This window comes from Actinomycetota bacterium (assembly GCA_035640355.1).
Classification (GTDB): Bacteria; Actinomycetota; UBA4738; order UBA4738; family HRBIN12; genus CALGFI01.
This window is the reverse complement of the sequence record DASQWI010000006.1, coordinates 1-115,343: the sequence shown is the minus strand read 5'-3', so window position 1 is coordinate 115,343 and position 115,343 is coordinate 1. Positions and strand designations below refer to the sequence as shown.

Here is a 115,343-nt window from a genome sequence, read left to right as displayed (position 1 = left end):
GTGTACAGCTGGATCCTCGGACGGCTCGGCACGGCCGGATGGGACGACGTTCGGATCGCGCTGCCCTCCGTGCTCCTGGCGGTCGCGACGCTGTGGACGGTGCGCCGGCTGCTCGATGTCATCGAGGTGGGCGACCTCGAGGCCGAGAGCCTCGGCTTGAACGTCGGCCGGCTCCGGACGATCGTCGTCGTCGCCGCGTCGCTGGCTACGGCCGCCGCGGTTTCCGTCGCCGGGCTGATCGGCTTCGTCGGCATCATCGTGCCGCACACGGTTCGGCTGCTCTCAGGGACCTCGTATCGCCATGTGTTGCCGCTCTCGGTCCTGTTCGGAGCATCGTTCGTGATCCTCGTCGACGTCCTTGCGCGGACCGTCGTGGCGCCGGCCGAGATACCGATCGGCGTGATCACGGCGTTCGTCGGGGCGCCGTTCTTCCTGTTCGCACTTCGACGGAACGCGGGGAGGCTGACGTGACGGCGGGCGTCGGGAGTGCCCTCCGTCTGCGCGAGCTCGCCGTCCGCCTCGGGGGCCGCGAGGTCCTTCGCGACGTCTCGCTCGACGTCCCCATGGGCTCGTGGACCTGCGTCGTCGGACCGAACGGCGCAGGAAAGACCACGCTCCTGCACGCGTGCGCCGGACTCGTCGACCGGGATGGCTCGGTCGAGCTGTTCGGACGGCGGATCGAGGAGCATCGGCGCCGTGAGCGGGCGCGTTCGGTGGCCCTCGTTCCACAGAACCCCGTTATCCCGGAGGCGATGACGGTCCGCCGGTACGTGCTGCTGGGGCGGACGCCTCACGTCGGTCCGCTCGGCGCCGAGGGCCGCGCCGACGTCGCGGCGACGGATTCGGCACTCGAGCGCCTCGATCTCGCGTGGGCGGCCGATCGCCGTCTGGACACGCTTTCGGGCGGCGAGCTACAACGCGCGGTCCTGGCGCGCGCCCTCGCGCAGGAAGCGCCGCTGTTGCTCCTCGACGAGCCCACCACCGGCCTCGACCTCGGGCACCAGGTACGCGTGCTGGAGCTCGTCGACGAGCTTCGACGACAGGAACGCCTCACCGTGGTGTCGGCGATGCACGACCTCACGCTCGCCGGGCGGTTCTCCGACCGGTTCGTCCTGTTGTCGGGGGGCCGCGTCGTCGCGACGGGTACGCGGAACGAGGTCCTGGACGCCGCCGTCATCTCGGAGCACTTCGGGGCGAGCGTTCAGGTCATCGATGAGGGCGACCTCGGGTGGGCAATCGTCCCGTCATCGCGCGGGAGCGACCACCGATGACCACGGCCTCCGAACCGCCGCGCCGAGGACCTCGACCCGGACGAACGCGCGTGGCCTCGCGCGTCCTCGTGCACACCGGCGACGGGAAGGGAAAGACGTCGGCGGCTATGGGGATCGCCATGCGCGCGGTGGCCCGGGGGTGGCGCGTGTGCGTCGTTCAGTTCGTGAAGGACGATCGGTGGCGAACCGGCGAAGAGGCCTCGGGACGGCGCCTCGGCTTCGACTGGTGGTCGATCGGCGACGGCTTCACGTGGGACTCGACCGACATGGAATGCACGGAAGCGATCGCGCGCGAGGCGTGGCGTTCGGGGAGCCGGATGATCCGCGGCGGCGAGCACGAGTTGGTCGTGCTCGACGAGGTGACGTACCCGATCAACTGGGGATGGATCGACGAGAGCGACGTCGTCGAGACGATCCGGAACCGCCCACAGCACGTCAACGTCGTGGCGACGGGACGCGACGCGCCCGACCGCCTTCGAGAGGTCGCCGACACCGTCACGGAGATGGTCAACGTGAAACACGCGTTCGACTCCGGAATCGGTGCGGTGCGAGGGATCGAGTTCTGATGGCACTCACGTTCGTGCTCGGTGGCGCTCGGAGCGGGAAGTCGGCCCTCGCGGTGCGGCTCGCGACGACGTTTGGATCCCCCATCGTCGTCGTCGTCGTCACCGCTGAGGCGCGTGACGATGAGATGACCGAGCGGATCAGGCGTCACCAGGAGGCGCGCCCATCTGAGTGGCAGACCGTCGAGGCGCCCGTGGAGCTCGCCGGCGCGATCGATTCGCTCGGGGACGACGTGGCGGTCGTGCTGGACTGTCTCACGCTCTGGGTGTCGAACGCTCTTGAAGCTCGGCTCGGCGACACTGCGATCGTCGCCGAGGCGGAGGACGTCGCCCGCACGCTCGCTACGAGATCCGAACACGCCGTCGTGGTGAGCAACGAGGTGGGCCTGGGGATCGTGCCGACGAACGCGCTGGCCCGTCGCTACCGCGACGTGCTCGGCGAGGTGAACGCGGTGTTCGCGCGCGTTGCCGATCGCTCGTACCTGATGGTTGCCGGGCGCGCAGTGGCGCTGGCACCGCCGGAGACGGCGTGAGGGAGAAGGTCGCGGACGACACCGCGCACGCTCGCACGACCATCAACGAGACCATCGCCCGGATTCGCCCTCCCAGCGATGACGTTCGGCGAACCGTCGAGGCGCTCCTCGACGAGAAGACCAAGCCGCGCGGGAGCCTCGGCCGACTCGAGGAGCTGGTGTCCCGGATCGCGGCGATCCGAGGCGCCGTGCCACCTCGTCACCCGCGTGCGGCCCTCGTCGTCGCCGCGGCGGATCACGGCGTCGCCGCCGAGGGCGTCAGCGCGTATCCGCAATCCGTGACCGCGGAGATGCTCGCGAACTTCGACGCGGGCGGGGCCGCGGCCTGCGTTCTCGCTCGAGACGTGGGCGCCCGCTTGGTCGTCGTCGACGTCGGCGTGATCGATCCTCCCGTGACGCATGACATCCGGTGTGACATCGTCGACGGCGTCCGCGGGTCGAGCGACATGACGATCCGTCCCGCGATGCATCCGTCGACGCTCGCCGGCCTCATGGCGCGCGGGATCGAGCTCGCGGACGAGCTCGCCGGCGACGGGATCGAGATCGTCGCCCTCGGCGACATGGGCATCGCCAACACCACGACGGCCGGTGTGATCTGTGCCGCGTTGCTGCCCGCCGACGCCGCCGCTGTATGCGGCCCGGGGACCGGCGTCGACGACGAAGGCGTTCGGCGGAAGGTCGACGTCGTCCGGCGGTCACTCACGGCGAACGGCCTGGACGACGACCGGTCGAAACGCGACCCGCTGGAGACCCTCGCCTCGGTCGGAGGACTCGAGATCGCCTACCTCGTCGGTGTGATCCTCGGTGCTGCAGCGTGCCGCGTGCCGGTGGTCCTCGACGGGTTCGTGACAGGAGCGGCGGCGCTCGGGGCTGCGCGGCTCGCGCCGCCCGTCGTCGACTCTATGATCGCAGCGACGCGGTCACCCGAGCCCGGGCACAACCTGGTGCTCGACGATCTCGGTCTCGATCCGCTTCTCGATCTGGGCCTTCGGCTCGGCGAAGGGTCGGGTGCCGCGCTTGCCCTGCACCTCGTGAACGCGTCGACCGCGCTGTTGAGCGACATGGCGACGTTCGATACGGCCGGAGTGAGCCGTGCGTAGCGGCGGCCGATCGGTCTTCGCGGCGGTGACGTTCCTGACGGCCATACCGATTGGGCGCGGGGCGGCGATCGCCCCGCGCCACCTCGTGAATGGAGCGCTGCTGTTCCCCCTCGTCGGGGCGGGGGTCGGGGCCCTCGTCGCGGGGGCAGCGTGGGGAGCGACACTCGCGTTCCCGCCGATGGTGGCCGGAGTCATCGGCGTAGCTAGTGGCGTTCTGGTGACCGGAGCGCTGCACCTGGACGGGCTCGCCGACGTGGCCGACGGGGTCGGCGCGGCGCTGTCCGGAGGCGACCCAGCGGAGGCGATGCGGGATCCGCGGCTGGGCGCTTTCGGCGGGACCGCGTTGGCCCTCGACCTGGTGCTCAAGATCTCGGTCGTTGCCGCGCTGGCGGAGGACGGAACGTTCCCGACCGAGGTCGTCGCGGCCGGCGCCGTGGCTCGCGTCGCGGCGATCGCGCTGGCAGCGGCGTTCCCCTACGTCGGACCTCGTCACACGTGGACGCGCGCCGTCGGGTGGCGCGCGTGTGCCGGAGCGTCCCTCGTGGCGGTGGCGATCGGCGTCCTCGCCGTGGGGACGGCCTTCCCGCCGATGGTCATCGTGGCGGCCGGGGGGACCGCGATCGTCGGCAGGTGGGCGGCGGTTCGCCTCGGCGGCACGACGGGTGACGTGTTCGGGGCCGCCGTCGAGCTCTCCGAGACACTGGCTCTGGCCACCGCGCTTGCCCTGGCCTGACCGGGCACTTTCCAGGGCGCTACGAGGCAGGCGAAACGCTGCGCTGCGCCGCGAGAGGGGACCGGTCGAGGCCCGAGTGGCGCGAGCCGGCGAGGCAGGTCTATGCTCGCCGGGAACGGCGGGGTGCGAAAACTCCTCATTCTCAGCGTGGTCTCGCTGGTCGCCGCGGGTTGCCGCGACGCGGCTATAACGGCATCCCATGACTCACCCCTCGCGGAGCTGTTGATCACGGAGTCACCCAGCCCCTACCGGCAGGTCACGGCGGGAGCGGTGACGGCCCGGCTCCCCGACGGCTGGCACCCGAGCACGGCGGGTTCCATCGACGACCCGACCCAGGGCCTCCTGGCCGCGCCGAGCCCCAACCCATGGCGCGGCGACCGGCCACCCCCCGAGGGGTTCGCGGCGGTGTGGATCGACGGAACGCGCGTGGGGGTCCCGTCGGACTACTACTACCTCGCCGCCACGGGTCCCGCGCTCGACATGATCACGGGCTCATCCGGATGCAGCTCGACCCGCGAGGTGATCGCGAACCATCGTCCGGAATTCGCGTCGGGAAGGCCCGGCTCGCCCGGCGACTACGTCGCTCGTGGGATCGGCACCTGCAGCATCCGTGACCGTCCTTCGCGGTGGGCGTACTTCGTTGCGGCTCCTGGGTACGGGCCGGTGCGCCAGGTCGGCATCCCGAGCTCGGGGCTGTACGTCGTCGTCGCGTTGATGCCCGACACTCCCAAGGCGCCACAGGTGCTCGGCCGCCTGCTGAAGGGAACGGAGTTCGGGGGCGCGTCGGTCGAGGACTTCATCGCGGCCGCCGCGGCGCCGCAACGCCTCACCGTCTAGCGCGGCGATCGTTCGACGAACGGCGTCGCGACCACACGCGCCGATGCCCGCCGTCCCCGGATGTCGATCTCCACCTCCGCGTCGGGCTCGAACGCATCGCCGGGAGACAGGTACGCGAGCGCGATCCCCACGCCGAGGAGCGGCGAGAAGGTTCCGCTCGTCACCTCGCCGATCTCATCATCAGCAGCGAACACTCGCTGGTGCGCACGGGGAATGCTCCGGCGGTCCCGTGTCACCAGACCTCGGAGCCGGCTGGGCAACGGCCCGCTGCGCTGTTCGATCAGCGCGTCACGACCGATGAACTGCCCCTTGTCGAACGACACCGCCCACCCGAAGCCCGCTTCCAGGGGTGTGCGATCGGGAACGAGGTCCTGCCCGTACAGCGGGTAGCCCATCTCCAGCCGAAGCACGTCTCGCGCCCCGAGCCCGCACGGTTCCATCTGCACACCGGCGCCCGCCATCGTGAGCGCATCCCACAGCTCGGCGACGACGGAGGCGGAGGCGAACAGCTCGTAGCCGCGCTCGCCGGTGTAGCCGGTTCGGGCGAGCACCACCTCTGCGTCACCGTGGTGGACGATCCGGCACCCCCGGAACGGAAGCTCGACGCCGTCCTGCCACAGCGCGGTGACGATCTCCTGTGAACGCGGGCCCTGCACGGCGAGGAACCCCCAGTCTTCGTGGTCGATGACCGCGGCTTCATCGGCGGCGGTACCGCGAAGCGCGTCGACGACCCCGTCCTTGTTCGCAGCATTGGGGACGACGAACCACCGCTCCTCGCCGAGGCGGTACACGAACAGGTCTTCCTCGACACCTCCGCGTTCGTTCAACATCTGGTGGTACTGAGACGCGCCAACGTCGACCCTGCGAACATCGTTCGTGAACAGCCGTTGGATCGTCGGGAGCGACGAGGGACCGACCACGTCCACCTTGCCCAGGTGACTCAGGTCGAACAGGCCGGCCCGCTCCCGAACGGCCCGGTGCTCCGAGAGCGTCCCCGCGTACTCGATCGGCATCAACCAGCCACCGAACGCGCCGAGCTTCGCGCCAAGTCGCCGGTGGACGTCCTCAAGCGGGCTGTGGCGAAGCTCGGCGCCGGTCATCCGCCGCATCGTACGGACGTCGCGACCCACGCGCGGCGGGTGGAAGCGACAAGGGCTGTAGCATGGTCTTCCGGGATGGCCGACGCCTACGACGTCGTGGTGATCGGGGCCGGGACGGGTGGATACTCCTGCGCCCTCCGATTGGCTTTGCTGGGCAAGCGTGTCGCGCTTGTCGAACGCGACCAACGCCTCGGCGGCACGTGTCTGCTACGCGGATGCATTCCCACCAAGGCGCTGCTGCAGTCTGCGTCCGTCATGGACACCGTCAACCGGTCGATCGAGTGGGGCATCAGCGCCAGTGGCCAACCCGACTGGTCGAAGATCCAGGCGTTCCAAGCGAAGATGGTGGACAAGCTCGTGTCGGGCCTCACCGGCCTGGTGAAAGCGAGGAAGATCGACGTCGTCAACGGGACCGCCTCGCTCAGATCCGGACCATCGGTCGAGGTCGATGGCCGGACGCTCCAAGCGACCGACGTGGTCCTCGCGACGGGCTCGACCCCGCGGCTCCTGCCGGGGCTGCAGCGCTCGGATCGGGTCATCACGTCCGATGAGGCGCTCACCTACGGCACCATCCCCGGCTCGGTGGTGATCATCGGGGCCGGCGCGATCGGTCTCGAGTTCGCGAGCTTCTACCGGTCGATGGGCGCCGAGGTCACGCTGGTCGAGGCATTGCCGCGGATCGCGCCGCTCGAGGACGAGGACGCCTCCAAGGAGATCGCCCGCGCGTTTCGCAAACGCGGGATCTCGACCTACGCCGGCGCATCCGTCGAGGACGTAACCGAACACGACGGCGGCGTCGACGTCACGTTCACGACAGGCGATAGCAAGAAGGAGACCACCAAGGCGGACGTGTGCCTCGTGGCGGTCGGACGCGGACCGATCACCGAAGGCCTCGGCCTGGAGGAAGCGGGCGTCGAGGTCGACCGGGGGTTCGTCAAGGTCGACGATCAGCTGCAGACGACCGCGAGCCGCGTGTGGGCGATCGGCGACGTCGCCGCGACGCCGCTGCAGCTCGCGCACGTGTCGTTCACCGAGGGGTACGCCGTGGCCGAGCGGATCGGCGGGGAGACGATTCCGGCGATCGAGTACACCGGCATCCCACGCGTCACGTACTGCTCCCCGGAGATCGCCTCCGTCGGGCTGACCGAGGCGCAGGCGGTCGAGCGAGGCCACGACGTGGAGGTCGAGAGGTTGAATCTCCAGGGCATCGGGAAGGCGAACATCGTCGGCGAGGGCGGAATGGTGAAGGTCGTCGCCGAGAAGGCCGGCGGTCCCGTGCTCGGCGTTCACATGGTGGGACCGCACGTCACGGACCTCATCTCCGAGGGCATGCTGATCGTGAACTGGGAAGCGGTTCCCGCCGAAGTGGCCGCGCTGATCCATCCGCATCCGACGCTGTCCGAGGGCGTCGGCGAGGCCTTCCTCGCGCTCGCCGGCAAGCCGCTGCACGGGACCTGAGATGGCGACCCGCGTCAAGGACAAGAAGGCCGCCGCGGAAAAGTGGCGCGTCGGTCTCTCCGACGACCAGCTGAAGGACATCCTGCACAAGCTCAAGCTGTGCAGGTACTTCGACGAGCGGATGGAGGCGCTGTACCGGCAGGGCCGGCTGCCCGGCGCCATCTACTCCGGCCGCGGTCAGGAGGGCACGCACGTCGGCGTGGTCTATCCGCTGCGCGACGATGACTCTCTGTTTCCAACGCATCGCGATCTGTCGGCGCAACTCACGAAGGGACTCGAGCTCCGCCGCGTCATGGCGCAGTTCTGGGGCCGGATCGACGGCTACACGCGCGGACGGGACGGGAACAGTCACATCGGCGATTGGCAGGGCAACCGAACGTGGACCGTGATGTCGCATCTGCCGATCGCATATCCAGTCGCATGCGGCGCCGCCCTCGCGTACAAGCGGCGCGGCGAGCCGCGCGTTGCGATGGCGATCTGCGGCGACGGGGCAACGTCGAACGGACGCTGGCACGAGGCGCTGAATGTGTCGGGGATCTACGAGCTCCCCGTCGTGTGGGTCGTGAACAACAACCTGTACGCGTACTCGGCGCCGAACCCGCTCGAGTTCCCGGTGCCGACGATCGCCGAGCGCGCCGGGGCGTACCGGATGCCGGGCGTTCGCGTTGACGGCGCGAACGTCCTGGACGTGTACCAGGCGGCAAGCGAGGCGGTCGATCGCGCCCGAGACGGTGGCGGCCCCACGCTGATCGAGAGCGTGTCGCTGCGCTGGCGCGGTCACGCCGGTCACGACCCGGCCAAGTACGTTCCCAAGGAACTCCTCGAGGACTACATGCAGAACAAGGACCCCGTGAAGCGGTTCGAGGAGTTGCTCCGCTCGAACGGCGTCGTCGACGACACGACCGTCAAGGAGCTCGACGAGCGTATCCAGCGGGAATTCGAAGACGGCTACGAGTTCGCCCAGAACTCGCCGTTACCGGAACCGGGCGACGTGACCAAGGGCCTGTGGGTCGAGGACGGCTACTGGACCTCCGAGCCCGGCCGCGGCGGAGGGACGCCGACCTGATGGCCTCGACGACCAGAACACTCGAGGCCGGTGCTGCCGGTCACGGCGCCGAACCACGCGGGAAGCGCGACGACGACGGCCAGGCCACCTACCTGGTTGCGGTCGCCGAGGGCCTGTGGGAAGAGATGGAACGCGACGAGCGCGTGTTCCTGCTCGGCGAGGACATCGGCGTCTACGGGGGCGCGTTCAAGGTGACCGAAGGCTTCATCGAGCGATTCGGACCAGAGCGCGTCATGGACACGCCGATCGTGGAGGAGACCATCGTGGCCATGGCGCTCGGGGCGGCGATGGAGGGGTTCCGCCCGGTTGCCGAGTTCCAGTACGCGGACTTCATGTCGAGCGGGTTCGACGAGATCACGACGGCGCTCGCCCGCTACCACTACCGAAGCGGGGTTCCGGCGCCGGTCGTGCTTCGCGCTCCGTCGGGCGGAGGCGTTCGCGCGTCCAGCTTCCACTCGTTCAACCCCGAGCCGTGGTTCGCCCACTCGCCCGGCCTGAAGGTGATGTGCCCGGCATTCCCCACCGACGCCAAGGGATTGATCAAATCAGCCATCCGCGACGACAACCCGTGCGTGTTCCTCGAACACAAGTGGATCTACCGCCGCGTCAAGGAGAAGGTGCCGGAGGACCCCGACTTCCTGATCCCGATCGGCAAGGCAGACGTGAAGCGTGAAGGTCGCGACGTCACGATCGTGTCGTACGGAATGATGGCCCATCACGCGCTCGACGCGGCCGAGACGCTCGCGCAGGAGGGAATCGACGTCGAGGTGATCGACCTCCGCTCGATCGTCCCGCTCGATACCGAGGCGATCCTGGCGTCTGTGGCGAAGACGAGCCGCGCAGTGGTGTTGTACGAGAGCCACCGGTTCCTCGGCGTCGGGGCGGAGGTCGCGAGCGTGATCGCCCAGGAGGCGTTCGAGTCGCTCGACGCGCCGGTCGTTCGCCTGGCGCCCCCGAACGTGCCGGTGCCGTTCTCCCCCGCGCTCGAAGACGCCTATCTCCCGCAGGTATCGGACATCGAGGACGCGGTCCGCAAGCTGTCGGCGTGGTAGCAGTGCACAGGGAGCGGTAGCCCAACAAGAGGGATCACGTGGCGAAGCGGTAGCCCGAACGAGGAGGGCTCATGCAGGTCAAGATGCCGCAGCTCGGCGAGACGGTCGTCGAGGGAACGATCCTCAAGTGGCTCAAACACGAGGGCGACCAAGTCGCACAGGACGAGGCGCTCTTCGAGATCTCCACGGACAAGGTCGACACCGAGGTTCCCTCGCCGGCGGCGGGAACGCTTACGCAGATCCTCGTCCCGGAGGGACAGACCGTCGCCGTCGGTACAGATCTGGCGACGATCGACTCGGGTGACGGCGCCGCGGCCGCGCAACCCGAAGCCGCGAAGGAGGAGCCGGCGCCGAGCGACGCGGACTCCGACACCGCCTCCGGACCGCCCGTTCAGGAGAGCGCCCCGGTCGAGACGCCGCAGGTCGAACCCGCCGCGGTCGTGGCCGCGGCGCAGGCTCCGAGTCAGCCGACGCCGTCGCCGAAGACGCCGTCCACCGAACCGGCTGCGGCACAGGCCGACCAGGGTCCGAGGTCCAAGATCCTCTCGCCACTCGTTCGGAGGCTGGCCGACGAGCACCAGGTGGACCTGGGACAGATCCAGGGAACCGGAACCGGCGGCCGGATCACCAAGAACGACATCCTCGCGTTCGTCGCGTCTCGAGGCGAGGCCGCACCTGCCGCGGCACCTGCCGCGACCGCAGCGCCGGCCATCGCGCCGGCCACCACACCGGCCCCCGCTCCGAGCGCCCCTGCACCCGCAGCCGCACCCGCCGCGCCGCTTCGCGCCCCCACCGCCGGTCAGGGCGAAGAGGTCGTCCCGGTCACGCACATCCGCAAGCGGATCGCCGAACACATGCTGGGGTCGACGCAGACGACCGCGCGGGCGTGGACGCTGGTCGAGGTGAACGTCGATCACCTGGTCAAGATCCGAGAGCGGGCGAAGGATGCCTTCCGCCAGAAGTACGGCGTGAACCTCACGTACCTACCGTTCGTCGTGCGGGCGACCGTCGACGCGCTGCTCGAGTACCCCTACGTCAACGCCAGGCTGGACGGCGAGAGCATCGTCCTCCATCGCTACGTCAACATGGGCATCGCGGTGTCGTACGACGCCGGTCTCATCGTGCCCGTCATCAAGGGCGCCGACGGAATGAACTCGGTCGGCATCGCGCGTGCGATCGCTGACCTCGCCGAACGGGCGCGCGCGCATCAACTGAAGCCCGACGAGGTGCAGGGGGCAACGTTCACGATCACCAACCCCGGCCCGTACGGGTCGGTCGCGTCCGTTCCGATCATCAGCACGCCGAACACGGGGATCCTGTCCTTCGACGCGATCACCAAACGACCGGTCGTGATCGACGACGCCATCGCCGTGCGCTCGATGGTGAACATCTCGATGTCGTGGGACCACCGCGTGATCGACGGCGAGGTGGCGACGCGGTTCCTGTCGCGCGTGAAGAACAACCTGGAATCGTGGGACTTCGCCGAGGACATCGGCGTTTAGACGAATGTCTCGTCCGGCTCGTCTGATCCGCCCCGACGGACCCGTCGACTACGACGAAGCGAACGCGGCGATGCACGAGCTCGCGGAGGCGCGTCTCGCAGGCACCGGCGCAGACACGTTGATCCTGCTCGAACACCCGCCGGTGTTCACGGCGGGACGGCGGTCGAAACCGGATCACGTGGTGTGGACCGAGGACGCCATCCGCGCCGCCGGAGCCGACCTCAGGTACATCGATCGGGGCGGCTCGTTCACGTTCCACGGGCCGGGTCAGCTCGTGGGCTATCCCGTGCTCGACTTGGGCTCGCGGCCCGATGCGCTGCGGTTCGTACGCGATCTCGAGGAGGTCGTGATCCGCGCCGCGGCTGACGTCGGCATGCCGCTCGAACGGAACGTTGTCCAGACCGGCGTGTGGTCCGGAAACCGGAAGGTATGCGCAATCGGCGTCCGCCTGATGCGGATGCGGGTATCACTCCACGGGTTCGCGCTCAACTGCTCGACGGACCTGTCGTGGTACGACGCGATCGTTCCCTGTGGGCTCTCAGACGAGGGAGTAACGTCACTCTCCGAGCTGGCGGGTAGAACCGTAACCGTCGACGAGATGGTGCCGCTGGTAGCCCGCCGGTTCGAAGACGTTTTCGGACGTCGACTCGTGACCGAGGAGACCGCGTGGCCGCCTCGACGGCTCTCGACCGCCGTCGCGTCTGCTATCTGACCGAGCGTGTGTGGACGTGACTCGCGAAGACCGGCGGGTCCACGACGCCGCCGCCCGGGGCTTCGAGGCGGCGGCCGAGCGATACGAGCGCGGACGGCCGACGTACCCGGAGGACGCCGTCGCGTTCCTCATCCGGAAGCTCGAGATCGGCGAACGAACTGACGTCGTGGAGCTTGGCGCCGGGACGGGGAAGTTCACCGAGCTGATCGTCCCGACCGGCTCGCGGATCGTTGCCGTCGAGCCGGTCTCGGCGATGCGTCAGGCGCTCGAACGCAACTGCCCGACGGTCACGGTGCTCGACGGCGTAGCCGAGGCGATCCCGCTCGCGGAGGCGAGCGCGGACGCCGTCGTCGCGGCGCAGGCGTTCCATTGGTTCGACGGCAACCGGGCTCTCGGCGAGATCCACCGGGTGCTCCGTCCGGATGGCGCGCTCGGTGTGATCTGGAACGTCAGAGACGAGGCGACCGACTGGTCCGAGCGCCTGACCGCCATCTTCGACCGGCTTTCAGGCAGTGGCCCGCGGTACCGCGACATGCGATGGCGCGGCGCGTTCACGCGGACCGAGCTCTTCGGACCCCTCCACCACCAGCTCGCGTACCACGTGCAGAAGTTGACGCGCGAGCAGTTCGTCGATCGCGTTCTCTCGGTGAGCTACGTGGCGAGCGCGCCGGACGACGAGCGCGATCGGGTGATCGCCGAGGTCGAGGAGATGCTCGACACGGATCCGGAGCTTCGCGGTCGCGATGAGATCGTGATGCCCTATCGGACCGAGGTCTTCTGGTGCGCCAAGCTATGACTCGGCGTCCGCAACGATGACATAGCACGGCCGCTCATCGAGCCAGCCGAACGGCCCCGGCTCGTGGAGCCGGGCGGCCCACTCGACGTCGCGAAGGCGCCTGATCCGAACGCCGTGCCATCCCGCTTGGTGGACCGCGTCGACGAGCGGAACGGGTGAAGCGTCCCGCTCAGAACAGGGCGTTCGCGAGCTTTCGCCTGTACTCGCCGACGATCGGTTCCTCGTCGCCGAGCGCAGCGAACATCGTGAGCATCGCCGCACGGGCTTCCGGGTCGTCGCCGAGAGCGCCGAGCATGCCGTCGAGGGCCTCGCGGTACCGCCCCTGTGCGGCCAGCCGCTTCGCGCTGGCGAGCGTTCCGGGCCCCTCCACGTTCGCCCAGGACCGGACGTCGATGCCGGCGATCACGCCATCCGCCTCGGGATCGGGAAGGATCGGCGCGAGCACCTGTCGTGCCTCGTCGTCGCGAGCCGTCTCGGCGAGGATGCGACCGAGACCGACCCGCGCGTCACGGTTCGAATCCTCGGCCTCGAGCGCCGCGCGGTACGTCGACTCCGCGTCGACGAGATCACCTTCCAGCTCGCTTTCGCGAGCCCGCGTCGCATCGAGATCCGCCTCGGTCGGCAGCAGGCGGTCGATGAACTCGTTCACCATGGGCTCGGGGACCGCGCCGATGAAACCATCTATCGGATTGCCGTCCTTGAACGCCACGACCGTCGGGATGCTCTGGACTCCGAACCGCCCCGCGGTGTACGGGTTGGAATCGACGTCGAGCTTTGCGAGCAGGAACTGCCCGCCTCGCGCCTGCGCGGCCTTCTCCAGGATGGGCCCGAGCACCCGGCACGGCCCGCACCACGCGGCCCACAGGTCGACGACCACCGGCCGTCGCTTCGACTCCTCGACCACCGCCTCGGTGAAGTTCGCGTCGGTCGCGTCGATGCCGGCTCGTGCTGCAGGATCTCCGCTTGTGCCACGTCATTCACCTTACCCGTCGATCGGATGGTTACCGCGCGCCGTGGGATACAACGCGTACGAACTGGGAACCCTTCCCGCATGCGGCGGAGCTTGATGAAGCAACCCCGGTGCTACCATTTCCGGCGAGGATGGTGACGTGGCGACCCGAGTGACCACGCCAGCATCGCACGAGGCTCTCGGCCTCGGAGAGGACGATCTCCTCTCGATTTACCGGACGATGCTGACGGCTCGCCTCGTCGACGAGGCCTCCTTCCGCCTCAACCGTCAGGGAAAGGCTCCGTTCGTCGTGCCCGTCTCGGGACACGAGGGCTGTCAGGTCGGCACGGCGTGGGCGCTCCGGCGGGGGCAGGACATCTGGGTCCCGTACTACCGCGATGTGGCGGTCGTCCTCGTCGCCGGGATGACCCCGGTCGAGATCTTTCTCGGATTGTTCGCGAAGGCAGACGACCCGTCCTCGGGAGGTCGCCAGATGCCGAGCCACTGGGGCTCACGGCGTCTCGGCATCATCAGCCACTCCTCTCCCATCGCCACGCAGGTTCCCCACGCCGCGGGGATCGCGTACGCCGCGAAGTACCGCAAGGAGGACGCCGTCGTCGGATGCTGGTTCGGCGAGGGCGCCACGTCCGAGGGCGCGTGGCACGAGGGGCTGAACTTCGCCGGGATCCACAAGCTCCCGATCGTGTTCATCTGCGAGAACAACCAGTACGCGATATCGGTCGCCCAGGACAAGCAAATGGCGGTCGAGAACGTGGCGGACCGCGGTCCGGCGTACGGCTTCCCCGGAGTCGTCGTCGACGGGAGCGACGTGATCGCGTGCTACGGCGCCATGCGCACAGCGGTCGATCGCGCTCGCGCCGGCGAAGGCCCGACCTTGATCGAGGCGAAGACGTATCGCTTCTTCCCGCACACATCCGACGACGACGACCGCTCGTACCGCACGCGCGAGGAGGTGGAGGCGGCGAAGCACCGCGACCCGCTGCATCTGTTCGAGCACTACCTTCGAAAGGTCGGTGTTCTCGAGAAGAGCGCAGTCGACGAGCTCGCGGTCGAGGTCAAGGCCGAGGTCGACAAGGCCGTCGATCAGGCGTGGAGCGCCCCCGACCCCGAACCCTCGAGCCTCACGCGCCACGTGTTCTCCGAAGGCGACGAGGCGTGACCGAGAAGAACGTCGTCACCGCCATCCACGACACCCTCCACGAGCGCATGGCCGCGGACGAACGTGTCGTCATGCTGGGAGAGGACATCGCGACGCGCGGCGGCGTCTTTCGAGTGACGCAGGGATTCCTCGACGAGTTCGGCGAGGAGCGCGTGATCGACACGCCGATCGCGGAAGGGATGATCGTCGGGATCGCCGTGGGGATGGCGCTCCACGGCCTGCTGCCCGTCGCCGAGATCGAGTTCGCCGACTTCATCCATCCGGCTTTCGACCAGATGGTGTCGGAGGTGGCGCGGATGCGGTATCGCACCAACGGTGACTTCGGACTACCGATGGTCGTTCGCGCCCCGTACGGCGGCGGCGTGCACGGCGCGCTCTATCACTCCCAGTCGATCGAGGCGTTCTACGGCCACATCCCCGGACTCAAGGTGGTCGTCCCGTCGACGCCGTACGACGTGACCGGGATGCTGCGGGCGGCGATCGACGATCCGGACCCGGTCCTGTTCCTGGAGCACAAGCGGACGTACCGGCTGATCAAGGGAGATGTGCCCGACGAGCCGTTCGTCGTTCCGATCGGCAAGGCGGACGTGAAGCGCGAGGGAGACGACCTCTCGGTCATCTCGTACGGGCTGATGCTGCACGTGTGTCTCGAGGCGGCGTCGCGATTGCAGGATCAGGAGGGTGTGAAGGCCGAGGTCGTCGACGTTCGGACGATCAATCCTCTCGACACCGAGACGATCCTGGCATCCGTTCGCAAGACTGGGAAGGCCATGGTGGTGTACGAGGACAACCGCACGTACGGCGCCGGCGCTGAGATCGCGGCGGCGATCGCCGAGGAGGCGATGTTCGACCTCGACGGCCCGATCGTTCGGATCGGGGGTCCCGATGTTCCGGCGATGGGTTTCGCGACGAACCTCGAGCACGCGTTCCTCCCCGACGCGGACCGGATCTACACGCACATGCTGGAGCTCGCCCGGTTCTGATGAACGCCGATCACAACCCCAACCACCGCCGGCTCCATCTGCCGATCGTGTCGACGAACGGGAAGCCGACCGCTCCCCCGGTCGACGACGAACGCAAGCCACCGTGGCTGAAGGTTCGACTCCAGACCGGACCGAACTACCAGGAGCTGAAAGGCATCATGCGCGGCCTCTCGCTGCACACGGTGTGCGAAGAGGCGATGTGCCCGAACATCCACGAGTGTTGGGAGGAGCGCGAGGCGACGTTCCTCATGCTCGGCGACAAGTGCACCCGTCGCTGTGGCTTCTGCGACGTCATGACGGCAAAGCCCGATCCGGTCGACGAGGACGAGCCCCGACGGATAGCCGAGGCCGTGAAGGAGATGGGTCTTCGGTTCGTCGTCCTCACGGGCGTCGCCCGCGACGATCTTCCGGACGGCGGCGCGCGAATATGGGCCAGCGCGATCAGAGCCGTTCGCCACGCGGTACCCGGTTGTGGCGTCGAGGTGCTGCCGACCGACTTCAAGGGCGGCGAGCGCGACATCGCGACGGTCATCCAGGCCGAGCCCGACGTCTTCGCGCACAACCTGGAGACCGTGCGCCGTCTTCACGGCCGGATTCGGCCGGCCTTCGGCTACGGTCGCTCGCTCGAGGTGCTCCGGATCGCCAAGCGTCTGCGCGAACGGCAGATCACCAAGTCGAATCTCATCCTCGGCATGGGCGAGACCCCGGACGAGATTCCGGAGGCCCTGAACGACCTGGCAAACGCCGGCGTGGACATCGTGACGATCGGGCAGTACCTGCAGCCGACCACCTATCACCTGCCCGTCGACCGGTGGGTACACCCGGACGAGTTCGCCCGGTGGGAGCGCTTCGGTGAGAGCGAGCTCGGCATCTCCCACGTCGAGGCCGGGCCACTCGTTCGTTCCAGCTACCACGCCGGCAAGCAGCTTCGGCGCGCGATCGGCGCGAACGCAGCGCTCGCGGGCTGACCGGCGGAACGCGGAGGAGCCGACCTGTAAGCCGGGTTCTGTGCGACGATCTGCGACCGTCGCGGCGACCATCTCTCTGGATCCCTCTCGGGATCCCGGGGCCGTCGCCCTCGTGCAGCCGACCCGGGAACTCGAGGCGGGCCACCCCTCCGGCCGGGAATTCCGCGGCCGAACGCTCCCTGCTTGGCCTTGCTCCGGGTGGGGCTTGCCGAGCCGGACCGGTCACCCGATCCGCTGGTGAGCTCTTACCTCACCGTTTCACCCTTACCGCAACGCGGCGGTCTGTTCTCTGTGGCGCTTTCCGCGGGTCGCCCCGCCTGGGTGTTACCCAGCACCCTTGCCCTTCGGAGCCCGGACTTTCCTCGAACGTCTCCGCCCGCGGTCGCCCGGTCGGCTCCTCCGCGGAACGAGTATACGGGCGCCGTATCATCGGCGGACGATGCGGCCCGCTTCGCTCCTGATCGCGACGGTGTTCGCGGTCGGCGGCTGCGCCCCGCAACCCAACGGTCCGGCTGCGCCGATCGCTGTCGAGCAGTTAGGAGGAGCCCCGGCCCTCGAAGCCTCGGCCGCCAGAGCAGCCGTCGTGGACTTCGTCTCCGCATATGCCGCCTCGCCGACGGAGGGGGTAGGCGCCCTCGCCCAATCGGTGGCCAGCCCCGAGCTCGACACGTGGGTGCGGTGGCTCGACGTTCAGCACCGAGAGTTCGAAGGCGCGATCGACGCGGTCGCCGACGTTCGCGACGTGGAGTTCGTCGGATCTCTCGAGGAGGACCGTGCTCGGATCGCGCAGGTCGCCCTGTCGGCGTCGGTCGTCTTCCACATCGATCCGGATGAGGATGACGCTTTCGAGTCGGTGCGGATCCTCGACGGCGCGGTCACGCTCATGCAGACCGACGATGCGGCGACGTACAAGGTGTTCGATCTTCAGCGCGACGGCGTGCGGATGTCCGAGGCGATCGAGGCCTTCCGAGACGAGGTGCGGACGGAGCAGCAGGTCGAGGTGCAGCTGGACTCGCTGTTCATGTTCCCGCCGAACTGGCAGTTCAACATGGTGATACGAAACGACGCATCGGAGCCCTTGTTCCTCGACGCGAACTCAACGGGCCTCTACGTGGAGGAAGGAGACGGGTTCGAACGAATACCAGCGGTGATCAGCGGATCGTTCGAGGTCGTGCCGCCGGCGTCGGAGGTCGAGGGGATCCTCGCGTTCCGTTTGCAACCGACCGCGTCGGGCCGCGTCCTGACGCTCGCCTACAAGCTCGGTCGTCGCGACCGGAACCAGGTCCTCTTCGAGTTCCCGCTCGAAGGGCTGGTTACGTCCGTTCCTCCTCCCCCTCCAGCAGACCAGGAGACCGCGGGGGACGTGACCACGTAGCGCCGGCTCCGGCGAGCCACGCATCCACGCCGTCGTTCGCCAGTCGATCGGCCTCTATGTTCTCCTCGCGTGGAACGTGCTCGTACCGAACGGCTCGGAATCCGGCGGCGAGCGACCGTACGCGAGCATGCAACCGCTGCAGCGTGGGGTTCTTCACTCGGTATCTGCCCGAGAGCTGCTCGACGAGCAGTCTGCTGTCAGAACGCAGCAACACATCGGTCGCGCCCAGCTCTGCAACGCGTTCCAGCCCGCGGATCGCAGCCGTGTACTCGGCGACGTTGTTCGTGGCCACGCCGATGCCTTCGGCGACCTCGGCAAGAACCGCTCCATTCGTGTCGGTGATCTGAACGCCGATGCCGGCGGGGCCCGGATTGCCCCGCGCGGCACCGTCACACGCGACGATCACGCGAAGACGACGATCCGCCGGCAGTACTCGCACCTTTTGATGCCGTCGTCGCGCTTCAGCCGGTCCAGCTCCATCGCGGAAAGCTTCTCGTGGCACGCCTGGCACACGCCGTCGACGATCGCCGCGGCGCCGATCCCCTTCTTCTGTCGACGGAGGTCGTCGTACAGCTCGAGCAGCTCCTCGTCGATCTGGTTGGTGAGCTCCGAGCGCGTCGCGCGAAGTTCGTCGAGGTTCCGGGCTATGTCGTCCAGCTCTCTCGCCGCGTCACCGCCGACCTCATCCACGCGCGCACGAGCGGCCGCGACCTCCTCCGTCGCCTTCGATGTGCGGGCGTCCATCTCCTCACGTCGAACCATAAGCTCGAGCACCTCATCTTCGGCGCGAGACCGTCGCTCCTTCAGGTTCGTGATCTCGTGCTGGAGCGCTTCGAGCTCCTTGGCGTTGGCGATACTCCCGTCGTACATGCGCTTTTGCTCGTCGTCGAGCTTTCGGCCAATCGATTCGATGTCGTGTTCGAATCGAGACGACTGCGAGGCGACCGAGTCGAGCGCGAGGCGAAGCTCGCCGAGTCGCGACTCGGCGTCCTCCATCTGCTTTCTGGCGATCGCCAGGTCTTCGCCCGCCTCGAGCTGCCCGCGGCGATGCTCGAGACGGTCGATCGAGGAATCGGTGGCTTGGAGATCGAGCAGTCGGTCCATCCCGCGCATCGACATGAGGGTAGCCGATGCGCATTGAACCACCGCTGGGCAGGGCGATGACACTCGCTCAAAGGAGCTCGAGCTGTTCGGCTTTCTCTCCACGAGGGCGTTCCGAGGTTCGCCACCGGCGGGGGCGCTCCGGCGCCGGCCGCGTGCCGCCGAGTTCGCGAATGAGATCGCCGACAGCATCGCCGAGCGCGTTCCGGTCGCCGGGCGGTCCGTACGGCGTTCGGTACATCTGCTCGTAACGGGGAACGAGGTCCGGGTAGGTCTCTGCGAGCCACGGCATGAACTCCTCGCGCACGCCAGGCCGCAGGTGCAACAGGATCGGCGAGACGTGCGTGGCGCCCGCATCGATCGCGGCGACAACCACCGCTCGGAGTTGGTCAGGACGATCGGAGATGCCCGGAAGGACCGGCGCCATCAGGATCCCGCACGGGATGCCCGCTTCGTTCAGGGCCGCGACGGCCTCCATGCGAGCCTTCGGGTGGGGCGTGCCGGGCTCGCTCGTGCGCCAAACGTCCTCGTCGAGCGTCCCGATCGAGAACGCCGTCGTGACCTCCGTGACGTTCGCCGCCTCGACGAGCCGGTCGAGGTCGCGCAGGATCAGCGTTCCCTTCGTGAGGATCGAGAACGGGTTCCGGTAATCACTGAGCGCCTCGATGATCCTGGGCATCAGCTTGTATCGGCCCTCGGCGCGCTGATACGGGTCGGTGTTCGTGCCCATCGCGATGCCCTCGCCCTTCCACTTCTTGGCGCCGAGCTGACGACGCAGAACATCGGGTGCGTTGACCTTGACGACGATCTTCGACTCGAAGTCCTTGCCCGCGTTCATGTCGAGGTACGTGTGCGTCGGTCGGGCAAAGCAGTTGTGGCTCACGACTCCATTCGCGATGAAGTCGCCGGTGCCGGTGGTGATGTCGTACATCGGTAGGTCGACACCCAGTGGTTCGACGGCTTCGACTCCCAACGGCGCATTGCTCTTGATAGCTTGGCCGTCGATCGAACGCTTCCTCGTGATAGCCGGATCTACGGTGTGAAAGAAGCGAAGATGCTCGCGTACACCACCCAGGACACAGACGTAGACGACAGGGTTCTTTCGTTTTTTTACCTCCAGCCTGAAGCGGAACCCAAACCGACGCAAGCAATGAACAAGCCGCTCGATCACAATCGCATTGGTGTTTGCGATACGCAGGATGCCGCAACTATAGCTGCCTTCAGCGTCGAAGATTCCGGCAAGGAATCCCTTGCGCCAGGAATCGGATGGGTTGGTCGGGATCGAACAAATATCCTCGATTGCGTAGACGCGGGTGCGGCCTGAGGCGCTAATCGCAGACAACGCCTTCCTTGCGCCGACCGCCTCTTGGAAGAGGAACTCTCGCGTAGCGATGTCGAATTCGGTCAGATACTCACGTGTTCGCCGGAGCGCCTCTAGATCGACGAGCGCGAGACGAAACTGATTGGCCACACGAGTAGATGAAAATGCCGCATCAGTCGATAGGTGGCCGTCTCCGCGAATCATTCCGCAGAGATAGCCGTATCGATAATGCGTGTCGTGGATCGGTTGGATCGCGAAGCGGCCGGTGCCCATCAGTTTGTTCCTCAGAGTGAGGTGCGGTCGCTGATCGGGCCCCTGCTCCGATCCGGTTACGTACTTCCAACCTCGGTTCGACAAATAGCGATGGTCACCACTGGCAACGAGCTCAGTTCCGTCTACCAATGTGATTCGGTACGCGGTCTTCACTGTCGACCAATGGGCGAGCACGCGCGTCTTGACGTAGTAGTGGTACTTGTCTCCAGCCACGGTCCCGTATACCTCGTCTCCCACCTCCACATCGGCGAGAGGCTTCGTTCGGCCGTCTCCCATCAAGATCGGAGTCTCACCGATCTGGCAGTACTCACAAGCATGCGAGCATCCCCGATACGGGTTGATCGTGTACTTGAACGGCAGGTAGTTGCCCGGGACCTGATTGATGATCGTCTTGCACTCCGCCTCGATGAACTCGATCCCGCGGAACTCCGGGGTGTCGAACGTCCGCCGGGCGATCTCGAAGAGCTGTTCGGGCATCGACCGAGGATAGAACACATGTTCGAGTCGCTGCAACTCCCGATCCGGGTGATCTAGGGTTCCGCGCATGTCGATCTGGCTCGTTCGACACGGCGAGACGGAATGGACACTGTCGGGTCAACACACGAGTCGAACCGACCTCCCGCTCACCGTCGAAGGAGAGCTCCAGGCCGTCGCGATGGGCAAGCTCCTCGCGGATCACCGCTTCGACGCGGTGCTGTCGAGCCCCATGCAACGCGCCGTCAACACGGCGAAGCTCGCGGGCTTCGGTGACCGCGTGCAGACGAACGATGCGCTGACGGAAGTCGACTACGGCGACTACGAAGGACTCACGACGAACGAGATCTGGGACAAGGCTCCCGGCTGGGAGCTCTTCCGAGAAGGCAGTCCAGGCGGCGAGACGCCACAGCAGATCGAGCACCGCATCAACGCGCTGCTTGGGGAGATTCAGACGCTCGGCCCGAGCGTGTTGCTGTTCGGCCACGGCCACTGCATGCGGGCGATCGGCGCTCGGTTCCTCGGGCTCCCGATAACGTTCGGGACTCATCTCCGGATCGACCCGTCGTCGGTATCCATCCTCTCGCACGAGCGCGACGGCCCAGCGATCGTCGTCTGGAACCGACGCGTCCCGACGCGCGCCGTCGTCGTTGCAGAGGCAGCCATGCGAGCGCGGAACTGATCGGATGGGCTGCCTCCTCGTCATCCTCGCCCTCATCACTCCCCGCGTCGTGATGTTCGTCATGTGGTTGTTCACCGATTACCTGAGCCGCGCGTTCTCGAGCGGATGGTGGGGCGTTCTCGGCTTCTTCTTCTTGCCGACGACATCGATCGGCTACGCGATCGCGAGGAATGAGTTCACTTCCCAGGGAGGCGGGATCGAGGCCGGCGGCATCATCGTCATCGTGATCGGCGTCGCAGCCGATCTCGGGCTCATCGGCGGCTCCGGACGAGGGCTCGGCAACCGCGACTGAGACCACCACCACCCACTCGACGTCTTCCCTAAAGCCGAGCCTGCATCGGCCGAAAGGACTAGTCCGGTTAGGTAGCTGTACACGTGGCCGTGATGGGCTATACAGGAACGAGGGCTATCACTGAAGAGATGGGCATGAGGCGAACAACCTCGCAGCCGCGCGCCGTCGTCGCAGACGGACGCCCGCTCGAACGCGGCCTCGTTCGTTTCCTTCTCGACGAGGCGGGTTACGTCGTCGTCGCCGAGGCGGGGGCTGCGCACGATACCGCGGAAGCCGTCCGCGAATACCAACCCGACGTGCTCGTCCTCAACGAGAACACCGCCGTCGACCACGGCGTTCCAGTCATTGCCGACCTCCGACGCGCGTCGCCGGCGACGAAGTTCATCCTCGTCACATCATCGGACACCACAGCGCCAGCCGAGCTGCTCGGCGAGGCCGATTCGGTCATCGAGGAAGGGGCCGGCATCAAGGAGCTGGGCTTCGCGCTCGAGAGCACGCGGCGAGGCGTACGGACCGAGACGGCCCGCGTCCAAGCCGCACTCGAACCTCTTTCGTTGAGCGAACCAGGGGTGCGCAACCATCTACGTTGGCTGGAACGAATGCAGGGCGCCGCCGCGGCGGCGATCCTGATCATCGCCATCGCCCTGTTCGTTGGTCCTTACGGCGGCGTGCCGTCGGGTCCTGACGGAAATCGCGAAGCGAACGTGCATATCTCCGCGGCGTTCCGGTCTCTGGACGAACTGGCCGAGCGTGTGTCGACCGCGGACCCCTCCGAGGTGGGATCACTCGCGGCGACGCTGTGGACGCAGCGAGCGCTGGCTTTGGCCTCGGGCGGAGATGTCACTGCCCTCGACGAGCAGATCGCCACAACGCTGCGACCACTGGTGCCGTCGATGTCGCCGGAGGCCGCTACGACATTGCTTGCCATCCTCAGAGACCTGGTGCCGGGAAGCGAAGCTCCCCCGCCTCCCGTCGATTCGACCATCACGCCGGAGCCATCGCCGCCGCCGGACGAGAGCGCAACGGTAAGCCCGTCGCCAGAATCGCCCGTCCCGAGCGAGACGCCCGCCCCCAGTCCCGAACCGGAGCCGAGTCACGGCCCACCGCCGAGACCAACGCCGAGTCCCGAACCGGAACCGACGAACACGCCGTCGCCGAGTCCCGAACCGGAACCGACGAACACGCCGTCGCCCAGTCCCGAACCGGAACCGACCGGGACGCCGTCGCCCAGTCCGGAACCCGAACCAACGGAGACGCCGACGCCGACTCCGTCCGACACTCCGTCGCCCACTCCGACTGACACTCCGTCGCCGACTCCGACCGAAACGCCGTCGACCAGTCCGACGGACACGCCGTCGCCGACTCCGAGCGAGACACCGTCGCCCACCCCGAGCGAGACACCGTCACCGACCGAGTCCCCCTCGCCCAGTTCGACCGAGACGCCGTCGCCAAGTCCCGAACCGGAGCCCACCGAGACGCCGTCGCCGACGACAGACGCGACGCCCATCAATCCCGGACTCATCGTTGTCCCACCGGCCCTCGGCGTGCTCGAGGCAGTGTCCCGTTCAACCCGCCGGCGCCGAAGCCAGCGAGGGCCGATCACCCACCTCCATTTGGGAATCTCAAGCTCCCAAACGGGCGAGACTGACGATCTCACAGCCGTGAACAGCCATTCCTTCGCATCGCAGCAAAACGTTGACGACGCCCAGGAATTGGTCCGTAGGTTGACAACTGTCCGAGCGGCGATCGAAGAGCAGAGCATTCGTGTCGCCGACTTGGAAGAACAATTCAAGAGCGAGCTACGACGCGTGCAGATGCTTCGGGCGCCGAGCGAAGACCCGTCGGACGCTGACTCCGTGACATTCCCCAGACCGCCTCAGGACCTGGCGTAGAGCGAGCTGCTGTTCCTTGATCTCCTGAGCGAGTTGGTTCGACCCGCCCTGAGTCGATAAGCGTGGCTAGGCTATGAGCCGGACCAAAGGAGGGGAACGATGCTTGCTGAGTTCAAGAAGTTCGTGATGCGCGGCAATCTCCTCGAGCTGGCCGTGGCCTTCATCCTGGGAGTCGCATTCGCGACCGTGGTGACCGCGTTCACCAACATCATTCTGAGTTTCATCGCTGCCATCTTCGGCGCCGAGGTGAGTTTCGATCACCTCACGTTCACCTTGAATGACACGCCGATCCCGTATGGAGCGTTCCTCACCGCCGTGGTGAGCTTCCTGATCATCGCGTGGGTTCTGTTCCTTTTGGTCCAGGCGTACAACCGGCTGAACGCACCGACTGAAGAGCCGAAGAACACCAAGCCTTGTGAGTACTGTCAGACGGAGATCCCCATCAATGCTGTGCGCTGTCCGAACTGTACGAGTCAGCTCGTGACGGCCGGCTCGTAGACAGCCGTGGGCGAATGGGGCTCAAGGGGCAGCCGAGCGAACCCGGCCCTTCTCTACGAGTAGCTCACCCGTATCGCCCGGACCTGACAGAACGCGTCGGCGTGAATGCTCACGGTTACTAGCACCTTGGATCGCTTCTTCTTCCACGACACGTTCCTGTTGTTCGTGCAGTCACCCGTGAGCTCAGCTCGAACCCCCGTCACCTTCCCACTGATACCCGGGACCCTGACCCGAACCCACGCTGTCCCGTACCCTTCGGCGCCGTCGCAGGAGAGGTCGACCCGAGGGTCGTTGCCCCAGTTATACGTTTGGACATCGCACTGGGCGTAGTGCTGGCCGTCCCAGACGAACTCTTCGTCCCAGGCGACTGCGTTCACACCGGCGTTCACTTCTTTGACGGCCGCCTCTGCGGGAGTGGCTGCGAGTGCGAGAAGGAGGGCTGCCGCGAGCCCTAGAATTGCGATGCGTCTCATCGGTCACCTCCATCCCGGTCGAACAGCGCCTGAAACTCCTGGTCTCGGGGTTATCGGCAGCGTGTCCGGAGGTCTGAAGGGCGGCGTTCGTTGTGGGCCTGGCGTGGGCGCTGAGGGACTCGAACCCCCGACCTCTTCCTTGTAAGGGAAGCGCTCTCCCGCTGAGCTAAGCGCCCGTCCACGCGTGCTCGACCGGCTCGCCGCGGACGTGGCCGCACGCGCGGCACACGACCTGTCCGAGCATGGCAGAAAGCCGCGTAGCGCCACAGGACTCGCATCGGTCGAGCTGCACGGCCCAGTCCGGCCGGTCCTCCTGGCACGTCGGGCATACGAGTACCTGCCGCCCGCCCGACGTCGCTCGGACCCATTGCCGTTCGCGCTTGTCCGGATCGTACGTCGGCCGGCCGCACAGGTAGCACGTCGGCCGGTGCTCCGGCGCGCCACCATTCTCCGTCAAGCCCACGACACCAGAGCATAGGCCAGCGATCACGCGCCGCCCGGGAGCCGCGGTTCGCTTGGCGCCGCCGTCGTACCTACGATGTCGCCAACGACTCGATCGGAGGCGAGAACGATGAGTGAACAAGGAAGCCGGGTTGTCGGATCGCTCGCCGCGGTAGGCGACCTGTCCGTCGAGCGCTCGCTCGTCGGCGCGTTGCGGGCGGAGAACGTTCGGTTCGAGCGATCGATCGCCGGACCGGTCATGGCGCGGGGCGACGTCTCGCTCGAGCAAGCGGGCTGCGGCCCGGTCCTATCGGGCGGGAACGTCTCGTTCCATCAAGCTGGCTGCGGGCCGGTGATGGCGCGTGGCGATGTGTCGTTCACGCAAGGCGGGACGCAGTCCGTCCTCGCCGGGTCGGCCTCGATCGGCAGAGGTGCGTTCGTCGGGGTAGTGATCTCGCCCAAGGTGACCGTCGCCGACGGCGCTCGTGTGCTCATGAACACGAAGCAGGCCGCGGCCCTCGGCGCGGCCGTCGGGGCGATCGTGGGTCTGTTCTTTCTCGGGCGCCGGCGCTAACTCGGCTCGATCAGGCATGCTCCGTCTCGCTCTCGACGAGACGGCGCGCGAGCTCGGGCAGCATCCCCACGGCCACGCGCGGTTCGGAATCGAGAAGCTCCCAGAACTCCGCGCGCGAGATGGCTACGCCGCGGACGGGCGTCAGTGCTCGCACCCGCGCGACGCGCGGCGTGTCGGTGAGGAGCGACAGCTCGCCGACGAACGAACCCGCACCACGCGTGAACGGTGCGTGGTTCGGCAAGTCGATCTCGATCGTCCCATCGATCACGACGAACATGCCCGACCCCGGCTGTCCGTGTTCGATCAGCACGAACCCGGACCCGACCTCGAACGATGTCGCCATGTCGGCGATGCGACGAAGGTGCTCGTCGTCGACCTCCGAGAACAACGGGATCTCGCGGAGGCGGCCGACGAGCTCGTCGCTCATATGCCGGTGCCTTCCTGCTCCATCGCTCGCTCCGTGATCATCGGCTGAGGCTCGCGCCGTTCGGGAACCTCGATGACGCGTTCCGCCGGGATCCTGCCACCCGGCCGGTGACGTCCACCGGTCCGGCGAGCGCGCCACACCGCCAACGTCATCGTGCCGAGGCCGAACACCGCGGCTGCGAACCACGCGATTCCGCCGACGATTGGGACTGCCAGCACCGCCGCTAGGATCGCCCATCCGATCAGCAACGCGAGCCATCCCGAGCGCGGAACGCCCCAGATCGCTCGTCCGATCACAAACGCGGTCCACGCGACGCCGATCGACCACAGGAACGCGAGCGCGAGGAGCAGTCCGAGGCCGAACGGCAGCGCGACGAGCGATACGAGTGCGAGCAGACCGACCGCCGGAATCAGGATGAACGCGGCTACGCCGATCCCGCCCGAGGCCCATGGCGACCCGCGCGCCACACGCGCGACCGTTTCCGCCCCTCCCGGCGCGACGAGCAACAACAGAGCGCCGAGAACGAGCGTCGAGAAGGCGACGGCGACCCACGTGCCGAGCGGGCCGAACAGCTCGATCGGCGTTCGGAACGTGAACGCGGCGCCCTCGCGTACGGTGCCGCCGACGCGTGACGCGGTATCCGCGCGAACGCGATCGCGCGCCATCACGTCGCCGAGGACCTGCGCGTCTGGTCCGAGCGTGACCGAGCCGTCAACGGCGACCACGCTGCCGCTCACCTGGCCGCCGACGTCGATCGATCCGTCCATCACGATGACGTCGCCTCGAACCACACCGGAGACGGTGACCGCGCCGCGCCCCACGATGACCTCCCCCACCTGGTCTCCCCGTCGGATCGTCACCTCGCCCGACAAAACGATGAGATCGCCGGAGTCGCGCCGCTCATCTGTCTCCTGTGCAATGGCTGCGGGAGCGAAGGTCACGAACGCCGTCACGGTGAACGCGAGCAGGTACGGGGCGCGCGGCACGGCGGCATCCTACCGGCGGGTTTCACCGATCCGGAGCAGCGGAGATGCGGACATATCGTGTCCGCTGTGCGCGGTACGGTGTCCGCGTGGCACTCGATCGGTTCTCCCCTCCCGTCGCGTCGTGGTTCTCCGCGACGTTCGCCGCACCGACGCCGGCGCAGGAGCTCGGCTGGCCGGCGATCTCGGAAGACGCGCACACGCTGATCCTGGCTCCCACGGGTTCGGGCAAGACCCTCGCTGCGTTCCTGTGGGCGCTCGACCGTCTGGCCACCGAGCCACCGCCGTCGCCCGCGGACCGCTGCCGCGTGCTCTACGTCTCGCCGCTCCGAGCCCTCGCGGTCGATGTCGAGAAGAACCTCCGGGCACCGCTCACCGGGATCGGTCTCGCTGCGGAACGGCTCGGCGTCCCGATCCACACGCCGCACGTGGCGATCCGCACGGGCGACACCCCGGCGAACGATCGCCGTCGCATCTCGACGAGGCCGCCGGACGTCCTCATCACTACGCCTGAGTCGCTGTACCTGATGCTTACATCTCGCGCTCGCGAGGTGCTGCGGAGCGTCCGATGGGTCATCGTCGACGAGATCCACTCGATCGCAGGGACAAAGCGTGGAGCGCACCTGGCGCTGTCGCTGGAGCGGCTCGAGGAGATCACACACGCGCCGCCACAACGCATCGGCCTTTCGGCGACGCAACGCCCGCTCGACGAGATCGCTCGATTCCTCGGCGGACAGGCGGAGAACGGACCGCGGCCGGTCACCGTCGTCGACGCCGGCCTCCGAAAGCCGATGGAGGTGGAGGTCGTGGTTCCGATCGATGACATGGCCTCCATCGGAACCCTCCCCGACGAGCCGGCCCAGGACCCGACCCAGCCGCCGGAGCGGATCAGCATCTGGCCGTCGATCCACCCTCGGCTTCTCGAGCTCGTGCAGAGCCATCGCTCGACCATCGTGTTCACGAACGCACGTCGCCTGGCCGAGCGGCTCGCGTCGCGGCTGAACGAGCTCGCCGGCGAGGACCTGGTCGCCGCCCATCACGGTTCGATCGCCCGAGAACAACGACTGGACATCGAGGACCGGCTGAAGCGCGGCGTGCTGAAGGGCATCGTCGCGACGAGCTCGCTCGAGCTCGGGATCGACATGGGGGCGGTCGACCTCGTCGTGCAGGTGGAGTCGCCCGGCTCGGTCGCACGCGGGGTGCAACGGATCGGGCGTGCGGGTCATCACGTCGGCGAGCCCTCGCGGGGGAAGGTGTTCCCGAAGTACCGCGGCGACCTCCTTGAGGCGACGGTCGTCGTTCGGCGGATGCTGAACGGCCAGATCGAGGAGACGCACTACCCCAGGAACCCGCTCGACGTCCTCGCACAGCAGATCGTCGCGATGTGCGCGGTTGACGAATGGACGGTCGACGATCTGGCCCGAGTGGTGCGGCGCGCCGCGAACTTCGCCGACCTCTCGGATGAGCTGCTCCGTAACGTGCTCGATCTGTTATCGGGGCGCTATCCCTCAGATGAGTTCGCCGAGCTCCGCCCCCGCATCGTGTGGGACCGGCGATCGGACGTGCTGCGCGCGAGAGAGGGCGCGGGACGGATCGCCATCGCCAGCGGTGGCACGATCCCCGATCGCGGACTGTTCGGCGTCTTCACCGTCGACGGGCGTCGCGTCGGCGAGCTCGACGAAGAGATGGTGTACGAAAGCCGCCGCGGCGAGGTGTTCCTGCTCGGCGCGACCGCGTGGCGGATCGAGGACATCACGTTCGAACGCGTCGTCGTCTCGCCCGCACCCGGAGAGCCGGGGAAGATGCCGTTCTGGAAGGGCGACAAGCCGGGGCGCCCTCTCGAGCTCGGTCGCGCGCTCGGCGCGACGACGCGGGAGCTCGCCGCTGCACCGCATGGACGGGCCGTCGAGCGGCTCCGGACCGAGTTCGCGCTCGACGAGCTCGCGGCCGAGAACCTGGTTGCGTACCTCGAGGATCAGCGCGAGGCGGCGGGCGCGATCCCCGACGACCGAACGATCGTCGTCGAGCGGTTCCGCGACGAGCTCGGCGACTACCGCGTGTGCCTGCTCTCGCCGTTCGGCGCGAAGGTGCACGCGCCGTGGGCCATGGCCATCGAGGCGCGCCTAGAGGAAGCGTACGGACTCGACGTGCAGGTGCTGTGGAGCGACGACGGCATCGTGATCCGACTCCCGGAGTCGGAGGAGCGCATCCCGGTCGAGGACCTCATCGTCGACCCGGAGGATGTGGAGGAGCTCGTGCTGCGGCGACTCCCCGCGACGGCGCTGTTCACGAGCGTGTTCCGCGAAGCCGCATCGCGCGCGCTCCTTCTCCCGCGTCGCCGGCCTGGTCAGCGGACACCGCTGTGGCAGCAGCGGCAGCGCGGGAAGGAGCTGCTCGAGGTCGCCTCGCGCTACCCGACCTTCCCCATCTTGCTCGAGGCGACCCGCGAGTGCCTCCGCGACGTGTTCGACCTGCCGGCGCTCAAAGAGGTGCTGGGCGACGTTCGCGCCCGAAGGGTCAGCGTGGTGCCCGTCGATCTCGAACGAGCGTCGCCGTTCGCGCAGTCGCTCGTGTTTGCATGGATCGCCGTCTACATGTACGAAGGTGACGCGCCGCTTGCCGAACGCAGGGCCGCCGCCCTCGCGCTCGACCGCGATCTGCTGCGCGAGTTGCTCGGAGCCGAGGATCTTCGCGAGCTGATCGACCCCGACGCGCTCGCCGACCTCGAGCTCGAGCTTCAGCACCTCGCGGAGGGACGTCGCGCGCGAAACGGCGACGACGTCCATGACCTGTTGCGGCGACTCGGTGACCTCTCGATCGACGAGATCTCGTTACGATCGAACGACAACCCCAGCGCGTGGATCGATGGGCTCGAACGCGAGGGTCGGGCCGTCCGACTCCACGTCGCGGGAGAGGAACGGTTCGTGGCGGTCGAGGACGCCGCGCGCTACCGGGACGCTCTGGGCGCCGCGCTCCCCGTCGGCGTTCCGGCGGTCTTCGCCGAACCCGTTGCAGCGCCGCTCGAGTCACTCGTCGCACGATACGCGCGCACGCACGGCCCGTTCCACGTGCGCGATGCGTCCGCGCGACTCGGTGCCACGGAAGAACGCGTTCGCCGAGCGCTCGGGCATCTCGAGTCGGAAGGCAGGGTGGCGTTCGGCGAGTTCCGCCCCGGCGGTTTGGAACGCGAGTGGGTGGACGTTGACGTGTTGCGTTCGCTGCGGCGCCGTTCCCTTGCCTCGCTCCGTCGCGAGGTCGAGCCCGTCGACGCCGCGACGCTGGCTCGGTTCCTCCCGCGGTGGCACTCGGTCGCGCGTCCGCGAACCGGACCGACCGCGCTCGTCGACACGATCGAGCAACTGCAAGGCGCGGCGATCCACGCCTCGATCCTGGAGACGGACGTGCTGCCGAGCCGCGCGCAGGGGTATCGATCGTCCGACCTCGACGCGTTGTGCGCGAGCGGTGAGCTGGTGTGGACGGGCGCCGGCGGCGTCGGCGCGGACGACGGCCGCGTGATGTTGGCGTTCCGCGACAGCCTTCGACTATTGGCTCCCCCACCGCCGGACGAACGCCCCTCCGGCGACATCCACGAGCGTCTCCGCGCCCACCTCGGAACGCACGGCGCGTCGTTCTGGCCGGAGCTCCTTCGGGCCAGCGAGGAGCCCGACGAGCGGGCGGTGCTCTCGGCGCTGTGGGACCTGGTGTGGGCGGGCGAGGTCACGAACGACACGCTCGCGCCGCTTCGTGCGTTCCTCGGCCGCGGATCGAAGCGGTCGAGGGGTTCGGGAAGGCCGCGGCCCGGAGCCCTCCGGCGCGCCGGGCCGCCGGCCGCCGCCGGCAGGTGGTCGCTCGTCGCGCCGCTCCTCGATCCCGCGCCGTCGCCGACCGAGACGGCGCATGCCCGCGCCATGCAACTGCTCGAGCGGCACGGCGTGCTGACGCGTGAGGCTGTTCTCGCCGAAGCCGCGCCGGGCGGATACGCCGGAGTGTACGGGGTGCTCCGGGCGCTCGAGGAGTCGGGCAAGGTCCGGCGCGGCTACTTCGTCGACGGCCTCGGCGCGGCGCAGTTCGCGGCGCCGGGCGCCGTGGAACGTCTGCGTGAGCTGAGGGAACCGGACCGAACGGAGTCGATCGTCCTGTCCCTTGCCGCGGCGGACCCGGCGCAGCCGTACGGGGCGGCGCTCGCGTGGCCCGAGAGCACCGGTCGACCCGCCCGGACCGCCGGCTCGTACGTCGTGCTGGCCGACGGCGCGCTTGCGGCCTATCTCGAGCGTGGTGGCCGAACGCTCGTCACGTTCGACGATGCGGCGAACTCCGACTGGCCCGATTCGCTCGCAGCGCTCGTGAAGGACGGACGGGTGCGGAAGATCGAGCTGTCGCGGATCGACGGGGAGCCGGCGACGAGCTCTCCGCACGCCGACCGGTTGCGCACGGCGGGCTTCGTCGACGGCTACCGCGGACTGTCGCTCCGCGCGTGACGCGAACTATCGTGCGTTGATGCACGCGAGCGACGGCGGTTCGATCGAGCGCGCGCTCTCAGGGACGGGGCGGCGCTTCGCCATCGCGACGCCGCACGTCGAGGCGACCGCGGCGGGGCTGGAGGCCTTCGACAGCGGCGGGAACGCCGTCGACGCGGCACTGGCCGCCGCGACGACCCTCGCCGTTGTGTACCCACACATGTGTGGCGTCGGCGGCGATCTGTTCGCGCTGATCCACGAGCCGGACGGTCGAACCGTGGTGCTGAACGCGAGCGGGGCAGCGGCCGCGGCCTCAGACATCGATTCGCTCGCACGCCAATTCGCGACGATGCCGGAGTCCGGTCCACACGCTGTGACGGTTCCCGGAGCCGTGTCCGGATGGTGGCAACTCGGGAAACACTGGTCGGATCTGGGGTTCTCGCGTGCGTTCACCCGAGCGATCTCGCTCGCGCGCGACGGGACTGCCGTCGCACGCTCGCTCGCCGAGAGCATCAGGTCACACAGAGAGCAGATCTTCGCCGACCCCGGCCTGCGTGACGTGTACGCACGAGACGCGACGATGCTCGGCGAAGCTTCCATCCTCGTCCAGACGGCCCTCGCGCGAACGCTCGAGACGCTCGTGGACGGAGGTCCCGAAGCGCTGTACGGCGGCGAGATCGGTGCGTCCATCGCCGACCATCTCGCGTCGCTCGGGGGAGCGATGACGATCGACGATCTCGCAGCGCACGAGGCCGAGCTCGACTCGCCGCTCAAGCTCCGCTATCGCGACCTCGACGTGAACGTCGCGCCGCCGAACTCGCAGGGGTTCGTTCTGCTGCAGATCCTCGCCGCAATCGAGCGACTGGAGATCGATCCGGATCCACTCGGTCCGGACGCCGGAACGATCGCGGAGGTGTTCCGCGTCACGGCGATCGACCGCGACCGACACAACGCCGATCCCCGCTTCGCCCGCGTCCCCGCCGGGACGCTCCTCGACGAAGGCCACCTCGCCGGCATCGTCGACCAGGTACGCGAGCCACAACTGAGCGAAGCCGCACGATCGTTCACGGACGACACCGTCGCGCTCGTCGCCGCGGACCATCGGGGCCTCGCGATCGCGTTGATCCAAAGTCTGTACTCCGGGTTCGGTTCAGGCATCCTGGACCCCGCTACCGGAGTCGTGCTTCACAACCGCGGCGCCGCGTTCGTCCTCGACCCCGACCATCCGAACGCACTCGCAGGGGGGAAACGCCCGGCGCATACGCTTCTCCCCGTAATCGTCGAGCGCGAAGGGCAGCTCGCAGCGGTGACGGGAACGATGGGCGGCGGAGGCCAGCCGCAGATCGACGCGATGTCGATCCTGCGTGCGTTCGACCTTGGGATGGACGCCGCGAGCGCCGTTCGGGCGCCGCGCTGGCTCGTCGGGGGCATGGAGCTCGGGTCCACCGAGCGCGCGCTCGTCGCCGAGGGCGCGGTTCCCCCGTCCACACGGGACGCGCTGACCACCAACGGTTACCGAGTCGATGTCCTCGAGGACGTGAGCGAAGATGTCGGACACGCCCATCTGATCAGGGTCATGGACGACGGGTCGTTCGACGCGGGCAGCGATCCACGCGCCGATGGCGGCGTTGCCGCTCGCTGAGCAGGCACGACGCAGATCGTTCAAGGAGAGGTCCTGGAAGGCGTCGATGTCGGCGCTAGCATGAACCGCGATGGCGCTCTCGAGCGCGGAGGTCCCGAAGGATCCGTTCGTCGCGGCGGTGGTTCACGACCTGCGGACTCCCCTGTCGGCCATCATCGGGCTCGCGGCGACGCTCGAAGATGGCTCGTTCGAGAGCAACGAGGTGAGGGACCTCGCCGCGCGCATCGGCACGAACGCTCGCAAGCTCGAACGCATGGTGAACGATCTCCTCGACCTCGACCGGCTGTCGCGGGGGATCGTGCGACCGAAGCTGTGGCCCACGGACGTTGGCTCGTTGGTCGAGCGCGTGGTGAACGAATCCGAGCTGCGTACGGAACGCGAGATCGTCGTGGATGCCGAGGATGTCGTCGCCGAGATCGACGAGTCGAAGGTCGAGCGGATCGTGGAGAACCTGCTGACGAACGCCGTTCGTCACACACCCGACGGTGCGAAGGTCTGGGTCTCGGCTTGCGCAGAAGGCGACGGCGTCGTGATCCTCGTCGACGACGAGGGACCGGGCGTTCCGGCCGAGCGGCGCGAGGCGATCTTCGATCCGTTCAACAAACGATCAGACGACGGTCCGGGTGTCGGCATCGGACTCTCGCTGGTGCGTCGTTTCGCCGAGCTCCACGGCGGCCGCGCGTGGGTCGAGTCGCGTGAGGCGGGTGGCGCGTCGTTCCGAGTGTGGATCCCCCGGCGCGGCCGGGCCACGACGTAGACCCGCTACACGGTTGCCAGCTCGTCCTGCGGCCGATCGCTCGCCAGCCACGAGTAGGCCTCTTCCTCCTGTGCGAAGTGCAGCCGAAGAACGGCGTGAAGCCCGTACAACACGCGGCGAAGGTCGACGAGGTCCTCGCGCGTCGGTCCGTCTTCAGGGGTGTCAGCGACGAGATGGCCGAACACGCGCGCCAGATGTTCGATCTCCATGTGCGCGCGTTCCATCGACCCCATCGGATCCTCGCCGCCCATGAGCCGGGCGACGACCGGATAGACCGCGGCTTCCTCTTCCTGCTCGTGTCGCGGCAAGCGCTCGAGCAGGAACCACCTGATCCGTTCCAGCTCCTCGCGCGCGTCCGCGGGCGCGAACGTGTCGAGACGGTCCGCGACCGAACGGATCCTCTGCAGCTCCGGGGCGAACTCTCGATGTTCAGCACGGAAGCGTTCGCCGACTTGCGAACCGGGGCCGGCGGCGGCCTGTGCACTCGCTCGGTCTCCACGCAGCGCGCGCAGGGCGTTCACGATCACGGCGACGTCGATCGCTTCCTGTACCAGCGCGCCGGCGACCGGCACGAGCAGTCCAGCGGCGCCGAGAAACATCGCCCCGAACGACAGTCCCATGCCGGCGAGCACGCTCTGCAAGGCGATCCCGCGAGACCGGCGCGCGATCCGGATCGCCTCTGCCACGCGGTCAAGACGATCCACCGCGAGCACGACGTCCGCCGCCTCCGACGACGCGGTCGAGCCGCGAGCGCCCATCGCCACGCCCACGTCGGCCGCGGCGAGCGCCGGCGCATCGTTGACGCCGTCGCCGACCATGATCGTCACCGCGCCCTCGCCCTCCGCGCGAACCGCGTCGACCTTGTCCGCCGGGTCGCGCTCCGAGAGGATCCGGTCGACGCCGATCGCGATGCCGACGGACTCCGCCACGTCCGCGTGATCGCCGGTGACCATCACGACGCGCTTCACGCCGGCGCGGCGCAGCGTTCGGATCACGCGCGGCGTGTCGGGACGGATCGGATCGTCCAGGATCAATGTGCCGACCACCGCACCATCGATCGAGACGAACACGCTGGAGGAACCCTCCATCGCCGTTCGCCGCCGAACCTCGCGAGCACGATCGGGAAGCGGACCGCCGTGCGCCACCCACGACGCCTTGCCGAGGGCGACTGTGCGGCCATCTACGATGCCGCGGATCCCCGAGCCGCCTTCTTCTCGAACCTCGATGGGGAACGTCAGGGGCAGGTCGCGCCGGCGCGCGGCGGTGACGATCGCGCCGGCGAGCACGTGCGGTGAGACCTGATCGAGCGACGCGGCAAGCCGAAGGACCTCGGCCGGATCGCCACCACCGAACAGCTCGACGTCGGTGAGCTCTGGCGCACCCGCGGTCAGCGTCCCCGTCTTGTCGAACAGGAGAACCGTTCCGCGCGCGAGGGCCTCGAGCGAACCGCCGCCCTTCACGATGATGCCGCGCTTGGCCGCGCGCGAGATGCCCGCGACGATAGCGATCGGTGCCGCGAGGATCAGCGGGCACGGCGTGGCGACCACGAGCACGGCGAGCGCCCGAACCGCGTCGCCGGTGATCGCCCAGGCGCCGCCCGCGATCGCCAGCGTGACAGGAACGAACACGAGCGCGTAGCGATCGGCCAGCCGGACGAACGGGGCCTTCTCCCTCTGAGCCTGTTCGACCAGACGGACGATGCCGGCGTACGTGCTTTCCCTCGCGGAGGCCACCGCGCGCAGGTCGAAGCTTTCGCCGGCGTTCACGGCGCCGCTCCGCAGCCGTTCGGCGCGAACGCACTCCACCGGACGGCTCTCGCCCGTGAGCGCGGATTCGTCGAGCACGGCGTTCTCCGATTCGAGGATCCCGTCGACGGGGACGACCTCGCCGCGTTTGACGAGCAGGCGATCGCCGGGTCCGACCTCTTCGATGGAGATCGATCGCAGTTCGGCGCCGGCATAACGGTGCGCGGTCCGAGGCGCACGTTCCAACAGCGCCGAGAGCTCCCGATGTGCCCGGGTGTCGGCGAACTCCTCGAGCGACCGGCCGGTCGCGAGCATCAACGCGATGACCGCGCCGGCGAGGTACTCGCCAAGCGCGAGCGCGCCGCCCATCGCCAGCACGGCGATGACATCGACCCCCGGCTGTCGACGGGCCACGCCGGCGACGACCTCCCACACGATGGGGACGAGACCGACAGCGGTCGTGATCGCCCATGCCAGGTCGGCCGCGTGGGCGCTCCCGGCGAGTCGGAATGCCCCGCCGGTGGCGATACCCACCACGGAAAGAGCGAGGAAGACCGTTGCGGAGGAGAACTTCACGCGTCGTGCCACGATCGGCCATCCTACGAGCGGGGGCGCTTCTGGAGACGCCACGCCCGTTGTGGACGCGCTATGCCGGCACGAGCTGCGCGACCGCTTGCTCCCGCGTGACCTCGATGCCATGGACCTCACGGCCATGCTTCTGGATCTGCGGAACGAGCTCGTCTTCCGTGCCCTTCGCCGTCCAACCGCACTCGCACGTCACCTGCTTGAGCATCGGCCTCACCTCCTCTGCTGCCGGATACTAGGGATCGACCGTTGGCGGTTCGTTGGAGCGCGGATGACGGGAACCCTTCGTGTCTACCTGGCGGGAATGGTGATGCTCGAGCGCGACGACGTCCTCGTCACCGAGGAGCGCCTTGCCGGCCCCCAAGGGCGAGTCGCGTTCGCCATGCTTGCCGCCGAGCGCGCGCCGGTCTCCAAGGACGCCATCGCCGACGAGCTGTGGTCGGGCGAGCCTCCGCCCGCGTGGGAGGTCGCGCTCCGCGCGCTGATCAGCAAGGTTCGGGCGGCGATCGCGCAGGTCGAGCTGGACGGCGAATCCCTGGCCCACGCGTTCGGCTGTTACCAGCTGAAGCTCCCGCCGGAGACGTGGGTTGACATCGAGGTGGCCGCGGACGCCGTTCACCGAGCGGAGACGGCGCTCGAAAAGGAAGATCTCGACGGCGCGATGGGCTGGTCGCTCGCCGCGAACGCCATCGCTCGCAGGGGATTCCTCCCGGGCGAAGACGGACGATGGGTCGCGCAGCGGCGAGCCGATCTGCACGACGTCCACGTGCGGGCGCTGGAATGCCGGACCCACGTGCAGCTCGTTCGCGAACAGTATGGGCCTGCCTCGCGCGACGCAGAACGGGTGATCGCCCTGGAGCCGTTCCGGGAGAGCGGATATCGCCTGTTGATGAGCGCGCACTCGGGAGCGGGCAATCGCGCTGAAGCGCTTCGCGCGTACGAGCGGTGCCGGATGACGCTCGCCGACGAGCTGGGGGCCGGTCCGTCCGTTGAGACAGAGTCCCTGTATCTCGAGATCTTACGTTCCGACTGACCCGCATCTTTCGCTGCTAGCGTTTGGCTGATGCCGACCGTCGCGCGGTTCAACGTCACGCCGGTGAAGTCGACGGCGCTCCACCACCCCGATCGGATCTACCTGCATCGGCGCGGCCCCGTCGGTGACCGGGCGTTCTTCTTCGTCGACGGCGACGGCAAGCGCTTTTCCGGCGCGACGAAATCGCCGATCCTGCCGATCCATGCGACGTACGACGCCGACCGCGAGTGGCTCGAGCTCCGTCTACCGAACGGCATCGTCTCATCGGGCAGCGCCGTCGCCGACGGCCGTGAATTGGTCGTCGACTTCTACGGCCGGTCCGTATTGGCGCACGAGGTCGATGGCGATTTCACCGAAGCGCTGTCCGACTACGCAGGCACCGAGGTCCGCCTCGTTCGTCCCGATCGCGCGAGCGATGCGCTCGACGTCCGGCCCGTCACATTGGTCTCGCTCGCGTCAGTGGCCGAGCTCGCCCGCCGAGGTGGGCGTGACAACGTCGATCCCGGACGGTTCCGCATGACGATCGAGGTGGAGGGCGTGTCGCGACCGCACGAGGAGGACGCCTGGCGTGGAAGGAGCGTGCGTGTCGGCGAGGCGCTGCTCGAGGTCGAGGACCCTGTCCCCCGATGCGTGGTCACCACGCTCGACCCGGCGACCGGCCTGCGGGATTTCCCGACGTTGAAGGTCATCAAGCAGTACCGTGGGGTCTCCGGAAAGGGGAACCTTCAGTTCGGCGTCTACGCGCGCGTTGTCGAGCCGGGCGATGTCAGCGTCGGGGACGAGCTCGTCCCCTCGTAGGACCGTTTCCCTGATCTGGTTACGCGCTCGGCGTAACCATCGCCCGCCCCCCGCGCGATCAGAACGGCGCCGGCGCACGCCGAGTCGATCGCGACCGTGCGACCAATCGCGGCGGCGAGACTCTGGAGTGATTGTCCGATTCAGCTGGCGCGGTTCGCCGCGGGGTGGGCGGCGTCGGATGTGATCGACTGACGCGGAGCTCGAACCACACCGCCGAGCCGCCGTCGGGCGCGTCTTCGACGCCCCACTGCGTGGCGAGGCGCTCGAGAAGATACAAACCCCACCCCGATGCGGCCAGGGGATCGGGGGCATGGATCGCCGGTCGTGGGAACTGTGGGCTCGGGTCGGTAACCGTCACCCGGACGATGGACTCGTCCGCTTCGACCGACACGTCAATGCGCGCGCCGGCACCCGCGGAGCCGTGGAGGATCGCGTTCGACAGCACTTCAGTGAGAAGGAGTTGCGCGTCGGCGAGAACGGATTCCGGGAACGACTCGAGAGCAGACTCGAGCAGGCGCCTGCCCTGTGCCGGCGTGCCGAGATCCCTCGGGAGCGCGAGAGTCGTGAAGGATTCCAGGGACATTCTCCAAGTGGATATACCCTCATCCTGCCCCGAATGAACGGCCATCCGCAACCATTCGAGTCCCCCCATCAGGCGCCACGTTGGTCCGGGCCGATCTCCGCCACCCATTCCTCCAGCCGCGGCAGGTGCTCGGCGTAGTGTTCCGGACCGGCCTTGCGAATCCACCAGTCCGCATCCTCGGAGGGGCCGTCCAGCGTGCCCCACGCCCGAAGCATCTGGTTGGGCGCGGCGCTTGCCTGGACACGTATGTCCGTAAAACGAACGTCATGCATCGCTTCGAAGAACTCCGCGTTCATGGCATCGATGTCGATCTCCTCGCGCCGGTAGGTGCCGAAGCGGATCCGCTCGAGAACCACGGCGGCCTCGGCGAGCCACGTGCCCACGTGCGCCACCAGGTCCTTCGCAGACCAGCCTTCTTGGAAGTAGCCGGGGCGATCGATCTTGTCCTCGGGAAGAGAGTCGACGAGCGCGTGAAGCTGCGCCCAGAACCGGACCTCCTCGGCGAGCAACGGCTCGTTGACCGCCCATCGGAGCACGCGCTCGTCCACGGCGCCGATCGTCGCACGCCGCGGTTTAGCGCGCTCTAGCATTCATCGCCGATGGCCCTCGCTCACGCCGTTGCCGACGATCTCGAACGGGATCTGCGCAAGCTCGGGACACGTAAGCGCGCCGAGGGCGAGAAGCGATACCTCAAAAGCGACCTCGACTTCCTCGGTGTTTCGGTGTGGGGGATCCGTACGGTCATGAAGAGCTTCGCCGAGCAGCATCGAGATCTCCCGCGTGAGGACGTGGTTGCGCTCATCGAGGCGCTGTGGGCCAAACCCGTCTTCGAGCGACGGATGATGGCCGCGATGCTGCTCGAGGAATATGTCGCCGTTCTCGAGCCCGGCGATCTCGAGCTCATCGAGCGGCTCATCCGCCAGTCGAAGACGTGGGCGCTCGTCGACGTGCTGAGCGGCGACGTGGTCGGCGAGATCATCCTGCGGAACCCGAAGGGCGCGGCGAGGCTCGACGCGTGGGCGACGGACGACGACTTCTGGCTCCGCCGGTCGGCCCTGTTGGCGCAGCTCCTACCACTCAAGCATGGAGCCGGCTTCCGGCGGTTCGCCTCATACGCGGATGCGATGCTCGACGAGAAGGAGTTCTTCATCCGCAAGGCGATCGGTTGGGTGCTTCGCGAGACCGCGAAACGCCGTCCCGACGAGGTCTACGAATGGTTGGCGCCGAGAGCGCACCGCGCCTCCGGTGTCACGATCCGCGAGGCGGTCAAGTACCTCGACGAAACCCGGAAGAACGCGCTGATGTCGGCGTACAACGAGCGCAAGGCGGCCTCGTAATGGTCGTCCGAGTCTGCTCGTTGAGCAGGTCTACGGCTTCGGCGGGAGCGACCGCGCGTACGTGGTGCCTATCCGGACCCATCTCTCGAGTTGTCGTTTCGTGCGCACATCGTCCGCACCGACCCGCAGCCAACCATCCATGGAGCGCCCACGCATCACCATTGGTCGAGCGGTCGTCTTGGCGACCAGCGAGTTGGATTCGTCTGGGTCGCAACGAACCAACACTCCACCCTGCCCGCTGGCGGCCACGGCCATGTTGCCGCGGAGCAGGAAGGCGAGCCCGCCGAACATCTTCTTCTCCGCTACGCCTCGCTCGCCGCTGAGCAGTTCCCGGATCCGATCGGCGAGCGCCTCGTCATACGCCATCGAGTCAAATCGTACGCCCGCGACATCGCTGAACGCCGCCGAAACGGAACGGGTACCGTGCCTATCGAACGTGCCGACGCCCGGTACCGCCAAGGGTCACCGGAATCTCACGACCTCGCAACTGACGAATGTGTCGTGTTTGTCGCCGGTGCAGATGTCGAACCCATGGCCGCCGTCCAGCACCTGGCCGGCCTGGCCGCTGTCGAAGTTGTTGAGCTTGTCGTCTCCAGGACCGCCGTACACCTGGTCCGGAACGCCGCCGAGCCCCGACCATAGGTTGTCGTCGCCCTTTCCGCCCCGGAGGACGTCCGGGCTCTTGCCGCCGATCAGGAAGTCGTCGCCTTGCTTGCCGCGGATCTCTTGCGGCCCAGGCCCACCCTCGATCCGATCGTCCGCTGCGCCGCCGTACACGATGGTGTAGTTCGTCGCGAGCGCCGGCCTGGGCACCATCGCGACGATCGCGCCGACGGTGACCAGCAACGCCAGCATCCTCTTCATCGGGCGCCTCCTTGCCGCGGCCTCGGCCTCAACAGCCGTCACTCCGGCCACAGCTCCTCTGTAGGGACATCGGTGGTCCCCTGCGCATCCGATGGTGCGGTCGTGGCATCCCTACGCCATCGGCCGAAGGTTGCGAGTTCCACCCCTTCCTTTGACGTAGACACCACCGTTGGTGGCGGTAGCCGCGCGGGGGCCCATGGACGCGGCGGCAGCCACGCGAGGCCATGGACGTTTGGATCTGGTGGAGTGACTTCCACCCGCGCCGCGATGTCAGGAGTGAGACGGAGGCTGGCCGCTCGAACTCCTACGCCAGGGCTATGCGACGAAAACGACGTCTCCCGAACGGGTCTCGTGCACGCCGGTGCGAGTGGTAACCGCTGCTGAGTACCTCGGGCGCCGGTTTGAGACCTGGGGTATCCGACCCACCATCACGGCTCCCCCGCCCGCCGCCGCATCCTGTACGCCCGCTGCTTGGTCACCACCCGCGCGTTGGTCGACTGGCGGATCGTCTCCGCCTCGAACTCGTCTCGAGCGGTGTACGGAACACCGGCCTCAAGCTTGATGTTGACCGGCTGACCCCACAGTGGCCGTGTGGTCCCGATCTCAATGTCCTCATCAACGAGGAAGATGGGGCCGGATCGCTTCCGGTCGTCGCGCTCGGTCCATGCTCGATGAAATGCCCGCGCCGCTTCAGCACCGCGTCGCCAGTACGCCGCCCATGGCCGCTCGAGGTTGCCCACGATGGCGTCGATCCCGCGCTGCGTGTCGGTATCGGCCCGGTCGTTCTGCGTGCGCCCTCGCTGCCACACGGCGTTGAGCCAGTCGCGAACGTCGATCAGGCGATCGCCGATGCGGACCGGTCGCCACTCCTCGAACACAGCTGAGGGGCCGAGAACCTCCGGCCGGGCGAGCACCGCCGGAACCGGCATCTCGAAATACGCGGCCAGGGCGACGAGCTCATCCACGTTCAGCGTTCGAACGCCCCGCTCGACCCTGGCGACGGTCTGTCGCTGCCAAGGAAATCCAATCTCTCGCATCGCCGACGCGAGCTCCGCCTGGGACAACCCCGCCGCCTGACGCAGAGCGCTGACCGTCTGGCCGACGATCTGGCTGACCGTCCGCTCCTGGATCATCGTCGGATGGTAAGGCGACCATAGGTGTCCGTCAATGTCCCTGGGTACACCGCGGCGCGTTACCGAGGGATAGATTCGTTCCCGAAGGTATCCGCGAACTCGAGGTGTTGCCGAGGGGCGAGGCCGGCATCCGCCGGCCGGCCCCGACGTCGTAGGTGGTCGCACGCCGGTCGCGACCAACGGCCTCCCCCGCTGGTCGACCGGAATGAGCCCGAAGGCCGATTCAGAGCGACCGCGCCCTAACCAGAATCGTGGACCGGAGTCGGTGGAGCGGAGAGGGAGCGAACGTGCTTGCCCACCTGAGGTCGTCGTACCAGCGGATCAGCGGCGCCGCCCGTGTCTGGTTTCTCACGGGCGCGCTTGCGGCCGCCTCCTCGGTTGTCCTGCTGACGGCCACGCGATCGGTGACTCCGCCGCTCGAGGGCGTCCAGGTGACCTGGTGGATGCTCGCACTCGGCTTCGCCGTCGCAGAAGTGTTCGTCCTGGACGTCAAGATCGGCCGAGACGCGCGCCCTCTCACCCTGTCCGAGGTGCCACTGGTCGTGGGCATCGTCTTCTCGCCGCCCGCGACGATCGTGCTTGCGCAGGCGATCGGCGTCGGCGCTGCGCTCGCCCTGTACCGGCGTCAGACGCCTCTCACCGCTGCCTTCAGCGTGGCTCAGCGAGCGGCGACAACGCTTATCGCGGTCTTCGTGTTCGTGCCGATCATCCACGGCGTGGGGTCCGCTTGGCCCGCCGTGTGGCTTGCCGTCGCCACCGCGACCACGGTGGCGAACGTCGCCGCCGGAATCCTGGCGAACGCGGCGACAGCCCTGTCCGAGGGCGGAAGGATGCGGTTCGAGCATGTTCTCGGCATCGGAACCGCGCTCACGTTCGCGAAGACGGGCCTGGGCCTGGTCGCAGCCATGGTGTTGCTCTATTACCCGCCCGGCCTCCTCGTGGTCGCGATACCGGCGGCGGCGGCGTTCCTCGCAGGTCGCGCATACCTCACGGCGCAACGGGAGCGAGACGATGTCCTTCTATTGCAGCGAGCTACTCAGATCGCGCAGGGATCGCTGCACCTCGACGAGATGCTGCCGATGCTGCTCCAGCACCTACGCGAGACGTTTCGGGCGAATTTCGCCGAGCTAGTCCTGCTGGACGACGCGGGGATGGATCAGGTTGCATCCCGCGTCGGGCCCGGCGAACAGGTCGCAATACTTACCCCCGTGGACCTCGATCCCAAGCAGGGAGTCTGGGCCCGCGTCGCCGCCGAGGACGAAGGCGTCCTGCTCGCTCGGCCAATCCGCAACGCTCAGCTGGCCGAGCACTTCAGTTCGCTCGGCATCGTTGACGCCATCGTTGTCCCCGTGAGAGGAGAAGACGGCCCCGTTGGCATCCTGACGGTCGCAAACCGCGGCAGTGATTTCTCCACCTTCGACAGCGAAGATCTCCAGCTACTCGAATCGCTCGCGAAGCACGTCGCCATCACGATTCGGAACGCGCGTCTCACGCAACAGCTGGAGGAGGCGCTCGCCCGTGAGACCGAGACGAACAAGCTCATGGACGACCTGTTGGCAACGATCTCGCATGAGCTTCGCAGCCCGCTGACGAGCATTCAGGGGTACGTCAAGACCATGCTCGGCGCCCGCGATGGAATGTCCGAGAACGAGCGTGTGGAATTCCTGTCTGCCGCGGATCGGGCCGGCGAGCGACTTCGCTCGCTCGTCGAGGATCTCCTGTTCACGTCTCGGGTCGAAACGCCGATACCTACCGACCGGTTGGCTCCCGTCGGGCTTGCCGGACTCGTTGGACGCATGGTCGCGGATCGAGTCGACGACCTTCCGTCCGGCCGGATCGTTCTGCAATTTCCCCCTTCCGTGCCGCCGGTATGGTCCAATGAGGAGGACGTGCGGCGCATCGTCTCGAACCTCCTCGACAACGCGCTCAGGTACTCGCCGGCAGATACGCCGGTCACCGTATCGGCGGAGACCGAGGGAGACGGTGTACGAGTGTCGTTCCGAGATCGCGGCGAGGGAATTCCCGTGTCCGAGCGCGAGCGCATCTTCGACCGCTTCTACCAAGTGGACCACGGGCTGACGCGATCCAACGGCGGGATGGGGCTCGGCCTGCACATCTCGCGGCGGACGGCGGAGTCCCTCGGCGGCCGCGTGTGGCTGGATCAATCAGACGACTCGGGTTCGGTCTTCTGTCTGTGGCTTCCAGCAAGAGACGTCGATGCGGCCGACGGCGCCAACGGACATCGAAGAGCTCCCCAGCACCGCTTGGCCCGTGCCGGGGTCAGCGAGTCGTAGTTCAAACCAGCAAGCGGCGACGCTGGCGCGAGCGATTCGTCGGCCGCTCCGGTTGCGAGAGCGGGGCGGGTTCAGGCAAGCGCAACGAGCTCGAGCAGGTCGTCGCTCCAGAAGGCGAGCTCGCCGTCGGGCATCATCAGCACCCGTTGCGGTTCCAAGGCACGGACAAAGCCCACGTCGTGGCTGACAAGCACCATCGAGCCCTGCCACGACGCCAGCGCCTCGGCGATTGCGGTCCGCGACGGCGGATCGAGGTTGTTCGTCGGCTCGTCAAGCAGGATCAGGTTGTGCCGGCCAGCCACCAGCTGCGCGAGCGCGAGCTTTGTCTTCTCTCCGCCCGACAAGGTGCCGGCGTCTTGGAACGCCACGTCGCCCGTGAGCCCGAACATCCCTAGCAGCTCGCGAAGCTGTAGGTCTCCAGCGAGCGACTCCTGCTTCACGTGCCATAGCACGTCGCGGCCGCCGACGATCCCTTCGTGCTCCTGCGCGTAGTAGCCGAGCGAGACGCCGACGCCTACGCGGAGCGAGCCGGTGTCGGCCTCTGACACGCTGGCGAGGATGCGCAGGAGTGAGGTCTTCCCCGCGCCGTTCAACCCCATCACGAGCATCCGTTCGCCCCGTTCGACGTCGAACGAGACGTCCTCGAACACCGGCGGCCCGCCGTAGCCCTTGGTCAGCCGGTCGGCCTCCATGACCATCCGGCCGCTGTGCGGCGGCTTTGGGAACCGGTAAGCGAACCGTCGTTCGCGCTTGGGGGGCTCAATGGCGTCCGATCGCAGCCGCGACACGCGGGTGTCGAGTGTCTTCGCCTTGCGCGCCCGCTTGGCGGTCTGTCCTCGCATCGAGTCCGCGAGGGTCTTCAGCCGGTGGATCTCGGCTCGCTGTCGTTCGGCGAGCGTCGCGAGCCTGATCTCGTCCTGGCGCCGCGCCTGCCGGTACTGCGAGTACGTCCCCCGGTAGGTGACGATCCCGTGGTCGTCCAGGTGCAGGATCCGCGAGATCGAGCGGTCGAGCAATCCGATGTCGTGGCTCACAACGACGAGCCCACCTCTGTAGGTGGCGAGGAACCGCATCAGCCAGTCCCGTGCGTCGACGTCCAGGTGGTTCGTGGGCTCGTCGAGGAGCAAGAGGTCCGATCCTCCGAAGAGGATCCTCGTGAGCTCGAGGCGGCGTCGTTCGCCGCCTGACAGCGCCGCTACTGGCAGGTCCAGGCGGTCATGTGCCAGCCCGAGCCCCGCCGAGATCCGGAGCGCCTCCGCCTCGCCCGAGTACCCACCGGCGGCCCGGTACCGTTCCTCGAGCCTGGTGAATCGCGAGACGTCGCGTTCCATGTGGCGCTCTTCGAGCGAGAGCCTGAGCCTCTCGAGCCGCTCCTCCATCTCCGCGAGGCCCCGCGCCTGGAGTATGTGCGCCAGCCCGGTGTGGTCGTCGGCCTCGCGGTGCTTGCGCGGGTCCTGACGCAGGTACCCGACGGCGCCGCGACGGAACACCGTCCCGGCAACGGGTGTCGATTCGCCCGCGACCACGCTCAACAAGCTCGTCTTGCCGGCCCCGTTCCGACCGACGACTCCGACCTTGTCGCCGACCCGGAGGGTAAGCGTCAGTCCCTCGACGATAGGCCGGCCGGCCACCTCGACGCCCAGCCCTCGGACCTGCAGGACGTTCACGGAGATCTCCGTCGGACATGGCGCAAAGAGATATCGCGGCGAGCGTGTTCGCGGTTTCGGGCGAGGCGGGGTTCGTGAGCCATTCGGTTGACCTCCCTGTGCGTGCTTCCACCGGCGCCGGGTGGCGCGGGGGTGGTGCCGAGGTCGGTCAACTAGCTCAGGGGTGCAGTGTAGCGCTCGGATGCGAGCGAGTGACGAGCTATCGGCGCGGAACGGCAACGCCTTTCTCTGTGGGGCGGGCAGGACTTGAACCTGCGACCGACGGATTATGAGTCCGCTGCTCTGACCAACTGAGCTACCGCCCCGTCAGGACAAAGTGTAGGGGACAGTCCTACTCTGGCTCGTTCGAACTGTTGACGTCGAAGCGACCGCCCGATAGAGGATCACGGGCTTCCCAACCCCTTGCAGCTCGGTAGGTCCGATTCGGACCCAGCCGACCTCGGCCCCCTTCGCCTGTTGCATCGTTTCCTCCGTCGTGAGCACGTCGCCCGCCTGAGCGAGGTCGGCGATGCGCGAGGCCACGTTCACGGTCCGACCGTAGACATCACCGTCCTGGAAGACCACCGGCCCCGAATGGATCCCGATATGTGTGGGCGGAAGTCCGGCCGCCGGAGCGCCTTCGGTCATCTCGAGCGCCGCCCGAACCGCAGCCGTTGCTTCGGGGAACAAGAACATGCCTCCGTCACCCAACCACCGCACCGGCCTCCCCCCGTGCCTGAGCGCGACCCCGTCGACGAGTGCGTTCAGCCGAGAGGCGAGCCGGGCCGCCGTCTCATCACCGTGCTCTTCGGTCAGGCGCGTGTAGCCCGTGAGATCGACGAAGCAGATCGTGGGTACCCGCTCTGCCCGATCAGTCAGGCCGGCGCGCTCGAGGACGCCCTCGGCCGTCTCGACCGAGTGTTGTGCCCAGATGTGCTGACGGTGCCGCTCGTAGATCGCTCCGATCGTGTCTTTGACCAACGCGGCGATGCGCTGGCCAACCTCGGCGCCGCCACGCATCAGCTCCGGCGAGGTTGCTCCTGCTCGCCGCCTCGGTTCCTCGATCTGCTCCACGTAGAGATCGGCCTCGGCGATGACAAGCCTGCGCAGGTTGTCTGCATAGACACGGAAGAGACGCCGGACCGAGTCCTCCGACCCGCCGATCTCGAGGGCGATCCGGGCGAGATCCGCCATCAAGGCGTCGTCGGGTCGAGCCCATTCATCCGGATCGGGAGGAGCGAACCCGATCGATCCATGAATCGCCAGTAGGAGATCGACCGGGACGCCTCGCTCCTGGGCGAGCTGCCGGTACGTGCGGTCCAGCGGCGCCGGCAGATCCCACCCTGGCGTCTCCAAGAAGTCGAGCGACAACTCCCCGGATTCGACCGCGGAGAGGATCGACTCCGCCGGGAGCCCGGCCCGCTCCCACACCTGGAGCAAGGCCACGACGTGCGCGTCGCGTTCGCTGAAGCCATCGCGTTCAGGCCCGATCGCGCCGAGGTCGATGAGCCTGCGGACGTACCGGACGTCCGCCCCCGCTCGCGCCGCGACGTCCTCGATCTTGAGCTCCACAGGCATCTCCATGTACGAGCATCATGGACGACTGACGCCGACGGGTTCAGGCGGTCGCGGTCAGGTGGGGCGATCGACCAAGCGGAAAGCGTTGCTGTTGCGGGCAGCTTGGATAGATTCCGCGCCGCCAGTCGCCAAAGCAACGTAGCGGCCGGCTCGGAGGGTTTTCGGCAAGCTGTACGACCACTCCAGGCTGCCCGCCGTCTTCTCCTGCCGGGACGGGCGGAACCAGTTCGGTTGCGAGCAATCTCCTTGCAGGAACCGACCTTCGTTGGGATGCCACCACCGGCACGCACCCGCGCGTCGCATGAGCGCGAGCCTCACTCGTTCAACCTCGCCGAACACCCCACTTGATCCACCTCGGATCCGGCGCAGCTCTTCCAGATCGATGCACCTGCTGTGACGCGGCCGCTCGATCGTTGTGATTGTGGAAGGGTCGCCGTGGATCAAAGGCTCCGAGGGTGGATCCGGAACCTCACCGATGGGCCCCCACGCAGTATGGGGCGCGCTGGAGAACGGTTCCCATTGAACCTCCTTCTCCACGGGCAGGGGGCAGCATTCGAAGTTCTTCTGGGTCCGTGCCCTGATGGACGCGTCGTCTGTGGTTCCCCACCAGTTATCCGTTGCCAACACCTTGTACTCGCTGACACCGCTGCCCGATGGCGTCTGGATGTCCTTGGAGAAGTACTCGGAGTTCACCGGCCCCCGGAGGATGTCGTTCCTGTGGATGTCCCACACGCCGTCATCTTGCCCGCAGTCGTATGGACTCTCCGGCCGCGGAAGCAGGTTGATCTCGTTGTTCCAGAAGTCACTTTCGTAGATCCCGACGAAGTTTCGCGTCTTACCAGTTACCGCTATGTGGTTGTTCGTAAAGACGCTCCGCTGAACCACCGTCCCGTCAATCGGGTTGTCGAAGACCAGTGCTACCTGATTGCCGTCGAGCTCGTTGTCCGCGAACTCCGTCCCCGAATGGGTCACGTCCCATTTGATCCCTCGCGTCGCCGTCTCGATCGTGACGAAGCGGAGCTCACTAGAGCCATGGCTCGACTTTGTCGAAGTCAAGTGGATTCCGTTCCAATCTTGCTGTCCAGAATCGCTGGTGAAGATGATTCGCTGCTCCTGTATGCCGACGGCTCGCAGTGCCCCGTTGACGAGAAGGGACGATCCCACAGTCCCACGGACCTGCACTCCGGGATCGATCGTGAGTGTGACATCGGCGGCAACTACGACCTGTCCAATGAGAACGAACGGAGAGCCGCCCACGGCCCAGGTCGTGTCCTGATCGATCCGTCCGGTCACAGCAGTTTGGGAGCGCGCCGCCGGGACAGCTAAGAGCTGAGAGGCCAACAGCCATACGACCAAGAACGGAAGAGCTCTCCTCACACTCAGTAGAACGCTGACCCGATTGGGAAGTTGCTAGAGCGGAGCACGCCCGGGGGCTTCTCTTTGCGCTGCAGGCGCGATTCAGAAGCAGCGCCCGTCGTAATGCCAGCTGGCCGTGCGCACGACCCTCCAACCGGAGAAGTCGTAGGCACCGACGTTGTGCTTATGGATGATCTGGAAGCGGGAGACGGCGTAGTAGCGGCCGATCGGAAGGTCCGGACCGCACCGCTGCCATCCACTGTTCACATACGTCCAGGTCTCGGTGACGAGCAGGTTCTTCTCGATGTTGTTCCCTCCAACCAGGAGGCCAGCCCGATGAGGCAGCGCCCGATACAGTCGGACATAGTCGATCTCAATGTCGAAGTCACCGGTGTTCGGCGAGCGCTGGCGGAACTTCAGGATTCCCTGTAGATCGCCGAACTGGTTGTGCTGGTTGATCGCAGTCGTGGTGTAGACCGTGGTCCCCTCGTGCGACCAGTTGGACGGCTTAGCCACGTGCTCGTCCGCGATGGCAGGCAGGGCGTTTGAGGCCAGCCACCCCAACGCGAGAGCGATGACGAGGAGGAATCTCTTCATGCCCCGTCTCCCTTTACAAACGGACGGTACCCCGGACCATACCGGAGTCGGAGCTCGGCCTGGAGACCTTGGACCGTCCGTGGCCTCTGCCTCGGGGGAGTTGTCAACCGCCATCCGAACAGCTTCTCTGCCTTGGCAACAGCATCTGCGGCGGCGTCCTAGTCGGGATACAGCATGGACTACTTCGACGTTTGTGAAGCTCCGGGGGTGGGACTTGAACCCACAACCTACGGATTAACAGTCCGCCGCTCTGCCAATTGAGCTACCCCGGAACGAATCGACAGAAGTCTACCAACCGGCCCCGGCGCGCCCGCCGATCGACTAGGCTCCGAATGTGCGATTCAAGGCCGGGATGGTCGTAGGCGGCGTGATCGGGTACCTGATCGGCCGCGAGATGACGAAGCGTGATGTGGAGGAACGCCCGTCGGGCGTTCGCGCGGCGATGTCGCGTCACCCGTCGGCGGTTCGTTTCGTCGACCTCGCCGAGCGCGCGAGCTGGAAAGGGGTCGAGGCGATCCAGCGCGCCCGCGCGACGATCCAGCGGCGACTCGTCGCGGACGTCGACGACCTGTCGATGAACTAGGAGCGCGTTCGGTAGCGCTTCCCTGATTCCGCTCGTTCTCGCGTGACTACTCGAGGTAATCGCGGAGCTTCTGCGAGCGGCTGGGGTGACGAAGCTTCGACAGCGTCTTCGACTCGATCTGCCGGATGCGCTCGCGCGTGACGCCGAACTCCCGTCCGACCTCCTCGAGCGTCCGAGGGTGTCCGTCGATGAGCCCGAACCGCAGCTGGATGACCTTCTTCTCCCGCTCGGAGAGCGTGTGCAACACGGCCTCGAGCTGCTCTTGCAGGAGGATGAAGCTCGCCGCATCGACGGGCACGACGGCATCCGAGTCCTCGATGAAGTCGCCGAGGTGTGAGTCCTCTTCCTCCCCGATCGGCGTCTCGAGTGACACAGGCTCCTGCGACACCTTGAGGATCTCCCGGACCTTCTCGGCGGCGATGCCCATCTGTCGACCGATCTCCTCGGGCGCAGGCTCACGGCCGAGGTCCTGAAGCAGCTGACGCTGGATGCGCACGAGCTTGTTGATCGTCTCGACCATGTGGACGGGAATGCGGATCGTGCGCGCCTGGTCGGCGATCGCCCGCGTGATGGCCTGACGGATCCACCACGTCGCGTACGTGGAGAACTTGAACCCCTTGGCGTAGTCGAACTTCTCGACGGCGCGAATCAGACCGAGGTTGCCCTCTTGGATCAGGTCGAGGAAGAGCATCCCTCGTCCGACGTATCGCTTGGCGATCGACACGACGAGCCGGAGGTTGGCCTCGATCAGCTTGCGCTTGGCGAGCTGACCGTCGCGCTCGACTCGGCGAAGGAAGTCGTTCAGCTCTTCGTGCGTCTTCGGCCGGTACGAACGGGAGACCTTGTCTCGGCCGATCCCCTCGACCTTGCCGAACTTGTCGATCTGGTGGTCGCGGATCGCCACGACGGACTCGGCGACGCGACGAAGGCGCTTCTGGTCGACGCGGCCGTCCTCGTCGACGAGCTGGCGGAGCTCGGTGGCGAACTCCCCCGTCTCGATCCGGCGCGCAAGGTCGATCTCCTGCGCCGCCGTCAGGAGCGGAACCTTCCCGATCTCCTTCAGGTACATCCGGACCGGATCGTTCGTCGGCGCCTTCAGCAGATCGACGTCGATCTGGCGCTGTGCGGACGCGTCGACGTCGTCGCCGGGGATCTCGATGACCTCGATGCCCTCGCCGCGGAGGTGTTCCTCGACCTGCGTCAGGAACTCCTCGACCTGTTCGGGGGTGAAGTCGTCGACCGGAACCGCTTCGAGGACGTCGTCAGATGTGACGAATCCGCGCTCTCGGCCTCGAGCGGCTATGGCTTCCTTTGCTTCTTCCAAGCCCAGATCGCGGGCCACTTCCGTCACGCGCTCAAGTCCTTACGGGGAGTGGAATGTCGAGAGTGTACGAGGCGATAACCCGCGTGCCCACGACCGTCAACCGATCGAATGGGCTCGGCCGCGGAGCCGGCGCAACTCGCCGTCGAGCGCGATCAGTTGCTGGAACAGCTCGTCGTATCGCGGATCGGACTGCGGATTGAGCTTCTGCAGCTGCGATCTGACCTCGGTGCTGCGTCGTTTGAGCGCGAATTCCTGCAGTCTCGCCCACACGTCTTCGGCGTAACCACGCGTCGGTTCGCTCTCGGTCGGCTCGACGGCGAGCGCGGAGAGCGCGGCCACGGCCTTGTCGTTGTCCGAACGCGCGGCGTAGCCACGAACGTCGCCGTCCGCCGCGTGCACCAACGCGAAGAGCTCGCGGTTGCGCGCCATCTGGAAATGAATCGGCTCCAATCTGTCCACGATGTCGGTGACGGGCTCGCCACCGCGTGCGAGCAGGCGGAGCATCTCTCGCTCGACGCGTTCCTGCGCGGATGAGCGCTTCACGGCCTGACGGACCTCGACGGGCCGCCCCCCGAGTCTTCGGTCGAGCGCGATCGAGACCGATGAATCGCTCACGCCGGCGAGCTCGGCGAGCAGGTGCCCGTACTCGCTCTGGCGGATCGGGTCGCGAAGGTGCTCGAGCATTGGGAGCGCGGCGGCGACGGCCGCGCTCTGCCCCTCGACAGTGGAGAGGTCATGCCGCGCGACGGTGCGCCGGAGCATGTACTCGACGAGCGGGACGGCCTCCTTGGTCATCGAAAGGAGCGCCTCAGCACCCTCGGTGCGAACGACGTCCGCCGGGTCCTTGCCCTCGGGCAGGATCAGCACGACGGCGCGGACTGGGTATGACTCGAGGAACTGGAACGCGCGCTCGGCGGCGCGCGCGCCGGCCTCGTCGGAGTCGAACGCCAGCACCATGCGTTCGGCGAACCGCGACGCGAGGCGGAAGTGCCCCTCACCGAGCGCCGTGCCACACGTCGCCACCGCGGTCTCGATCCCGGCCTGGGCCATGGCGATCACGTCGGTGTACCCCTCGACGACGTGGATGTCGCCGGTCCGCGCGATACCGCCCTTCGCTCGGTGCAGGTTGTACAGGACCTCGCCCTTCCGGTAGATCGGCGTCTCCGGAGAGTTCAGGTACTTCGGTCCGTCCTCGCGTCCGGGCATCGACCGCGCTCCGATCCCGACGGCTCGGCCGGACAGGTCGTGCACCGGGAACGTGATCCGGCCGCGGAACCGATCTCGAACGTCTCCCCCTTCGCCGAGCACGAGACCGGCCTCGACGAGGATCTCGGTCGAGAGCGTCTTCGCCAGCCTGCGGAGCAAGAAGTCGGAGTAGCCGGGCGCGTACCCGATCAAGAACGTCGCGGCCGTTTCCTGGTCGATCCTCCGTTCCGCCAAATATGTTCGAGCGTCCTCGCCTTCACGCCCGTCGACCAGCATGCGGTGGTAGAGCTCGGCCGCTTCCTGGTTCGCGCGGTGCAGCGCCTGCCGACGCGAGGCCGCACGGCGCTCGGCCAGCGAGTCGCCCTCGTACCGAAGCGTGACGCCGGCTTCTCTCGCCAGACGCTCGACGGCCTCGGCGAACTCGAGGTGCTCGACCTCGCGGAGGAACTTGATCCCGTCGCCACCCTGACCGCACCCGAAGCAGTAGAAGACGCCCTTCGCCGGTGAGACGGAGAACGACGGCGTCTTCTCCGTGTGGAACGGGCACAGTCCGCTGTACGAGTCGTGACCCGACTTCTTGAGCGTTAGATATCCCGAGACGAGCTTGACGATGTCGGTCCGCTCGCGAACTGCCTCGATGTCCTCGTGCCGGATCCTGCCCGCCACGCCTTCCTTTCCCTAGGGCTGCTTCACGGGAGCTCTGACTGGGGAAGGAATAGCTGCTCGTATGTCCTGAGGGCGTACCGATCGGTCATGCCGGCGATGTAGTCGGCCACGCGCGTCGGAAGGTCCCCCGGCGCGCGATGGTACTCCTCCGGAACCTCGTTCGGGTGGCCGACGTAGTGCTCGAACAGCGCGGTGACGATGCCGGCGGCCTTCTCCTGTTCCGCCCGCGCGTCGTCGCGGAGATAGACGCGTTCGAACATGAAGTCGCGCAGCGCATCGAGCGCGACGAACGCCTCGGTGCCCAGCCCGATCTCCGGGCGGTCGTCGCTGTTGTCGACGAGGTCCGTGACGAGCGCGTTGACCCGCTCGGCGTGGGAACGGCCGAGGACCTCCACCACTTCGGTCGGGAGGTCTTCCTCGGTGAGGACGCCGGCGCGGATCGCGTCGTCGACGTCGTGGTTGACGTAAGCGATGCGGTCGGCGAACCGAACGACCTGCGCCTCGAGCGTCGACGGCTCGGGCATCGACCATGTGTGGTTCACGATGCCGTCGCGAACCTCCCACGTGAGATTGAGACCCCGGCCTTCGTTCTCCAGATGGTCGACGATGCGAAGACTCTGTTCGTTGTGGCGGAAAGGACCACCGAGGAACGGCGTCAGCGCCTGTTCCCCGAGGTGGCCGAACGGGGTGTGCCCGAGGTCGTGGGCTAGCGCGATCGCCTCGGTGAGGTCCTCGTTCAGCCGTAGGGCGCGTGCGGCCGTTCGCGCGATCTGGCTGACCTCGAGCGTATGAGTGAGACGGACGCGGTAGTGATCGCCCTCGGGCGAGAGGAATACCTGCGTCTTGTGCTTCAGCCGGCGGAACGCCTTGGAGTGGACGATCCGGTCGCGGTCACGCTGGAAGCACGTCCGGAGCGCGTCTTGCGGCTCGGGCGTTTCGCGGCCCTTGCTTGTGGCAGCGAGGGTCGCGCGGGCCGACAGCGTGTCTCGCTCGATCTGCTCCGTTCGCTCGCGCGGGCTCGTCACAGGCCGAAATGGTAGCGCGCCCCAACGACGGTTCCTCGTTGCGCTCACGAACGAGTCATCGGCCGAACAAACGGTAGTACAGGTACGCGAACGTCTCGCGCGCGTAGCCGGCGAGTCGCGTCCATTCGGAACGTGCCGCGGATTGCCAGGTCGCCGACGCGTACGCGACGATCCCCAGGTCCGAGGCCATCCTCTCGATCCGCAGGTTGTGCCAGGGATCAGAGACGAGGAAAGCACTCTGGAGGCCGCGGTCCCGCATCCATTTCGCCGCGGCGCGAAGGCTCTCGAGCGTGGTCGCTCCAACGGGCGACGCGTCGACGGCCGCGGCCGACACACCCTCCGCCAAGAGCCAATCGCGTCCCGCCTCCGCCTCGGAGATCTCATCCCCAGGAGCCGTCCCACCGAGCACGAGGACGCGGTCCGAACGCTCTTCCCGATACAGCAGCGCGGCGTGGCGCAGTCGCCCCTCGAACACCGGCGAGGGATCACCGTTGTAGTGAGCCGCGCCGAGCACCAAGATCGCGTCCACTGTGTCGACCCGACTGGCATCGTCCGAGTGCGCGGCGCGCCACACCGCGAAGGCGGTCACGGCAAGGAGAACCGCCGCCGCGATCGCCACCACGGCGATCGTGAAGAACACCGGATGGCGGCGGACCGCGCTCACGCGCAGAGGATGCTAGCAACGCGCTGCGGTTCTTCAGCTCGGAGCCAGACCCATCTCTGCGAGGGCGGTGACGAACTCACGGCGCGACAGGCCATTCACGAGGACGGCGCGAGGATCGCAGATGTCGCCCTCATCCCACACCACGACCCAAACCTGATCGCGTCCCACCACCCGCTTCGGTCCACCCTCGTTGAGGGTGACCCAGCCCGCAGACGGAAGACCCTCGCCGATCTCACCCGGGATGCCGGCGAAGACATGGACCTCGCGACGGCGTTCGTCTCGGAAGTCGAGACGAACGCCGACGTGATCGTCGTATTCCACCTCGAGCGGCTCGAGCGAGCCGAACCCAGAGGGTGCGGCGAAGCGCACGTCGCATACCACTCGCGATGGCGTCGGTTCCTGCGTCCCACCGACCGTGCATGCCGTCGTTGCGAGAAGCAGGAGTACGAACGTGCGTCTCACGGAAGCGACTCGGGCACCGGGGCGAGGAGCGGGCCGGATCCGTCCGGGTTCTCCTCCTGCCCCAGTCCGACGTACACGCCACCGAGACTCCGAACGCGTTCGGGAAGGACGTATGCCGGGTTCCCTTGCATCTGCGCGAACTCCACGAACGCGTCGGCGCCCTCCTGCGTCCGGAACGCCGAGACGAGCGCGAAGTCACCCGGCTCCCCGACCCCTTCCTTGAACCCCTGGAACTGGGCGACCGGGGCGACGTAGTACCCCTGGACGTCGCCGAACTGCATCGATGCCGCTGCGGCGTCCGCCTCGGCGCGAGACGGATACACGCCGCCGACGACCACGAGCAACAGCTCGCCGGCGCCGGTGTCACGCGGGACGTCGGGCGGAACCGGTGGTGCGACCACCTGCGGGGCGGGCCTCGCGACCGCGACGACCGCGGCGAGCGAGGCGGGAACGACGATCACCGCGATCACTCCGACGGCAACCTTTCGCCTCGTCGTGAACCTCCTCGTTCTCTCCCCCACGGCTCAATATCCCGTGGCGTACTGGAAGTGCATGGGATCGCAGAACTGCAAACCCCAGGACCAGTTGTGGCTCCGCCAGATCGGCGCGTGGTACTTGTTCACCGTCGAGAAGCATTTGCCCTGGTACTCCTCGGCCGACGACACGTCGATCGCGATGCCCCACGCGTGGGTGCTCCACTTGGTCGAGTTCCGAATCGTGCGGCACAGGTAGCCATAGATCCCGTGCTTCACGTATGGACTGAGGTGATCGTTCCTGATGTGACCGTACACGTCGTTGTCCAGGTTGGTCGAGTTGCCGCCCTTGTTCGAGACCATCTCCGTCGGGTAACCGCCGAGCTTGCGGTGGAACCGGAACGTGTAGGTCTGTCCCGTGTCCGCCGCAACCCAGCTCATCGGGATTGCCGACGCGTTCGCGTTGCACGGTTGCCCGAAGCGGTTGACGATCTGCGTGTAGCCGTCCGGCCGCGCCGGATAGTTGTAGTGCTTGTCACGCCAGCCAACCCTGGACCAGTGCCACGCGACGAGCGGGAGCGCAAGCGCCGCGACCATCGTCACCACGACCACCGAATGCACGCGGCGTGAGCCGATGCCCACCGTGCCACCACCTCCTATCGGGGGAGATGTGGCGGGGGAAGGTGTGCGAGCCTAGGCGACCGCCCCGTCGGCGCGCATCACCAACTCGGGTGAAACTCGCTCCCGACCGGGCGATATCGCGGTTACTTCGAGGCCGACTCCGCGGAGCCGACGGCGGCCTGACCGGCGGCGAGGCGCGCCGTCTCCACCCGGAACGGTGAGCAGCTCACGTAATCGAGCCCGATCTCGTGGCAGAACACGACGCTCGCCGGATCGCCGCCATGCTCGCCGCAGATCCCGAGGTGGAGGTTCGGATTGGCGGCCTTCCCCTCGTCGACGGCGAGTTGCATGAGTCGACCGACGCCGTCCTGGTCGATCGTGACGAAGGGGTTCGCCGGCACGAGCTTGCGCTCCTCATACAGGCCGACGAACTTGCCGATGTCGTCGCGAGAGAATCCGAAGCCCATCTGCGTGAGGTCGTTCGTTCCGAACGAGAAGAAGTCGGCCACCTCGGCGATCTCGCCGGAAGTCACGGCGGCACGCGGGACCTCGATCATCGTCCCCCACTCGAAGTGCTCGATCGTCACGCCCGCGCCCTTCAGCACCTCGCGCGCGACCGGCTCAAGCTCGGCACGCATCTGCTCGAGCTCGGGTTTCGTCGCCACCAGCGGGATCATGATCTCGACCTTCGGATCGCCACCGTCCTTGCGGACCTGCGCCGTGGCCTCGCAGATCGCGCGAACCTGCATCGCGTACAGGCCCGGCTTCACGATGCCGAGACGGACGCCGCGCAGGCCGAGCATCGGGTTCGCCTCGTGCAGCTCGTTGACCTTGCGCAGCAGGTTCCTCGCCTGCTCGAGCGGGATCCTCTGATCGCGCAGAACGACGACGTCCTCGCCGCTGTCCTCGGCCCTGGTTACCGCGACCGCGAGATCCACCTGGTTGGGGAGGAACTCGTGCAGCGGCGGATCGAGAAGCCGAACCGTGACCGGCACGCCGTCCATCGCCCGGAAGATGCCGACGAAGTCCTCGCGCTGCAGCGGCAGCAGCTGGTCGTAGGCCGACTGTTCTTCCTCGGGCGTGTCGGCGAAGATCATCTGCTGAACCGCCGCCACGCGTTCCTGGCCGAGGAACATGTGCTCGGTCCGGCACAGGCCGATGCCCTCCGCTCCGCGTTCGCGGGCATTGGTCGACTGGTCAGGGGTGTCCGCGTTCGCGCGGACGCGCAGGCGCCTGCGCATGTCGGCGATCGACATGAGCCGATCGAACGCCTGCCAGATCCTCTCCTCCCGAGCGGCCGCGTCGCCCGAACGGGCCTTCTCGAGCACCGACTCCTCGAGCGGCAGCTCGCCGACATACACGTTCCCCGTGAAGCCGTCGATCGTGACGACATCGGTCTCCTTCACGGTCGTCCCGTTCGCCGTGAACGAACGCGTGCCGAAGTCGATCCTGATCCCGTCGGCGCCGCACACCGCTGGAATGCCCTCGCCCCTCGCGACGACCGCCGCGTGCGAGTTGGTTCCGCCGGCGCTGGTCAGGATCCCCTGCGACGCAATCATGCCGTGATAGTCGTCCGGGGTGGTCTCGCGCCGAACGAGCACGACCTTGTGGCCCTCTCTCGCGCGCGACTCGGCATCGTCCGCCGTGAACACGACCTCCCCGACTGCGGCACCGGGCGACGCGTTCAAGCCCTTCGCGATCGGCCGGGTCCCGTCGGCCTTCACGCGCCGCTTGAACAGCTCCTCCAAGCGGTTGGCGTCGACTCGCAGGAGCGCTGTGTCCTCGTCGATGAGGCCCTCGTTGAGCATGTCGAACGCCATGACCCACTCGGCGAGCGCGGTTCGCTTGCCGATGCGTGTCTGGAGGATCCAGAGCTTGCCCTTCTCGATCGTGAACTCGATGTCGCACATGTCGCGATAGTGCTTCTCGAGTGTGTCCATCACCCGGCGGAGCTCTCGATAGGACTTCGGGTCGAGGTTCTCGAGCTCGGCGAGCGGGAGCGTGTTGCGGATGCCGGCGACGACATCCTCCCCCTGCGCGTTCGCGAGGTAGTCGCCGTACGGAACCTTCTCCCCGGTCGACGGATCGCGCGTGAACGCGACACCCGTGCCGGAGTCCTCGCCGCGGTTGCCGAACACCATCGCCACGACGTTCACGGCCGTACCGAGGTCGTCGCTGATCTTGTTCTGCCGTCGGTAGTCACGCGCGCGCCTGCCGTTCCACGACTTGAACACGGCCTCGATGGCCAGGCGCAACTGATCGCGCGGGTCCTGCGGGAACTCGGATCCGGTGTGTTTGCGGTAGATGTCGAGGAATTCGGCGTGGAGCCTCTGCAGGTCATCGGCGTCGAGATCCGTGTCCTGCGCGTTCGTCCCCTTGGCCTGCTTCGCGCGTTCGAGCGCGTGCTCGAACTCTTCGCCCGGCACGTTCATCACGATCTTGCCGAACATCTGGACGAACCGGCGGTACGCGTCCCAGGCGAAGCGCCAGTCCCCCTCGGTCTGCTTGGCGAGTCCTTCGAGCGAGCGGTCGTCGAGACCGAGGTTCAAGACCGTGTCCATCATCCCGGGCATCGAGAACTTCGCTCCCGATCGAACGGACACGAGGAGCGGGTCCTCGGCATCGCCGAGCTTCTTCGTCATGGCGTGTTCGAGCCCCCGGAGGTGCTCTTCGTTTTCATCCATGAGTCCCGGCGGGAACTCGTCTTTGGCGAGGTAGGCGAGGCACGCCTCGGTCGTGATGGTGAACCCGGGGGGAACGGGTAGTCCCATGTTCGTCATCTCGGCGAGGTTCGCTCCCTTCCCGCCGAGGAGATCCTTCATGTCCTTGTTGCCCTCGGAGAAGTCGTAGACGTACTTGGTCACGGCAAGCCTCCGGTCGTGCGTGGTCGGGTCAGTTTACGGTGGGCCGGCGCCTAGGCCGCACCGATGAGGTTCCCGAGGATCTCGTCGCTCGTCGCGAAGGCCACGCGGACCGACGTTCCGTCGATGGGAAGCACCTCGGCAATCTGGTCGCCTTCGGCGATCCACCGCTCCATCGCCGTCGCGAACTCGTCCGCGTCTTCCGGTGTGTCCCATTCGGTGCTGAGGATGACCGCGACGTCTCGGCCATGGGACCACGCGCGGTAGATCCCTCCGTCCCAACCCGCGGCCGCGTCGGCCGCGTCGGCATCGTCGATACGCAGAGAGAGCGCGAGATCGAGCCACATCTCCCCCACGCTCTGCACGTCGAGGTCGTTCCAACCTCCCCCGATGGCGCCGAAGATGTCCGGCACGTCGACGGACGTCGGTACGTCGTCGGGATAACGCTCGGGATGGATGATCTGCTCGGTCGACACCGGCAGCTCGCGGAACACGCTGTCGACCGCGTCGAGTCCGCCGGCGGTCTCGACGTGCGTGATGAACCTGAGCCCATCGAGGTACGGCCACTGCTGGATCGCGTCGATGAACGGCGCAACGGTGCTCGGAGGGGGTTGCTGCGCCGCGGCTTCGGCGCTCAGCTCGAGCTGCTCCTCCACCGACAGGAAGCTCTGCCCCCATCGCAGCATGAAGAACGTCGCGTTGCCCTCGACGACCGCGAGCGCGGCCTGGAGCTCCTCGTCGCGGCACTCCGCGCCGAGCAGATCGACCTGCTCGAGGCCGAAGCGCTGATCGTCGATCGCGTGGGTGAGCTCGTGCGCGAGCGTGACGCGCTCGAGCGGTGACGGATCGCTCGTCCCGATGAACACGAGCTCGCCCGTGATCGTGTCGTAATACCCGATCACCTGCGTCGACACGTATTCGAGCAGGTCCTCCCGGATGCTCGTCCCCTCGGGGATCACGCCGATCGTCTGCCACGCGAGGCTCCGGCGGTCGTAGAACCGCCGAGGGAACGTGGTCTCGACGTAGTCACGGATGCCCTGGGCGACCTCGGCCGGCGGCTTCGGTTCGGCGACGACGCGCTCGCTGAACTCGAACCCACGGATCTGCTCGAGCTGACGCATCACGTCGGCGATCGCCGGCGGCGTCGGCCCCTCCGCAGGAGCGCCGTTGCCCTGGTTGAACTTCGGCTGCGGCAACGTGCACAGTCGCTCGAGCGCGGCGGGCGCCGAGTCACGGCCGCCGGAAGACGGAGGTACCTCCTGGGGTGAAGGCTCATCGATCGACGGTGAGACCGGTGACTCGCCGCCGGGTGCCGGCGGGTCATTCGAGGTGCATGCCGCAGCCAGCAGGAGCGCGACGACGAGTCCGCGAGTGAGCGTGTTCATCGGCGCCTCGGGACGAAGACACTCACGGCCGCAACAACGATCGCCGCGACGGAAACCCCTGCCGACGCCCACAGCAAGCGGATCGACTCCAGGCGCCCGAGGAACGAGGCCACGAACAGGCCGCCGGCAACTGCCATCAGCACGAAGGCAATCGCGTACACCCGTACCCATCCATGTTGATCGCCGGGGGTTCGCAGAACGTTCGCCTCGTTCACCGTCTTCTCCTCCGGCCCTCCCGGTCTGGTTTTCGGCTCGTCCACGAGGTTCCTACAGGCGTTCGGCGAGATGGGACACCAGGTTCGCGATCGGTAGTCGCTCCTGCCCCATCGAGTCGCGTTCGCGCACGGTGACGGCGCGATCCTCGAGCGTGTCGAAGTCGACCGTGACGCAGAAGGGCGTCCCCACCTCGTCCTGGCGTCGGTACCGACGCCCGATCGAACCGGCGTCGTCGTAGTCGCACATCCACTCCGGCTTGACCAGGTCGAACACCGCGCGGGCCTCCGGCATGAGCCGTTCGTTCCTCGACAGCGGGAGCACGGCGACCTTCACCGGCGCCAGCTCCTTACTGAGCGCCAGGTACGTCCGCTTCTCGGTCCCTCCCTTGGCGGTCGGCGCCTCCTCCTCGCGGTAGGCGTCGATCAGGAACGCGAGGAGCGCCCGGTCCACGCCCGCCGCCGGTTCGATCACATACGGGTGGTACCGCTCGTCGCGGTCCTGGTCGAAATAGGTCATGTCTTGGCCTGAGAACTTCTCGTGCTGTTTGAGGTCGAAGTCCGTTCGGTTGGCGATACCCTCGAGCTCGCCCCAGTCGGTGAACGGGAAGCGGTACTCGATGTCGACGGTGCGTTTGGAGTAGTGCGATAGCTCGTCCGCGTCGTGCTCGCGAAGCCGTAGGTTCTCCTCCCGCAGGCCAAGATCCAGATACCAGCGACGGCGCTGTTCGATCCAGTAGTCGTGCCACTGCTCGTCCGTCCCGGGCTCGACGAAGAACTCCATCTCCATCTGCTCGAACTCGCGCATGCGGAAGATGAAGTTCCCCGGCGTGATCTCGTTGCGAAACGACTTGCCGATCTGCGCGATCCCGAACGGCACCTTCTTCCGCGACACCGACTGGATCGTCACGAAGTCGACGAACATCCCCTGGGCGGTCTCGGGCCGCAGGTAGACGGCGTTTGCCTCATCGACGACCGGACCCATGTGCGTCTTGAACATCAGGTTGAAGTTCCTCGGGTCGGTGAAGTCGTGGTGCCCGCAGTTAGGGCATGTCGGCCGCTCGTGCATGTCGACGGTCGTCTCGTCCTCCTCGTGCCCGGACTGCGGCGCGTGGACGCCGGGCAGGTGATCGGCGCGGAAACGCTGATGGCAGTTCAGGCACTCGACGAGCGGATCGGTGAACACCTCGAGGTGACCGCTGGCCTCCCAGACCCGAGGGGACATGATGATCGCGGCGTCGAGCCCGACGACATCGTGTCGGAGCTGGACCATCGAACGCCACCAGGCGTCCTTGACGTTGCGTTTCAGTTCGACGCCGAGAGGGCCGTAGTCCCACGACGACCGCAGCCCGCCGTAGATCTCGCTCGACTGGAACGCGATCCCCCGTCGCTTGGCGAGGGAGGTGATGGCCTCCATCAGTCCGGCCATGTGCTTGTGCTCCTTCCCGGTCGCTGGCGGCGGCCGCTGGCGTGGACTTCAGTGTACGGGGCACGATGCCGGAGCCGAGGGATCCGCTCCGCGGCGTCGAGGAGTCAGTCGGAATCGTTCTCGGCGATCGCGCCGAAGCGGCGGGAACGCTTCTGATAGTCGCGGATCGCCTCGTACAGATGCTCGCGATCGAAGTCGGGCCAGTACACCGGCGTGAAGTACAGCTCGCTGTACGCCGCCTGCCACAGCAGGAAGTTGCTGATCCGCTCCTCGCCGCTCGTGCGGATGATGAGGTCTGGGTCGGGCATGTCGGGGTGGTACAGCCGCCGCGAGATCGACTCGGGCGTGATCTTCTCGCCTTTCAGCAGGCCGGCATCGTGATCGGCGATGAGCTGCTTCACGGCGTCGGCCACCTCGATCCGCCCGCCGTAGTTGAACGCGATCGTCAGCGTCATCCCGGTGTTGTCCTTGGTCAGCTCCTCGGAGATCTCCATCTCGCGGAGGACCAATCGGGGAACGCGCCAGTCGCGCCGGCCGAGCCAGCGGACCCGAACGTTCATCCGATGGAGCTCGTCGCGACGACGCCGGAGCAGCCCACGATTGAACCCCATCAGATAGCGAACCTCGGCCTTGGGACGGTTCCAGTTCTCGGTGGAGAACGCGAACATGGTGAGCCACTCGAGACCGAGCGCGTCCGCGCCGACGACCGTGTCCCACATCGCCGCCTCACCGGCGGCGTGACCCTCGGTCCGGGGAAGGCCGCGATGACGAGCCCACCTGCCGTTGCCGTCCATGACGATGCCCACGTGCCGAGGTAGTCCCTCGCGATCGAGATCGTGGAGGTAGGTGCTCATGGAACGAGGCTCCTGGCGAGCATGGGCAGGCTCTTCATCCGTCGTTCGAGGTGGTACTCGGCGAAACCGAACAGCAAGGCGCGCGACTCGCGCCTCACGGTGGTATCGGCCGTGATGTCGCCCGCCTCAAGCAGGCCGGCAGCGCCCAACGCCGCGAGGTGGTCGAGCGCGCGCCTCGAGGCGGGTCCTGCGTCGAACTCGGCATCCTCGCGGCAGACGGCGCCACCCTGACCGCTGGCGAACCGATCGGGCTCGGGGCGGCCGCAGACGGCGCAGGCGGTGAGGCTCGGATGGAACCCAGACAGCGACAGCAGCTTCAACAAGAAGGACTCGGCGACAGCGGACGGATCGGCTGGTTGCGTTTCGAGCGCGCGCATGCCCGTCAGCAGGAGCATGAACAGGCGCACGTTGCGCTCGTGCTCCTCGGCCACCTTGTCGACGGCCTCGAGCATGGTTTCACCAGCGGCGAACAGGTCGAGGTCGCCGCGGAGCGCCATGAATGGCGAGATGATCTCGGCTTGGCTCACGGTGTCGAGCGCACCTCTTCCCCGGTACACCATGAGCGACACATGCGTGAACGGCTCGAGTCGCGCGCCGAATCGTGAAGTTGTCTTCCGGATGCCTTTCGCGACGGCGCGAACCTTGCCCGAGCCCTGCGTCATGACCGTCACGATCTTGTCGGCCTCGCCGAGCTTGCTCGAGCGCAGCACGACGCCTTGTTCCTTGTACAGGGGCATCGACTGAATCGTAGCCTCGGCGCCGATGCCGCCAGGGAAACGAACGTTGTGAAGTCGTGACATCCGGGAGCGACCGGGCGAGATCGCCCGGTCGCCCCGACGTGTCAACGGGACGTCACGACCGTTAGGAGCCGCCCGCCTCCATGTTCTTCGTGACGACCTCCATCGTCTCGTTCAGGCGGTCGGTGGGACTGAACTCGACGAGCGAGGTGCCGGCGAAGATCGACGGCGTGTGTCCAGGTCCGACGAAGTAGGCGTCTCCGCCCACGAACTCCTCGTCCCCCTTGGCCGTGTGGTACACGACCTTGCCCTCGAACACGAATCCCCAGTGCTCGCATTGGCACTTGTCGTCGGGCAGACCGACGAACAGCGGGGTCATGTCGGCGTCTGCCGTGTAGCTCTCGAACCCGACGGTGTACCCACCGAGCTCGGCGTAATGGCCCTCGAACCCTTCCGCCTCGACGTGCTCGGAAGCGCTCGCCTTCGATGCCTTGGCCATCTCATCTCCTCCTTCCTGTTCGACGTATCCGTGGACCGATGCGATCGACTCCGACCCGCTGGTTCGTCACGCTGCCATCCGCTGCTCCGCGAGCCGCGCCAGGTTCCTCACCCCTCTGCGGACGTTCGATCGACCGAGCGTCAGCAAGAGTGAGCGGAGACCCGGCACGTTGAACATCCCGAGCGCCCCGGGGAGCTCGCTGATCCGGGTCGTCCGAATCGTGTAGGACACTACGCAACCGCGGTCGCCGGACTCGAGTTCGTAGCGGTGCACGGACGTCCACTCGACGAGGGCGCCCTTCTTGGTGGAGAGCCGCGCCTCGGTCACGAACTCGAACACCTCGGGCCGGCTCGCCTCGGTGACCACGGAGTCGTCATCGAAGGTTCCCATCGCGTCCGCGCCCGTGCTCCGAAACTCGGTCCCGACCGACGCCGGACCATCGGGCGCGTCGATCGTGAGCAGCCGGTAGGTCTTCTTGCGCTGCATCCGGCCGCCCCATTCGAGGTGGCTCCCGATGTCGGCCAGCAGGTCGTAAACCGCCGACGCCGATGCCTTGCTCGGCTCGGTCACCTTCACCACGAGCTCGGCCCGCAGGGCGTTCCTTCGTGCCCCCTTCTGCAGCGTCGCCATGACGCACCTCCCCGTATCCGTGGACGTGAGGAGGGTGCGCCGAAGCGGAGCGAAGAGGATGGGGAAGGTTCCCTATTCCTCGGACCGATTTCCGGGAATGTGCCGGATCGCGTAGGCCGCGGCCTCCGAACGACCACGTAGGTTCAGCTTGCCGAGGATGTTGCTCACGTGGTTGCCGGCCGTCTTCGTGCTGATGAACAGACGCGCGGCGATCTCGGCGTTCGTGAGGCCTTCGCCGAGGAGCGCCAGCACCTCTCGCTCGCGACGGCTGAGCAGACCGAGCTTCTTCGGGCCGGTTCGCCCGGCGACCCCATGGTCGCGCAGGAACGCGGCGGCGGCGTCGGCGTCCCGAGGAGCGCCGAGCCGCTCGAACTCGGCGAGCGCCACTCGGGCCTCGCCGACGGCGACCTCCGGATCGGTCCGGTCGAGCGTTCTGGCGAGCTCGAACCGCGACCTCGCCGCGTCGAGCGCCATCCCCTGCTCGCTGAAGGCATCGATCGCCGCGGCGAACTGCTTGATCGCGTCCTCAGTGGCTCCCGCGGCGTTCGCCACGCGGCCCACGGCATAGGAAGACATCGCGTCGAGCCGCGGCAGCGAGGACTGCCGAGCAACGGCCTCGAGGCGGCGAGCCGTCTCGCCCGCGCCGTCGATGTCGCCCTGCGCGAGCCGAACGTCGACGAGCAGCGCGAGGAACGGCGCTGCGAGGACGTTGTCGTCGCCGACCGCGTTCAGCCGACGGTGGAGCACGGCGGCGGCGATCGCCACGTCACCCTTCGCGAGATACAGCATCGCCAGCGCGTGCGTGGACTCCGGTAGTGACTCGAAGCCCGCGAGCAGCTGTTCCGCCTCTTCCAGCCGTCCCTGGAGGAGCCTGAGCTCGGCCAGCTTGGCCGCCGGATGCACGCACCTCGCCCGGAGCTTCGCCTCCTGCATCGCGCGGAGACCGTCGACGAGCAGCCCCTCGGCCATCTCCCATTGTCCGGAGGCGACGAACATCTCTGCACAGCAGGCGTAGCAGAAGCCGAGCACGGCGACGTGCTCGTGCTGCGAGAGCCATCGCTCGACCACCTGGCCCCACTGCTCGATTCGCTGCCAGTCGGCGGCGTGCTCGCAGGCCGATATCCCGACGCAGATGACGTCGCCGATCGTCTCCAGACCGCGGACGTCGCCGCCGGTCGCCGCGGCCATCGCCTCGTCGATCTTGGCCATCCCCGCCACGACGTCGCCGGAAGCCACGTCGGCGTATCCGAGTCTGACGAGCGCGGCGGCCTCGAGGTCGGAGTCGCGTTGGGATCGCGCACTGGCCAGCGCGTCGGCTGCGTTTCGCGCGATCTCGTCGGGACCGCTCGCCCGCTCCGCGCGCGCCAGCGCCAGCCAGCCGCGCTCCGGGTCGTCCGCGGCACCGATCAGTCCCTCGGCCCGCGCGTACCACCCCGAGCTCGCAGCGGCGTTGCCGAACGCGGCCGCGTGCTCACGAGCAAGCCACCGCGCCGAGCGCGCCGCGGAGGTCTCGTCGCCGGCGGCGCGGAACGCGGCGTACGCCCGCTCCATGTGGCCAACCGCCGCCTCGAAGTCATGCAGCCACCAGAGCGCTCGGGCCAAACCTTCTTCGGCCTCGGCCACCACAGCGCCCGGGGGTGTGACCGCGACACCCTCCGACGTGTCGGACAACCCAGCGAGCGCGGCCTCGAACGCCTCACGCGCTGCTTGCCACTGTCCTTCGTCGAGGGCGTCCTCGCCTCGGCGTACTGCATCCGCCACGGTGTCCACGCCCATCTCTCCGATGATGGCACGCGGGCGCCCCGCGGAAGGCGTCCTCCAGCATGCTGGGCGAGAAACGCCACCGGCGCGATGATGGAGCCGTGGACTTCAAACGCATCGGCATCGCCGGAGCGGTCATCATCGCGGTGGTCGCGGGCATCTCGTTCGGCGTGGCGATGCGCGACCCCTCACTCGCGCCGGACGTTGACTGGTCGGCGCCGGCTGCGCTCCCGTCGCCGACGCGTTCGGACCTTCGCTCGGAGTTCGTGAGCGACGAGCAGGGATTCCGGTTCTTCCCCAGTTCCGGTCACCTCGAGCCGAACGTCGCGTACGTCTTCGACACGGGTCACTGTGGCCTCGGGCATCTCACCGACTTCGACGGCAGCTTCTGGCGGCCGGTCGACCCGGCACGAGCCGACTCGTTCGACCTGCTCGTGAACCAGGATGTCGGCGCGATGGCGGTCGTCAGCCGCGACCGCGCGATCTATCTGAGCTCGGACGGGATCGAGATCCGGATGGAGCGCATCGACGGACCGGTCGTCACGCAGCCCTGCGAATAGAGCTTCTCGATCAGGCGCCGACGGGATGCCAGACCGTCTTGAACTCCGTGAGCGCGGTGATCTCGTACGGGCTCTGGGCCTCCTGCGCGAAGGGATCGACCGCCGGCGCGCGATGCACACGCTTCACGTTCTCCGCGGCAAGCTCCTCGACCTGCGCGAGGAGCTCCGTCGGCACGCCAGTCACGTCGATCGCGTTCACGTCCATGTGGCCGGCCAGCCAGGACACGAGCTCGTTCGTCAGCCCGGTCAGGACGTTCACGACACCTCCCGGAACGTCGGACGTCGAGAGCACCTCGGCGAGCGAGACGGCCGGAAGCGGGCTCTTCTCGCTCGCGATCACGACCCCCGTGTTGCCGCTCACGATCGCCGGCGCGAGCCGCGACACCAGACCGAGCAACGACTGCTCCTGCGGCGCCACGATGCCGACGACGCCCATCGACTCCGGGATCGTGAAGTTGAAGTAGGGGCCGGCGACGGGATTGGTGGCGCCGAGCACCTGACCGATCTTGTCGGCCCACCCGGCGTACCACACCCACCGATCGATCGCGGCGTCGACTCCTCGGCGTGGGTCCGTTGCGCCCGCGTCCGCGAGCTCGGCCTCGAACTGCGACCGGCGGCCCTCCATCAGCTCGGCGACGCGGTACAGGACCTGTGCGCGGTTGTAGGCGGTCTTCCCGGCCCACCCGGCATGCGCGGCACGCGCGGCTCGAACGGCGTCGCGAAGGTCCTTCCTCGACGCGCGCGCCGCCCAAGCGAGGAGCTGTCCGTCGTGCGAGAACACCTCGTACGACCGTCCCGACTCGCTCCGCGGGAACTCACCGCCGATGAACAGCTTCGCCGTGCGGCGTACCGGAACGCGCTCGTCCGTCACTGAACCGTCATGGCTCCGTCGAGCTCGAGATACGGCTCGAGCCCGTGACGGCCGCCCTCGCGCCCGAACCCGCTCTCCTTGTATCCGCCGAACGGAGATCCGGGATCGAAGCGGTTGAACGTGTTCGCCCACACGACGCCGGCCCGCAGCCGCTCGGCCATCCACAGGATCCGCGATCCCTTCTCCGTCCACACCCCGGCGGACAGGCCGTACGGCGTGTTGTTGGCCTTCTCGACCGCCTCGGCCGGCGTTCGGAACGTGAGGATCGACAGCACCGGACCGAAGATCTCCTCGCGCGCGATCCGGTGGCTCTGCGAAACGTTCGTGAACAGCGTGGGGCAGAACCAGAACCCCCGCTCGGGCAGCGCGCACTCCGGCTGGTAGATCTCGGCGCCTTCGTCGACCCCGCTCGCGACGAGCTCCTCGATCTTTCGCAGCTGTTGCTTGGAGTTGATCGCGCCGATGTCCGTGTTCTTGTCGAGCGGGTTCCCCACGCGGAGCGTCTGCAGGCGCGCCTTGAGCTTGTCCAGGAGCGGTTCGAACACCGACTCCTGCACGAGCAATCGTGAGCCCGCGCAGCACACGTGCCCCTGGTTGAAGAAGATGCCGTTGATCACGCCCTCGACGGCCTGATCGAGCGGCGCGTCCTCGAACACGATGTTCGCCGCCTTGCCCCCCAGCTCGAGCGTGAGGCGCTTCCCCGTTCCGGCGGTCGCACGCCGGATGATCTTGCCGACGTCGGTCGAGCCGGTGAACGCGATCTTGTCGACGGCGTCGTGGTTCACCAGGTGCGAGCCCGTCTCGCCCGCACCGGTGATGATGTTCACGACGCCCGGCGGAAGCTCCGCGTCGCGGATCACTTCCGCCAGGAGCAGCGCCGTGAGTGGCGTGGTCTCCGCGGGCTTCAGCACCGTCGTGTTCCCCGCCGCCAGCGCCGGCGCGAGCTTCCACGCCGCCATCAGAAGGGGGAAGTTCCACGGAATGATCTGTCCGGCCACTCCGATCGGCTTCGGCCGGCGGTTCGGGAACGCGTACTCGAGCTTGTCCGCCCAGCCCGCGTAGTAGAAGAAGTGCGCCGCGGCGAGCGGTAGGTCGACGTCGCGCGATTCCTTGATCGGCTTTCCACCGTTCATCGACTCGAGGACGGCGAACTCGCGGGCGCGCTCCTGGAGCCCCCGCGCGATCCGGAACAGGTACTTCGCCCGCTCGGGCGCGGGAAGGTCCCGCCAATGCTGATCGTACGCGTCGCGGGCCGCGGTGACTGCCAGATCGACGTCCTCGGGCCCCGCATCTCCGACTTCGGCGAGCGTCTCCTCGGTCGCCGGGTTGATCGTCTCGAACCACCGGCCGCTCTTCGGCTCCACGAACTCGCCGCCCACGAACAGCCCGTAGCGGTCCTGCAGCCGGACGATCTCGGTCGACTCGGGCGCGTCCGCGTACTCCCAGATCGGCTCACGCTGTTCGAGCGCCGACGTCGCCTTCGGTTCGATCTTCGCCATCCCTATCGGGGGACCAACGCTCGCGCACCCGCGCTCGCTTCTTGGGTCCCCCACCCCCTCGCTAGTCGATCGTGTAGTAGTCGGGTCCCTGGTAGTGCCCGGTACGTTCCTTGTCGATCTGCATCAGCACGTCGTTCAGGAGCGTCGACGCGCCGATGCGGAACAGATCCGGCGTCATCCACTGCGGGCCGAGCGTCTCATACAGCAACACGAGGTACTGGATCGCCTGCTTGCTCTGCCGGACCCCACCGGCCACCTTGACCCCGACGGCGTGCCCGGTCTCGATGAAGAAGTCGCGCGCCGCCTCCATCATGCAGAGGGCCGAACCGAGCTCCGCGCCGACACCGATCTTGCCCGTCGACGTCTTGATGAAATCGGCGCCGGCGGCCATGGCCAGCACGCTCGCCTGTCGAACCCGGTCGTACGAGCCGAGCTCGCCCGTCTCCAGGATGACCTTGAGGTGCGCGCCGCCGGCTGCGTCTCGCGCCGCCGCGAGCTCCTCGAAGCACTCGGCGTACCGCCCCCCGAGGAACAGCGAGCGGTTCAACACGATGTCGACCTCGTGCGCGCCGAGCTCCACGACCTCTCGGATCTCGGCCAGCCGAGCGTCGAGCGGCGCGAGCCCGGCCGGAAAGGCGCCCGCAACGCTCGCCACCTTGACCGTCGTGCTCTTCAGCTGCCCGACGGCGACCGGCACGAGCTGCGGGTACAGACACACCGCAGCGACCGACGGGATCGAATCGTCGACCGGATTCGGGCGAACGGCCTTCGCGCAGAGCGCGACGATTTTGCCGGTCGTGTCGACCCCCTCGAGCGTGGTGAGGTCCATGCACCGGATCGCCAGGTCGAGCGCCCAGAGCTTCGACTCGCGCTTGATCGACCGTTTTGCGAGCGAGGCCGCACGCTCCTCGAGGCCGACGGCATCGACCGGGGTGGTCCGGCCCACCAACCGCGCGACGTCCTTCGGCGAATAGGGCGCGAGACCTGGGCGCGACCGTTCGATCTTGGCTGCCTGCGACATCAAGAGTCATGGTACGGCCGAGGGCCGTACGCGGCTATTCACGCTGCGCAGCGACGGCGTACGGTTCGCGGGGATGGACCCCGGTGAGCGTTCCTCTGAAACGGAGTCCGTACGGGGCCAGACGCTCTCTCGGGCGGGCTGGCTCACGATGGGGGCTGCCGCCGCAGTGGCCATCGTCGCCACGGTCCTGTTCCCGCGGTCGGGTGGTGATCGACCGACCATCGCGGCGCTCGCGTTGATCGGGACCGTGATCGCGGCGGCGATGACGGCAGCGATGTACGTGATCGTCCGACGCGACCTGCGTCTTCCCGGTCGGATAGGCGCATCGTTCGCGGCCGGATTCGGGTTGATCGCGGTCGTCAAGTTCGTGCTCGCCCCGCACGGTCTTTACGAGGTCAACGCCGTGCGCGCACTCGAGGACGCTTTCGGGACGGTCGCCGATCCCGGCGGCGCAGTTCTTACGGCCGCCGCGGTGTTCGGCTTGTACGCCGGCGTCTACGCGGTGCTGTACCGGTTGTGGCAACGGCGCGCGCCGGGCCGGACACGTCGCGTGCGCCGAACGGTTGCGATCGTCTTTCTCATCGTCATCCCGCTGGTCGTGCTGACCGGGGCCTGGATCATCCTGTTCGTCATCCTCCTGGCGCCGCTCCAGTACCTCGACTTCGTCTTCACTTCGGCCGTCGCGGGTCTCGTCGCGCTTGTGCTGGCGATCGCCGCCACGCTCATCGGTTGGGCGTTTCGGCGTATCGCCATCTCGCCGCAGCTCCTCGCCGACGTCGGAGCCGTCGTCAGCTTGTTCTGGCTGGGATTCGCGTTCCTGGCGCTGTACCACGTGCTGTGGATCGTCTACGTGCTGGTGCTCGCCTCCATCTGGCCGCTTCGGACGGTGGTCCCCAAGTGACGCGAACCGCTCAGCTCTTCATTCGGATGCTCCGCTGGCGGATCGCCGTCACGCTCTGGGCGTTCCTCCTGCTCGGCGCGGCGGCGCAGGGTCCCATCCGGCCGACGGTAAACCTGATCCTCACCGCGGTAGCGCTTTGCGCGAGCTATGTGGTGGCAACAACCGCGAACGACGTCGCCGACAAAGACATCGATCGCATCAACCACCCGCTCGACGCAGGCCGGCCGCTCGTGACGGGCGACGCGAGCGAACGCGACCTGTGGCGGACGAATGCCGTCGCCGCCCCCGTCGCCATCATCGCCGCCGCGCTCGCGGGTGCACCGACCCTGGGGCTCACGGTGGCCTCGCTCGCGATCGGATATGTGTACTCCTTGCGGCCCATACGACTGTCGTATCGGACGTGGGCTGCGCCGGTCGCCCTCGCCGTCGCGTACGTGCTCGTGCCGTACGGACTCGGCATGCTGGCCGCGGGCGGAAGGATCGATACGACGGACGGACTGCTCGCCGCCGCGCTGTACATGCTGTTCGTCGCCAGGATCAACCTGAAGGACTTTCGAGACCGCGAGGGAGATGCGGCCTTCGGCAAGCCGACCCTCCTACTGGCGCACGGGAAGAGTGCGACGTGTGCGGTCAGCCTGGTGGCCGTGCTGCTCGGGTGTGCGTTGCTCGTCTTCGCGCTCGGGCCGAATCCGGGGTTGGCAGTGGTCGTGGCGCTGTTCGGGGCCGCGATCTTGTGGATGCTGCGAGTCCTGTGGCGCGCGGGTGACGCCCGATCGGAGCAGATCGCGATCGGGATCGGGGCGAAGATGGGGAACGGTCTGCTCGCCTGCGCTCTCGCGTGGCTCTTGCTGGGATCGGCCGACGCCCCAGACGGGTTGCGCGTGCTCACCCTGGCGTTCCTGGCGGTGGTGTTCGGCACGGTGTTCCGCGCCATGACGAGCGGACGAGACGACATCCGGATCGCGTACAAGGGTTGAGACAGTCGGCAAGAGGGTCGGTCAGAACCCGAGGCGCTGGAGGGCCTTGGGGTCCCGCTGCCACTCCTTGAGGACCTTCACCCGAAGATCGAGGAACACCTTGCCGCCGAGTACGAGCTCCATCTCCTCTCGTGCTCGAGAGCCGATGGTCTTCAGCGTCGAGCCGCCCTTGCCGATCACGATCCCCTTTTGCGACTCACGCTCGACGATGAGCGAGGCGTGAACCTTGGTGAGCGAGTCGTCGGCGTCGAGCTCCTCAACGACGACCGCGATCGAGTGCGGAACCTCCTGCCTGGTCACGCCGAGCGCCTTCTCCCGGACGATCTCCGCCAACCGGATCTCGAGCGGCTGGTCGGTCTCGGCGTTCTCCGGGTACAGCGGGGGCCCCTCCGGCATCCGTTCGACGAGGAGGTCGAGCAGGACGCCGATCCCCCGCCCGGTCCTCGCCGACGTGGGCACGATCTCGTCGAACGCCCCGAGATCGGCGGCCGCCTGCAGCTGTGGCACCTCTCCGTGTCTGCGCAACAGATCGATCTTGTTCACGGCGCAAAGCGCGGGCGAGCCGGTAGGTCTGACCTTCTGCGCGTAGACGAACTCGTCTCCGCTGCCGGCGCCGGCATGCGCGTCGACGACCATGACGATCGCATCGACGCCGTGTGTCGCCTCCCCGACGCGCTCGTTCAGCCGCTCGCCGAGCAATGTCTTGGGCTTGTGGAACCCGGGTGTATCGGTGAAGACGATCTGACAACTGTCGGTCGTGAGGATCGCCCGAGCGTCACGGCGGGTCGTCTGCGGCTTGTCGGAGACGATGGCAACCTTGCGGCCAACCAACGCGTTCACGATCGACGACTTGCCGACGTTGGGGCGGCCAACGACGGCGACGAGTCCGCTGCGATGGCCCATCTCGACGAGCGTATACGAGCCGGTTGCCTAGGTCGGCCTATCGACGCCGAGATCCTCCGGTCCGAACGCGTGCGGGAGCAGCTCCGAGAGCGACCACTCCGCCCGCTTGCCGTCCGCTCCCTCCGAGATCACCCGCATCCCCGGGCCGAACTCGTTCAGCACCTGCCGGCAGCCACCGCACGGCGGTGTCGGCTCGCCCTCGTCGGTCGACACGGCCACGGCATCGATCCGCCGCTCATCGGCGATGACGGCGGCGGCCACGGCGTTCCGCTCAGCGCACACGCTGAGCGGGTACGACGCGTTCTCGATGTTCGCCCCGACGTAGATTCGGCCGCCGGCCAGAACCGCCGCGCCGACGCGGAACTTGCTGTACGGGGCGTAGGCGCGTTCCTTCGCGCTTCGAGCGGCCGCAACGAGCTCGTCGATCGGCTCGTTCGAGATCACTTCGCCCCTGTCGCCACCGGCTCTTCGCTCGGCGGCCGATTGATCAACACCTTGGCGATGCGGCGCCCGTTCACGCGCTCGGCCGTGAAGGTCACGCCTTGGAAGTCGACGGTGTCTCCCTCATCGGGGATCTCGCCCATCAGTCCGAGCAACAGGCCGCCGACCGTGTCCCACTCCTCGTCGGGCAGCTCGATGTCGAGGATGTCGTTCACCTCGTCGATCGGCATCTTCCCGTCGACGCGGAAGACGCCGTCGGAGACCTGCTCGATCTCGGGCTCCTCGGTGTCGTACTCGTCCGCGATCTCACCGACGAGCTCCTCGAGCAGGTCCTCCAGCGTCACCAGTCCAGACACGCTCCCGTACTCGTCGGTGACCAGCGCGATGTGGAACTTCTCCTTCTGCATGTCGCGCAACAGGTCCGCGACCCTCTTCGACTCGGGGACGAACCGCGCCTGGCGCACGACGTCGGAGAGTGGCATGTCGTGCTTGCCCTGATGGAGCGCCTTGAGCACGTCCTTCGCGTAGACGACGCCGACCACGTTGTCGAGGTCGGCGTCGAACACCGGGATCCGAGAGAACCCGTGCTGCAACACCAGCGCCTGGACGTCGCGGAGGGTCTTGTCGGCCTCGATCGCCTCGATGTCCGGGCGCGGCACCATGACCTCGCGGACGATCGTGTCGCCGAACTCGAAGATCGAGTGGATCAGGTCCTTCTCGTCGCTCTCGATCGTCCCCTCCTCGTGGCCGACCTCGGCCATCGAGCGCAGATCGGCTTCCGACACGAACGGACCCTCCTTCAGACCGCGGCCGGGAAGCAGAACGTTCGCGATGCCGATCAATGCGCGCGTCGGAAGGGCAAGGACGCGGCCGAGGAACCACACGAGCGGCGAGACGGCGAGCGCGGCGCTGTCCGAATGCAGCACCGCGAACGTCTTGCTCATCGCCTCGACGATGACGAAGTACAGGAGCGTGAAACCGACCGAGATCAGGGTGATCCCCACTCCGCCGAACGTTCGCTCGGCGATGATCGCCACCAGGATTGCCGAGCCGTTCTGGCTGAACATCACTGCCAGGTAGATCGCGTTCAAGAACCGAGGCGGCTCGGCCTCGATCCGCTCCAGGAGGACGGCGTTGCGGCGCCCCTCCTCGACCAGTGCGAGCGCGCGAACGCGGCTCATGCGCGTGAGCGACGCCTCGGCGATGGCCAGGATCGAGCCGAACAACACGAGGACGACGACGAGGATCCAGAGCCAGATCACGCGTAGCGCTCCTGGCGCGCCCACATCTCGGCGTGGTCGGCGTCGTTCATGTGGTCGTGTCCGAGCAGGTGAAGGATGCCGTGCACGAGCAAGAGCCGGAGCTCACCGCCGGGATCGCTCGGATTGTTCCGCGCGGCGACCGTCGGCGCGATGACCACGTCGCCCAGGACGCGACGGCCCGACTCGGGATCGTCGTCGCCGAGCGGGAACGACAGCACGTCCGTGGGGCCCTGCTCGTCGAGATAGCGCTCGTGCAGATCGGACATCTCGTCCTCGCTGACGAACGATACGGAGAGCTCGGCGTTGGGGACGCCTTCGCCTTCGAGACACGCTCGGGCCAGCACGATGAGGGCGTCCGCGTCGACTGGCTCGTCTTGGCGGTCGTCGACCAGGATCAGTGGAGGGCCGTCGCCGTCAGCGGTTTGGCTGGCGTCAGCCATCGGCACGCGCCCGCCGCTCCCCGAACACCTGGTACGCCTCCACGATGTCCTGGACGATCTTGTGACGGACGACGTCGCGTCCCCCGAGGTGCGCGATCTCGATCCCGTCGATACCGGTGAGGATGTCCTGCACGACGACCAGGCCAGACGTCTGCCCCGCGGGGAGGTCGATCTGCGTGACGTCGCCGTTCACGACCGCCTTGGAGCCGAACCCCAGGCGCGTCAGGAACATCTTCATCTGCTCGGGCGTCGTGTTCTGGGCCTCGTCCAGAATGATGAACGCGTCGTTCAGCGTTCGACCGCGCAGAAATGCGAGGGGGGCGACCTCGATCGTGCCGCGTTCCATCAGTCGAGGTAGCGCGTCGGCGCCCATCATCTCGAAGAGCGCGTCGTACAACGGCTTCATGTACGGGTCGATCTTCTCGTAGAGCGTTCCCGGAAGGAACCCGAGCCGCTCGCCGGCCTCGACGGCGGGTCGCGACAGGATGAGCCGCGTCACCTCCTTCTCTTGCAACGCGCGAACGGCTGTGGCCACGGCGAGATAGGTCTTGCCTGTACCTGCGGGTCCGACGGCGAACGTGACCGTCGCGTTGCGGATCGCATCGACGTACTGCTTCTGCCCCAGCGTCTTGGGCGCAACGCCCTTGCCGCGACCGGTCAGGAGCACGTCGCCCAGCACCTGCGTCGGGCGCGCCTCGTCGCCCTTGATGAGCTCGATCGAGCGGCCCACCGACGACGCGGTCAGCTCGTGTCCTTTGTCGAGCAACTCGATCAGTTCCTCGAACAGCAGGGCGACGCGGTCGGTCTCTCGGGGCGGTCCGGAGATCGTGATCTCGTTGCCCCTGACCACGATGTGTGAGTCGAACGCGGCCTCCACGAGCTTCAACAGCTCGTCGCGCTGGCCGAGGAGAGCGACCATGTTCTGGTCTCCCGGGACCAGGATCTTCACCTGCGTGGCTTCCGCCAAACGGTCGTCTCTGGGGTGGTCCCCCGTTCCTCCTCGTTCGGAATGGATCGTCATCCGACGACCCGATCTGAAGATGGGGATTCTACCCCTGGGCTCGGACGGCCACGTCGTTCGGATGGCCCGATCACCCCGGCGGCCAGGACATCTTCCGTCCGCCCAATAGGTGAAAGTGCAGATGGAAGACCGACTGGCCAGCGTCGGGTCCCACGTTCGCAACGAGGCGCCATCCGCTGTCGATCCCCTCGGCGTGCGCGAGGTGCGCGGCCGCACGCACGATGTCCGCGAGCACCTGTCCGTGGTCGTCCGTGATCGACGTCAGGTCCTCGATGTGGTCCTGCGGGATCAGGAGGATGTGTGTGGGGGCCTGCGGATTCGTGTCGCGGAACGCGACGACCGTGTCGGTCTCGTGAACGATCTCCGACGGGATCTCGTGCGCGGAGATCTTGCAGAAGACGCACTGCGCGTCTCGGGCTGGACTCATTACCGGGAGACTAGCCGCGGCGCCGAAGGTCGGCTTTCACTGACGCCCGCTTGCCTGCAGGCTCCCCGCGCAGCTCCGCCAGGCGCTCGAGCAGCTCTCGCTCCTGCCTCGAACCCGGCTTCGGCGTCGTGACCTGGAGCGTGAGGAACAGGTCGCCGCGCCCTCGCCCGCCGAGATTCGGAACGCCCTTGCCGCGAAGGCGGTGCGTGGTGCCGGAAGGTGTCCCCGGATTTACGTCGACGCGCTCGGTTCCGTCGAGCGTGTCGATCTCCACCTCGGCGCCGAGGGCCGCCTGCACCATCGGAACGTCGAGGCTGGCGAACAGATCCGTGCCGCGCCGTTCGAACACGGGATCCTCGTCGACGCGTAGCGACACGTAGAGATCGCCGGGAGTACCGCCCACCCGTCCTGCGTGGCCCGCACCGGGGACGCGAAGGTCGAGCCCATTCGACACGCCGGCCGGGATGTCCACTGGCACCGTGGTGTCGACAGAGATGCGGCCCCGCCCGTCGCACCGCTCACACGCCGTGACGATCTCCTCGCCGGTCCCCTCGCACGTCGGGCAGGGGTGTGCCGTCATCACTGTGCCGAAGATGCTTCGTCGAACGTCCTGCACCTGGCCGGCGCCTCCACAGGTCCGGCATCGCTGCGGCGACGTTCCCGGTTCGGCCCCCGTACCGTCGCAGCGATCGCATGGTTCCAGCCGTTCGAGCTCGATCTCGCGACGAACGCCGAACACGGCCTCGCGGAAGGCCAGGCGTGCCTCCGCGAACACGTCCTCACCGTTGTGCGTTCTCGTGCGGCGCGTAGCGGTTCGCCTGCGACCGAACGTGCCGGCGCCGAAGAACGCCTCGAAGATGTCGGCGACGTCGCCGAACGGAAACTCTCCGATCCCCCGGCCCGACCCGTAGAGGTCGTACTGCTGCCGTCGATGGGCATCCGAAAGGATCTCGTACGCCGCGGTGATCTCCTTGAACCGGTCTTCGGCGGCGGGGTCGCCGTTCACGTCGGGGTGGAACTCCCGCGCGAGCCGGCGGTACGCCTTCTTGATGTCGTCGTTCGACGCGTCGCGTCCGACACCGAGGATCTCGTAGAGGTCGCGGATCTGCGCCATGTCTTACGCGTCGACCTCCGTCGCGAGCTCGGACAGGCGGCGCGCGACGGCGCGGACGGACGCCATGACCGTGACGTAGTCCATCGCGGTGGGACCGACGACGCCCACGGTGCCGAGCGCCGTCGTACCCGCGCGGAACGGCGCCGACACGATCGACGCCTCCCAGTCGCGGGTGTGCGGATGCTCGCCCCCGATCGTCACGTTCACGTCCTGCAACAGCGTGACGTCGCGAAGGAGCTCGAGCATCTCGGACTCGTGTTCGAGCGCCTCGAACAGGCGTCGCACGGTCTCGCGACGCCAGTGCGCCGCTTCGTCGGCGAGGTTGGCCACGCCGCCGATGAGCACGAGGTGCGCGCCCGCGCCCGTCTGGATCCCGCCGAACGCATCGGCGGCGGCGAGAAGGAGCGTGCGCTCCGCAGGCTTCGCCGTCGGCGCGGCCTTCAGAGCCTCCGCGCGCGCGTCGGCCACGGTCTTGCCCCGGAATCGATCCGACAGCGTTCGGTCGAGCATCGTGAGCGCGTCATCCTCGAGCCCGTCGGGGCGGTCGATCATCGTTTTGTCCACGCGACCGTGCTGACCGATGATCAGGAACAGGAGCGAGCTGCCGACCTCGACCAGCTCGGTGCGAAGGACCGGCTCGTCCGAACTCGACGGCGGAACGGCCAGGCCGGCGTACTGCGTTACGCGGGAGAGGAGCTGCGTCGTCCCGCGAAGGACTTCCTCCAGGTCGACCATCGTCTCCGCGAAGAAGCCGGCGATCGCCCGGCGTTGCGCATCGCGTAGGCGACCACCCGGCGGAAGCGTGTCGACGTACTTGCGATAACCGGCGTCGGTCGGGATCCGGCCGGCCGACGTGTGCGGGTGCATGAGATAGCCGAGCTCCTCGAGCGCCGCCATCTCGTTGCGGATCGTTGCGGCAGATACACCGAGGCCCGAGCGCTCGGCGATGGTCTCGCTGCCGACTGGCTCGCCGCCGCGTACGTACTCCTCGACGACGGCGTGCAGAACCGCGATCTTCCGGGCTCCGAGTTCAGGTTCGACCATGACCCTTAGCAGTCTACCCCCGAGAGTGCTAGGGACTTCTGAGCTCATGACAACCGTTTGCCGCCTCCGTGCGTCCTACGCTCGAACCCATGCGCGTCGACGAGATCACCATTCGAGAGTTCCTCCACGCGAGCTATCCGCGGCTCGTCGCGGCGGTCGCGCTGACGAGCGGGAGCCGGCCCGCTGCCGAGGACGCCGTTCAGGAGGCGCTGCTCCGCGCGTGGGAGCGATCGGAGCGAGGCGATTCGATCGAGTCGCTGAACGCGTGGGTCACGACGGTGGCGCTGAACCTGGCACGAAGCGGACTGCGTCGATTGATAGCGGAACGGAAGGCGGGCTCTCGGCTGCAGAGCGTTGCCGGTGCCGACCTCATCGACTCCGAACGCGTTGATATAGAGCGCGCGTTAGCGAAGCTCTCTCGCCGGCAGCGGGAAGCGGTGGTGTGCCGGTACTACCTGGGGATGGAGACGAAGGAGATCGCAAAGGTGCTGAAGGTGAGCGAGGGAACGGTGAAGAGCACGCTCTTCCGGGCGCGGGGGGCGCTCGCCGTCTCGCTCGGCGTCGACGAGGACATGGAGGCGAACGACCGTGGCGCTTGATGAACGCTTGAGGCGCGAGCTCGAGCGGGCCGGCCGCCCCGCGGACCCGAGCGGCATCTACGAGGACCTGATCCGCCGTCGCGAGCGCCGCCGCATCGTGCGCAAGGTCGAGTCCGGGGTTCTCGCCATCGCCGTCGTCGCGGTGAGCGTCGCGGGCGTGTACGGGTTGTCGCACGTCTTCGGTGAGGATGCCGAGCGCGACGCGGCGACACCTTCCGAGACGAACGGAGAGATCGTGTTCTCGATCCCGCTCGAGCGTGAAGGCGAGGCGCTGATGGCGGTTTCGTCCGATGGCACGGGCTTGCGTCGGCTGACGCCGGAAGGCGGTGCCGACTATGGGTCCCCGGACGTGTCGCCTGATGGGCGCACGGTCGTGGTCGTGCATTCGATCCCGTCGTTCGTGAGCGAACAGGTAGCGGTCCTCGCGACCGTCCCGATCGAGGGTGGGCCGCCGACCTGGCTCACCAACGAGCCGGCCGTTGTCCAGGATCCGGCCTGGTCACCCGACGGCACGAGGATCGCGTTCAATGGAGACGTCCCGGGCGGGCCCTTCGGCATCTACATCCTGGACTTGGCCACCGGCGCTACTCACCTCATCCCGGGAACGGACAACATGTTGACCGGTGACCCGACGTGGGCACCTGACGGAAACCGCCTCGCCTTCCAAGGCGCCACGGGCGATTACCCGGGACCGGGGACGAACGACACGTGGGACATCTATGTAGTTCGGCTCGGTGAATCGCAGCTAACGAACGTGACTCGTACCTCCGATGAGAGCGAGGTCTGGCCTGCTTGGTCGTGGGACATGGATCGGATCGCGTTCGTCCGTGGCGTGCCGCGCGGCTTCGGCTTGTACACCATGGCGCCGGATGGGTCTGATCAGACACTCGTATTCGACGCGCTGCCGAACCTCGCCAGCCCGGCATGGTCACCGGATGGTGGGTCGATCGTGTTCTCGGCCGACACCGGACAGGTCTACACGATTCCCGCCAGCGGCGGAGAGCCGACGGCCGTCGCCGGCGCGCTCGGCGAGCCGGCCTGGGCGGCGGCGCCCGATGACGCGCCGGTCGTTCCGACGCCGACACCGACACCGACACCGACAGCGAGCCCCACGCGTGCCGGGAAGGACATCGGTCTCGGGTTCCCGGTCTGCAACGTGACGAGCGTTCGAGGCGAGTTCGCACCGGGCGTTGACGGCAAGGTGTACGTGGCGACGAAGGCGGGCGATACCGCATGCCCCGACCTCGGCGACGGCATGCAGGTGCTGGCGGTCGACGTCACCGGTGACGGACTGGCAGACACGTCGTACGGACCCCTCGAGTGTGACTCGTTCTGCTCGGCGTTCTCCGCGCCCGACGTGGATGGTGACGGGGTCGACGAGGTCCTGATCCAGAACGTTCAGTTCTCGATCGTCGGGCTGAAGCTGTTCGATGTACAGCTGGGAGACGGCGGAGCCGGGCTCGGTCCCGTGACGGTGGCGCCGCCGGGGTACCCGCGAGGCGGACTCGAACCGGGAGTGGAACCCCAGCTGTGGCTCGGTGGCGACGCGTTCGACATTGAAACGCTCCGCTGCGAGGACTCCCCGGACGGACGCGTGCTGATCCACACCACGGCGACGGAGGATCCGCCGGATTCGACGGACTCCGTCTGGCGGGCGACCGCGATTACATACTCGCTCAACGACGACGTCACTGTGACGATCGTCGACGTTCGGGAGTTCACCGAACCCGTCGGCCCCGGTCCGCCGTCGTTCCAGTCCGGCGAGACGCTCTGCGGCTCGAACCTCGGTCCGTCGCAGGCCTAGCCGGCGAGCGCGAGGACGAGCTCGTTCAACAAGAGCATTCCTCGCTCGGTCGGCACGAGCGCCCCGTCGATTTCGAGGAGCAAGCCTGACTCTACGAACGGGGCCGACCGCTCGTCTTCGATCCACGAAGACGGCACCCCTTCGAGGATGCGCAATCGGAGGAACACCTCTTCGAGGTGGGCGTCGCTCGGTTCGAGCCGTTCGTCGCCGCCGATCGGGAGCCGTCCATTCTCGACCAGCGACAGATACTCCTCGGGTGGACGCACGTTCCACCACCGGCCGTCGTCGCGGTACGAGTGCGCGCCGGCACCAAGCCCGAGGTAAGGCCGCCGCTCCCAGTACCCGAGGTTGTGCCTGCACTCGAGCCCGGGCTTCGCCCAGTTGGACACCTCGTAGTGGCGGAAGCCTGCCTCGCCGAGCACTTCGCACGCGAGCTCGAACATGTCGGCTTGCAAGTCGGCGTCGGGTGCCGGCACGACGCCGCGTTGTACCTTCCGCCCCAGCGGGGTCGACTGCTCGATCGTCAGCGCGTACGCGGAAACGTGTTCGGGCTGAAGGTCGACCGTCGCGCGCAGCGTACGCTCCCACGACTCGAGCGTTTCGCCGTTGGCGCCGTAGATCAGGTCGAGGTTCACGTTGGCATAGCCGGCCGCTCGCGCAGCGTGCATCGCACGTTTGGCCGAATCCGGATCGTGCAACCGCTCGAGCGCCGCCAATACCGCATGATCGAACGACTGCGCTCCCATCGACAGGCGGGCGTATCCCGCATCGAGGAGCCCCGATAGCCCCGCCCGATCGACGGTGTCGGGGTTCGCCTCGATCGTGATCTCGGCGTCCGAAGCGACGTCGACCGTCGAGCGCAATCGCGTCAGCAACGCTTGGAGGTCCTCGACGTCGAGCGTAGTCGGCGTCCCCCCGCCCAAGAACACGCTGACGAACGTCTCGCCCGACCATTCGTCGGCTGCGAGGTCAGCCTCTCGCACCAACGCCGCGATGTACCGCGATCGCAGGTGATCCAAGCCGGCGTATGCGTTGAAGTCGCAGTACCCACACCGGGTCACGCAGAACGGCACGTGCACGTAGAGACCCGCGCTCACGATCGCGTCCCCGCCTTCGTTCGGTCACCCTTGTCGATGCGGAGCGCCTCGATGAACGCCTCCTGCGGAACGTCGACCCGGCCGACGCGCCGTAGTCGCGCCTTCCCCTTCTTCTGCTCCTCGAGCAGCTTCCGTTTCCGGGTGATGTCGCCGCCGTAGCACTTCGCGAGCACGTCCTTGCGCTTGGCCTTGACCGTCTCGCGGGCGATGATCCGCGATCCGATCGACGCCTGGATCGCCACGTCGAACAGCTGCCGCGGGATCAGTTCTCGCAAACGATCGACCATCCGCCGGCCGTACCCGTACGCCTTGTCCCGGTGCACGACGCTCGAGAACGCGTCCACCGGCTCGCCGTGGAGCAGCACGTCGACCCTGACGAGCTCGCTCAACTCATACCCGATCGGTTCGTAGTCGAGCGACGCGTACCCGCGGGTGCGCGACTTCAGCTGGTCGAAGAAGTCGAAGATGATCTCCGCGAGCGGGAGCTTGTAATGGACCTCGGCACGCTCGGGCGACAGGTAGCTCATCTCCAAGAGCTCACCGCGGCGCGACTGGCACAGCTCGAACACCGGGCCCAGGTACTCGCTCGGCGTGATGATCGTGGCGAGCACGATCGGCTCCTCGACGCGGTCGTACGTTCCCGGCTGGGGCATCTCGCTCGGGTTGTGCACGACGATCCTCTCGTCGCCGCGGACCGCGTGGAACTCGACGTTCGGCGCGGTGGCGATGAGCTCGAGCGAGAACTCGCGCTCGAGCCGTTCCTTGACGATGTCCATGTGGAGCAGTCCGAGGAACCCGCACCGAAACCCGAAGCCGAGCGCCTGCGACGTCTCGGGCTCGAAAACGAGCGCCGCGTCGCTCAGCTTCAGCCGGTCGAGCGCGTCTCTCAGCTCCGTGTAGTCACCGCCCTCTGCGGGATACAGACCGCTCCACACCATCGGCAGCGGCTCTCGATAACCGGGCAAAGGTTCATCAGCTCGTTGCTTCCCCGCGATGGTCACGGTGTCGCCCACCTTGACCTGGTGCACGTCCTTCAGGCCGGTGACCAGGTAGCCGACCTCGCCCGCGTCGAGCGACGGCACGGGCGTCGCCTCGGGCGCGAACACGCCGGCTTCCTCGGCGTCGGAATCGATACCCGTCGCCATGAACCGGACCTTCGAGCGTGAGGGGAGCGCGCCATCGAACACGCGGACGTACGCGACGACGCCACGGTAGGGGTCGAAGCTCGAGTCGAAGATCAGCGCGCGGAGCCGCGCGTTCGGATCACCCGACGGCGGCGGAACGCGCTCGATGACGCGTTCGACGAGGTCGGTGACCCCCTGGCCCGTCTTGCCGGAGACGGCCAGGACGTCGTCCGGCTCCATGCCGACGAGCTCGGCGAGCTCGCGCCGATTCTCCTCGACGTTCGCCTGCGGCAGGTCGATCTTGTTCAGGGCCGGCACGATCACCAGTCCGGCGTCGCGCGCCAGGTGATAGTTCGCGAGCGTCTGCGCCTCGATCCCCTGCGCAGCGTCGACGAGCAGGATGGCGCCCTCGCACGCGGCGAGCGACCGGGATACCTCGTAGGTGAAGTCGACGTGCCCCGGCGTGTCGATCAGGTTCAGCTCATGATCGACGTCGCTCGTGCGGTAAGCGAGCCGGACTGCCTGGGCCTTGATCGTGATGCCGCGTTCCCGCTCGAGGTCCATCTTGTCGAGGTACTGCTCGCGCATCTCCCGGTCGGGAACGGTGTGTGTCAGCTCCAGCAGGCGATCGGCCAGCGTCGACTTTCCGTGGTCGATGTGGGCGATGATGCAGAAGTTGCGGATGCGGGTGGATTCGGTCACGGCCGGCATATCGTACGGGCGGGCCGCATAGGTCCGGCTCAATTCGAACGACGAAACCGCGCTGGTAGACTCGCCCGTCCATGGCCAACATCAAGTCGCAGATCAAGCGCAACCGCCAAAACGAGCACCGCCGCAAGCGCAACAAGGCGGTCCGCAGCGCCCTCAAGACGGCGTCGAAGAAGGTCACCTCCGCTGCGGGCAGCGGTGATGGTGACGCCGCCCTGGCCGGCGCCCGCGACGCGGCTCGCGCGTACGACCGCGCCGCCTCGAAGGGCGTCATCCACAAGCGCGCCGCCGCGCGCCACGCGTCACGCCTGGCCAAGGCGGCGAACCGCGCCGCCGCGTCGGGCGAGTAGCCCTCCAGGCGTCGTTCGTCACCTCCTCGGGTAGGAGTGCGCGGTGCGATACGTGGCCCTGGCCACTGACTACGACGGCACGATTGCCACCGACGGCGTTGTCCCGGACGACGTCGTCGAGACGATCGAACGCGTTCGCGAAAGCGGCCGCCGGACGATCCTGGTCACCGGCCGCGAGCTCGAGGACCTTCGCCAAGCCTTCGACCGACTCGACGTGTTCGACCGAGTCGTGGCGGAGAACGGCGCGGTGCTGTTCGATCCGGCCACGCGAAACGCCCGAGCGCTGACCGAAGCGCCTCCGCCCGCGTTCGTCGACGCGCTGAAGGAACGCGCCGTCGAGCCACTCTCCGTCGGTCACGTCATCGTCGCGACGTGGGAGCCGCACCAGACGACCGTGATCGAAGCGATCCACGAGCTCGGCCTCGAGCTGCAGATCATCTTCAACAAGGGCGCCGTGATGGTGCTGCCGGCCGGCGTCACGAAGGCGTCGGGACTCGCAGCGGCCCTCGACGAGCTGCGACTGTCGCCGCACAACGTCGTCGGCGTGGGCGACGCGGAGAACGACCACGCGTTCCTCGATGCGTGCGAGCTCTCGGTGGCCGTGGCGAACGCGCTCCCCGCCGTGAAGGACCGATGCGACTACGTGACGAACGGCACCCGGGGCGACGGCGTTCGCGAGCTCTGCGACGGGCTGCTCGAGTCGGACCTCGAGCTTCTCGACGAGCGCCTTCCACGTCACGACATCGTGATCGGGACCGCCGAGGACGGCGAACCGGTGCGGGTTCGGCCCTACCGCACGAACGTGCTGGTCACCGGACCATCCGGCAGTGGGAAGTCGACGCTCGTCACGGCGTTCCTCGAAGAGCTGGTGGAGCACGCGTACCAGTTCTGCCTGATCGATCCGGAAGGCGACTACGAGGAGCTCGAGCACGGGGTGGTCCTCGGATCTCACGACGGGGCACCGACCGTCGACGAGGCGCTCGACGCGCTCGTCGATCCCGACATCAACCTGGTCCTGAACCTGCTCGGTGAGCGGCTCGACGACCGTCCGGGCTTCCTGAGCTCGCTCCTACCGAGGCTCCAGGAGCTGCGCGCCGAGACCGGCCGTCCGCACTGGCTGGTCGTGGACGAGGCGCACCACCTGCTCCCGTCGGGCCTGCAGACGCCGGAGGCGACGCTCCCGCGACGGGTCGCCTCGGTCGTGATGGTCACCGTGCACGCCGACGCGATGTCGCCGGCGGCACTCGAACCGGTGAACCTGGTGCTGACGCCCTCCAAGGGAGCGAGCGAGTCCCTGGGGAAGTTCGCGAACGTTGTAGGCGTCGAGCCGCCGCGGGACGACGCCGTTCGACCGGACGAAGGGCAGGCCGTCGCGTGGTTCGTCGAAGAGTCCCCGATCGCGTTCGCCCCCGTCGAACCGGGCCAGGAACGGCGAAGGCACCGCCGCAAGTACGCGCAGGGCGACGTCGAGGAGAAGGCGTTCTTCTTCCGCGGACCAGACGACAGGCTGAACCTCAAGGCGCAGAACCTCGCGGTGTTCGCGCAGATCGCCGAGGGCGTCGACGACGAGACGTGGCTGTGGCACCTCGGCCGCGGCGACTACGAGAGGTGGTTCCGTGACGTGATCAAGGACGAGGCGCTCGGAGAGGTTGCGAAGCGTGTCGCGAATGACACGGATGCCGAGACGAGCCGGCGCGAGATCCTCGATGCCGTCTCGGAGCGCTACACGGTGCCCGCGGAAGCGTCGCCCTGACCGGGTCCGTTCCTAGATCGGCGTCACCGGAACGTCGGCCGGGTCTCCGGCGATCGCCGCGATCACCAACGGGAGCACCACGTCGTCGGTCGCGCCGGACTTCAGCGCGCGATCGGCCCAGGCCACTCGCTCGTGCACGAGGACGAGCTCATCGAGGCTGAACCGGCGGGCCTGATCGCGGTACCGCCTGGCCTGCCATTCGAACCGCAGACCGGCCTGCCGCGCGACCTCGCCCAGAGGAACGCGGTTGGGCAACGAACGAAGGCGCATCAGGTCTCGCAGGCGCGAGACGATCGCTCCGAGGATCGGAAGCCCTGCGTCCCGCGCCTCGAGTAGCGTTCGGAGCGATCGCATCGCACCCGGCATGTCGCGGGTGAACGCCTTGTCGCACAAGTCCCACATGTGCTGGTCACCGAGGCCTCGGAACTGCCTCGTCACCACGCCGCGCGTGATGCGCTCACCGGGGAACGCGGCGACGAGCTGTTCGAGCGCCTGATCGAGCGCCGCCGGGTCCTCTCCGATCGTTTCGATGAGCGCCTGGACGCCGTCGGGGGCGAGGTTCAGGCCCGTCGCCGTGGCGCGCTTTCCGATCCATCCCCCGAGCTCCTTGCGCTGCAAGCGCACCTCCCTCACGGACCCCACGCCCTCGACGAGCTTCAGCAGGCCGGCCGGCGGCTTCGCGCGTTCACCGACGGTCGCGGTGAGGATGAGGATCGCGTTCGGATCGGCCGCCGAGACGTACCGCCGGAGCTCGGCGACCGCGTCCTCGCGCAGAGCGCGGGCGTTCGAAACGAGCAGCCCACGCGCCTCGCCGAACAACGACGGCGTCGCCAGGTCGGCCGTCTCGCCGCCCACCCATTCGGCCGCATCGACCTCTCGCGGACGCACGTCGCCGAAGAGCTCGAGGGCCGCGGCGCGAAGGAGGAAGTCGTCGTGACCCCACAAGAGGTGGATCGGTCTCCTCGCGGCGTTCGTCGAACTCCCTTTCCGCTCGGTCACGCCGCGAACTGTACAAGCGGCCCCGACGGCGAGAACGACACGGTGATGTCGCCGGCCTGATCCGTGCGGAGCACCTCCGCTCCACCGTCGCCGAGCCATTGCAGGACCTCCGGTACCGGGTGCCCGTACGTGTTGGGTCCGACGCTCACGACCGCAAGCTCGGCATCGACCGCCAGGAGGAATTCCTCGAGCGACGTTGCTGCTCCGTGGTGCGGCACCTTGAGCACGTCGGCGCGAAGATCGACGCCGTCGTCGAGCATCACCTGTTGTGCGGGTTCCTCGGGCTCGGTGGCGAAGAGCACCGTGTCCTCGCCGACGCTCGCGCGGAGCACGATCGCGTCGTTGTTCGCATCCGACTCGGTGCCCTTCCAACACCGATCGGGCGAGAGCACCTCGACGACGACGTCCTCGACGACGAAGACCTCCCCGGCGCGCGGATGACGAACCGGTACGCCCTCATCGGAGACCGCGTCGGCGAGCCCCTCGCCGTCGGGCGAGTCGTCGGCGCAGCCCGGCTCGATCAAGAGCCCAACCGGTACGCGGGCCAAGATCGCGGGCAAACCGACGACGTGATCCGCGTGCGGGTGGCTCGCCACGACCACGTCGAGCCGCTTGACACCGAGTGCCGCGAGTTCCGTCGCAACCTGCGCCTCGTCCGGCCCACCGTCGACGAGCATCGTCACGCCCGCCGGCGACGTGAGCAACGCCGCATCGCCTTGCCCCACGTCGAAGAACCGGACGGTGAGCCCCGACGGCGGCCCCGACGAGAGCGCGGTCGACCAGACGAGGAGGGGCGCGAGGACGAGTCCCGCGAGCATCACCAAACGCGGTGGTCGCCGTCCCGAACGGATCCACCACGCGAACGCGGCCGCGAACAACAGGCCAAGCACGAGCGTCGCCATGCCTCCGCCGGTGATCCACGGAGCCGGCGCCCGAGCGGCGTGATCGGAGAGGATCTCGAGGTAGCGGAGCGGCAGGAGCGCGATCGCCGCGAGCAGGCGTCCGAGCGACGACCACACGATCGCGACGAACGCCGCCACGAGGCCGAGCAACAGGCTCGGGGCGACGGCCGCGAAGGCGAGCACGTTCGCGAACAACGTCGACGTCGGCACTTCGTTGAAGTGGTAGAGCAGCACCGGCGTCACGCCGATCTGGGCGGCAACCGTCGCGCCCGCCGCGAGCGCGATGGGCTTGGGCAGCACGGGCATGCGATCGGCGAGTGGCGTCGCCAACGCGACCATGCCCGCGGTCGCAGCGACGGAAAGCTGGAACCCCACCGACCACACGAGCGCGGGATCCAGTACGAGCAGGAGGAACACCGACGCCGACAGGATCGACGCGGCGCTCCTCGGTCGACCGAGCATCACGCCGAACAGCGTCAGACCGGCCATGACTCCTGCGCGCAGAACCGACGGCTCGGCACCCGTCAGCACGACGAAGAACACGACGGTCCCGACGCCGAGCGCGAACCTCGGCCATGGCGACAGCTTCAATGCCGCCGCGAGTGCGAGCACGGGCGCGAGGACCATCGCGACGTTCCCGCCCGACACGACCAGCAGGTGCGACAGACCGCTCGCGCGGAAGTCGCGTTCGACCTCTGGATCGAGCAGCGAGTCGTCGCCGAGCGTGAGCCCGAGCAGCAGGCCGGCCTCGCGCGAAGGGAACAGCTCGCGGATCGATCCGCCGACAAGCGCTCGAAACGACTGCGCCCACCTGACGAACGCGACGCTCGACGGGCCGAGCCGCGTCGCCGAATCGACCTGAAGCTCCGCGACGAGACCTCGGCTCGAGAGGAACCCGGCGAACTGCGCATCGTCGGAGACGACGGCGCGCCCGACTAGGCGGACCTGGTCGCCGCGCACGGCGTTCGGCGCCTCGCCGCGGCCGTCGACCCATACCGATTCTCGAGCCCGCGCGGCCGCGTCCTCCGTTTCCGCGAACGAGACGTCCGCGACGGCGCTCCATCGGTCGCCGTCCACGTTCGGATCGGTTCGAAGCGACCCGTCGACCGTCACACTCGCCGGCGCGACGCGCGCGAGAAACGCCCCCTCGATCCGGTGTGCCTGCGCGCTCCCCCAACCGACCCCGAGCGTGAGGGCACCGACGAGCGCCAGTGCACCGACGAGCCACGGCGGAGCGCGCCGACGCCGCAAGCGCGATGGAGCGACCGAGTCGACCAGCCGCGCGTCCTGCGGCTCCGACACCAACGGTTGCAACGCGTCGGTCGGAACGATCCGCGGCGCGCACCCGACCGCTGCCCCGAAGGCCACCGCCGTTGCGAGCATCCACACGAGTACTGGAGCTCGCTCACCGACCAGCGGACGCACGAGCAAGCCGAGCCACAGCGCCGCGGCAAGACCCGGAAGGAGCCAGCCCGTCACACCGTGACGAGCTCCCGGATGTTCTCGAGCGTCGCGTCGCCGATCCCGCTGACGTCGACGAGCTGGTCGACCGACGTGAACGGTCCGTTCTCGGTCCGGTGATCAACGATCGCCTGAGCGATGACCTCGCCGATACCCGGCAGCGTCTCGAGCTCAGCGTTCGTCGCGCTGTTGACGTTGACGAGACCCGTTGCGCCTGAGGTCCCGGTTCCGGTTTCCGTCGTCGGCGCCGACTGCGACTCCTTGGGGACCAATACCTGCGTGCCGTCGACGAGCGGCGCCGCGAGGTTGAGGCTCGACAGAACCGCGCCGGGTCGAGCGCCGCCGGCCGCGTCGATCGCATCGATGACACGCGCACCTTCGGCGAACTCGTACACGCCGGGACGCCGAACCCACCCGGCGACGTCGACCAGGATGACCATCGTCGGCGACGCCGACGCGGGCGGCGCCGCGACGAGGGCTTCGGACGGGCCGGAGCGAACCTGCACGGGCGCCGGGACCGAACGTACGTACCAGAATCCCGCGCCGGCGACGGTCACCCCGACGACGGCGACGAGCGCGATGAGCTCCGCACGCGAAAGCGTGGCGAGGCGATCGCGGATCGACTCTCCCGGCAACGCGCCCCCTCACGTCGACGAGCCCGCGCATACCGCACCGGCGGTCGCGGATGTGAGAGGGACGTCCGGAACGCTAGCGCACGCCTGGCGCCGCCGCCGTGACCTCGGTCACATGGACCGCCTCCGGTTCAGCCCAGCGTAACCAGATTGACCAGGCGCGGAGGCCGGACGATCACCCGGTGGATCTCGCGGCCGTCGATCGCCTTGAGCGCCCTCTCGGAGGCCAGCGCGAGCTCACGGCACCGCTCCTCGGAGGCGTCGGGAGGGACGTCGATGCGGTCACGGACATGCCCGTCCACCTGGACGACCAGCACGACGGAGTCCTCGGCCGCCAGTGCCGTGTCGAACGCCGGCCAGGACGACATGTGGACGGACGACTCGTTGCCGAGCGTCTCACGCCACAGCTCCTCGGCGACGAACGGCGCCATCGGCGCCATCATCTGCACGAGCGCGGTGGACGCCTCGCGCGCGCCGGCGCCACCGTCGAGCGCCGAACGGATCTCGTTGGTCAAGACCATCAGCTTGGCGATCGCCACGTTGAACCGGAAATCCTCGAGGTCCTCGGTGACCCCCTTGATCGTTCGGTGCGTCACGCGTCGAAGCGCCTCCGGCTCCTCCGCGACGCGGTCGAAGGCCTCCTGCACGGCGGCGAACACTCGGCCGAGCCATGAGTTCACGCCCGGACGCCGTTCCGGATCGGGCGCGATCAGCTTCCAGTCGATGTCGTCCTCGAACGGACCGGCGAACAGCATCGTCAGCCGCATCGTGTCCGCACCCCACCGCCCGACGAGGGGCATGGGCTCCACGATGTTCCCCTTCGATTTCGACATCGCCGCACCGCCGTAGATCACCTGGCCTTGGTTCATCAGCCGGAGCGTCGGCTCCTCGAAGCTCACGAGGCCCGTGTCGTGGAAGACCTTCGTGAAGAACCGGAAGTACAACAGGTGGAGGATCGCGTGCTCGATCCCGCCTGTGTACTGATCGACCGGCATCCATCGTTCGACGAGCTCGGGATCGAACGCCTGTCGCTCCTCGTGTGGCGAGCAGTAGCGAAAGAAGTACCAGGACGAGTCGACGAACGTGTCCATCGTGTCCGTGTCGCGAACGGCCTCCTCGCCGCCGACGGGACACGTCGTGTGCTTCCACGTGGGATGCCGGGCAAGCGGTGATTCGCCGCCCGGCTGGAAATCCACGTCGTCAGGAAGCAAGACGGGCAGCTGATCCTCCGGAACGGCGACCTCTCCGTGAACCGGACAGTGCACGATGGGGATCGGCGCGCCCCAGTAGCGCTGTCGGCTGATCAGCCAGTCGCGTAGCCGAAACGTCACCGCGTGCCGTCCCCGGCCTTGTTCCTCGAGCCACCGCGTGACCTGCTCGATCGACTCGGGTGAGCCAACGCCGTCGAACGGCCCGGAGTTCACCATCACACCCTCGTGGTCGTACGCCTCGGTCATCGTGGCGGGATCGCGCGGCTCGTCGGGCGGTTGCACCACGACGCGGATCGGCAGCCCGTGCGTACGCGCGAACTCGAAGTCGCGCTGATCGTGAGCGGGGACGCCCATCACCGCGCCCGTGCCGTACTCCATCAACACGTACGGCGCGACGAAGACAGGGACCTTCTCGCCGTTGACTGGGTTCACCGCGTGCACGCCGAGGGGAACGCCCTCACGGCTGTCCGCCTGCTCTCGATTCGTTAGAGGCGTTGCCGCGAGCTCGTCGGCGAGCTCCTTCGCCTCGTCACCCGTCCCGCCCGCCTCCGCCAGCTTCGACACGAGCGGGTGCTCCACGGCGAACACGAAGAACGTCACGCCCCAAAGCGTGTCCGGGCGGGTGGTGAACACCTCGACCATGTCGCCGGTCTCGGCGATCTCGAACTCGACTGCGGCGCCCTCGGACCGCCCGATCCAGTTCCGCTGCATGGTGACGACTCGCTCGGGCCAGTCGAGCTGGTCCATGTCGTCGAGCAGCCGCTGCGCATACTCGGTCGTCCTGAAGAACCACTGCGTCAGATCCTTGCGAACGACCGGCGTGCCGTCCCTCTCACAGAGGCCGTTGATGACCTGTTCGTTGGCCAGGACCGTCTGATCCGTCGGGCACCAGTTCGCCGGCGCGTTCTTCCGGTACGCCAGGCCCCGTTCGAACAGCCGGATGAACAGCCATTGCGTCCACCGGTAGTACTCGGGATCGCTCGTGTTGAACTGCCGCGACCAGTCGAAGGACATCCCCATCCGGCGGAACGAGCGTCGTTGTTGTTCGATGTTCGTGTACGTCCATTCCTTGGGGTGGATGCCGCGCTTGATCGCCGCGTTCTCGGCCGGCAGCCCGAACGAGTCCCACCCGATGGGATGCAGGACATTGTTGCCCTGCATCCATCGGTACCGGGCGATCGTGTCCCCCCCGCTGAACGCCTCGGCGTGCCCCATGTGCAGGTCGCCCGAGGGGTACGGGAACATGTCGAGCGCGTAGAACCGCGGCCGAGGATCGGCAGGGTCGTCCAAGGCCCGGTACAGGCCTTCCGACTCCCAGCGTTCGACCCACTTCGGTTCGATCTCGGACGCTTCGTACCTGCGCATCTCGAAGAAGATGCTACCGGGCGATCACGCGGGTTCCGTGCAGGTCAGGACGCTGCGGCGGCGATGACGAAGTGGAACACGAGGTACGCGGCCAGCGTGCTGGTCATGTCGCCGAGGTCCTTCATCGGGTTCACCTCGGTAACCGCGAACGCATCGCAGCGCGGCGCGAGCAGTCGAACGGACTCGATCGCCTGGGCGGTGGTGAGACCACCGGGTTCGTGCGCGCCGGCACCGGGAGCGTGCGCGGGATCGACCGTGTCGATGTCGAACGACCACACGACGTGATCGGCCGCCCGGACGCGTTCCTGGATGTGAGCCGCGACGGCCGCGGCGCCGAGCTCGTGGAACCGTCGGGCCGTCATCTGCTCGAGCCCCTCGGCCACGGCGAACTCGCGTGACCGCGGGTAGTTGAAGTGCCGTACGCCGACCTGGATCGAAGCGGCCGGGTCGACGCGGTCGAGCTCGAGGCTCCGGCGCATCCCGCTCGAGTGGCTGAACCGTCCCTGCCGGACGCTCTCGTCCATCAGGTCGAAGTGCGCGTCGAAATGGATCACGGCGACCGAGCCCTCGACGACGTCGTGCACGCCGCGCACGACGGGATAGAAGAGAGAGTCCTCGCCGCCGATGACGATCGGCACTCGCCCGGCTCGAACGCTCGACGCGACGGCGTCGGAACACGCATCGATCGTCGCGATCAGATCGTGCGGGACCACGGCGACGTCACCCCGATCGACGACGAGCTCGTCCGGCACGTCGACGAAACGCTCGGCGTCCACGTCGTAGATGCGGCCGTCCTGCGCGCGCATCCACATCCACTCGAGCGATTCGCGGATCCGTGGGGGCGCGTACCGCGCTCCGGGCCACCCGAGCGTCGCGCCGCCGTCGAACGGGGCTCCCCACAAGTCGAACGCGCGTGGCACGCGCGGATGCTATCGAGCCTGCCGGTCGAGCAGGGCTATCGGGTGGTAGCGATGAACGCGGGGATCTCGGACGCCGGCATCGGGCGCCCCAGGGAAAAGCCCTGTCCGAACGGACACCCGTTCTCGACGAGGAACTCGACTTCACTCTGGGTCTCGATCCCCTCGGCCAGCGGGATCATGCCGAGGTTCTGCGCGAGGTCGATCATCGCGCGGACCATGTTCGCGTTGTCCAAGTCCTCGTCGACGCGGGAGACGAACGAGCGGTCGATCTTCAGGATGTCGACCGGCAGGTGCTTCAGCCGCGACAGCGACGAGTAGCCGGTCCCGAAGTCGTCGATCGCCAGCTTCAGTCCCCACGCGTGCATCTCGGACAGGATTCGCTGCGTGCGATCGGGATCCGCCATGGCCGTCGACTCCGTGATCTCCACGACGACGGTCGTGGGATCGACGCCGCCCCTCTTGAGCTTTCCGAGGATGCGCTCGGGGAGGCGAGTCGACCACAGCTCGCGCGGCGACAGGTTGAACCCCACCGTGAGCTCGATCCCCCGCGACTGCCACTCGGCTTGTTGGCGGACGAGATCGCCCATGACCCAGTCGCCGATGGCCTCGATCAGTCCGAGCTCCTCGGCGAGGGGGATGAACTGACCCGGCGGAACGAGCCCGCCGTTGGGCTCGTGCCAGCGAACGAGCGCCTCGGCGCCGGTGACCTTCCGGGACGAGAGGTCGACGACCGGTTGGTAGTGAAGCACCCAGTCCTCGTGCTCGACGGCGCGTCTGAGCCGAGTCGTGAACGAGAGCTTGCCGACGCGATCCTCGTCGCCGCTCGTGAACACCACGTACGAGCCCGGTCCGGTCCGCTTCGCCTGGTACATGGCCGCGTCGGCGTTCATCATCAGCGTCGTGGGGTCGGTGCCGTCGCGCGGGAACAGGCTGATCCCGACGCTCCCCGTCGCGTAGAACAACGTTCCGTCGAGGTCGAACGGCCGCTGCAACGCCTCGCGCACGCGGACCGCCACCGATTCCGCGGCGACCACCTCGGCGTCGATCTCGGTCGTCGCCGATGGCCCGCGCTCGAGGTCCGCGAGCAGCAACAGGAACTCGTCGCCGCCCTGCCGAGCGACGAGGTCGGTCTCACGGGTGCACCCCCGCAGTCGTTCGGCGAGCTGCCGGAGGAGCGCGTCGCCCGCGTGGTGTCCCAACGAGTCGTTCACGAGCTTGAAGTTGTCGAGGTCGAGGTACAACACGCCGACGGCGAGCTCGTGCCGGCGAGCGCGGGCGAGTGACGCCTCGAGCATCTCCTCGAACAACACGCGGTTCGGAAGGCCCGTCAGCTTGTCGTGATACGCGAGGAATGCCACCTGCTCCTCGGCGTTCTTGCGTTCGGTGATGTCGAAGATCACTCCCTGGATCAGCCACGGTTCGCCGTCCTCGTTCCGGACGATGAACGCCTGATCGCTGACCCAGATGACGTGGCCGTCCTCGTGGACCATGCGGTACTCGTGCGTGAGCGACTCGCGGTTCGTGTAGGCCTCGACGTAGTCCGCCCACGCCTTATCGACGTCGTCCGGATGGACGTGCTTGCGCCACGCGTAATGGTCGGAAAGCCACTGCTCCTGCGTGATCCCGAGCATGTCGCGCACCTGCGGGCTGACGTAGATCGAGAACTCGTTCTCGTCGACCGGGTCGATGTACGTGATCGCGGGGATGCCCTCGACGAGCGCCTCGTACTTGGCGGCGGTCTCGAACCGCGAGGTCTCCAGGGCGTGAACGGCACTCGTGTCGCGCAACGTCACGACGAGATACCGGCGCTCCGGGCCTACGACCTCGCCGACGTGGATCTCGAGGGGGATCTCCGTGCCTTCCTTGCGTCTGCACGAGCCCTGGACGATCGAACCGATGGCATCCGACAGGTTGACCTCGGCGACGACGAGCTCGTCGACCGGGTGGTCGATCAGCTCGTTGGGACCGAACCCGGAGAGGCCGCGGACCCGCTCGTTTGCATAGACCACGCGCCCGTCGATCGCCGCGACCACCAGGCACTCCGGCGTCGCGTCCAGCAAGCGCCGGGCGTCGATCTCGAGTGGCTCACGTCCCGGGCCGGCAGTCGGGTGGCCGCGGCCGACGTCGATCGACATCGCTCTCTTTCTCCGATAGGCAGGCCTCTGGGAGAGCATCGAACCGGCTGAGGTCGGACCTTAGCCGCGTTCCTCGAGGCCCCACGGGGACCCGTGGTCGTTGAGCAGGTCGAGGAACGGGGTCGGCTCGAACGCCTCCGGGCCGAGCACGCCCGCCCCGCTCCAGGCCCCGGTGGACAGCAGTTCGAACGCGATCACCGGATTGATCGCCGTCTGCCACACCACCGCCTGGGCGCCGTCGCGCCCCCACGCCTCGTCGTTGTCGACGACGTGGTACAGGTAGACCTCTCGGCGCCGACCGCCGGTCCCCGTGCCGGTCACCCAGGTTCCCGCGCAGGTCTTCCCCCGCATCCTGTCCCCGAGCGTTGCCGGATCCGGCAGCACGGCCGCGACGACGTCGCGCGGAGAGACCTCCGCGCCTCCGACGGGGACACGCTCGGTGCGGTCCAGGCCGAGCTTGTGCAACGTCTGCAGCACCTCGATGAACTCGGCGCCGAGCCCGTACTTGAACGTCACGCGCTCGCAGTCGATCCTCCGCGGAACGAGAACGACCTCCTCGTGCTCCACGTTCACGCACTCGAGCGGCCCGATCCCGTCGGGGAATATGAAGATCTCGGGCTCGCTGAACGGCGCTGTCGTGAACCAGCTGCGCTCGCGTTCCCAGATCAGCGGCGGGTTCAAGCACTCCTCGATCGCCGTCCAGATCGAGAACGTCGGGGCGAACTCGTACGCCTCGATCACGATGTTCGCGCCGTCGCGCACGCCGATCTGATCGATGCCGTCGAAGAGCTCGTCGGCGGCGTACCGCGCGAAGACGTCCGACATGCCGGGCTCCACGCCGCAGCCGACCAGCGCGAGTAGTCCACGCTCCTCCCACCGGTCGGCCTCGGCGAACTGATCGTCGCCGAGCTTCTTCCCCACGACCTCGTAGGGACGCTCCGGATGTGGCTCCGAGAGCGACATCGCCATGTCCATGTACGTCGCGCCGACGTCGAACGCCGCCCGGAAAACCGGCATGACGAACCGAGGGTCGACGGCGTTGAGGATCGCGTCGCAGCGATGTTCCTCTGCGACAGCGGCGACCGACGCGGCATCGGATGCATCGACGCGGGCGGCGACGAACCGTTCGTCGTCGTACCGCTCGACGACGCGACGCGCCTTCGCTTCCTCGTAGTCGGCGAAGACGATCGTCTCGTAGAAGTCGCGGCGGGAGGCGATCGGCGCCACCGCGCTTCCGACGCCTCCGGCTCCCACGACGAGGATGCGCATGAGCCGCGGAGTCTAGCGGGAGGGTTCCGCTCTACTCGCTCGGTTTCAGCTTCTCGAGCCGCCGCTCCAGACGTTTCCGCTCGAGCTCCGCTCCTCGGTGTGCGGCTTCGGCGTCGCGGAGCGCCTCTCGCGCCTCGGTCCGGCGTCGGTCGAGATCGTCGTACCGCGTTCGCGTGCGCTCGACCGATTCACCAGTGCGTCGCGCCATCGACTGTGCGGCTCGGAGCTCGCGTTCAACCGTGCGCGCCTCCTCCGCACGCTCGTGGGCCTTCGCACCCGCGCGCTCACGCTCTGCCGTCGCCTCCGCGGCTTTCGATCGCCCTCCTCCCTCGAGCACACGGAGCCCGCCCTCGCCGAAACTCGACGGCGGACGGAGGGGGCGCTCGAGCCGTCCGGCCCGGAGCCGCTCGGCGGCCTCCTCGTCCGCGGCAGCGGCCTCGAGCGTCGACGTGATCTCTTCCTCGTGCGGTCCCGAAGCGGTGCCGGTGCCCTGGAGGATCTCCGCGGCGACATGCGCGAGTCGCGCGACGAGCGCCCGCCGAGCTTCGCTCGCCTCACGCAGCGGTCCGGCGTCACCGCCGGAGATCGCCCGGCGTTGAGCATCGCGAAGGCGAGCCCCGAGCTCGACGACGTCCGACACGCCGCGGGGGTCCTGGCGCGCGAGCTGGTTCAGTGCCCACGCGGGCACGGTCGGCTTGCGCAGCCCCTTCACACGATCCGCGGCCTCGCGGTCTCCGGTCGCTCGCAGCCGCTTCGCAAGCGCGTCGCGTTCGGGGATGAACCGGTCGGGCGGCATCCCGAACAGCGAGTCGATCTGCTGGTCGAGCTCGTCAGCCACGCTGGTCCTCCGTCCCCGCGAGTCTGCACAACATCTTCCGACAGACGGGGCCCTCATGCCGGACCGGCGAGATCAGCGGCGACCGGCCTCGATCTCCGCGACGACGGCGTGTGCGAACGGCAGGACCTGTGCCCGCAGGTCCTCCCACGACTCGTTCCCTCGTAGGTATCCCTCGCGCGCCCGCGCCAGCACGGGACGATGTTCCCGAGCTAACCGCTCGAGTGCCCATTCGGCGGCCGCGTCCTTGGACCGGATCCGTCCCGTCACGACGGTGTTCCACATCCGCGCGAGGGTCAGGACGACGTTGCGCGTGTCCCAGTCGATGTCGTCGATCAGACCGGGGATGTCTGCAACGAGCGCCGCGGCTAGATCGCGCGGAGGCACCTCGTCGAACGTCGTGCCCGCGGCCGAGCCGGTCATGGTCACGTCGCCGAGTCGGACCATGGTGACGAGGATTGCAACGTCCGGATCGATCGTCGGCCGGAAGAGGTCGGGATCACCGCGCTCGAACCGCTCCCGCAGCCACTCCCCGTACTGGAAGTCTCGTCGCGGCGGATACCGCCACGGTCGTACCTCCGACGCCGCCACGATCGTGAGCTCGATCGGACGCTGCCCATCACCCCGCGAACGATCCCCGGATACCGCGAGCAGACCGGAGGCGATCTTCCGCTTCTCATCATCGGTCGTTTCTCGCGCCGAGACGGCCAGCACGTCGAGGTCGCTGTCTGCCCGGAGGCCGCCGAGGACCGCCGACCCGTGCAGGTACGCGCCGACCAAAGCGTCGCCTAGCGCGTCGCGAAGGACGGCAACGACCTCCTCGATCTGACCACGATCGGTCGCGGTGAGGCGGTCCGGCAGATCTGATGGGGTCGTGGTCCTCCTCGATTCAGGAGCCCGGTTCGCGACCGAAGGCGCGGAACGGTTCGGGGTCGTACTCGCTCAGCGCTCGAGGCCATCCGGTGAGCGCTTCGTGGATGGCGACGTCCTCCCGCACGAGCCATGCGAGATGCCGAAGGCCGTGCTCGACGACCTGAGTCAGGTGCACCTCTGGCGGAGGACCGGTCGCGCGTCCCCGTGCCAGCTCCACTCGCGCCACGAGCTCGACCTCGTGCGTGGTCGGGACGTGCCCGGGCGGCTCGACGATGACGAGGAACGTGAGGAGGATCGATCGGTCCACGACCCTCCACGACGTCGAGTGGACCATGATCGGTATCAGACCGAGGCTCGCGACGGCATCGACGATGGCTTCGTGCGGGTCGAGGTTCGGATCCCATGATGCCCGCAACGTTTGGCTGCCGAGCGGAGACACGTGCTGGATCCCCTCTTCGTCCAGATAGAGGACGATCGCTTCGAGCGACGAGCCATCCACGCCCGAACCCTAGCGGCGATGCGCCACCAACCCAGTTAGCGCCATATCGCGGTTCTTGGCACTTCCTAGCCCGTCTGACCGACTTTCACGGCCCGCGCACGAGGGCTAAGGTCGATGCGTGGCTGATGGCGATCCTGCCGTTCCCACCTACGCCCCTAGCCTTCCCGCGTTCGTCACGCGCTCCGCAGCGCGACGGCGCATCGTGGATGAAGAGTGGGAGACGGTCGAGCAGATAGAGCGGCGAACCAAGGAAATCAAGGACCAGTGCGAAGCGGCGCGGGAAGCCCTCCGCAGTCTCAGCGAGACCTTGGACCGAGAGTTCGTCTAGCCATCCAGGTCGAGCTCACCGCTCTTCCCGATCGGTAGCTAGTGCATCTGCGCTCGCATGGCCGGCAATCAGTGCTCCTCAATGGCCAGAAGGATCTGCTGGGCGAGAGCGGCAGTGGTGTCCTCCTCGCGCAGCGTCCACCAGAGGTCATGTCTCTGAGGGAGGACCTCCCCCATTCGCTTCCACCATCCCGGTCCGCCGCGCATGTTCGGCGTCGGTTTGGCCGGAACGGAGGCGGTTCCCCGCCTCCGTTCCGGGTTGATGCCAGCTCCTTGCTTATCAGACGTACGGTTCGTAATACGTTCCGAGCCGCGTCCGGTAATCGTCGTCGAACCGCGTGGGATCGAACTCAGGAGAGTTCTTGATCTGCTCCTTCGACAGGCTGACGAAGATCGCCTGATCATCGATGTCGATCCGCTCAATCGTCCCGGCCGGGATGACGACCTTCCGGCCGAGAATCCACGGACCGGTATCTACGACAAGGTGAGCGCGGCCGGTCTCCTCGGTAGCCTCATCGACCTTCCCGATCGAGCCATCTCGCGCCTGAACGTCACAGCCGACAAGCGCCTTCCTCGTTGCTTGCACGTCCGCGGGGTACGTCCACAGATCCGTATGCGGCATCAGCGACACCTCCTCCTGTTCCGCGGCCGTCACATACCCACGCGTCCACAAAAGGATTCGTTCCCGTCGCGCTTACGGCTCGTTGCGGCGCAGCAGCTCCAAGGCGCCGTCGCATTTGCGCAGGTCGCACCAGCGCATTGGTGGCTCAACTCGAAGCTAGGCGATCTCGGCCACGCGGAGGGGTCAGACTTGATCAGTAGACCGGTCGTCCTGCGTCGCAAGTCATTCTTGATCAAGGCTGACGCCGCAGCAACAGATCCAGCAGTCAACGCGCAGATTTCCGTGCCTACGTTGACTATCCCTCGGAATCCGCGGACAACGTTTCCATCTGCGCACGCTCGCGCGTCCGCCCGGATCTAGGCAGTGACCGCACGATTCCTCTCGAGAACCCGGTGGCGGTCGACGAGCGAATCCGGCGGCCCCGACGATTGGCGCGGGCATGTCGCCGGAATTCGAGGGCTGCGTCTTGCAGCAGCGGCTCGGTGCGAGAGCCGAGACCCTCGGTGGACTACACGTCAGCGGTCGCGGTCGCGTCTGAGCTCTCGGTAGCAGACGCGTCTCGCCGGCTGCCGGACGCCGCCGCGTCTTCGCCGGCGTCGGGCCGCACCACGTCGTCGGTGGCGGCCTCGGGCCCGAGCCCCGCGCCCGCCGGCGGGAGCCCGTCGGGGACGGAGTTGTTGCTCCACCCCGTATGGTTCCCGTCGTCGTCGTTCTTCGGAGGACGCTGCTCGTTCCACCCCTTTGCGATGCCGGGCGGATGCGTCGCGTCGTTTGCCGGTGGAGGAGTCGTGTCAACGGGCGGCGCTACCTCCTGCGACGGGGGGTTCGTGTCCGGCTGTGGCGTCTCGTCGGGCGGTGGCGTCTCATCCAGCGGTTTCCCAAGCTTCTGCGGCGGGGCATCGAGACCGTCGTCTCTGGGCGACATGTAGGCGGCCGATTGCGTGGCTCGATGGTCACCAGGCTCGGCAGTAGAGGCCTTAGCGACGGGCGCTCGTGTCGGTTCGGTCGTCGCGCCCGTCGAATCATGGGTTACCACCTCGACAGCCCGTTCGGGAACGCGCGCCGGTTTCGGGTCCTGGTGGACCCGGGGAGCACCCAACGTGAGCACCACGCTTACCGACGCCGTCGCAACGACAGCACCCGCCGTCGCAATCAACCCGGTGTGTTCCTGGACGGCGTGCGCGATGTGCGTCCCGGTGGCCACGATCTTCGCGGACAGGAGCGAGGCACTGACATGCTCAGGAGCGCTGACCGGCCCCGTCGTCGGGCTCGCGGGGAGAAATCCCCAGACCACGGCCCCACCGACGCCCTCGGCGACGAGGGCATGCAGGAGTCCCGCCATCACGGTCCCCGATACGCCTCGATCGATGCGGCCGAGTGCGCCAGCTGGCGTGTGGTCGCCCACGGCGATGACGACGGCGTCGGGTGCCAGCTCGCGGACGTGCTCGAGGGTCTCGCATAGGTTGGCCTCGACGACGATCGCGTCCGGGTCGTCCGCCGACAGGGCGACGATCAGTTCTTCTTCGGTGTCGGCAATCGCGACGACGTCGAAGCCACTAGTGCCGAGACGCGCCTCCATGTTGCCGACACGGCCCGCAGTGATCACGCGGAGCCGATCGTTCTCCGCTGCACCGGGCTGCGCGAACGATGGGGCGGAGCGTTCGACGATCGACATGGCCGCAGGCTCCTGATGAACGGCGAATGCTCATCCCTCTATGGAAGGCACTTCAGTAGCATCCCGCCGCATCAGCAGTCATGTCGCGCGATGGTTCTACAGCCCCCGTCGCGACCATCCGGAAGAACTGACCCGTTCGGGCCATCCGTCGCGTCCCCCCTATCCAGACGCCGGAACGAGGCAAAGGCGAGCGACGCTTCCCAGCTCCGGTCGCGTCAGATCATCAGGATTGTTGTGGGAACGGCACGAGGTCACGGCCTGGGCGAAGACGTGGCGCGCGGCGAAGCCTGACGCTACCCGTTCTCGTCCCGCTCGAACATCAGGCCGTGAAGCCAGTTGATCTTGCAATCTTCAGTGTGAGCGAACTCCTTTTGAGGCTCCTTCTTCTGGGGCAAACATCTGAGCTGCGGAAGTGGACCCAAGGGGATTCGAACCCCTGACCTCATGGCTGCCAGCCATGCGCTCTACCAGCTGAGCTATGGGCCCGTACGAACGGTCAGTGTAGCGAACGTTTTCGGCGTTCCCGCCCGTCGACCCTAGCCGGATGAGCTCGCGATCCCCTCGTCCTCCCAGGCCGAACGCGGCGCGTCGCCCCAAAGGCGCTCCAGGTCGTAGTACTCACGCTCCTGCTCGGTGAACACGTGGACCACGAGGTCGACGTAGTCGAGGAGCACCCACCGTCTCTCGGTCTCCCCCTCGCGTCGCGCGGGTTTGCGGCCGAGGTCGCGGAGGGCTTTCTCGATCTCCTCGACGATCGTTCGGACCTGTCGCTCCGTCGTGCCGGAGCAGATCACGAAGTAGTCCGTGATCACGATCAGCCCGTGCACGTCGAGGATCGTGATGTGCTCGGCCTGCTTCGCGGCCGCCGCGCGCGCCGCCGCGACCGCGGCCTCTCGGCTTTCCTCAGCGTCCGGCGGTCTACCCGGCACGCCGTCCTTCGGGGTCGTTCAACCTGTGAAGTCCTTCCCTGCGATCACGAGCCGGACGCGAGGCCTGATGACATCGACACGTTCAGGTTTCATGCCGGGCAAGTCTCGCACACGCTCGCCGAGCTCGATGTGTCTCGGTTGACCTCTCACGACCGAGCCCCCTGTCATAAGTACAACGCTGCCTTCTCGATGTAGCTCTTCACGCCCTCGGGGACGAGGTAGCGGATGGGGCGACCACCGTGAACGCGTTCTCGAAGGTCCGTCGAGCTGATCGCCAGGGCCGGGATGTTCATCAGGCTTACGTTCGGATGCCGCGTCGGCGTCAGCGCCTCGAACCGAGCGAGGTCGTACCCGGGTCGCGTCGCCGCGATGAAGTGCGCGAGCGAGAGGACCTCGTCGGTGTCCTTCCATTCGAAGATCTCGAGCATCGCGTCCGCGCCGGTGATGAAGTAGAGCTCCGCGTCCGGGTTGTCGGCCGCGAGCGCGCGAAGCGTCTCCACCGTGTAGGTGGGTCCCTCCCGATCGATCTCGATGCGCGACACTCGGAACCGCGGATTGCTCGCCGTCGCGATCACCGTCATCAGGTATCGATGCTCCGCCGGCGAGACGTCGCGCTCCTCCTTCATCCACGGCGTACCCGTCGGGACGAACACCACCTCATCGAGGGAGAACTGTCCGAGCGCCTCCTCCGCGGTGGTGAGGTGGCCGTAGTGGATGGGGTCGAAGGTTCCACCCATCACTCCGAGGCGCCGTCCCATTCAGGCAATCCTACGGCCCGTTCCGGCGCGCGCCGTCGAGGCACATCACCGTTCGCTGCGCATCCGCATGACCCATCGTTCGAGGTCGGGCATGTGCTCGGCGTAGTGCGACGGCCCACTCTCCTCGAACCACTCGCCGGCGTCCGGAGTGATCTCGTCAAGCGCGCCGAAGGCCTCGAGCATTCGCGTGCGCGAGGCGTGCCATTCCGACCGAACCGTGTCGACGTCGAGTTCCCGGTCGCGCTCGAACCACTCGGCGTTGAGTCGGTCGACGCCACCAGGCTCGTCCCAGGCGTGATGACCGCTCCTCTTTCCCGCCGAGATCTCGCGAAGGACGCCCGCGGCGACGTTCGACCACGCCGCGATGTGGGCCATCATGTCCTTCGCCGACCACCCCTCGACCGTGTAGCCGGGTCGAACCAGCTCGGCCGCCGACACGGACTCGACGACACCATCGATCCTGCCCCACGCCCCCGCCTCTTGCCGAAGCAGGTCTTCACGTCGTCCCATCGGCGATCTCCTCGTCCGGAAGGAACTCGAACGCCACGCTCCCGATCACGACCTCGTCGCCGCGGCGGGCGCCCGCAGCGACGAGCTGCCGCTCCACGCCTTCGCGCACGAGCCGTCGTTGTAGGCGCACGACCTTCGCCGGGTCGTCCATGTCCGTCTCCGCCACCCAGCGTTCGACCCCGCGGCCGACGACCCGGAACCGGTCACCTTCTCTCGTTACCACGAACCGCGGCCGTGCCGGCCTTAGGACCACGTACGGGCGACGTTGCTCCTCGGCGGCCTCCGCCTCGGCGGAGAGCCGCGACAGAAGATCCCGGAGGTCGTCCATCCCCTCGCCGGTGACGGCGGAAACCGCGATGGCTCCGTGACCGAGCGCTCCGTTCACGTCGACGTCTGGGGCGAGGTCACGCTTGGTCCCGACCACTACTGATGGCCGACGCGAGAGCGAAGTGTCGTACTCGTCGAGCTCCGCCCGCAGGGTCGACAGGTCCGCGGCCGGGTCGTCCGATGAGAGGTCGACCACGTAGACGAGCGCGCGGCATCGCGTGACGTGGCGAAGGAACCGGTGGCCGAGCCCGCGTCCCGCGCTGGCGCCCTCGATGAGACCGGGCACGTCCGCGACGACGAAACGTGCGTCGTCATCTTCGGCGACGCCGAGGTTCGGCGCCAGGGTGGTGAACGGGTACGCAGCGATCTTCGGGCGGGCCGCGGTGAGCGACGCGAGCAGCGTCGACTTGCCTGCGTTCGGGAGGCCGACCAGTCCGAGGTCGGCCACGATGCGCAACTCGACGCGAAGGCGCCTCTCCTCGCCGGGCTCCCCCGCTTCGGACGTGCGCGGCACCCGGTTCTTCGCCGAGACGAGCGAAGCGTTGCCTCGGCCTCCTCGGCCGCCCCGCGCGACCACCGCGCGTGCGCCCTCCCCGACCAGGTCGGCGAGCAGACCTTCCTCGTCCTCGACCCGCGTGCCGTCCGGAACGAGCACGACGAGATCCTCCCCGACGGCGCCGGTTCGCCGGCGCCGTCCTCCCGACTTGCCGCTTTCGGCGCGCTGGTGCGGGTGGTCGGCGAGCGACGACAGGTCGCGAATACCGGTCGACACCTGGAACACGACATTGCCGCCGTTGCCGCCGTCGCCACCGTCGGGACCCCCGCGTGGCTTGAACGGCTCGCTCAGCATCGCCGCGGACCCATCACCGCCTCGTCCGCCGCGAGCGAACACGGTCACCTCGTCGACGAAGGCCATACACGCGATTGTGGCCGAAACGGATGGGCCGGCGGCATCATGGGCGCGATGACCCCCTCAGTCACCGTTTGGATCGTCCCGCTGGGTCGCGGCGCGTCGATGGAGGGTGTCAAGGGTTCGCTGACGATCGGCGAAGGCGCGCTCGAGTTCACGCCCACGGACGATCCGCTCGGCGTGAAACGCTGGTCTCTTTCCGAGGTGACGCGAACGCGACGGCTCCGCGGGTCGCCGGTCCTCCTCGTCGAGCTCGGAGGCGGCGACGAACGAGTCGCGTTCTACTTCGTGCAGCCGCCCCCACTGCAGCCTCCGGAAGAGCCGCTCCGACCGTCGCTCGGCGGATTCGGGCGTCCGACCAAACGACGCGTTCGTCGGCGGAACGTGACCTATCTGGGGATGGCCAACCGAGACCTTCGCGAGCTGCTGCGGGAATGGGAAGGGCGTGTCCGCGCGGCGGTCGACGCCGCGAAGACCGCCTAGGCCTTCGCCTGGTCGATCGAGGCGTACCGGCGGCCGCGGGATTCGTGGTATCGCACGACGCCGGGCCGAGTCGCGAACAGCGTGTCGTCGCCGCCCCTGCCCACGCCGTCGCCGGCATGGATCTTGGTGCCCCTCTGGCGCACGATGATCGCGCCGGCCGTCACCTGCTGACCGCCGTACGACTTGACGCCGAGCCGCTTGGACTCGGAATCGCGTCCGTTGCGTGAGGAGCCGCCGCCCTTCTTGTGCGCCATGACGCGTTCGAGGGTACCAAAGGGTCAGAGACTAGGAAGCGTACCGACAGTCGGTTCGTCGTCCGACCTTGGTGCTAGTCAGTCCTCGGACTTCTCCGTGGACTTCGACGTGCCGCGCTTCGCCGGCAGCTTGACCTCGGAGATCTCGAGCAGCGTCATCAGCTGACGGTGACCCTGCCGACGCGAATACCCCGACTTGCTCTTGTACTTGAAGACGTTGACCTTGTCGCCCTTTTGCTCGCCGAGCAGCTTCGCCGTAACGACGGCCTTCTGGACGTCCTTGCCGACGTGGGTCGTTCCGTCGTCGTCGACGACGAGCAGCGGTTGGAACGTGACGGTGTCTCCGTCGGCGTGCAGGAGCTCGACCTCGATGACGTCGCCCGGCTTGACCTTCTGCTGCTTGCCGCCGGTCCTGATGACCGCGTACATCTAGCGTTCGCCTCCTCGGTGGATGATCAATCGACGTCGTACTTCAGGATCAGACCGCGCCCCTCGCACGTGGGGCAGGTCTCGGAGAACGACTCGAGAAGTCCACCAGACACGCGCTTCCGCGTCACCTCGAGCAGGCCGAGCGGGCTGATGTCGAAAACCTGGCTTCGCGACTTGTCCTGCGCGAGCGCCTCCTTCATCGCGCCGATGACCTTCTTCTTGTTCTGCTCGAGGAGCATGTCGATGAAGTCGATGACGATCATCCCGCCGATGTCGCGCAACCGGAGTTGCCGGGCGATCTCCCGCGCGGCTTCGACGTTCGTGTTGACGACCGTCTCCTCGAGATTCGTCTTGCCCACCGACTTTCCGGTATTCACGTCGATCACGGTGAGCGCCTCGGTTCGGTCGATGACGATGTAGCCGCCCGAAGGCAGCCACACCTTGCGGTCGAGCCCCTTCAGGATCTGCTCGACGATTCGGTACTCCTCGAACACGGGTAGCGAGCCCTGGTGGAGCCGCACCTTCGGCAACAGGTCCGGCGCGATCCCTGCCAGGTAACCGACGATCTGCTCGTACAGGCGCTTCGAGTCCGTCGCAAGCTCTCGGTACTCCTCATCGGTGAACAGGTCGCGCACCACGCGGAGCGTCAGCTCGGGCTCCTCGTACAGAACCGCGGGCGCCTTCGCTCGTTTCGCCGCTTTCTCGATCGACGCCCATTCGTTCAACAGGCGTTCGAGATCAGCCGTGAGCGCTTCCTCGGTCGCGCTGGCGGCGGCGGTCCGCACGATCAGGCCGTGCTGATCCGGCTTGATGCGCCGGTAGATGGCCTTGAGGCGGTTCCGTTCCGTGACGCCGAGGCGACGGCTTACGCCGGTGACGTCCGAGTTCGGCGCGAGGACCAGGTAGCGACCGGGGAGCGAGATCTGCGCGGTGAGTCGCGCGCCCTTCCCACCGATGGGGTCCTTGGTGACCTGGACCATGATCGACTGCCCGCTCTTCAGCGCGTGCTCGATCCGGCGCGGAGCGCCGTCGAGATCCTCGGGCGACCAGTTCACCTCGCCGGCGTACAGAACGGCGTTGCGACCGCGACCGACGTCGACGAAGGCTGCCTCCATGCCGGGCAGCACGTTCTGCACGCGGCCGAGGTACACGTTCCCGACCATCGAACGCGTTCCGGCGCGCGTGACGTAATGCTGGACCAAGTCGGGTCCCTCGAGCACCGCGATCTGGTCGCGATCGCCGTGCTCGGTGACCACCATGACCTTGTCGGTGACGGGCTTGATCGTGGGCGGGACGTCTCGGCGACGGCGAACCTGACGGCTCTGACGCTGGCGGCTGAGGCGAGTGGAGACCCTGCCATCCGACGATGCGTCCTCCTTCGTTTGGGTGACCCTACGCGCGGTGTCCTCGCGCTCCGCCTCGGCGGCGGCGGTCCTCGGCCCGCGCGAGCGCGTTCGCGATGTCGTCGCGGTCGCCCGAGTGCGGCGCGTCCTCGGCGTGCTCGTCCGCGTGGTCGCTTCGTCTCCGGTCTCGTCGGTGGCGACCCGAGGGACGTCATCGCCGTCGTCAGCCGACCCCTCGGAGCCGGTGAGGGCCGCTGCCTGCGAGCTTCGACGGCGTCCTCGGCCACCGCGACGCCGACGGCGGCGCGGTGCCGCTGCCCCGGCCGGCGACTCCTCTGCGACTCCGACGGTCTCGACCTCGAGATCGGCGCCTTCCGCCTCGTTGGCCACCACATCGACGGGTTCGGTGCCGTCGGCGGCATCCGAGTCCGCTTGGGCGACCGCCCGGCCCCGGCCGCGCCGTCCACGCCCGCCTCGGCGGCGCCTCCGTCGAACGCCCTCTGAAGTCACTTGGCCGTCGGCCGAAATCTCGATCGTCGCGTCGACGCGCTCGGTCTCGCCGGGCTGCGCGTCGAGATCGATCTCCGGCACTTCGTCTCCACCGCGCTCCTCGACCGTTGCCGGCTCCGCAGTCGTCTCGGTAGCCTCGTTCCCGGCAGCTGCTCGCGAACGGCTACTGCTGCTGCGCCCCCGTCCACCTCGTGAGCGTCGTCGACGCGGCGGCGTCGTCGTTTCAGCGCTGTCGGACGTCCCGTCCTTCGACGCCGCGGACGACGAGGTGTCCTGGTCCTCCTCACGCACCCCGATCTGTTCCGGGGTTGGTGCATCGGTCATGCCATCTCCCTTCGCGCAATGGAGGAGACGGGCGGCGTTTGTGCAGGAGTCGACCCGCGGGGGGATGGGGAGGTGCGACGGCACAACGTGCTACCGATTCCTTGTATGCGCCGGGGTTCGGCGACCGTCCGGCCGCCTCGCCCCTGCGGCGCTCTGTCGCGCACGCGAAAACCCCTGTCCTCTGCGGGCCGTCCGGCCGCCGCGCTCCGGGTCACCGGGCGCCGGCGTCGCCGGGCCTCGCCTCCTCGAACCTCGCCGGGCGTTCTCGCGGCCCGGATGGCCGCGCGCTCGGCGGGAAACCTGCTCACAGGATAGCAAGGGGGTGCCGAAGGACCGGGGAGGCTGCGGCGATCCGTCGACAAAGGCCCTAGGAAACCCGCGGCACTAGCTCTTCCCGGCTACAGGCTGTGGGGTCCGCGGCCGTCAGAACCGGACGGGTGCCTGATACACCAACCGGGCCAAGCACGCCACACTTCCCCGGGCCTAATGAAACCGGCCGTCCTTCCTCACGCCGAGCGGCAGCCACGGCCGATCCGAGTGCTCGTCGTCGACGACAACACGGGCTTTCGGGAGTCGGTCCTCTCGCTGCTCGACACCGACGGGTTGTCGGTAGTTGGCGAAGCCGACAACGGCATCCGCGCGCTCGAACTCGTGCCGGAGCTCCTGCCCGACGTCGTGCTGATGGACGTCCGGATGCCGTTCATGGACGGGATCGAGGCCACCCGGCGCCTCAAAGAGCGCTTCCCCGGCGTCGGCATCGTGGCGCTGTCGGGGCACGAGGACCAGCTCATCGTGCGCGAGATGCTCGTCGCCGGCGCATCGGGATATGTCCTCAAGGACTCCGACGGCGACGAGATCCTGAACGCCGTCCAGAGGGCCGCCGAGGGCGGCGCCGTCCTCAGCGCCGAGGTCACGCCGCGTGTGATCGAGGAGCTCACCGAGGCGCTCGATCGCGAGCGCCGCCGCGCGCGCGAACTCGAGGCCGCCCAGGAGGCGCTCGTCGAGCGCGCAGCACGACGGCACGACCTCGTCGCCCGACTCTCGCACGAGCTCAGAACTCCGGTGACGGTGATCCTCGGCGTGGGACAGACCCTCGCGAGCGGCAAGGTCCCCCTCGAGCTGCAGAACGACCTCCTCGAACGGCTCGTCTCCCGGGCGGAGGCGCTCTCACGCCTGTGCGAGCGGTTCGAGCTCACCGTCGACGCCGCGCTGACCGAACAGGTTGACGTTGCCGACGTCGCTCGTGAGGTTGCGAGCGGCCATCTTCGCGTGCAGGTCTCGGCCGAGGAAGGGCTCCCGAAAGCGCACCTGAACAAGACCGTGGCGGGGCGCGTACTCGTCGAGCTCGTCGACAACGCGATGCGGTTCTCACCGGAAGCGTCCACCGTCGAGATCGGGGTCACTCGGAACGGCGAGTGCATCGAGGTCCGCGTGTCCGATCATGGCGGCGGGATCTCTGATCACGAGTCGGAGCGGATCTTCGGTCCGCTGGAGCAGCTCGAGGAGCTCAACGTTCGCGTCCACCAGGGAGCCGGCATGGGTCTCGCGCTCGCGCGAACCGCGGCACGGGCGATGGACGGCGACGTGGTCCTCGAACGTTCGAGGCAAGACGGTTCGACATTCCTGTGGACGATCCCGCTGGAGCTCGACGACGCGATCGAGTAACGAGGCGCCGTCTACGTGAAGCGGCGCATGTGCACGTTGAGCAGCACGCCGACCGCCGCCGCGTTCACGAGGAGCGAGCTTCCTCCGTAGGACACGAACGGTAACGGGATGCCGGTGATCGGCATGATGCCGATCGCCATCCCGACGTTCACGAACATCTGCAGGGCGAGCATCGACGCCACGCCCGCCGCGAGATACGTGCCGAACGCGTCTTTGGCGACGAATGCGATTCGGAACGCGCGCCACAGCACCACGCCGAACAGACCGAGCAAACCCAGGGCGCCGACGAATCCGAACTCCTCGCCGATCGCCGTGAAGATGAAGTCGGTGTGCTGCTCGGGGACGAATCGCAGGTTCGTCTGCGTCCCCTGCAGGTACCCGAGGCCGAACACGCCGCCTGCGCCGATGGCGACCTCAGCCTGAAGACGGTTGTAGTCGGTTCGGTCCGGATCGTTCGCCGCGTCGAGGAACCCGGTGAGCCGCGCGATCTGGTACTCGCGAACGAGGCCGACCTGGAACCCGGCAAAGATCAGCACGATGGCCGTTAGCGCGAGGATGCCGAGATGTCGAGCACGCGCGCCCGCTACGACGAGGATCCCGACGAGGATCGCCGCGAACACGATCGACGTTCCGAGGTCCGGCTGTAGGAACACGAGCGCAGCCGGGAGCGCGGCGAGACCAGCCGCGCGGAACACGTCGGGGAGGGAGAGCTCGCTACGGATCTCCGAGACGAACGCGGCGAGCATCCCGATCAAGGCGAGCTTCGCGATCTCGGACGGCGCCAGCTGGAACCCGAGGAGCTCGAACCACCGCTGGGAGCCCTTCACCGACGTTCCGAACGGCGTTCGTACCAGGATCAGAAGCACGATGGACGTCGCGTAGATCAGGCCCGCGTACACACGCAGGAATCGGTAGTCGAAGCTCGCGATGGCCATGACGACGACCACCGCGAGGACCGCGAAGGTGATTTGACGCTTCACGAACCGACCGGGATCGAGGTCCACAGCGGAGAGCGCCTCATTCGTCGTCGAGTAGATGGCGAAAACGCCGATGATCACCAGCCCGATCACCGCGATGATGAGCACGGGGTCGATGTGCCGAACCGGACGGCGCTCGATTGGATAGGCCCTGCCCGCAACGAGATCCATCAGTCCGTCACCTCGACGCCGGTTGGATCGCTGAACTCGAGCCCGTACATCCCTTCGATGATGCGTCGAGCGATCGGCGCGGCGGTCGTCGAACCGTGCCCGCCTTGCTCGACGAGGACGACGACGACATGGCGTTCACCCAGCGCCTCGGTCATGGCCGCGAACCACGAGTAGTCCTGCTTGGGGTCCACCTCAGCGGTCCCGGTCTTGCCGGCCACCCAGACGCGATCGAACGGGAAGCCGGCGAATGCACCCCTCGCCGTTCCGTCCCTGACCGTTCCGGTCAGGGCGGCGCGAACGTACGCGACGTAGCCCGGGTCGAACGGCAGCCGATCCTTGCATGTGCGCCGGTACTCCCGGACGACGTTGCCTTGGGGATCGACGACGCGGTCGACCACGTGCGGTGTGCAGACCCTCTGGTCCTGGTGCATCAGCGCCGAGTACGCCTCTGCGAGCTGGATCGGCGTGACGAGCGTGTCTCCCTGCCCGATCGTCATGAGGATGAAGTCACCGGGGAACCACTCGCCCTCCGGGAACGACTCGGGATACGCAGCGTGGATGTTGCGTTTCCATTCGGCGGTTGGGACACGTCCGGACAGCTCGCCCGGAAGGTCGATGTGCGTCTCGCTCCCGAACCCGGCGCCGCGGAGGTCCCTTTGGAGTGGCTGTCTGGCCGGTACGTCATCGTTGCCCTGGATGTCGTCGATCGGCGGCGGGGGGTAATAGAGGCGCCAATACTCGTAGCCCATCGGGTAGAAGATCGTGTCGCACGACAGCGCGAGCGCTCGCGACAGGTTCATGAATCCGAGGTTCGCCGACGTCCAGTTGTTGAAGCTGTAGATAATCGCGTTGGGGTCGCTCTCGTCGAACGGCGTCACGTACTCGGGTGGACACTCGTACACGTCGGTCGTCGTCACGATCGGTTCGCGAGGGACCTCCCTGGTCCGCTGGAGCGCCGACAGCGCGACCCACGGCTTGTACACCGAGCCGGGCGGGTACTCGCCGGCGATCGCCCGGTTGAGAAGCGGGTAGCCCGTCGCGGCGCCGAACCGCGTGTCGAAGTCGAACTCGGCGTCGAACTGGACGAGCGATCGCGTGAACACCTTCGGGTTGAAGCTCGGGATCGAGACCATCGCCTCGATGCCGCCGGTGTCGGGATTCATCACGATGGCCGCGCCCGCGTTCGCCTTCAGGTTGACACCCGAGTCGGAATCGAAGATCCCACGTGCTCGGCGCATGCCGAGGATCAAGCTGCGTTCGGCGAGGACCTGCAGGTCGGCGTCGAGCGTCAGCACGACGTCGTTCCCGCGGACCGGAGGTTCGCCGCCGATGGGGCCCAGGTTCTCCCCGGAGGAGTTGACCCGGTACTTGGTGATCCCGTCGACGCCCGAAAGCTCCTGCTCGTACACGGCCTCGACGCCCGCGCGGCCGACGAGGTCGCCCGGCTCGTAGTCGGCGAAGGCCGGACTGTCGAGCTCCTCCGCGAAGATCTCGCTCAGGTATCCGAGGACGTGCGCGGCCGACTCGCCCAGCGGATACGTCCGAACCGCGAGGTCCACCACCTCGACACCGCGGAAGTCGCCGGGACGCTCGCGGATGTAGAAGACGAGCCGCTTGGGCACGTCCATGGCGACGGGGACCGGCGAGAACGAGAAGTAGTTGGGGTCCTCGAGACGCCGCTCGAGGTCCGCTACCGGTACGTCGAGCACCTGCGACAGCCGCGACAGGACGGTCTGGAGATCGTCTCCCGCCTTCTCGCGGTTCACGGTGACGACGCTCGAGAGGCGGTTACCGACGAGGACCTCCCCCGACGCGTCCTTGATCTGCCCGCGTACCGCCGGCCGTTCGACCAGACGAACGGCGTTTTCGTTCGCGAGGTGCTTGTAGTCGTCGGCGGCGAGCACCTGAAGGAACCACAGGCGCGTCGTGAGTGCGGCGAACATGGCGACGACGAGCGCGGCGAGCACCTTCAGCCGGAGACCGGCTCGACCCCCCTCGGTCACCTGCGCGTCACCACCGGAACACGCGCTGCGAGCGCGATCCCTCCACCGCACGGCGAAGGATCGGGAACGCGATCGGCGTCAGCAACGCGTTGTACAGACCGGACAACGCCGCCACGCGGAGCTGGTACAGCCACGACGTGTCCATCTGGCCGAGAAGGAACGTCACGACCCCGTAGAACAGAATGCCCGAGAACGTCCCGCCGGCGACCAGGAACACCGGCAACAGCGGCGACGGGCTGACGATGAACTGCCGCAACATGCCGATCGCGTAGCCGAGCAGGGTGAGCGTGAGGGCCGTGATCCCCTTCGGTTGGTTCAACAAGAAGTCCTGGGCCATACCGCCGACGAACCCGGCGATCGCCCCCGATGCCGGACCCTCGAGCGCGCCGAACGAGATCGCCAGCAGGTACATCAGCTCGGGCTTCGCACCGAGCAGCGTCGCGTTCGGGAACACCGTCGATTGCAACAGGAGCGCCGTGAGCACGACAACGGTGAGCAGGATCGCTCGGCGCACGGGACGTCAGGCTATCCGGTCCCACTCGACAGCACCACGAGCACGACGTGCAGGCTGGAGAAGTCGACGGCCGGACGGACGGTGATGGACTTCTCTAACGCGCCCTCATCGGAGAGAACGCGCGAGACCGTCCCGATCAGGATGTTCGGCGGGTACAGGCTGGGGCCGACACCGGGGATACGGAACCCC

The 115,343-nt window shown here is 67.6% G+C and carries 110 protein-coding genes, 4 tRNA genes and 1 other RNA gene (1 of these 115 running past the window's edge); 38 read left to right on the top strand and 77 right to left on the bottom strand.

Annotated features, from left to right (window positions below; all coding sequences use genetic code 11):
• The 7 genes from VFA08_02890 to VFA08_02860 all read left to right on the top strand — a co-directional run.
• A protein-coding gene (locus tag VFA08_02890) for an iron ABC transporter permease (GenBank protein HYZ12533.1) crosses the window boundary here: on the top strand, positions 1-471 show its 3' end. 537 nt of this gene lie to the left of the window's left edge; the window shows 471 of its 1,008 coding nt (coding positions 538-1,008); the start codon falls outside the window, past its left edge; it ends in the stop codon at positions 469-471.
• A complete protein-coding gene (locus VFA08_02885; GenBank protein HYZ12532.1) occupies positions 468-1,271 on the top strand; it encodes an ABC transporter ATP-binding protein in 804 nt (267 codons plus the stop codon). The genes VFA08_02890 and VFA08_02885 overlap by 4 nt, the downstream gene beginning before the upstream one ends.
• A gap of 50 nt (positions 1,272-1,321) precedes the next feature.
• Positions 1,322-1,837 carry a cob(I)yrinic acid a,c-diamide adenosyltransferase gene (gene cobO / locus VFA08_02880; GenBank protein HYZ12531.1) on the top strand — a complete coding sequence of 172 codons (516 nt, stop codon included), beginning with the start codon at positions 1,322-1,324 and terminating at the stop codon, positions 1,835-1,837.
• The gene (gene cobU / locus VFA08_02875) at positions 1,837-2,367 is read left to right on the top strand and encodes a bifunctional adenosylcobinamide kinase/adenosylcobinamide-phosphate guanylyltransferase (GenBank protein HYZ12530.1); all 531 of its coding nucleotides are present in this window, start codon (positions 1,837-1,839) and stop codon (positions 2,365-2,367) included. The genes cobO and cobU overlap by 1 nt, the downstream gene beginning before the upstream one ends.
• Complete coding sequence (gene cobT, locus VFA08_02870) at positions 2,364-3,467, top strand: nicotinate-nucleotide--dimethylbenzimidazole phosphoribosyltransferase (GenBank protein HYZ12529.1); 1,104 nt, start codon at positions 2,364-2,366, stop codon at positions 3,465-3,467. The genes cobU and cobT overlap by 4 nt, the downstream gene beginning before the upstream one ends.
• The gene (locus VFA08_02865; protein ID HYZ12528.1) at positions 3,460-4,200 is read left to right on the top strand and encodes an adenosylcobinamide-GDP ribazoletransferase; all 741 of its coding nucleotides are present in this window, start codon (positions 3,460-3,462) and stop codon (positions 4,198-4,200) included. Before cobT ends, VFA08_02865 begins: the two co-directional genes overlap by 8 nt.
• 123 nt (positions 4,201-4,323) lie before the next feature.
• Positions 4,324-5,037: a hypothetical protein gene (locus tag VFA08_02860; GenBank protein HYZ12527.1), complete on the top strand. Its 714-nt coding sequence runs from the start codon at positions 4,324-4,326 to the stop codon at positions 5,035-5,037.
• Here VFA08_02860 and gcvT read toward each other — a convergent pair.
• Positions 5,034-6,137 carry a glycine cleavage system aminomethyltransferase GcvT gene (gene gcvT / locus VFA08_02855; protein HYZ12526.1) on the bottom strand — a complete coding sequence of 368 codons (1,104 nt, stop codon included), beginning with the start codon at positions 6,135-6,137 and terminating at the stop codon, positions 5,034-5,036. The genes VFA08_02860 and gcvT overlap by 4 nt on opposite strands.
• Before the next feature lie 75 nt (positions 6,138-6,212).
• Between gcvT and lpdA the strand changes: the two genes are divergently transcribed.
• From lpdA to VFA08_02825, 6 genes are all read left to right on the top strand, one after another.
• Positions 6,213-7,595: a dihydrolipoyl dehydrogenase gene (gene lpdA / locus VFA08_02850; GenBank protein HYZ12525.1), complete on the top strand. Its 1,383-nt coding sequence runs from the start codon at positions 6,213-6,215 to the stop codon at positions 7,593-7,595.
• A gap of 1 nt (position 7,596) precedes the next feature.
• Entirely contained in the window at positions 7,597-8,661 is a 1,065-nt protein-coding gene (locus tag VFA08_02845; protein HYZ12524.1) for a thiamine pyrophosphate-dependent dehydrogenase E1 component subunit alpha, read from the top strand.
• Positions 8,661-9,713: an alpha-ketoacid dehydrogenase subunit beta gene (locus tag VFA08_02840; GenBank protein ID HYZ12523.1), complete on the top strand. Its 1,053-nt coding sequence runs from the start codon at positions 8,661-8,663 to the stop codon at positions 9,711-9,713. Before VFA08_02845 ends, VFA08_02840 begins: the two co-directional genes overlap by 1 nt.
• A 71-nt stretch (positions 9,714-9,784) precedes the next feature.
• Positions 9,785-11,215, top strand: coding sequence for a dihydrolipoamide acetyltransferase family protein (locus tag VFA08_02835; GenBank protein HYZ12522.1), 1,431 nt, complete (start codon positions 9,785-9,787; stop codon positions 11,213-11,215).
• 4 nt (positions 11,216-11,219) lie between these two features.
• Positions 11,220-11,927, top strand: a complete 708-nt coding sequence (gene lipB / locus VFA08_02830) for a lipoyl(octanoyl) transferase LipB (protein HYZ12521.1) — start codon at positions 11,220-11,222, stop codon at positions 11,925-11,927.
• Between the two features lie 16 nt (positions 11,928-11,943).
• Positions 11,944-12,723 carry a class I SAM-dependent methyltransferase gene (locus tag VFA08_02825; protein HYZ12520.1) on the top strand — a complete coding sequence of 260 codons (780 nt, stop codon included), beginning with the start codon at positions 11,944-11,946 and terminating at the stop codon, positions 12,721-12,723.
• Between the two features lie 169 nt (positions 12,724-12,892).
• On the opposite strand, the gene trxA is transcribed toward VFA08_02825, so the two are convergent.
• Positions 12,893-13,660, bottom strand: a complete 768-nt coding sequence (trxA, locus tag VFA08_02820; GenBank protein HYZ12519.1) for a thioredoxin — start codon at positions 13,658-13,660, stop codon at positions 12,893-12,895.
• Between the two features lie 253 nt (positions 13,661-13,913).
• Between trxA and VFA08_02815 the strand changes: the two genes are divergently transcribed.
• Genes VFA08_02815 through lipA form a run of 3 tightly spaced genes read left to right on the top strand, consistent with a single transcriptional unit; the run spans position 13,914 to position 16,803 of the window.
• The gene (locus VFA08_02815) at positions 13,914-14,852 is read left to right on the top strand and encodes a thiamine pyrophosphate-dependent dehydrogenase E1 component subunit alpha (protein ID HYZ12518.1); all 939 of its coding nucleotides are present in this window, start codon (positions 13,914-13,916) and stop codon (positions 14,850-14,852) included.
• Entirely contained in the window at positions 14,849-15,835 is a 987-nt protein-coding gene (locus VFA08_02810) for an alpha-ketoacid dehydrogenase subunit beta (GenBank protein ID HYZ12517.1), read from the top strand. Before VFA08_02815 ends, VFA08_02810 begins: the two co-directional genes overlap by 4 nt.
• Positions 15,835-16,803, top strand: a complete 969-nt coding sequence (gene lipA, locus VFA08_02805; GenBank protein HYZ12516.1) for a lipoyl synthase — start codon at positions 15,835-15,837, stop codon at positions 16,801-16,803. The genes VFA08_02810 and lipA overlap by 1 nt, the downstream gene beginning before the upstream one ends.
• An 11-nt stretch (positions 16,804-16,814) precedes the next feature.
• Here lipA and rnpB read toward each other — a convergent pair.
• An RNA gene (gene rnpB, locus VFA08_02800) (RNase P RNA component class A) lies at positions 16,815-17,201 on the bottom strand.
• Positions 17,202-17,242: 41 nt separating this feature from the next.
• Between rnpB and VFA08_02795 the strand changes: the two genes are divergently transcribed.
• On the top strand, positions 17,243-18,178 hold the full coding sequence (locus VFA08_02795) for a hypothetical protein (GenBank protein ID HYZ12515.1): 936 nt from the start codon (positions 17,243-17,245) through the stop codon (positions 18,176-18,178).
• Here the strand turns inward: VFA08_02795 and VFA08_02790 are convergent.
• Genes VFA08_02790 through VFA08_02780 form a run of 3 tightly spaced genes read right to left on the bottom strand, consistent with a single transcriptional unit; the run spans position 18,117 to position 21,350 of the window.
• Complete coding sequence (locus VFA08_02790) at positions 18,117-18,584, bottom strand: ribonuclease HI family protein (protein HYZ12514.1); 468 nt, start codon at positions 18,582-18,584, stop codon at positions 18,117-18,119. The two genes, VFA08_02795 and VFA08_02790, sit on opposite strands and share 62 nt — an antisense overlap.
• A complete protein-coding gene (locus VFA08_02785; protein HYZ12513.1) occupies positions 18,581-19,291 on the bottom strand; it encodes a C4-type zinc ribbon domain-containing protein in 711 nt (236 codons plus the stop codon). The genes VFA08_02790 and VFA08_02785 overlap by 4 nt, the downstream gene beginning before the upstream one ends.
• A gap of 58 nt (positions 19,292-19,349) precedes the next feature.
• Entirely contained in the window at positions 19,350-21,350 is a 2,001-nt protein-coding gene (locus tag VFA08_02780; protein HYZ12512.1) for an intein-containing Rv2578c family radical SAM protein, read from the bottom strand.
• 67 nt (positions 21,351-21,417) lie between these two features.
• Between VFA08_02780 and VFA08_02775 the strand changes: the two genes are divergently transcribed.
• On the top strand, positions 21,418-22,029 hold the full coding sequence (locus tag VFA08_02775) for a histidine phosphatase family protein (protein HYZ12511.1): 612 nt from the start codon (positions 21,418-21,420) through the stop codon (positions 22,027-22,029).
• 4 nt (positions 22,030-22,033) lie between these two features.
• Entirely contained in the window at positions 22,034-22,321 is a 288-nt protein-coding gene (locus VFA08_02770) for a hypothetical protein (GenBank protein HYZ12510.1), read from the top strand.
• Positions 22,322-23,414: 1,093 nt separating this feature from the next.
• Here VFA08_02770 and VFA08_02765 read toward each other — a convergent pair.
• Positions 23,415-23,843 carry a hypothetical protein gene (locus tag VFA08_02765; protein HYZ12509.1) on the bottom strand — a complete coding sequence of 143 codons (429 nt, stop codon included), beginning with the start codon at positions 23,841-23,843 and terminating at the stop codon, positions 23,415-23,417.
• A 469-nt stretch (positions 23,844-24,312) separates the two neighbouring features.
• Here VFA08_02765 and mscL point away from each other — a divergent pair, with 469 nt between their 5' ends.
• Entirely contained in the window at positions 24,313-24,711 is a 399-nt protein-coding gene (gene mscL, locus VFA08_02760; GenBank protein ID HYZ12508.1) for a large conductance mechanosensitive channel protein MscL, read from the top strand.
• Positions 24,712-24,764: 53 nt separating this feature from the next.
• On the opposite strand, the gene VFA08_02755 is transcribed toward mscL, so the two are convergent.
• The 3 genes from VFA08_02755 to VFA08_02745 form a co-directional block, all read right to left on the bottom strand.
• Positions 24,765-25,184 (bottom strand): hypothetical protein, encoded by a 420-nt coding sequence (locus VFA08_02755; GenBank protein ID HYZ12507.1) that lies wholly within the window; start codon positions 25,182-25,184, stop codon positions 24,765-24,767.
• Between the two features lie 104 nt (positions 25,185-25,288).
• A tRNA-Val gene (locus tag VFA08_02750) sits at positions 25,289-25,360 on the bottom strand.
• Positions 25,351-25,647, bottom strand: coding sequence for a hypothetical protein (locus VFA08_02745; GenBank protein HYZ12506.1), 297 nt, complete (start codon positions 25,645-25,647; stop codon positions 25,351-25,353). The genes VFA08_02750 and VFA08_02745 overlap by 10 nt, the downstream gene beginning before the upstream one ends.
• Positions 25,648-25,755: 108 nt before the next feature.
• On the opposite strand from VFA08_02745, the gene VFA08_02740 reads away from it, so the two are divergent.
• Positions 25,756-26,199: a hypothetical protein gene (locus VFA08_02740; GenBank protein HYZ12505.1), complete on the top strand. Its 444-nt coding sequence runs from the start codon at positions 25,756-25,758 to the stop codon at positions 26,197-26,199.
• 10 nt (positions 26,200-26,209) lie between these two features.
• On the opposite strand, the gene VFA08_02735 is transcribed toward VFA08_02740, so the two are convergent.
• Together VFA08_02735 and VFA08_02730 are read right to left on the bottom strand one after the other, a co-directional pair.
• Entirely contained in the window at positions 26,210-26,626 is a 417-nt protein-coding gene (locus VFA08_02735) for a Crp/Fnr family transcriptional regulator (protein HYZ12504.1), read from the bottom strand.
• Positions 26,623-27,612, bottom strand: a complete 990-nt coding sequence (locus tag VFA08_02730) for a polymer-forming cytoskeletal protein (protein HYZ12503.1) — start codon at positions 27,610-27,612, stop codon at positions 26,623-26,625. The genes VFA08_02735 and VFA08_02730 overlap by 4 nt, the downstream gene beginning before the upstream one ends.
• Before the next feature lie 86 nt (positions 27,613-27,698).
• On the opposite strand from VFA08_02730, the gene VFA08_02725 reads away from it, so the two are divergent.
• From VFA08_02725 to VFA08_02715, 3 genes are all read left to right on the top strand, one after another.
• Entirely contained in the window at positions 27,699-32,087 is a 4,389-nt protein-coding gene (locus tag VFA08_02725; GenBank protein ID HYZ12502.1) for a DEAD/DEAH box helicase, read from the top strand.
• Between the two features lie 19 nt (positions 32,088-32,106).
• The gene (locus VFA08_02720) at positions 32,107-33,708 is read left to right on the top strand and encodes a gamma-glutamyltransferase (protein HYZ12501.1); all 1,602 of its coding nucleotides are present in this window, start codon (positions 32,107-32,109) and stop codon (positions 33,706-33,708) included.
• Positions 33,709-33,778: 70 nt separating this feature from the next.
• Positions 33,779-34,465 carry an ATP-binding protein gene (locus VFA08_02715; GenBank protein ID HYZ12500.1) on the top strand — a complete coding sequence of 229 codons (687 nt, stop codon included), beginning with the start codon at positions 33,779-33,781 and terminating at the stop codon, positions 34,463-34,465.
• A gap of 5 nt (positions 34,466-34,470) precedes the next feature.
• Here VFA08_02715 and VFA08_02710 read toward each other — a convergent pair whose 3' ends face one another.
• A complete protein-coding gene (locus VFA08_02710) occupies positions 34,471-36,798 on the bottom strand; it encodes a heavy metal translocating P-type ATPase (GenBank protein ID HYZ12499.1) in 2,328 nt (775 codons plus the stop codon).
• Positions 36,799-36,856: 58 nt separating this feature from the next.
• Positions 36,857-37,003, bottom strand: coding sequence for a DUF1059 domain-containing protein (locus tag VFA08_02705; protein ID HYZ12498.1), 147 nt, complete (start codon positions 37,001-37,003; stop codon positions 36,857-36,859).
• Positions 37,004-37,066: 63 nt separating this feature from the next.
• Here VFA08_02705 and VFA08_02700 point away from each other — a divergent pair, with 63 nt between their 5' ends.
• Positions 37,067-37,828 carry a bacterial transcriptional activator domain-containing protein gene (locus VFA08_02700; GenBank protein ID HYZ12497.1) on the top strand — a complete coding sequence of 254 codons (762 nt, stop codon included), beginning with the start codon at positions 37,067-37,069 and terminating at the stop codon, positions 37,826-37,828.
• A 30-nt stretch (positions 37,829-37,858) separates the two neighbouring features.
• A complete protein-coding gene (locus tag VFA08_02695) occupies positions 37,859-38,626 on the top strand; it encodes an MOSC domain-containing protein (protein HYZ12496.1) in 768 nt (255 codons plus the stop codon).
• A gap of 58 nt (positions 38,627-38,684) precedes the next feature.
• On the opposite strand, the gene VFA08_02690 is transcribed toward VFA08_02695, so the two are convergent.
• Positions 38,685-39,209, bottom strand: coding sequence for an ATP-binding protein (locus VFA08_02690; protein HYZ12495.1), 525 nt, complete (start codon positions 39,207-39,209; stop codon positions 38,685-38,687).
• Between the two features lie 68 nt (positions 39,210-39,277).
• The gene (locus VFA08_02685; GenBank protein ID HYZ12494.1) at positions 39,278-39,757 is read right to left on the bottom strand and encodes a maleylpyruvate isomerase N-terminal domain-containing protein; all 480 of its coding nucleotides are present in this window, start codon (positions 39,755-39,757) and stop codon (positions 39,278-39,280) included.
• A 51-nt stretch (positions 39,758-39,808) separates the two neighbouring features.
• Between VFA08_02685 and VFA08_02680 the strand changes: the two genes are divergently transcribed.
• Entirely contained in the window at positions 39,809-40,546 is a 738-nt protein-coding gene (locus VFA08_02680) for a DNA alkylation repair protein (protein HYZ12493.1), read from the top strand.
• Positions 40,547-40,576: 30 nt separating this feature from the next.
• Here VFA08_02680 and VFA08_02675 read toward each other — a convergent pair whose 3' ends face one another.
• The 3 genes from VFA08_02675 to VFA08_02665 form a co-directional block, all read right to left on the bottom strand.
• Entirely contained in the window at positions 40,577-40,912 is a 336-nt protein-coding gene (locus VFA08_02675; GenBank protein HYZ12492.1) for a TfoX/Sxy family protein, read from the bottom strand.
• 96 nt (positions 40,913-41,008) lie between these two features.
• Complete coding sequence (locus VFA08_02670) at positions 41,009-41,410, bottom strand: hypothetical protein (GenBank protein ID HYZ12491.1); 402 nt, start codon at positions 41,408-41,410, stop codon at positions 41,009-41,011.
• A 428-nt stretch (positions 41,411-41,838) separates the two neighbouring features.
• On the bottom strand, positions 41,839-42,543 hold the full coding sequence (locus tag VFA08_02665) for a helix-turn-helix transcriptional regulator (protein HYZ12490.1): 705 nt from the start codon (positions 42,541-42,543) through the stop codon (positions 41,839-41,841).
• Positions 42,544-42,830: 287 nt separating this feature from the next.
• Between VFA08_02665 and VFA08_02660 the strand changes: the two genes are divergently transcribed.
• Complete coding sequence (locus VFA08_02660; protein ID HYZ12489.1) at positions 42,831-44,837, top strand: GAF domain-containing sensor histidine kinase; 2,007 nt, start codon at positions 42,831-42,833, stop codon at positions 44,835-44,837.
• Between the two features lie 71 nt (positions 44,838-44,908).
• Here the strand turns inward: VFA08_02660 and VFA08_02655 are convergent, their stop codons facing one another.
• From VFA08_02655 to VFA08_02630, 6 genes are all read right to left on the bottom strand, one after another.
• Entirely contained in the window at positions 44,909-46,504 is a 1,596-nt protein-coding gene (locus VFA08_02655; protein HYZ12488.1) for an ABC-F family ATP-binding cassette domain-containing protein, read from the bottom strand.
• 231 nt (positions 46,505-46,735) lie between these two features.
• Positions 46,736-46,809 (bottom strand) — tRNA-Ile (locus tag VFA08_02650).
• 1 nt (position 46,810) lies between these two features.
• On the bottom strand, positions 46,811-48,055 hold the full coding sequence (locus VFA08_02645) for an adenylate/guanylate cyclase domain-containing protein (GenBank protein HYZ12487.1): 1,245 nt from the start codon (positions 48,053-48,055) through the stop codon (positions 46,811-46,813).
• Positions 48,056-48,115: 60 nt separating this feature from the next.
• The gene (locus VFA08_02640) at positions 48,116-49,354 is read right to left on the bottom strand and encodes a hypothetical protein (GenBank protein ID HYZ12486.1); all 1,239 of its coding nucleotides are present in this window, start codon (positions 49,352-49,354) and stop codon (positions 48,116-48,118) included.
• A 165-nt stretch (positions 49,355-49,519) separates the two neighbouring features.
• Positions 49,520-50,014 carry a hypothetical protein gene (locus tag VFA08_02635; GenBank protein HYZ12485.1) on the bottom strand — a complete coding sequence of 165 codons (495 nt, stop codon included), beginning with the start codon at positions 50,012-50,014 and terminating at the stop codon, positions 49,520-49,522.
• Between the two features lie 199 nt (positions 50,015-50,213).
• A tRNA-Asn gene (locus tag VFA08_02630) sits at positions 50,214-50,286 on the bottom strand.
• 62 nt (positions 50,287-50,348) lie between these two features.
• Between VFA08_02630 and VFA08_02625 the strand changes: the two genes are divergently transcribed.
• Positions 50,349-50,597 (top strand): hypothetical protein, encoded by a 249-nt coding sequence (locus tag VFA08_02625; protein HYZ12484.1) that lies wholly within the window; start codon positions 50,349-50,351, stop codon positions 50,595-50,597.
• A 46-nt stretch (positions 50,598-50,643) separates the two neighbouring features.
• On the opposite strand, the gene rpoD is transcribed toward VFA08_02625, so the two are convergent.
• From rpoD to VFA08_02545, 16 genes are all read right to left on the bottom strand, one after another.
• A complete protein-coding gene (gene rpoD / locus VFA08_02620) occupies positions 50,644-51,948 on the bottom strand; it encodes an RNA polymerase sigma factor RpoD (protein HYZ12483.1) in 1,305 nt (434 codons plus the stop codon).
• A 69-nt stretch (positions 51,949-52,017) separates the two neighbouring features.
• Positions 52,018-53,793, bottom strand: a complete 1,776-nt coding sequence (gene dnaG, locus VFA08_02615; protein ID HYZ12482.1) for a DNA primase — start codon at positions 53,791-53,793, stop codon at positions 52,018-52,020.
• 23 nt (positions 53,794-53,816) lie between these two features.
• Positions 53,817-54,818, bottom strand: coding sequence for a deoxyguanosinetriphosphate triphosphohydrolase (locus tag VFA08_02610; protein HYZ12481.1), 1,002 nt, complete (start codon positions 54,816-54,818; stop codon positions 53,817-53,819).
• A 55-nt stretch (positions 54,819-54,873) separates the two neighbouring features.
• Positions 54,874-55,482, bottom strand: a complete 609-nt coding sequence (locus tag VFA08_02605) for a YdcF family protein (GenBank protein HYZ12480.1) — start codon at positions 55,480-55,482, stop codon at positions 54,874-54,876.
• A 33-nt stretch (positions 55,483-55,515) separates the two neighbouring features.
• Positions 55,516-55,944, bottom strand: a complete 429-nt coding sequence (locus VFA08_02600) for a hypothetical protein (GenBank protein HYZ12479.1) — start codon at positions 55,942-55,944, stop codon at positions 55,516-55,518.
• Positions 55,941-56,414, bottom strand: coding sequence for a hypothetical protein (locus tag VFA08_02595; protein HYZ12478.1), 474 nt, complete (start codon positions 56,412-56,414; stop codon positions 55,941-55,943). Before VFA08_02595 ends, VFA08_02600 begins: the two co-directional genes overlap by 4 nt.
• A 54-nt stretch (positions 56,415-56,468) precedes the next feature.
• The gene (locus VFA08_02590; GenBank protein ID HYZ12477.1) at positions 56,469-57,059 is read right to left on the bottom strand and encodes a M15 family metallopeptidase; all 591 of its coding nucleotides are present in this window, start codon (positions 57,057-57,059) and stop codon (positions 56,469-56,471) included.
• Positions 57,060-57,181: 122 nt separating this feature from the next.
• A complete protein-coding gene (ppdK, locus tag VFA08_02585) occupies positions 57,182-59,902 on the bottom strand; it encodes a pyruvate, phosphate dikinase (protein ID HYZ12476.1) in 2,721 nt (906 codons plus the stop codon).
• 50 nt (positions 59,903-59,952) lie between these two features.
• A complete protein-coding gene (locus VFA08_02580) occupies positions 59,953-61,284 on the bottom strand; it encodes a hypothetical protein (GenBank protein HYZ12475.1) in 1,332 nt (443 codons plus the stop codon).
• Positions 61,281-61,544: a hypothetical protein gene (locus VFA08_02575; protein HYZ12474.1), complete on the bottom strand. Its 264-nt coding sequence runs from the start codon at positions 61,542-61,544 to the stop codon at positions 61,281-61,283. Before VFA08_02575 ends, VFA08_02580 begins: the two co-directional genes overlap by 4 nt.
• 7 nt (positions 61,545-61,551) lie before the next feature.
• Positions 61,552-62,913, bottom strand: a complete 1,362-nt coding sequence (locus VFA08_02570; protein HYZ12473.1) for a glycine--tRNA ligase — start codon at positions 62,911-62,913, stop codon at positions 61,552-61,554.
• 116 nt (positions 62,914-63,029) lie between these two features.
• Positions 63,030-63,779 carry a polyprenyl diphosphate synthase gene (gene uppS, locus VFA08_02565; GenBank protein ID HYZ12472.1) on the bottom strand — a complete coding sequence of 250 codons (750 nt, stop codon included), beginning with the start codon at positions 63,777-63,779 and terminating at the stop codon, positions 63,030-63,032.
• Entirely contained in the window at positions 63,776-64,516 is a 741-nt protein-coding gene (recO, locus tag VFA08_02560) for a DNA repair protein RecO (protein HYZ12471.1), read from the bottom strand. Before recO ends, uppS begins: the two co-directional genes overlap by 4 nt.
• A gap of 124 nt (positions 64,517-64,640) precedes the next feature.
• On the bottom strand, positions 64,641-65,015 hold the full coding sequence (locus VFA08_02555) for a cupin domain-containing protein (GenBank protein HYZ12470.1): 375 nt from the start codon (positions 65,013-65,015) through the stop codon (positions 64,641-64,643).
• A gap of 66 nt (positions 65,016-65,081) precedes the next feature.
• The gene (locus tag VFA08_02550) at positions 65,082-65,645 is read right to left on the bottom strand and encodes a hypothetical protein (protein HYZ12469.1); all 564 of its coding nucleotides are present in this window, start codon (positions 65,643-65,645) and stop codon (positions 65,082-65,084) included.
• Between the two features lie 72 nt (positions 65,646-65,717).
• Positions 65,718-67,415, bottom strand: a complete 1,698-nt coding sequence (locus VFA08_02545; protein HYZ12468.1) for a LuxR C-terminal-related transcriptional regulator — start codon at positions 67,413-67,415, stop codon at positions 65,718-65,720.
• 92 nt (positions 67,416-67,507) lie between these two features.
• Here VFA08_02545 and VFA08_02540 point away from each other — a divergent pair, with 92 nt between their 5' ends.
• Entirely contained in the window at positions 67,508-67,966 is a 459-nt protein-coding gene (locus tag VFA08_02540) for a hypothetical protein (protein ID HYZ12467.1), read from the top strand.
• 10 nt (positions 67,967-67,976) lie between these two features.
• On the opposite strand, the gene VFA08_02535 is transcribed toward VFA08_02540, so the two are convergent.
• The 3 genes from VFA08_02535 to deoC form a co-directional block, all read right to left on the bottom strand.
• Positions 67,977-68,837 carry an aldehyde dehydrogenase family protein gene (locus tag VFA08_02535; GenBank protein ID HYZ12466.1) on the bottom strand — a complete coding sequence of 287 codons (861 nt, stop codon included), beginning with the start codon at positions 68,835-68,837 and terminating at the stop codon, positions 67,977-67,979.
• Positions 68,834-70,285 carry an aldehyde dehydrogenase family protein gene (locus VFA08_02530; GenBank protein HYZ12465.1) on the bottom strand — a complete coding sequence of 484 codons (1,452 nt, stop codon included), beginning with the start codon at positions 70,283-70,285 and terminating at the stop codon, positions 68,834-68,836. Before VFA08_02530 ends, VFA08_02535 begins: the two co-directional genes overlap by 4 nt.
• Positions 70,286-70,397: 112 nt before the next feature.
• Positions 70,398-71,357, bottom strand: a complete 960-nt coding sequence (deoC, locus tag VFA08_02525; GenBank protein HYZ12464.1) for a deoxyribose-phosphate aldolase — start codon at positions 71,355-71,357, stop codon at positions 70,398-70,400.
• Between the two features lie 73 nt (positions 71,358-71,430).
• Between deoC and VFA08_02520 the strand changes: the two genes are divergently transcribed.
• Positions 71,431-72,258: a hypothetical protein gene (locus tag VFA08_02520; protein HYZ12463.1), complete on the top strand. Its 828-nt coding sequence runs from the start codon at positions 71,431-71,433 to the stop codon at positions 72,256-72,258.
• Complete coding sequence (locus VFA08_02515) at positions 72,255-73,235, top strand: UbiA family prenyltransferase (protein ID HYZ12462.1); 981 nt, start codon at positions 72,255-72,257, stop codon at positions 73,233-73,235. The genes VFA08_02520 and VFA08_02515 overlap by 4 nt, the downstream gene beginning before the upstream one ends.
• 21 nt (positions 73,236-73,256) lie before the next feature.
• On the opposite strand, the gene era is transcribed toward VFA08_02515, so the two are convergent.
• The 8 genes from era to hrcA all read right to left on the bottom strand — a co-directional run bounded on the left by era (position 73,257) and on the right by hrcA (position 79,887).
• Positions 73,257-74,138, bottom strand: coding sequence for a GTPase Era (era, locus tag VFA08_02510; GenBank protein ID HYZ12461.1), 882 nt, complete (start codon positions 74,136-74,138; stop codon positions 73,257-73,259).
• A 27-nt stretch (positions 74,139-74,165) separates the two neighbouring features.
• A complete protein-coding gene (locus VFA08_02505; protein ID HYZ12460.1) occupies positions 74,166-74,579 on the bottom strand; it encodes a cytidine deaminase in 414 nt (137 codons plus the stop codon).
• A complete protein-coding gene (locus tag VFA08_02500) occupies positions 74,579-75,841 on the bottom strand; it encodes a hemolysin family protein (protein ID HYZ12459.1) in 1,263 nt (420 codons plus the stop codon). Before VFA08_02500 ends, VFA08_02505 begins: the two co-directional genes overlap by 1 nt.
• Complete coding sequence (gene ybeY, locus VFA08_02495) at positions 75,838-76,281, bottom strand: rRNA maturation RNase YbeY (GenBank protein HYZ12458.1); 444 nt, start codon at positions 76,279-76,281, stop codon at positions 75,838-75,840. The genes VFA08_02500 and ybeY overlap by 4 nt, the downstream gene beginning before the upstream one ends.
• Positions 76,274-77,200 (bottom strand): PhoH family protein, encoded by a 927-nt coding sequence (locus VFA08_02490; GenBank protein ID HYZ12457.1) that lies wholly within the window; start codon positions 77,198-77,200, stop codon positions 76,274-76,276. The genes ybeY and VFA08_02490 overlap by 8 nt, the downstream gene beginning before the upstream one ends.
• A gap of 172 nt (positions 77,201-77,372) precedes the next feature.
• Entirely contained in the window at positions 77,373-77,729 is a 357-nt protein-coding gene (locus tag VFA08_02485; protein HYZ12456.1) for a histidine triad nucleotide-binding protein, read from the bottom strand.
• Between the two features lie 10 nt (positions 77,730-77,739).
• Positions 77,740-78,843: a molecular chaperone DnaJ gene (gene dnaJ / locus VFA08_02480; protein ID HYZ12455.1), complete on the bottom strand. Its 1,104-nt coding sequence runs from the start codon at positions 78,841-78,843 to the stop codon at positions 77,740-77,742.
• Positions 78,844-78,846: 3 nt separating this feature from the next.
• On the bottom strand, positions 78,847-79,887 hold the full coding sequence (gene hrcA / locus VFA08_02475) for a heat-inducible transcriptional repressor HrcA (protein HYZ12454.1): 1,041 nt from the start codon (positions 79,885-79,887) through the stop codon (positions 78,847-78,849).
• Positions 79,888-79,976: 89 nt separating this feature from the next.
• Between hrcA and VFA08_02470 the strand changes: the two genes are divergently transcribed.
• Together VFA08_02470 and VFA08_02465 are read left to right on the top strand one after the other, a co-directional pair.
• Positions 79,977-80,486 carry a sigma-70 family RNA polymerase sigma factor gene (locus tag VFA08_02470; protein ID HYZ12453.1) on the top strand — a complete coding sequence of 170 codons (510 nt, stop codon included), beginning with the start codon at positions 79,977-79,979 and terminating at the stop codon, positions 80,484-80,486.
• Positions 80,476-82,290 carry a hypothetical protein gene (locus VFA08_02465; GenBank protein ID HYZ12452.1) on the top strand — a complete coding sequence of 605 codons (1,815 nt, stop codon included), beginning with the start codon at positions 80,476-80,478 and terminating at the stop codon, positions 82,288-82,290. Before VFA08_02470 ends, VFA08_02465 begins: the two co-directional genes overlap by 11 nt.
• Here the strand turns inward: VFA08_02465 and hemW are convergent.
• Positions 82,287-83,387 (bottom strand): radical SAM family heme chaperone HemW, encoded by a 1,101-nt coding sequence (hemW, locus tag VFA08_02460; GenBank protein ID HYZ12451.1) that lies wholly within the window; start codon positions 83,385-83,387, stop codon positions 82,287-82,289. The genes VFA08_02465 and hemW overlap by 4 nt on opposite strands.
• A complete protein-coding gene (gene lepA / locus VFA08_02455; protein ID HYZ12450.1) occupies positions 83,384-85,222 on the bottom strand; it encodes a translation elongation factor 4 in 1,839 nt (612 codons plus the stop codon). The genes hemW and lepA overlap by 4 nt, the downstream gene beginning before the upstream one ends.
• Positions 85,223-85,293: 71 nt before the next feature.
• Here lepA and rpsT point away from each other — a divergent pair, with 71 nt between their 5' ends.
• Positions 85,294-85,569, top strand: coding sequence for a 30S ribosomal protein S20 (gene rpsT / locus VFA08_02450; GenBank protein ID HYZ12449.1), 276 nt, complete (start codon positions 85,294-85,296; stop codon positions 85,567-85,569).
• Positions 85,570-85,612: 43 nt separating this feature from the next.
• Positions 85,613-87,322, top strand: coding sequence for an HAD-IIB family hydrolase (locus VFA08_02445; protein HYZ12448.1), 1,710 nt, complete (start codon positions 85,613-85,615; stop codon positions 87,320-87,322).
• A 12-nt stretch (positions 87,323-87,334) separates the two neighbouring features.
• Here VFA08_02445 and holA read toward each other — a convergent pair whose 3' ends face one another.
• The 17 genes from holA to obgE all read right to left on the bottom strand — a co-directional run bounded on the left by holA (position 87,335) and on the right by obgE (position 106,487).
• The gene (gene holA / locus VFA08_02440; GenBank protein ID HYZ12447.1) at positions 87,335-88,321 is read right to left on the bottom strand and encodes a DNA polymerase III subunit delta; all 987 of its coding nucleotides are present in this window, start codon (positions 88,319-88,321) and stop codon (positions 87,335-87,337) included.
• Positions 88,318-90,702, bottom strand: a complete 2,385-nt coding sequence (locus tag VFA08_02435) for a DNA internalization-related competence protein ComEC/Rec2 (protein ID HYZ12446.1) — start codon at positions 90,700-90,702, stop codon at positions 88,318-88,320. The genes holA and VFA08_02435 overlap by 4 nt, the downstream gene beginning before the upstream one ends.
• Positions 90,699-91,319: a ComEA family DNA-binding protein gene (locus VFA08_02430; protein ID HYZ12445.1), complete on the bottom strand. Its 621-nt coding sequence runs from the start codon at positions 91,317-91,319 to the stop codon at positions 90,699-90,701. The genes VFA08_02435 and VFA08_02430 overlap by 4 nt, the downstream gene beginning before the upstream one ends.
• A gap of 128 nt (positions 91,320-91,447) precedes the next feature.
• Positions 91,448-93,892, bottom strand: a complete 2,445-nt coding sequence (leuS, locus tag VFA08_02425) for a leucine--tRNA ligase (protein ID HYZ12444.1) — start codon at positions 93,890-93,892, stop codon at positions 91,448-91,450.
• Between the two features lie 44 nt (positions 93,893-93,936).
• Positions 93,937-94,812 carry an arginase family protein gene (locus VFA08_02420; protein ID HYZ12443.1) on the bottom strand — a complete coding sequence of 292 codons (876 nt, stop codon included), beginning with the start codon at positions 94,810-94,812 and terminating at the stop codon, positions 93,937-93,939.
• A gap of 35 nt (positions 94,813-94,847) precedes the next feature.
• Positions 94,848-96,947 (bottom strand): EAL domain-containing protein, encoded by a 2,100-nt coding sequence (locus tag VFA08_02415; protein HYZ12442.1) that lies wholly within the window; start codon positions 96,945-96,947, stop codon positions 94,848-94,850.
• A gap of 60 nt (positions 96,948-97,007) precedes the next feature.
• Positions 97,008-98,216, bottom strand: coding sequence for a saccharopine dehydrogenase C-terminal domain-containing protein (locus VFA08_02410; GenBank protein HYZ12441.1), 1,209 nt, complete (start codon positions 98,214-98,216; stop codon positions 97,008-97,010).
• Positions 98,217-98,247: 31 nt separating this feature from the next.
• Positions 98,248-99,054, bottom strand: a complete 807-nt coding sequence (locus tag VFA08_02405) for a hypothetical protein (GenBank protein ID HYZ12440.1) — start codon at positions 99,052-99,054, stop codon at positions 98,248-98,250.
• Positions 99,055-99,126: 72 nt separating this feature from the next.
• Positions 99,127-99,876, bottom strand: a complete 750-nt coding sequence (locus VFA08_02400) for an aminoglycoside adenylyltransferase family protein (protein HYZ12439.1) — start codon at positions 99,874-99,876, stop codon at positions 99,127-99,129.
• A 64-nt stretch (positions 99,877-99,940) separates the two neighbouring features.
• Positions 99,941-100,423: a hypothetical protein gene (locus VFA08_02395; GenBank protein HYZ12438.1), complete on the bottom strand. Its 483-nt coding sequence runs from the start codon at positions 100,421-100,423 to the stop codon at positions 99,941-99,943.
• Between the two features lie 607 nt (positions 100,424-101,030).
• Entirely contained in the window at positions 101,031-101,372 is a 342-nt protein-coding gene (locus VFA08_02390) for a PRC-barrel domain-containing protein (protein HYZ12437.1), read from the bottom strand.
• A gap of 508 nt (positions 101,373-101,880) precedes the next feature.
• On the bottom strand, positions 101,881-103,047 hold the full coding sequence (locus VFA08_02385) for a hypothetical protein (protein HYZ12436.1): 1,167 nt from the start codon (positions 103,045-103,047) through the stop codon (positions 101,881-101,883).
• 413 nt (positions 103,048-103,460) lie between these two features.
• A tRNA-Ala gene (locus tag VFA08_02380) sits at positions 103,461-103,533 on the bottom strand.
• Positions 103,534-103,583: 50 nt separating this feature from the next.
• Positions 103,584-103,976 carry a ribosome silencing factor gene (rsfS, locus tag VFA08_02375; protein HYZ12435.1) on the bottom strand — a complete coding sequence of 131 codons (393 nt, stop codon included), beginning with the start codon at positions 103,974-103,976 and terminating at the stop codon, positions 103,584-103,586.
• 164 nt (positions 103,977-104,140) lie between these two features.
• Complete coding sequence (gene nadD, locus VFA08_02370; protein ID HYZ12434.1) at positions 104,141-104,734, bottom strand: nicotinate-nucleotide adenylyltransferase; 594 nt, start codon at positions 104,732-104,734, stop codon at positions 104,141-104,143.
• A 45-nt stretch (positions 104,735-104,779) separates the two neighbouring features.
• The gene (locus tag VFA08_02365; protein HYZ12433.1) at positions 104,780-105,244 is read right to left on the bottom strand and encodes a maleylpyruvate isomerase N-terminal domain-containing protein; all 465 of its coding nucleotides are present in this window, start codon (positions 105,242-105,244) and stop codon (positions 104,780-104,782) included.
• The gene (obgE, locus tag VFA08_02360; protein HYZ12432.1) at positions 105,231-106,487 is read right to left on the bottom strand and encodes a GTPase ObgE; all 1,257 of its coding nucleotides are present in this window, start codon (positions 106,485-106,487) and stop codon (positions 105,231-105,233) included. Before obgE ends, VFA08_02365 begins: the two co-directional genes overlap by 14 nt.
• 48 nt (positions 106,488-106,535) lie before the next feature.
• On the opposite strand from obgE, the gene VFA08_02355 reads away from it, so the two are divergent.
• Entirely contained in the window at positions 106,536-106,964 is a 429-nt protein-coding gene (locus tag VFA08_02355) for a hypothetical protein (GenBank protein HYZ12431.1), read from the top strand.
• On the opposite strand, the gene rpmA is transcribed toward VFA08_02355, so the two are convergent.
• The 3 genes from rpmA to VFA08_02340 form a co-directional block, all read right to left on the bottom strand.
• A complete protein-coding gene (gene rpmA, locus VFA08_02350) occupies positions 106,961-107,218 on the bottom strand; it encodes a 50S ribosomal protein L27 (GenBank protein HYZ12430.1) in 258 nt (85 codons plus the stop codon). The genes VFA08_02355 and rpmA overlap by 4 nt on opposite strands.
• 78 nt (positions 107,219-107,296) lie before the next feature.
• Positions 107,297-107,647: a 50S ribosomal protein L21 gene (rplU, locus tag VFA08_02345; GenBank protein HYZ12429.1), complete on the bottom strand. Its 351-nt coding sequence runs from the start codon at positions 107,645-107,647 to the stop codon at positions 107,297-107,299.
• A gap of 26 nt (positions 107,648-107,673) precedes the next feature.
• On the bottom strand, positions 107,674-109,824 hold the full coding sequence (locus VFA08_02340; protein ID HYZ12428.1) for an Rne/Rng family ribonuclease: 2,151 nt from the start codon (positions 109,822-109,824) through the stop codon (positions 107,674-107,676).
• A 486-nt stretch (positions 109,825-110,310) separates the two neighbouring features.
• On the opposite strand from VFA08_02340, the gene VFA08_02335 reads away from it, so the two are divergent.
• Positions 110,311-111,489, top strand: coding sequence for a response regulator (locus VFA08_02335; GenBank protein HYZ12427.1), 1,179 nt, complete (start codon positions 110,311-110,313; stop codon positions 111,487-111,489).
• An 11-nt stretch (positions 111,490-111,500) separates the two neighbouring features.
• Here the strand turns inward: VFA08_02335 and rodA are convergent, their stop codons facing one another.
• From rodA to mreD, 3 genes are read right to left on the bottom strand one after another with little or no spacing between them, the layout of a single operon-like run.
• A complete protein-coding gene (rodA, locus tag VFA08_02330) occupies positions 111,501-112,637 on the bottom strand; it encodes a rod shape-determining protein RodA (protein HYZ12426.1) in 1,137 nt (378 codons plus the stop codon).
• A complete protein-coding gene (gene mrdA, locus VFA08_02325) occupies positions 112,637-114,640 on the bottom strand; it encodes a penicillin-binding protein 2 (protein ID HYZ12425.1) in 2,004 nt (667 codons plus the stop codon). Before mrdA ends, rodA begins: the two co-directional genes overlap by 1 nt.
• 7 nt (positions 114,641-114,647) lie before the next feature.
• Entirely contained in the window at positions 114,648-115,154 is a 507-nt protein-coding gene (gene mreD, locus VFA08_02320; GenBank protein ID HYZ12424.1) for a rod shape-determining protein MreD, read from the bottom strand.
• Positions 115,155-115,343 lie beyond the last annotated feature (189 nt).

What these genes read in the sequence shown, in the direction of transcription:
- VFA08_02795 (HYZ12515.1), top strand. Translation starts at nt 17,243, where the DNA reads ATGCGGCCCGCTTCGCTCCTGATCGCGACGGTGTTCGCGGTCGGCGGC.
- lipA (HYZ12516.1), top strand. Translation starts at nt 15,835, where the DNA reads ATGAACGCCGATCACAACCCCAACCACCGCCGGCTCCATCTGCCGATC.
- dnaJ (HYZ12455.1), bottom strand. Translation starts at nt 78,843, where the DNA reads ATGGCGCAGATCCGCGACCTCTACGAGATCCTCGGTGTCGGACGCGAC.
- VFA08_02335 (HYZ12427.1), top strand. Translation starts at nt 110,311, where the DNA reads ATGAAACCGGCCGTCCTTCCTCACGCCGAGCGGCAGCCACGGCCGATC.
- VFA08_02665 (HYZ12490.1), bottom strand. Translation starts at nt 42,543, where the DNA reads ATGATCCAGGAGCGGACGGTCAGCCAGATCGTCGGCCAGACGGTCAGC.
- VFA08_02845 (HYZ12524.1), top strand. Translation starts at nt 7,597, where the DNA reads ATGGCGACCCGCGTCAAGGACAAGAAGGCCGCCGCGGAAAAGTGGCGC.
- VFA08_02720 (HYZ12501.1), top strand. Translation starts at nt 32,107, where the DNA reads ATGCACGCGAGCGACGGCGGTTCGATCGAGCGCGCGCTCTCAGGGACG.
- VFA08_02785 (HYZ12513.1), bottom strand. Translation starts at nt 19,291, where the DNA reads ATGCGCGGGATGGACCGACTGCTCGATCTCCAAGCCACCGATTCCTCG.
- VFA08_02355 (HYZ12431.1), top strand. Translation starts at nt 106,536, where the DNA reads ATGACCCCCTCAGTCACCGTTTGGATCGTCCCGCTGGGTCGCGGCGCG.
- VFA08_02580 (HYZ12475.1), bottom strand. Translation starts at nt 61,284, where the DNA reads ATGAACACGCTCACTCGCGGACTCGTCGTCGCGCTCCTGCTGGCTGCG.
- lepA (HYZ12450.1), bottom strand. Translation starts at nt 85,222, where the DNA reads ATGCCGGCCGTGACCGAATCCACCCGCATCCGCAACTTCTGCATCATC.
- VFA08_02715 (HYZ12500.1), top strand. Translation starts at nt 33,779, where the DNA reads ATGGCGCTCTCGAGCGCGGAGGTCCCGAAGGATCCGTTCGTCGCGGCG.
- VFA08_02490 (HYZ12457.1), bottom strand. Translation starts at nt 77,200, where the DNA reads ATGGTCGCTCTCCTCGGCCAGCGCGACGAGCTGTTGAAGCTCGTGGAG.
- VFA08_02740 (HYZ12505.1), top strand. Translation starts at nt 25,756, where the DNA reads ATGAGTGAACAAGGAAGCCGGGTTGTCGGATCGCTCGCCGCGGTAGGC.
- VFA08_02635 (HYZ12485.1), bottom strand. Translation starts at nt 50,014, where the DNA reads ATGAAGAGATTCCTCCTCGTCATCGCTCTCGCGTTGGGGTGGCTGGCC.
- rpmA (HYZ12430.1), bottom strand. Translation starts at nt 107,218, where the DNA reads ATGGCGCACAAGAAGGGCGGCGGCTCCTCACGCAACGGACGCGATTCC.
- VFA08_02390 (HYZ12437.1), bottom strand. Translation starts at nt 101,372, where the DNA reads ATGCCGCATACGGATCTGTGGACGTACCCCGCGGACGTGCAAGCAACG.
- rplU (HYZ12429.1), bottom strand. Translation starts at nt 107,647, where the DNA reads ATGTACGCGGTCATCAGGACCGGCGGCAAGCAGCAGAAGGTCAAGCCG.
- VFA08_02780 (HYZ12512.1), bottom strand. Translation starts at nt 21,350, where the DNA reads ATGCCCGAACAGCTCTTCGAGATCGCCCGGCGGACGTTCGACACCCCG.
- VFA08_02775 (HYZ12511.1), top strand. Translation starts at nt 21,418, where the DNA reads ATGTCGATCTGGCTCGTTCGACACGGCGAGACGGAATGGACACTGTCG.
- VFA08_02815 (HYZ12518.1), top strand. Translation starts at nt 13,914, where the DNA reads ATGCTGACGGCTCGCCTCGTCGACGAGGCCTCCTTCCGCCTCAACCGT.
- VFA08_02835 (HYZ12522.1), top strand. Translation starts at nt 9,785, where the DNA reads ATGCAGGTCAAGATGCCGCAGCTCGGCGAGACGGTCGTCGAGGGAACG.
- hrcA (HYZ12454.1), bottom strand. Translation starts at nt 79,887, where the DNA reads ATGGTCGAACCTGAACTCGGAGCCCGGAAGATCGCGGTTCTGCACGCC.
- uppS (HYZ12472.1), bottom strand. Translation starts at nt 63,779, where the DNA reads ATGAGCACCTACCTCCACGATCTCGATCGCGAGGGACTACCTCGGCAC.
- nadD (HYZ12434.1), bottom strand. Translation starts at nt 104,734, where the DNA reads ATGGGACGGCGCCTCGGAGTGATGGGTGGAACCTTCGACCCCATCCAC.
- VFA08_02670 (HYZ12491.1), bottom strand. Translation starts at nt 41,410, where the DNA reads ATGAAGAGGATGCTGGCGTTGCTGGTCACCGTCGGCGCGATCGTCGCG.
- VFA08_02695 (HYZ12496.1), top strand. Translation starts at nt 37,859, where the DNA reads ATGCCGACCGTCGCGCGGTTCAACGTCACGCCGGTGAAGTCGACGGCG.
- VFA08_02520 (HYZ12463.1), top strand. Translation starts at nt 71,431, where the DNA reads ATGGACCCCGGTGAGCGTTCCTCTGAAACGGAGTCCGTACGGGGCCAG.
- VFA08_02765 (HYZ12509.1), bottom strand. Translation starts at nt 23,843, where the DNA reads ATGAGTCCGGGATTGATGGGCGTCGCGTCTGTCGTCGGCGACGGCGTC.
- VFA08_02365 (HYZ12433.1), bottom strand. Translation starts at nt 105,244, where the DNA reads ATGGGACGACGTGAAGACCTGCTTCGGCAAGAGGCGGGGGCGTGGGGC.
- VFA08_02705 (HYZ12498.1), bottom strand. Translation starts at nt 37,003, where the DNA reads ATGCTCAAGCAGGTGACGTGCGAGTGCGGTTGGACGGCGAAGGGCACG.
- VFA08_02690 (HYZ12495.1), bottom strand. Translation starts at nt 39,209, where the DNA reads ATGTCCCTGGAATCCTTCACGACTCTCGCGCTCCCGAGGGATCTCGGC.
- leuS (HYZ12444.1), bottom strand. Translation starts at nt 93,892, where the DNA reads ATGCGCAGGTACGAAGCGTCCGAGATCGAACCGAAGTGGGTCGAACGC.
- lpdA (HYZ12525.1), top strand. Translation starts at nt 6,213, where the DNA reads ATGGCCGACGCCTACGACGTCGTGGTGATCGGGGCCGGGACGGGTGGA.
- VFA08_02735 (HYZ12504.1), bottom strand. Translation starts at nt 26,626, where the DNA reads ATGAGCGACGAGCTCGTCGGCCGCCTCCGCGAGATCCCGTTGTTCTCG.
- rpsT (HYZ12449.1), top strand. Translation starts at nt 85,294, where the DNA reads ATGGCCAACATCAAGTCGCAGATCAAGCGCAACCGCCAAAACGAGCAC.
- VFA08_02555 (HYZ12470.1), bottom strand. Translation starts at nt 65,015, where the DNA reads ATGGCCAAGGCATCGAAGGCGAGCGCTTCCGAGCACGTCGAGGCGGAA.
- VFA08_02385 (HYZ12436.1), bottom strand. Translation starts at nt 103,047, where the DNA reads ATGTCGATCGTCGAACGCTCCGCCCCATCGTTCGCGCAGCCCGGTGCA.
- VFA08_02415 (HYZ12442.1), bottom strand. Translation starts at nt 96,947, where the DNA reads ATGTCGATCGACGTCGGCCGCGGCCACCCGACTGCCGGCCCGGGACGT.
- gcvT (HYZ12526.1), bottom strand. Translation starts at nt 6,137, where the DNA reads ATGACCGGCGCCGAGCTTCGCCACAGCCCGCTTGAGGACGTCCACCGG.
- cobU (HYZ12530.1), top strand. Translation starts at nt 1,837, where the DNA reads ATGGCACTCACGTTCGTGCTCGGTGGCGCTCGGAGCGGGAAGTCGGCC.
- deoC (HYZ12464.1), bottom strand. Translation starts at nt 71,357, where the DNA reads ATGTCGCAGGCAGCCAAGATCGAACGGTCGCGCCCAGGTCTCGCGCCC.
- VFA08_02840 (HYZ12523.1), top strand. Translation starts at nt 8,661, where the DNA reads ATGGCCTCGACGACCAGAACACTCGAGGCCGGTGCTGCCGGTCACGGC.
- VFA08_02680 (HYZ12493.1), top strand. Translation starts at nt 39,809, where the DNA reads ATGGCCCTCGCTCACGCCGTTGCCGACGATCTCGAACGGGATCTGCGC.
- mscL (HYZ12508.1), top strand. Translation starts at nt 24,313, where the DNA reads ATGCTTGCTGAGTTCAAGAAGTTCGTGATGCGCGGCAATCTCCTCGAG.
- VFA08_02340 (HYZ12428.1), bottom strand. Translation starts at nt 109,824, where the DNA reads ATGACCGATGCACCAACCCCGGAACAGATCGGGGTGCGTGAGGAGGAC.
- VFA08_02675 (HYZ12492.1), bottom strand. Translation starts at nt 40,912, where the DNA reads ATGGCGTATGACGAGGCGCTCGCCGATCGGATCCGGGAACTGCTCAGC.
- VFA08_02485 (HYZ12456.1), bottom strand. Translation starts at nt 77,729, where the DNA reads ATGAGTCCAGCCCGAGACGCGCAGTGCGTCTTCTGCAAGATCTCCGCG.
- lipB (HYZ12521.1), top strand. Translation starts at nt 11,220, where the DNA reads ATGTCTCGTCCGGCTCGTCTGATCCGCCCCGACGGACCCGTCGACTAC.
- VFA08_02700 (HYZ12497.1), top strand. Translation starts at nt 37,067, where the DNA reads ATGACGGGAACCCTTCGTGTCTACCTGGCGGGAATGGTGATGCTCGAG.
- obgE (HYZ12432.1), bottom strand. Translation starts at nt 106,487, where the DNA reads ATGGCCTTCGTCGACGAGGTGACCGTGTTCGCTCGCGGCGGACGAGGC.
- VFA08_02410 (HYZ12441.1), bottom strand. Translation starts at nt 98,216, where the DNA reads ATGCGCATCCTCGTCGTGGGAGCCGGAGGCGTCGGAAGCGCGGTGGCG.
- era (HYZ12461.1), bottom strand. Translation starts at nt 74,138, where the DNA reads ATGGGCCATCGCAGCGGACTCGTCGCCGTCGTTGGCCGCCCCAACGTC.
- VFA08_02770 (HYZ12510.1), top strand. Translation starts at nt 22,034, where the DNA reads ATGGGCTGCCTCCTCGTCATCCTCGCCCTCATCACTCCCCGCGTCGTG.
- VFA08_02755 (HYZ12507.1), bottom strand. Translation starts at nt 25,184, where the DNA reads ATGAGACGCATCGCAATTCTAGGGCTCGCGGCAGCCCTCCTTCTCGCA.
- recO (HYZ12471.1), bottom strand. Translation starts at nt 64,516, where the DNA reads ATGCCCCTGTACAAGGAACAAGGCGTCGTGCTGCGCTCGAGCAAGCTC.
- VFA08_02470 (HYZ12453.1), top strand. Translation starts at nt 79,977, where the DNA reads ATGCGCGTCGACGAGATCACCATTCGAGAGTTCCTCCACGCGAGCTAT.
- VFA08_02550 (HYZ12469.1), bottom strand. Translation starts at nt 65,645, where the DNA reads ATGGCGACGCTGCAGAAGGGGGCACGAAGGAACGCCCTGCGGGCCGAG.
- ybeY (HYZ12458.1), bottom strand. Translation starts at nt 76,281, where the DNA reads ATGGCTGACGCCAGCCAAACCGCTGACGGCGACGGCCCTCCACTGATC.
- rodA (HYZ12426.1), bottom strand. Translation starts at nt 112,637, where the DNA reads ATGGATCTCGTTGCGGGCAGGGCCTATCCAATCGAGCGCCGTCCGGTT.
- VFA08_02570 (HYZ12473.1), bottom strand. Translation starts at nt 62,913, where the DNA reads ATGGAGGCCATCACCTCCCTCGCCAAGCGACGGGGGATCGCGTTCCAG.